97 protein-coding genes (2 of these 97 cut by a window edge) are annotated in these 115,343 nt (G+C 66.5%); 55 read left to right on the top strand and 42 right to left on the bottom strand.

Annotation, left to right across the window (positions count from 1 at the left end; all coding sequences use genetic code 11):
• Positions 1-128: the start of a glycoside hydrolase family 32 protein gene (locus BLS50_RS19210; RefSeq protein ID WP_074803482.1), read on the bottom strand. Its footprint begins 1,510 nt before the window's first position; the window shows 128 of its 1,638 coding nt (coding positions 1-128); it begins with the start codon at positions 126-128; its stop codon lies off the left edge, out of view.
• Positions 129-302: 174 nt separating this feature from the next.
• Complete coding sequence (locus BLS50_RS19205; protein ID WP_011547808.1) at positions 303-1,886, bottom strand: glycoside hydrolase family 68 protein; 1,584 nt, start codon at positions 1,884-1,886, stop codon at positions 303-305.
• A 187-nt stretch (positions 1,887-2,073) separates the two neighbouring features.
• On the opposite strand from BLS50_RS19205, the gene BLS50_RS19200 reads away from it, so the two are divergent.
• From BLS50_RS19200 to BLS50_RS19180, 5 genes are all read left to right on the top strand, one after another.
• Positions 2,074-3,102, top strand: coding sequence for a substrate-binding domain-containing protein (locus BLS50_RS19200; protein ID WP_074803481.1), 1,029 nt, complete (start codon positions 2,074-2,076; stop codon positions 3,100-3,102).
• A 357-nt stretch (positions 3,103-3,459) separates the two neighbouring features.
• On the top strand, positions 3,460-4,146 hold the full coding sequence (locus tag BLS50_RS19195; protein WP_012338251.1) for a type 1 glutamine amidotransferase domain-containing protein: 687 nt from the start codon (positions 3,460-3,462) through the stop codon (positions 4,144-4,146).
• A gap of 141 nt (positions 4,147-4,287) precedes the next feature.
• Entirely contained in the window at positions 4,288-5,397 is a 1,110-nt protein-coding gene (locus tag BLS50_RS19190; RefSeq protein ID WP_074803479.1) for an NADH:flavin oxidoreductase/NADH oxidase, read from the top strand.
• A 138-nt stretch (positions 5,398-5,535) separates the two neighbouring features.
• Positions 5,536-6,606: an AI-2E family transporter gene (locus BLS50_RS19185; protein ID WP_027811202.1), complete on the top strand. Its 1,071-nt coding sequence runs from the start codon at positions 5,536-5,538 to the stop codon at positions 6,604-6,606.
• Between the two features lie 221 nt (positions 6,607-6,827).
• Complete coding sequence (locus BLS50_RS19180; protein WP_034174823.1) at positions 6,828-7,202, top strand: hypothetical protein; 375 nt, start codon at positions 6,828-6,830, stop codon at positions 7,200-7,202.
• Between the two features lie 39 nt (positions 7,203-7,241).
• On the opposite strand, the gene BLS50_RS19175 is transcribed toward BLS50_RS19180, so the two are convergent.
• The 3 genes from BLS50_RS19175 to BLS50_RS19165 form a co-directional block, all read right to left on the bottom strand.
• Positions 7,242-8,036 carry an SDR family NAD(P)-dependent oxidoreductase gene (locus tag BLS50_RS19175; protein ID WP_074803477.1) on the bottom strand — a complete coding sequence of 265 codons (795 nt, stop codon included), beginning with the start codon at positions 8,034-8,036 and terminating at the stop codon, positions 7,242-7,244.
• Positions 8,037-8,434: 398 nt separating this feature from the next.
• Entirely contained in the window at positions 8,435-8,989 is a 555-nt protein-coding gene (locus tag BLS50_RS19170) for an inclusion body family protein (RefSeq protein WP_074803475.1), read from the bottom strand.
• 121 nt (positions 8,990-9,110) lie between these two features.
• Positions 9,111-9,665, bottom strand: coding sequence for an inclusion body family protein (locus BLS50_RS19165; protein ID WP_027805756.1), 555 nt, complete (start codon positions 9,663-9,665; stop codon positions 9,111-9,113).
• Positions 9,666-10,018: 353 nt separating this feature from the next.
• On the opposite strand from BLS50_RS19165, the gene BLS50_RS19160 reads away from it, so the two are divergent.
• Together BLS50_RS19160 and BLS50_RS19155 are read left to right on the top strand one after the other, a co-directional pair.
• Positions 10,019-10,576 (top strand): inclusion body family protein, encoded by a 558-nt coding sequence (locus BLS50_RS19160; protein ID WP_006479130.1) that lies wholly within the window; start codon positions 10,019-10,021, stop codon positions 10,574-10,576.
• A gap of 259 nt (positions 10,577-10,835) precedes the next feature.
• Positions 10,836-11,681, top strand: coding sequence for an AraC family transcriptional regulator (locus BLS50_RS19155; RefSeq protein ID WP_074803473.1), 846 nt, complete (start codon positions 10,836-10,838; stop codon positions 11,679-11,681).
• A gap of 12 nt (positions 11,682-11,693) precedes the next feature.
• On the opposite strand, the gene BLS50_RS19150 is transcribed toward BLS50_RS19155, so the two are convergent.
• The 4 genes from BLS50_RS19150 to nthA form a co-directional block, all read right to left on the bottom strand.
• Entirely contained in the window at positions 11,694-12,281 is a 588-nt protein-coding gene (locus BLS50_RS19150; protein ID WP_006485658.1) for a LysE family translocator, read from the bottom strand.
• Positions 12,282-12,468: 187 nt separating this feature from the next.
• A complete protein-coding gene (locus tag BLS50_RS19145) occupies positions 12,469-13,731 on the bottom strand; it encodes a GTP-binding protein (protein ID WP_074803471.1) in 1,263 nt (420 codons plus the stop codon).
• Positions 13,728-14,381 (bottom strand): nitrile hydratase subunit beta, encoded by a 654-nt coding sequence (nthB, locus tag BLS50_RS19140; RefSeq protein WP_074803469.1) that lies wholly within the window; start codon positions 14,379-14,381, stop codon positions 13,728-13,730. Before nthB ends, BLS50_RS19145 begins: the two co-directional genes overlap by 4 nt.
• A 44-nt stretch (positions 14,382-14,425) precedes the next feature.
• Positions 14,426-15,025 (bottom strand): nitrile hydratase subunit alpha, encoded by a 600-nt coding sequence (gene nthA / locus BLS50_RS19135; protein ID WP_011547797.1) that lies wholly within the window; start codon positions 15,023-15,025, stop codon positions 14,426-14,428.
• Positions 15,026-15,538: 513 nt separating this feature from the next.
• Between nthA and BLS50_RS19130 the strand changes: the two genes are divergently transcribed.
• The 4 genes from BLS50_RS19130 (at position 15,539) to BLS50_RS19115 (ending at position 20,357) form a co-directional block, all read left to right on the top strand.
• Complete coding sequence (locus BLS50_RS19130) at positions 15,539-16,435, top strand: transporter (protein ID WP_074803467.1); 897 nt, start codon at positions 15,539-15,541, stop codon at positions 16,433-16,435.
• A gap of 96 nt (positions 16,436-16,531) precedes the next feature.
• A complete protein-coding gene (oxdA, locus tag BLS50_RS19125) occupies positions 16,532-17,590 on the top strand; it encodes an aliphatic aldoxime dehydratase (RefSeq protein WP_074803465.1) in 1,059 nt (352 codons plus the stop codon).
• 55 nt (positions 17,591-17,645) lie between these two features.
• A complete protein-coding gene (locus BLS50_RS19120; protein ID WP_074803463.1) occupies positions 17,646-19,172 on the top strand; it encodes an amidase in 1,527 nt (508 codons plus the stop codon).
• 144 nt (positions 19,173-19,316) lie between these two features.
• The gene (locus BLS50_RS19115; protein ID WP_074806523.1) at positions 19,317-20,357 is read left to right on the top strand and encodes a helix-turn-helix domain-containing protein; all 1,041 of its coding nucleotides are present in this window, start codon (positions 19,317-19,319) and stop codon (positions 20,355-20,357) included.
• Positions 20,358-20,433: 76 nt separating this feature from the next.
• On the opposite strand, the gene BLS50_RS19110 is transcribed toward BLS50_RS19115, so the two are convergent.
• The 6 genes from BLS50_RS19110 to BLS50_RS19085 form a co-directional block, all read right to left on the bottom strand.
• Positions 20,434-21,918 (bottom strand): heavy metal sensor histidine kinase, encoded by a 1,485-nt coding sequence (locus BLS50_RS19110; RefSeq protein WP_053524250.1) that lies wholly within the window; start codon positions 21,916-21,918, stop codon positions 20,434-20,436.
• Positions 21,915-22,610: a heavy metal response regulator transcription factor gene (locus BLS50_RS19105; protein WP_011547791.1), complete on the bottom strand. Its 696-nt coding sequence runs from the start codon at positions 22,608-22,610 to the stop codon at positions 21,915-21,917. The genes BLS50_RS19110 and BLS50_RS19105 overlap by 4 nt, the downstream gene beginning before the upstream one ends.
• A gap of 33 nt (positions 22,611-22,643) precedes the next feature.
• Positions 22,644-24,155, bottom strand: a complete 1,512-nt coding sequence (locus tag BLS50_RS19100; RefSeq protein WP_074806520.1) for an efflux transporter outer membrane subunit — start codon at positions 24,153-24,155, stop codon at positions 22,644-22,646.
• 5 nt (positions 24,156-24,160) lie between these two features.
• The gene (locus BLS50_RS19095) at positions 24,161-25,390 is read right to left on the bottom strand and encodes an efflux RND transporter periplasmic adaptor subunit (RefSeq protein WP_027812951.1); all 1,230 of its coding nucleotides are present in this window, start codon (positions 25,388-25,390) and stop codon (positions 24,161-24,163) included.
• 37 nt (positions 25,391-25,427) lie between these two features.
• Positions 25,428-28,595, bottom strand: coding sequence for an efflux RND transporter permease subunit (locus tag BLS50_RS19090; protein WP_074803461.1), 3,168 nt, complete (start codon positions 28,593-28,595; stop codon positions 25,428-25,430).
• A gap of 184 nt (positions 28,596-28,779) precedes the next feature.
• Entirely contained in the window at positions 28,780-29,523 is a 744-nt protein-coding gene (locus tag BLS50_RS19085) for a Crp/Fnr family transcriptional regulator (RefSeq protein ID WP_074803459.1), read from the bottom strand.
• A 168-nt stretch (positions 29,524-29,691) separates the two neighbouring features.
• Here BLS50_RS19085 and BLS50_RS19080 point away from each other — a divergent pair, with 168 nt between their 5' ends.
• A complete protein-coding gene (locus BLS50_RS19080; RefSeq protein ID WP_011547786.1) occupies positions 29,692-31,344 on the top strand; it encodes an acyl-CoA synthetase in 1,653 nt (550 codons plus the stop codon).
• Positions 31,345-31,386: 42 nt separating this feature from the next.
• Here BLS50_RS19080 and BLS50_RS19075 read toward each other — a convergent pair whose 3' ends face one another.
• From BLS50_RS19075 to BLS50_RS19060, 4 genes are all read right to left on the bottom strand, one after another.
• A complete protein-coding gene (locus BLS50_RS19075) occupies positions 31,387-33,369 on the bottom strand; it encodes a methyl-accepting chemotaxis protein (RefSeq protein ID WP_074803457.1) in 1,983 nt (660 codons plus the stop codon).
• A gap of 139 nt (positions 33,370-33,508) precedes the next feature.
• A complete protein-coding gene (locus BLS50_RS19070) occupies positions 33,509-33,940 on the bottom strand; it encodes a YqaA family protein (RefSeq protein ID WP_074803455.1) in 432 nt (143 codons plus the stop codon).
• A 61-nt stretch (positions 33,941-34,001) separates the two neighbouring features.
• Positions 34,002-35,177 carry a voltage-gated potassium channel protein gene (kch, locus tag BLS50_RS19065; protein ID WP_006479117.1) on the bottom strand — a complete coding sequence of 392 codons (1,176 nt, stop codon included), beginning with the start codon at positions 35,175-35,177 and terminating at the stop codon, positions 34,002-34,004.
• 122 nt (positions 35,178-35,299) lie between these two features.
• On the bottom strand, positions 35,300-35,956 hold the full coding sequence (locus BLS50_RS19060; RefSeq protein WP_027813262.1) for a LysE family translocator: 657 nt from the start codon (positions 35,954-35,956) through the stop codon (positions 35,300-35,302).
• A 282-nt stretch (positions 35,957-36,238) separates the two neighbouring features.
• Between BLS50_RS19060 and BLS50_RS19055 the strand changes: the two genes are divergently transcribed.
• A complete protein-coding gene (locus BLS50_RS19055; RefSeq protein WP_006479115.1) occupies positions 36,239-36,721 on the top strand; it encodes an Lrp/AsnC family transcriptional regulator in 483 nt (160 codons plus the stop codon).
• A 795-nt stretch (positions 36,722-37,516) separates the two neighbouring features.
• Here the strand turns inward: BLS50_RS19055 and BLS50_RS19045 are convergent.
• Positions 37,517-39,172: an IclR family transcriptional regulator gene (locus BLS50_RS19045; protein ID WP_074803451.1), complete on the bottom strand. Its 1,656-nt coding sequence runs from the start codon at positions 39,170-39,172 to the stop codon at positions 37,517-37,519.
• A gap of 179 nt (positions 39,173-39,351) precedes the next feature.
• Here BLS50_RS19045 and BLS50_RS19040 point away from each other — a divergent pair, with 179 nt between their 5' ends.
• On the top strand, positions 39,352-40,311 hold the full coding sequence (locus BLS50_RS19040; RefSeq protein WP_006482658.1) for an MBL fold metallo-hydrolase: 960 nt from the start codon (positions 39,352-39,354) through the stop codon (positions 40,309-40,311).
• 186 nt (positions 40,312-40,497) lie between these two features.
• Positions 40,498-41,868 carry an MFS transporter gene (locus tag BLS50_RS19035; protein WP_074803449.1) on the top strand — a complete coding sequence of 457 codons (1,371 nt, stop codon included), beginning with the start codon at positions 40,498-40,500 and terminating at the stop codon, positions 41,866-41,868.
• Here BLS50_RS19035 and BLS50_RS19030 read toward each other — a convergent pair.
• Positions 41,865-42,665: an SDR family NAD(P)-dependent oxidoreductase gene (locus BLS50_RS19030; RefSeq protein WP_074806517.1), complete on the bottom strand. Its 801-nt coding sequence runs from the start codon at positions 42,663-42,665 to the stop codon at positions 41,865-41,867. The genes BLS50_RS19035 and BLS50_RS19030 overlap by 4 nt on opposite strands.
• A gap of 141 nt (positions 42,666-42,806) precedes the next feature.
• On the opposite strand from BLS50_RS19030, the gene BLS50_RS19025 reads away from it, so the two are divergent.
• Positions 42,807-43,772, top strand: coding sequence for a GlxA family transcriptional regulator (locus BLS50_RS19025; protein ID WP_074803447.1), 966 nt, complete (start codon positions 42,807-42,809; stop codon positions 43,770-43,772).
• Between the two features lie 78 nt (positions 43,773-43,850).
• Positions 43,851-44,999, top strand: a complete 1,149-nt coding sequence (locus BLS50_RS19020) for an epoxide hydrolase family protein (RefSeq protein WP_074803444.1) — start codon at positions 43,851-43,853, stop codon at positions 44,997-44,999.
• A 107-nt stretch (positions 45,000-45,106) separates the two neighbouring features.
• Here the strand turns inward: BLS50_RS19020 and BLS50_RS19015 are convergent, their stop codons facing one another.
• On the bottom strand, positions 45,107-45,598 hold the full coding sequence (locus tag BLS50_RS19015) for a 2,4'-dihydroxyacetophenone dioxygenase family protein (RefSeq protein ID WP_074803442.1): 492 nt from the start codon (positions 45,596-45,598) through the stop codon (positions 45,107-45,109).
• Positions 45,599-45,748: 150 nt separating this feature from the next.
• On the opposite strand from BLS50_RS19015, the gene BLS50_RS19010 reads away from it, so the two are divergent.
• The 3 genes from BLS50_RS19010 to BLS50_RS19000 are packed head-to-tail and all read left to right on the top strand — an operon-like array spanning position 45,749 to position 47,848.
• The gene (locus tag BLS50_RS19010) at positions 45,749-46,237 is read left to right on the top strand and encodes a MarR family winged helix-turn-helix transcriptional regulator (protein ID WP_412668064.1); all 489 of its coding nucleotides are present in this window, start codon (positions 45,749-45,751) and stop codon (positions 46,235-46,237) included.
• Positions 46,238-46,274: 37 nt separating this feature from the next.
• The gene (locus BLS50_RS19005) at positions 46,275-46,610 is read left to right on the top strand and encodes a hypothetical protein (RefSeq protein WP_027813269.1); all 336 of its coding nucleotides are present in this window, start codon (positions 46,275-46,277) and stop codon (positions 46,608-46,610) included.
• Positions 46,607-47,848, top strand: a complete 1,242-nt coding sequence (locus BLS50_RS19000) for an MFS transporter (protein ID WP_074803438.1) — start codon at positions 46,607-46,609, stop codon at positions 47,846-47,848. The genes BLS50_RS19005 and BLS50_RS19000 overlap by 4 nt, the downstream gene beginning before the upstream one ends.
• 18 nt (positions 47,849-47,866) lie before the next feature.
• Here the strand turns inward: BLS50_RS19000 and BLS50_RS18995 are convergent, their stop codons facing one another.
• Positions 47,867-48,817, bottom strand: coding sequence for a LysR family transcriptional regulator (locus BLS50_RS18995; RefSeq protein ID WP_074803435.1), 951 nt, complete (start codon positions 48,815-48,817; stop codon positions 47,867-47,869).
• Between the two features lie 105 nt (positions 48,818-48,922).
• Here BLS50_RS18995 and aptA point away from each other — a divergent pair, with 105 nt between their 5' ends.
• Positions 48,923-50,278: an omega-aminotransferase AptA gene (gene aptA, locus BLS50_RS18990; protein WP_027813271.1), complete on the top strand. Its 1,356-nt coding sequence runs from the start codon at positions 48,923-48,925 to the stop codon at positions 50,276-50,278.
• A gap of 49 nt (positions 50,279-50,327) precedes the next feature.
• Entirely contained in the window at positions 50,328-51,845 is a 1,518-nt protein-coding gene (locus tag BLS50_RS18985) for a CoA-acylating methylmalonate-semialdehyde dehydrogenase (protein WP_074803432.1), read from the top strand.
• Between the two features lie 127 nt (positions 51,846-51,972).
• Here BLS50_RS18985 and BLS50_RS18980 read toward each other — a convergent pair whose 3' ends face one another.
• On the bottom strand, positions 51,973-52,347 hold the full coding sequence (locus BLS50_RS18980; protein WP_012338219.1) for a COG4315 family predicted lipoprotein: 375 nt from the start codon (positions 52,345-52,347) through the stop codon (positions 51,973-51,975).
• A 300-nt stretch (positions 52,348-52,647) separates the two neighbouring features.
• On the bottom strand, positions 52,648-53,448 hold the full coding sequence (locus BLS50_RS18975) for a helix-turn-helix transcriptional regulator (RefSeq protein ID WP_074803430.1): 801 nt from the start codon (positions 53,446-53,448) through the stop codon (positions 52,648-52,650).
• 132 nt (positions 53,449-53,580) lie between these two features.
• On the opposite strand from BLS50_RS18975, the gene BLS50_RS18970 reads away from it, so the two are divergent.
• Complete coding sequence (locus tag BLS50_RS18970) at positions 53,581-54,987, top strand: APC family permease (protein WP_074803428.1); 1,407 nt, start codon at positions 53,581-53,583, stop codon at positions 54,985-54,987.
• Positions 54,988-55,050: 63 nt separating this feature from the next.
• On the top strand, positions 55,051-56,160 hold the full coding sequence (locus BLS50_RS18965) for a DmpA family aminopeptidase (protein WP_074803426.1): 1,110 nt from the start codon (positions 55,051-55,053) through the stop codon (positions 56,158-56,160).
• A 138-nt stretch (positions 56,161-56,298) separates the two neighbouring features.
• Here BLS50_RS18965 and BLS50_RS18960 read toward each other — a convergent pair whose 3' ends face one another.
• Positions 56,299-56,511 (bottom strand): hypothetical protein, encoded by a 213-nt coding sequence (locus BLS50_RS18960; protein ID WP_011547764.1) that lies wholly within the window; start codon positions 56,509-56,511, stop codon positions 56,299-56,301.
• Positions 56,512-56,647: 136 nt separating this feature from the next.
• Positions 56,648-58,831 carry an FUSC family protein gene (locus BLS50_RS18955; RefSeq protein WP_069231096.1) on the bottom strand — a complete coding sequence of 728 codons (2,184 nt, stop codon included), beginning with the start codon at positions 58,829-58,831 and terminating at the stop codon, positions 56,648-56,650.
• A 199-nt stretch (positions 58,832-59,030) separates the two neighbouring features.
• Here BLS50_RS18955 and BLS50_RS18950 point away from each other — a divergent pair, with 199 nt between their 5' ends.
• Positions 59,031-59,978 carry a LysR family transcriptional regulator gene (locus BLS50_RS18950; protein WP_006479092.1) on the top strand — a complete coding sequence of 316 codons (948 nt, stop codon included), beginning with the start codon at positions 59,031-59,033 and terminating at the stop codon, positions 59,976-59,978.
• A 110-nt stretch (positions 59,979-60,088) separates the two neighbouring features.
• Here BLS50_RS18950 and BLS50_RS18945 read toward each other — a convergent pair whose 3' ends face one another.
• Positions 60,089-60,391, bottom strand: coding sequence for a DUF4148 domain-containing protein (locus BLS50_RS18945; protein WP_074803423.1), 303 nt, complete (start codon positions 60,389-60,391; stop codon positions 60,089-60,091).
• Between the two features lie 220 nt (positions 60,392-60,611).
• Positions 60,612-61,754, bottom strand: a complete 1,143-nt coding sequence (locus tag BLS50_RS18940; RefSeq protein ID WP_069231098.1) for a porin — start codon at positions 61,752-61,754, stop codon at positions 60,612-60,614.
• 339 nt (positions 61,755-62,093) lie between these two features.
• On the opposite strand from BLS50_RS18940, the gene codA reads away from it, so the two are divergent.
• Positions 62,094-63,335, top strand: a complete 1,242-nt coding sequence (codA, locus tag BLS50_RS18930) for a cytosine deaminase (protein ID WP_074803420.1) — start codon at positions 62,094-62,096, stop codon at positions 63,333-63,335.
• Positions 63,336-63,500: 165 nt separating this feature from the next.
• Positions 63,501-64,835, top strand: coding sequence for a chloride channel protein (locus tag BLS50_RS18925; protein WP_069231100.1), 1,335 nt, complete (start codon positions 63,501-63,503; stop codon positions 64,833-64,835).
• Between the two features lie 159 nt (positions 64,836-64,994).
• Here the strand turns inward: BLS50_RS18925 and BLS50_RS18920 are convergent, their stop codons facing one another.
• The 5 genes from BLS50_RS18920 to BLS50_RS18900 form a co-directional block, all read right to left on the bottom strand.
• Positions 64,995-66,323 carry an MFS transporter gene (locus BLS50_RS18920; RefSeq protein WP_074803417.1) on the bottom strand — a complete coding sequence of 443 codons (1,329 nt, stop codon included), beginning with the start codon at positions 66,321-66,323 and terminating at the stop codon, positions 64,995-64,997.
• Between the two features lie 222 nt (positions 66,324-66,545).
• Positions 66,546-67,478 carry a beta-keto acid cleavage family enzyme gene (locus tag BLS50_RS18915; protein ID WP_006479084.1) on the bottom strand — a complete coding sequence of 311 codons (933 nt, stop codon included), beginning with the start codon at positions 67,476-67,478 and terminating at the stop codon, positions 66,546-66,548.
• Between the two features lie 35 nt (positions 67,479-67,513).
• Positions 67,514-68,320, bottom strand: coding sequence for an SDR family oxidoreductase (locus BLS50_RS18910; RefSeq protein ID WP_074803414.1), 807 nt, complete (start codon positions 68,318-68,320; stop codon positions 67,514-67,516).
• A gap of 73 nt (positions 68,321-68,393) precedes the next feature.
• Positions 68,394-69,104, bottom strand: coding sequence for a GntR family transcriptional regulator (locus tag BLS50_RS18905; RefSeq protein WP_023475709.1), 711 nt, complete (start codon positions 69,102-69,104; stop codon positions 68,394-68,396).
• A gap of 353 nt (positions 69,105-69,457) precedes the next feature.
• Positions 69,458-70,249, bottom strand: a complete 792-nt coding sequence (locus tag BLS50_RS18900; RefSeq protein ID WP_074803411.1) for an IclR family transcriptional regulator — start codon at positions 70,247-70,249, stop codon at positions 69,458-69,460.
• A 160-nt stretch (positions 70,250-70,409) separates the two neighbouring features.
• Here BLS50_RS18900 and BLS50_RS18895 point away from each other — a divergent pair, with 160 nt between their 5' ends.
• The 5 genes from BLS50_RS18895 to BLS50_RS18875 all read left to right on the top strand — a co-directional run bounded on the left by BLS50_RS18895 (position 70,410) and on the right by BLS50_RS18875 (position 74,797).
• Positions 70,410-71,186, top strand: a complete 777-nt coding sequence (locus BLS50_RS18895; protein ID WP_011547750.1) for an ABC transporter substrate-binding protein — start codon at positions 70,410-70,412, stop codon at positions 71,184-71,186.
• Between the two features lie 88 nt (positions 71,187-71,274).
• Positions 71,275-71,931 carry an amino acid ABC transporter permease gene (locus BLS50_RS18890; protein WP_053524442.1) on the top strand — a complete coding sequence of 219 codons (657 nt, stop codon included), beginning with the start codon at positions 71,275-71,277 and terminating at the stop codon, positions 71,929-71,931.
• On the top strand, positions 71,928-72,683 hold the full coding sequence (locus tag BLS50_RS18885; protein ID WP_006479077.1) for an amino acid ABC transporter ATP-binding protein: 756 nt from the start codon (positions 71,928-71,930) through the stop codon (positions 72,681-72,683). Before BLS50_RS18890 ends, BLS50_RS18885 begins: the two co-directional genes overlap by 4 nt.
• Complete coding sequence (locus BLS50_RS18880; RefSeq protein ID WP_074803408.1) at positions 72,680-73,987, top strand: NAD(P)/FAD-dependent oxidoreductase; 1,308 nt, start codon at positions 72,680-72,682, stop codon at positions 73,985-73,987. Before BLS50_RS18885 ends, BLS50_RS18880 begins: the two co-directional genes overlap by 4 nt.
• 78 nt (positions 73,988-74,065) lie before the next feature.
• Complete coding sequence (locus tag BLS50_RS18875; protein WP_074803404.1) at positions 74,066-74,797, top strand: class I SAM-dependent methyltransferase; 732 nt, start codon at positions 74,066-74,068, stop codon at positions 74,795-74,797.
• A 24-nt stretch (positions 74,798-74,821) separates the two neighbouring features.
• Here the strand turns inward: BLS50_RS18875 and BLS50_RS18870 are convergent, their stop codons facing one another.
• Positions 74,822-76,243 (bottom strand): cytochrome-c peroxidase, encoded by a 1,422-nt coding sequence (locus tag BLS50_RS18870; protein WP_074803401.1) that lies wholly within the window; start codon positions 76,241-76,243, stop codon positions 74,822-74,824.
• Between the two features lie 94 nt (positions 76,244-76,337).
• Positions 76,338-78,011: a phospholipase C gene (locus tag BLS50_RS18865; RefSeq protein WP_023475717.1), complete on the bottom strand. Its 1,674-nt coding sequence runs from the start codon at positions 78,009-78,011 to the stop codon at positions 76,338-76,340.
• 400 nt (positions 78,012-78,411) lie between these two features.
• Between BLS50_RS18865 and BLS50_RS18860 the strand changes: the two genes are divergently transcribed.
• Entirely contained in the window at positions 78,412-79,269 is an 858-nt protein-coding gene (locus BLS50_RS18860) for an EamA family transporter (RefSeq protein ID WP_074806513.1), read from the top strand.
• A 27-nt stretch (positions 79,270-79,296) separates the two neighbouring features.
• On the opposite strand, the gene BLS50_RS18855 is transcribed toward BLS50_RS18860, so the two are convergent.
• Entirely contained in the window at positions 79,297-79,770 is a 474-nt protein-coding gene (locus BLS50_RS18855; protein ID WP_006479071.1) for an Lrp/AsnC family transcriptional regulator, read from the bottom strand.
• A gap of 325 nt (positions 79,771-80,095) precedes the next feature.
• On the opposite strand from BLS50_RS18855, the gene BLS50_RS18850 reads away from it, so the two are divergent.
• From BLS50_RS18850 to BLS50_RS18825, 6 genes are all read left to right on the top strand, one after another.
• Positions 80,096-81,481, top strand: coding sequence for an amino acid permease (locus BLS50_RS18850; protein ID WP_023475720.1), 1,386 nt, complete (start codon positions 80,096-80,098; stop codon positions 81,479-81,481).
• Positions 81,482-81,527: 46 nt separating this feature from the next.
• Positions 81,528-82,730 (top strand): amino acid aminotransferase, encoded by a 1,203-nt coding sequence (locus BLS50_RS18845; protein ID WP_074803398.1) that lies wholly within the window; start codon positions 81,528-81,530, stop codon positions 82,728-82,730.
• A gap of 168 nt (positions 82,731-82,898) precedes the next feature.
• Positions 82,899-83,297 (top strand): DUF488 domain-containing protein, encoded by a 399-nt coding sequence (locus BLS50_RS18840; RefSeq protein ID WP_053524449.1) that lies wholly within the window; start codon positions 82,899-82,901, stop codon positions 83,295-83,297.
• Positions 83,298-83,408: 111 nt separating this feature from the next.
• A complete protein-coding gene (locus tag BLS50_RS18835; protein WP_006479067.1) occupies positions 83,409-83,699 on the top strand; it encodes a DUF1488 family protein in 291 nt (96 codons plus the stop codon).
• A 16-nt stretch (positions 83,700-83,715) separates the two neighbouring features.
• A complete protein-coding gene (locus BLS50_RS18830; RefSeq protein WP_006479066.1) occupies positions 83,716-83,955 on the top strand; it encodes a hypothetical protein in 240 nt (79 codons plus the stop codon).
• Positions 83,956-84,108: 153 nt separating this feature from the next.
• Entirely contained in the window at positions 84,109-84,459 is a 351-nt protein-coding gene (locus BLS50_RS18825) for a hypothetical protein (protein ID WP_053524450.1), read from the top strand.
• A 34-nt stretch (positions 84,460-84,493) separates the two neighbouring features.
• Here the strand turns inward: BLS50_RS18825 and BLS50_RS18820 are convergent, their stop codons facing one another.
• The 3 genes from BLS50_RS18820 to lhpI form a co-directional block, all read right to left on the bottom strand.
• Positions 84,494-85,270 carry a helix-turn-helix domain-containing protein gene (locus BLS50_RS18820; RefSeq protein ID WP_027808703.1) on the bottom strand — a complete coding sequence of 259 codons (777 nt, stop codon included), beginning with the start codon at positions 85,268-85,270 and terminating at the stop codon, positions 84,494-84,496.
• Between the two features lie 16 nt (positions 85,271-85,286).
• Positions 85,287-85,697, bottom strand: a complete 411-nt coding sequence (locus BLS50_RS18815) for a response regulator transcription factor (protein WP_006479063.1) — start codon at positions 85,695-85,697, stop codon at positions 85,287-85,289.
• Between the two features lie 171 nt (positions 85,698-85,868).
• On the bottom strand, positions 85,869-86,804 hold the full coding sequence (lhpI, locus tag BLS50_RS18810; protein ID WP_074803394.1) for a bifunctional Delta(1)-pyrroline-2-carboxylate/Delta(1)-piperideine-2-carboxylate reductase: 936 nt from the start codon (positions 86,802-86,804) through the stop codon (positions 85,869-85,871).
• Between the two features lie 265 nt (positions 86,805-87,069).
• Between lhpI and BLS50_RS18805 the strand changes: the two genes are divergently transcribed.
• The 7 genes from BLS50_RS18805 (at position 87,070) to BLS50_RS18775 (ending at position 95,176) form a co-directional block, all read left to right on the top strand.
• Complete coding sequence (locus BLS50_RS18805) at positions 87,070-87,807, top strand: FadR/GntR family transcriptional regulator (protein ID WP_074803391.1); 738 nt, start codon at positions 87,070-87,072, stop codon at positions 87,805-87,807.
• A gap of 127 nt (positions 87,808-87,934) precedes the next feature.
• Positions 87,935-89,056 (top strand): branched-chain amino acid ABC transporter substrate-binding protein, encoded by a 1,122-nt coding sequence (locus BLS50_RS18800; RefSeq protein ID WP_074803388.1) that lies wholly within the window; start codon positions 87,935-87,937, stop codon positions 89,054-89,056.
• 77 nt (positions 89,057-89,133) lie between these two features.
• Positions 89,134-90,141: a trans-3-hydroxy-L-proline dehydratase gene (gene lhpH / locus BLS50_RS18795; RefSeq protein WP_074803385.1), complete on the top strand. Its 1,008-nt coding sequence runs from the start codon at positions 89,134-89,136 to the stop codon at positions 90,139-90,141.
• 195 nt (positions 90,142-90,336) lie between these two features.
• Positions 90,337-92,904 (top strand): penicillin-binding protein 1A, encoded by a 2,568-nt coding sequence (locus tag BLS50_RS18790; RefSeq protein ID WP_074803382.1) that lies wholly within the window; start codon positions 90,337-90,339, stop codon positions 92,902-92,904.
• Positions 92,905-92,983: 79 nt separating this feature from the next.
• On the top strand, positions 92,984-93,859 hold the full coding sequence (locus BLS50_RS18785; RefSeq protein ID WP_074803379.1) for a PilZ domain-containing protein: 876 nt from the start codon (positions 92,984-92,986) through the stop codon (positions 93,857-93,859).
• Positions 93,860-94,082: 223 nt separating this feature from the next.
• Positions 94,083-94,412 carry a DUF4148 domain-containing protein gene (locus BLS50_RS18780; protein WP_074803376.1) on the top strand — a complete coding sequence of 110 codons (330 nt, stop codon included), beginning with the start codon at positions 94,083-94,085 and terminating at the stop codon, positions 94,410-94,412.
• 359 nt (positions 94,413-94,771) lie between these two features.
• Positions 94,772-95,176, top strand: coding sequence for a lysozyme inhibitor LprI family protein (locus BLS50_RS18775; protein ID WP_074803374.1), 405 nt, complete (start codon positions 94,772-94,774; stop codon positions 95,174-95,176).
• 84 nt (positions 95,177-95,260) lie between these two features.
• Here the strand turns inward: BLS50_RS18775 and BLS50_RS18770 are convergent, their stop codons facing one another.
• Entirely contained in the window at positions 95,261-95,908 is a 648-nt protein-coding gene (locus BLS50_RS18770) for a response regulator (protein WP_006479054.1), read from the bottom strand.
• On the bottom strand, positions 95,905-98,007 hold the full coding sequence (locus tag BLS50_RS18765) for a PAS domain S-box protein (protein WP_074803371.1): 2,103 nt from the start codon (positions 98,005-98,007) through the stop codon (positions 95,905-95,907). Before BLS50_RS18765 ends, BLS50_RS18770 begins: the two co-directional genes overlap by 4 nt.
• Positions 98,008-98,325: 318 nt before the next feature.
• On the opposite strand from BLS50_RS18765, the gene BLS50_RS18760 reads away from it, so the two are divergent.
• From BLS50_RS18760 to BLS50_RS18725, 9 genes are all read left to right on the top strand, one after another.
• Positions 98,326-98,796 carry a universal stress protein gene (locus BLS50_RS18760; RefSeq protein ID WP_011547729.1) on the top strand — a complete coding sequence of 157 codons (471 nt, stop codon included), beginning with the start codon at positions 98,326-98,328 and terminating at the stop codon, positions 98,794-98,796.
• A gap of 335 nt (positions 98,797-99,131) precedes the next feature.
• Complete coding sequence (locus tag BLS50_RS18755) at positions 99,132-99,638, top strand: cupin domain-containing protein (protein ID WP_074803368.1); 507 nt, start codon at positions 99,132-99,134, stop codon at positions 99,636-99,638.
• A 185-nt stretch (positions 99,639-99,823) separates the two neighbouring features.
• Positions 99,824-100,849 (top strand): DedA family protein/thiosulfate sulfurtransferase GlpE, encoded by a 1,026-nt coding sequence (locus tag BLS50_RS18750; RefSeq protein WP_027808355.1) that lies wholly within the window; start codon positions 99,824-99,826, stop codon positions 100,847-100,849.
• A gap of 530 nt (positions 100,850-101,379) precedes the next feature.
• Positions 101,380-110,712, top strand: coding sequence for a hemagglutinin repeat-containing protein (locus BLS50_RS18745; protein ID WP_080486890.1), 9,333 nt, complete (start codon positions 101,380-101,382; stop codon positions 110,710-110,712).
• Positions 110,713-110,719: 7 nt separating this feature from the next.
• On the top strand, positions 110,720-111,142 hold the full coding sequence (locus BLS50_RS35420) for a hypothetical protein (protein WP_124620272.1): 423 nt from the start codon (positions 110,720-110,722) through the stop codon (positions 111,140-111,142).
• A 412-nt stretch (positions 111,143-111,554) separates the two neighbouring features.
• Positions 111,555-112,994: a UbiA family prenyltransferase gene (locus BLS50_RS18740; protein WP_074803365.1), complete on the top strand. Its 1,440-nt coding sequence runs from the start codon at positions 111,555-111,557 to the stop codon at positions 112,992-112,994.
• Complete coding sequence (locus BLS50_RS18735) at positions 112,991-114,199, top strand: hypothetical protein (RefSeq protein WP_311767687.1); 1,209 nt, start codon at positions 112,991-112,993, stop codon at positions 114,197-114,199. The genes BLS50_RS18740 and BLS50_RS18735 overlap by 4 nt, the downstream gene beginning before the upstream one ends.
• Complete coding sequence (locus BLS50_RS18730; protein WP_027808358.1) at positions 114,196-114,534, top strand: DMT family transporter; 339 nt, start codon at positions 114,196-114,198, stop codon at positions 114,532-114,534. Before BLS50_RS18735 ends, BLS50_RS18730 begins: the two co-directional genes overlap by 4 nt.
• 83 nt (positions 114,535-114,617) lie before the next feature.
• Positions 114,618-115,343: the beginning of a ShlB/FhaC/HecB family hemolysin secretion/activation protein gene (locus BLS50_RS18725; RefSeq protein WP_249191712.1), read on the top strand. 942 nt of this gene lie beyond the right edge of the window; 726 of the gene's 1,668 nt are visible here — the first part of the coding sequence; it begins with the start codon at positions 114,618-114,620; its stop codon lies beyond the right edge, outside the window.

Here is a 115,343-nt window from a genome sequence, read left to right as displayed (position 1 = left end):
GGCCGCCATTGCGGCGTGCCGTTGTCGGGCGGCGCGTGGCACGGCGCGGCGACGGCCTGCGTGCAGGCCAGGCAGGCGAACAGCAGCCGGACGAGCCGGACGAAAAAGCGGAAAGACGTCGAATTCATGCGGGACCAGGCGCTTCGTCGGGCGAAGCGGGAAAGGGCTCAGGCCGTTTGCAACGACGGCCTGCGCAACGGTCAAAGGAAAGTCGAAAGAAAAAGAGGAGGCGCACACGCGACACGCGCGATACGCACCTCCTGAACCTCGTGCCTTTATCGACGATGGTTATTCGGGGTTTCCTAGTTGCCTTGGCCGTTGCCGTCGTTGTGGCCGGCCCCCGTCGCCGGCAGGTTCGCCGGGATGTCGCCGTAGCCGCCGAGGCCGCCGCGTCCATACGTGCGGTCGACCGCGGTCGACGTGCCGTTGATGTTCACTTTCACCGTGGGCGCGAGCGTGCCGCCGCGGCGCGGGCCGATCGCATCGATGAACGACTCGACGAGCCCGCCCGGCATCACGTAGTGCGAATACGACTGGAATTCGCGCGGGTTCTGGTTCGGGTCCTGCGAGTACGGTGCGCCGGCCGGTGCGGAGAAGTCGGTCGGGTTGCCGAGCACGAGGCCGCTGCCGCCGTTCAGCGGCAGGAAATCGCTGCGGATGCCGTTGCCGACGAAGCCGTACACGCCGTCCGGGCCGTCGACGCCGGCCGCCATCGTCGTGCGGTGGCTGATCGTGAACAGGTAGTACTTGCCGTCCTTCAGGTAGATCTGCGGGCGCTCGGTCTGGTCGTCGACGCAGTTCGCCGACAGGATCGGCGGCAGGAACTTCCACGCGGTCAGTTGCGGGTTCGTCGCGACCGCCAGGCCGACGTTGGCCTTTTGATACACTGCGCCCGAATTCATCACCGCGTTGAGATCTTCGCGGTTCGGATCGTTCGGCGCGTAGCCGAGATCGGCCTCGGTGCAGGTGCGCGAGCCGCGCGGGCCGCCGGTGTTGCCCTCGAACACCATGTAGGTCTTGCCCGGATGCGCGGGATCGGTGAACACGAACGGATCGCGGAACGAGAAGTAGGTGTTCTGCTGGCCGGTCTGGTAGTAGTTGCCGTCCGGCTGCAGCAGCGCCTTGTGATCGTCGAAGCCGGTGAACCACACGTGCTTGTCGTCGGCGTGGATGTTGCCGTCGGCGCGTGTGATGATCGCCTGCGGCGGCGTGATGTCGGCGCCGCCGGGCGCCGAGCGGTTGAACGACGTCGCGGTGTAGTAGAGGCTGACGTTGCTGCCGTTCGTCAGGCGCGCGGAGCCCGACCATTCGGCGTTGTTGGTCATCGGCGCGGTGCCGAACACCCGGGCGCTCGCGCCGTCCGGGAACAGGTGGCCGCCCCAGGTCCAGCCGCCGTTCGCGGGGCGCTGCGATGCGGGGATGCCGGCGCGGCGATAGAAGAAGCCGATGCGGGCGTGGACGTGACGGTCGTCGAACGTGTAGCCCGCGTGCGGATCGGCGGTGAGCGAGAAGATCACCTCCCAGCCCTTGTAGCTGAGCTGGTTCGCGCGCAGGTCGGCCAGCGGCCACGTGTCCCACACCCACACGTTCGAGTTGATCAGCGGGAAATCCTGCGGGATGTCCGGCATCGTCAGCGCTTGCGGCAGCGAATTCTTGTCGGCGCCCGCGGTGTGCGATTGCGCGACGATCTGGCGGATGTCCGCCCGCGTCCAGCGCATCGTGAAGTTGCCTTCGGGATCGTAGGCTTGCTGGGTATGGGGCGTGGGCACGGGCGCGCCCGTGCCGCTGGACTGCGCGTGCGCGACGGACGCGAAGGCGGCGAGTGCGCCGCCAGCGAGCAGCAAACGTTTGGCCGCGACCGGACGGAAAAGGGGAAAGTATGTCATCTCGTCGTTGTTTCCTGGAAAGGTGAAAGTGAACGGCTGAGTGGGCATCGATGTCCAAACCGGTTTGGATGCTATTTCAAACCGGTTTGGAACGCAAAAGATATTTATTTGACGGTAATCGTTACCAATTGGAAATAATTACCCGGTCGGCGCGTCCCGGTCTTCGGGCAACTGGGCGGATCGGCGAATGCGAGGAGTGACGGTGAAGGTGAATCTGAAGGCGCTGTCGGACGCGCTCGGCCTGTCGCGGACGACGGTCAGCCGCGCGTTGAACGGTTACGACGACGTGAGCGAGGCGACGCGCGAGCGCGTGGCGAAGGCCGCGCGGGAAATGGGGTACGTGGCCGATCCGACTGCGCGCCGGCTGGCGACCGGACGGGCCGACATGATCGGCATCGTGTATCCGTTCGGCGCCGGCGATCTCGGCGATCCGCGGTTCGCCGAGGTCGTCGCGGGCATCACCGAGCGGCTCGCCGAGCGCAATCTCGATTTCATCATCGCGTCCGCGCGACCGAACGCGGAACTGGACACCTATCGGCGGATCGTCGACGGCAAGCTCGTCGACGGGTTGATCGTCGCGCGCACGCGGGTCGACGATCCGCGGATCGCGTACCTGCAAGCGAGCGCGTTTCCGTATGTCGCGTACGGCCGCACGCAGGCCGCTGGCCCGTACGCGTGGTTCGACTTCGACAACGAGGCGGGCGCGCGCGACGCGGTGCGCCGGCTGATCGGCTTCGGGCATCGGCGCATCGCGATGATCAGCGCGCCGCTGGCGCTGAATTTCGCCGCGCAGCGGCGTGCCGGTTATCTGTCGGCCTTGCGCGAAGCCGGTATCGACGCCGATCCGGCGCTGCTCGTGGAATGCCCGTTCACGCCCGACGGCGGGCGGCAGGCGGCGCGGGCGTTGCTCGCGCTCGCCGAGCCGCCGACCGCGCTGCTGGTCGACAACAACATCGCGGGCAGCGGCGCGTTTCGCGTGCTGGTCGACAACGGGCTGCGCCTGGGGACGGACCTGTCGCTGATCGTCTATGACGGCGTGCCGCCCGATATCGCGCACCCGTATCGCGTCACGGCCGTCGTGCAGCCGACCGGACATGCGTCGGGGCGTGCGCTCGCGGAACTGATGCTTCGGCTGCTGGACGACGGCGTGTGCGATCAACGGCTCGAAGCGCCGGCAATCGAGGCGGGCGATACGGACGGTCCGTTGCGCGGGTAGCCCGCACACCGGCGACGAGGCGACGGCGGGCGGGCAAGCGACGGCGGCCGTTGCCGAACGGCGCCTCCCGTCGCAAAGGCCATGACGAAGGCAGGGGCGAATACGTGTTCTTCTAGACGACCGGTCTAATCCGGGGCTATCATCCGTGCTTGTGAATGCGGCGACGCCTCAGGCAGATTCAAGCAGCGAGATGTCGTCGTTTTATTTCGGCCGCTTCTAGACGACTGGTCTAATAGGCATATATCGCATGCGGATGAATGAATCGCACGTTGCCGCGCGCCGGCGGACTAACCGACAGGCGTGCCGCGCCGACGTGCGGCCCCGTTCCCCCGTTCATTTTCGAAGGAGTGTCCGATCATGAAGATCCTGGTTGTCCTGACCTCGCACGACACGCTCGGCGACACCGGCAAGAAAACCGGCTTCTGGCTCGAGGAACTGGCCGCGCCGTACTACACGTTCAAGGATGCGGGCATCGAACTGACGCTCGCGTCGCCGAAGGGCGGCCAGCCGCCGCTCGATCCGAAGAGCAGTGACCCGACGGCCCAGACCGACGCGACGCGCCGTTTCGACGCCGATGCCGCGGCCAAGGCCGAACTCGCGTCGACGCGCAAGCTCGCCGATGTGTCGGCGGACGACTACGACGCGGTGTTCTACCCGGGCGGCCATGGCCCGCTGTGGGATCTCGCCGAGGATCTGCATTCGATCGGCCTGATCGAGCGCGCGCTCGCGGCCGGCAAGCCGGTCGCGGCGGTGTGCCACGCGCCGGGCGTGCTGCGCCACGTGAAGAACCCGCAGACCGGCGAGTCGGTCGTGCGCGGCAAGCGCGCGACGGGGTTCACCAACAGCGAGGAAGCGGCCGTCGAGCTGACCGAAGTCGTGCCGTTCCTCGTCGAGGACATGCTGAAGACCAACGGCGCGGAATTCGAGCGCAGCGCCGACTGGGCGCCGCATGTCGTCACCGACGGGCTGCTGATCACCGGGCAGAACCCCGCGTCGTCGGCGCCCGCGGCCGAGGCGCTGCTCGCGAAGCTCGGCCACCGCTGAAAGCATGGCGCCGGCCCGGCCGGCGCCGCGTCCTTGCCGTCGCCGGGCGCAGCCGGCCCGCCGATGGCCCGCATCGCTGCGTCGTGCGCACCGCATGGCGCATTTCCAGCCGTTTTGCAGAACCAAGCAAAGGAGTCGTGGATGTCTGCCCTGTTCGAACCGTTCAAACTCAAGGATGTCACGCTGCGCAACCGCATCGCGGTGCCGCCGATGTGCCAGTACGTCGCCGAAGACGGCGTCGTCAACGACTGGCATCACGTGCATCTGGCCGGTATCGCGCGCGGCGGCGCGGGCCTCGTGATCGCCGAGGCGACGGCCGTGTCGCCGGAAGGCCGCATCACGCCGGGCTGCGCCGGGTTGTGGAACGACGCGCAGGCCGAGGCGTTCGCGCCGTCGGTCGCGGCGATCAAGGCGGCCGGCGCGGTGCCCGGCATCCAGCTCGCGCACGCGGGCCGCAAGGCGAGTGCGAATCGCCCGTGGGAAGGCGACGACCATATCGCTGACGGCGATCCGCGCGGCTGGCAGACCATCGCGCCGTCGGCCGTGCCGTTCGGCGCGCACCTGCCGAAGGTGCCGCGTGAGATGACGCACGACGACATCGCCCGCGTGCAGGCCGACTTCGTCGCATCGGCGCAGCGTGCGCGCGACCTCGGTTTCGAATGGCTGGAACTGCACTTCGCGCACGGCTATCTCGGCCAGAGCTTCTTCTCGGTGCATTCGAACCAGCGCACCGATGAATACGGCGGTTCGGCCGACAACCGCGGCCGCTTCCTCGTCGATACGCTCGCGGCCGTCCGCAAGGTCTGGCCCGAACATCTGCCGCTGACCGCACGCCTCGGCGTGATCGAATACGACGGCCGCGACGAAGAGACGCTCGCCGAGTCGATCGCGCTCACGCAGCGGATGAAGCGGGAAGGGCTCGACATGCTGAGCGTGTCGGTCGGCTTCTCGACGCCCACCGCGCAGATTCCGTGGGGCCCGGCGTTCCTCGCGCCGATCGCCGAGCGCGTGCGCCGCGAGGCCGGGCTGCCGGTATCGTCCGCGTGGGGGATCGATACGCCGCAACTGGCGAACCGCGTGGTCGAGCAAGCGCAGCTCGATCTCGTGATGATCGGCCGCGCGCACCTGGCCGATCCGCACTGGCCGTATTACGCGGCCAGGCAGCTCGGCGTCGAGCGTCCGTCGTGGACGCTGCCCGCGCCGTACGCGCACTGGCTCGAGCGCTACCGGGTCGCCGACAAGGTGGCGTAAGCGGGGCGCGTCGACGCAGCGCCGCGACGGTGCGCGCATCCCGCGTGCCGCCGATCCGGCGCCGATGGATAGAATGGCGGTTCGTCCAGGCCGGTTGCCTGGGCGGACCGCCATTTTTTTCATTTCGACAGAGGTGCCATGGGCGCACATGTCCCGTCGTCTCACGATTCCGCCGCGCGGCCGCGCGTCCAGCAGATCGCCCGCGTCGCGCTGTATGCGGCGCTGCTGTTGCTCGCGCTGTGGGTGATCCGCGACTTCATTCCCGCCATCGCCTGGGCCTGCGTGATCGCCATCGCGATGTGGCCGCTGCTGAAACGCTTCGAATCGCACCGGCTGTTCCGCAGCAGGCCGACGCTGATCGCGACCGTCATCACGGCGGCGATTTCGCTGCTCGTCGTGCTGCCGGTGGCCGTCGCGACGACCCAGGCGTTCGCGCAGGCGCATGACCTGCGCGAATGGCTGCGCACGATCCAGGACAACGGCATTCCGCTGCCGGACGTGGTCAGCCGGTTGCCGTACGGCGCGGCGCAGATCACCGAATGGTGGCAGGCCAATCTCGGCCATCCGCTGCATGCGGCCACCGCGATGCACGGCGTCAACGGCGAGAAATTCATCGCGTTCGGCCGGCAATTCGGCACGAAGCTCGCGCACGTGCTGCTCGAATTCGGTTTCATGCTCGTCACGCTGTTCGTGATCCTGCGTGCCGGCCACAAGCTGTCGGGTGCGTTGTTGCAGGGCGCGCGGCGCGCGTTCGGGCGCAACGGCGCAGAACTGATCGAGCGGATGGTCGCGGCCGTGTACGGCACGGTGACGGGGCTCGTCGTCGTCGGGCTCGGCGAGGGCGCGCTGCTCGGCGTCGCCTACGCGCTCGCGGGCGTTCCACATGCGGCGCTGCTCGGCCTCGTCACGGCGGTCGCCGCGATGCTGCCGTTCTGCGCGCCGGTCGTGTTCTGCGGCGCGGCGCTCTGGCTGTTCGTGCAGGGGGCGACCATGTGGGCCGTCGTGGTCGCGGCGCTCGGGTTCATCGTCGTGTTCGTCGCCGAGCATTTCGTGCGGCCGGTGCTGATCGGCGGTTCGACACGGCTGCCGTTCCTGCTCGTGCTGTTCGGCATCCTCGGCGGCGCCGAGACGTTCGGCCTGATTGGGCTGTTCGTCGGCCCGGCGCTGATGACGGTGCTCACGATGCTGTGGGCCGAATGGATCGCTTGAGCGCGCATGCCGCTGCACCGGTTCGACGTCGCGCTGCAACGGCGCGGCGGGCCGCGCATGCGAAGGCCGGCTGCAACGATCGCTGACGATTCGGCTGGTGCGGATGCGTGCAAACGCAGGGATTCGGATGAAGATCTCTACATTTCTTTTCGATCCGGACCCAAAGGTCGAGTAGCATGGGGCTTTCGATCACGCCGGTAGGCGCAGCAGATTTCCCGAGCATGCGATTGATTCCGATGGCCCGTCCCGCAGCGACGCTGTCCCTGGCCGCCAGCTGCCTGATGTTGCACGGCTGTGCGTGGTTCGACTCGTGGCTGCCGTTTTCGTATTCGCGCACGCCGCTGGCACGGGCCGCGTCGCGGCACGGCGCGACGCGCGCCGACGTCGTCCGCGCCGCCGGCAACCCGCGCAGCGTCTGGATGGTCCGCAACGGCAGCGGCGTCTGCTACAACTACTTCATCGAGCACGGCAACGATCATCGTGCTTTCTTCGTCGTGTTCGACAAGGCCGGCGTCGTCACGCAGCACGGCTTCGATTCGTGCATGGACGCCGACCGCAAGGGCACACTCCAGCAGGGCAAGAGCGCGTCGCGATAGGGCGAGAGCCACGCGCCGCGCGAGCGCGTCATACTGCCGTCACGCTATCGTGTCGACCACACCGCCGTCGACGCGCAACGCCGCGCCGGTCGTGGCCGATGCCTGCGGCGAGCACACGTACACGACCAGGTTCGCGACTTCCTCCGTCGTCGCCGGCCGCTGGATGATCGAGCTGGCGCGCTCGCTGCGCACGAATTCCACTGCAATGTCGTCGATGCTGCGGCCCGTTTCGTCGGCCTGCGCCTTCAGCATCTCGCGCACGCCTTCCGACATCGTCGGCCCCGGCAGCACCGAATTGACGGTCACGCGGGTGCCGGCCGCGAGCTTCGCGAGGCCGCGCGCGATCGACAACTGCGCGGTTTTCGTGAACCCGTAATGAATCATGTCGACGGGGATGTTCAGGCCCGATTCCGACGAAATGAACACGATGCGCCCGGCATTGCGTTCGATCATCCCTTTCAGGTAATGCCGTGCGAGCCGCACGCCGGACATCACGTTGATCTGGAAATAATGTTCCCATTCGGCGTCGTCGATGTCGAAGAACGCCTTCAGGCCGTAGATGCCCGCGTTGTTGACGAGAATGTCGGCATTCGGCGTGTGCTGCGTGACGCGCGAGACGCCGGCCGCGTCGGACAGGTCAGCGGCGACGCCGTCGAAGCTTGCGCTGGGCACGGTGTCGCGCAGTTTCTCGAGCGCGGATTGCACCGACGGGTCGCTGCGGCCGTTGACGACGACGTGCGCGCCGGCGCGCGCGAGCCCTTCGGCGATCGCGAGCCCGATGCCGGCGGTGGAAGCGGTGACGACCGCGGTCTTGCCTTTCAGATCGATCTGCATGAGCGTGACGGGGAGGAGTGAACGAGGGCCGCCGCGCGTGCCGCGGCGGACGGAATTCAAAGCTTAGGCAAATTTCGCTCAATAGGCCATGTCGCGCGCGCGTCGGCGGCGGTCACGCGGAAATACCGGGGGGCGAAGTGAAGGGCTGCCGGGTATTGCGGACGCGCGAGATTCCTGTCGGTTCGGGGCATCCGGGGGCGAGATTGGTATCCCGCGCGTGCTTCACCCGCCGGATACCGAACCGATGACGTATTCGCCGGCTGCGATGGCAACCCGTCGATATCCGGGCAGCCAGGATCGGCGCAACAACCGATCCTGGCGGATACCGTGCATGCCGCTGGCCTTCTCGCGACCCACGCTCGCAGAACGGGCGAACCGTCAACGATGAAACGCGAAGATCACGAACACGTGACGAACCAGTCCCACCAGTAGTATCCCAACAACTCCTGGGTACTTCGTTCCAGCGTATAGAGCCCGAAGCAGGCGCCAAGCGTTTCGATCCCGCTCTCTCTCGCCTTGGCGCCGATGCTGACGAACGTTTGCGGCTGCGTCAGCGGCGGCAGGCCGTCGCGCATTTCGGGGTTCAGTTGCACGGCGTTCACGTCGAGAAAGTCCTGCGAAAACGGATTGAAGACTTGCTGGCCGAACAGGTGCGAAACCTGATAAATCAGCACCGCGTCTTCCGCGTTTTCATAGAGGGAGATCGCTCGGAGTGAAACCGTGTCGCCGGGATACAGCGTCAGAACGGGGTCCGCCGGGCCATTTCCGATCGACGCGCCGCGCGCGCCGGTGTAAAGCAGGCGCACGGCGCGATGATCGACGGCGATCGGTAACTCGGGCTGCTTGCTCGGATGCGGGTACCTCAGCTTGATATATTCCGTGTCGATGACGGCGAGGATGTCGATTTGCTGCGCGGTCGTGTCGCGAGTGAGGCTTCCAAGATCGGCTGTCATACGGGTGCTCCATTCTGGTTTTATCGCGGAAAAGGGCGGCGCCCGGTGGGACGCCGCGTGAAACCTGCCGGCTTGAATCGCTCCCGTGCGGCTTCGGAGCGAGGGGGGCGGGGCGCTCGCTTCAAGCAGCGGAGGCTTGCCAGACCCAGAAGAAGTAGCCGAACAAGGATTTCCTGTTTTGGCTCCGCGTATAAAGCGCAAAACTCGTCCCGAGGTTCTCGACTCCGAAGGATTTTGCTACGGCGTCGAACCGTTGAAAGACTTGGGATTGCGCCGAGATCGCGATGAGGTCGGGCGTCTCGGCCGCACTGGGCGCGGCAGCCTGTTCGATGGTATGCGCGGCGAACTGACTGAAGACCTCCGCGCCCGAGTAGTGCCGGACGTTGTAAATCAACGCAGAGTCGTCCGAATTGTCGGACAGCGACGTGCTCATCAGCGATACCTTGTCGCCAACCTGCAATTTCAAGCCCAGGCTACCGGTGCCTTCCGAGCTGCTCACGCCGGGCAAGCGGCTGTTGAGCATGAACACGGCGTTGCTGCTGATGGCCGTCGGGCGGTTCGCGTTCTGGCTCGGATTGGGATAGGTTGTCTTTAAATAATGCGCGTCGATAACCGCAAGGATATGAATGAATTGAGCGGTTTGTTCCAGATCGATGCTATTAAGGTCGACTTTCATTTAAGTGCCTCCATGACAGGCTAATTGCCCGTTCGGTGCGCGTGGCGCATCGGCGATGCGCTTCGTCAGTATTAGCTATTTATATTCGTTTTAGTACCTGTCAGGTTTGATGGGGGATTTATTTTGGTGAGAATTGGTTTTTGAGATCGGGGGGGGCGCGTAATCGACTGTAATTGATTTTTATGGATTTTCCGGGGCTGAATTGCAGGTTTTTGTATGCGAGGTCAAACGCTCGTCACCGCGTAATCGGCTGTAATTGATTTTGGTAAGCGAATGAATTGATATTGTCCTTGACGCGCTAATGACGTGTCGTCGGACTCAAATTCATAACGCTTAGTGAATGGAGATTAACCATGGCTTCCGAAATCACGCTTGCATCAAGCGCGCAGGACATCAATATCATCGCGGTGATCGATACGGAATGGGTCAAGAAGACGTATCCGAACCCGAGCCAGAATCAGGCCGCGCCGACGGGCATCGCCCACAATGGCCAGTTCCTGATCTGCACCGGTGCGCGTGGCGTCAAGGGGCAGGGTACGGCCGACCTGGAAATCACCGCCTACCCGGGTGACCGTGTCCAGTTCACCGGCGTGTCGATCTACGACAACTCCGACGATGCCGTGATCATCTACAACATCCCGCGCTATCAAGGCGACGAGGTATTCAACCCGTTCGTCTGCAACACGGTCGTCCGCAACGGCGCGGTGGAACCCAACCCGGATTCGGGGACCCGCAATGGCCTCCCGCCGCTGAAGAAACAGCTCACGTTCGCGACCTTCGACTCGTCGGTCCGGCGAAGCGGGACGGAATATTTCGGCGTGTGCTTCGCGCTTTACAAGCTCGTCGGCGGGCAGAACCAGGAACTGTTCGGCTACTACTGGTGGGACCCGAAGATCATCGTTCCGGCCTGACCCGCTGCTGTCGGCTTCAGCGCCCGAGCACGCGGAAACGCGAGCAAGCAGGTGCCAGGGGCAGGACGCGCGCCGTTTCAGCGTAAGCGGGCATCCTCGGCCGCTCGTGTCGGGAGGTCGGCGCGCTCAGGATCGTGCCCACGATCATTTTCGTGGGTACGACCATTCAACCGGGCGTCGACGCCGGGCGAGCGCGGTTGCGCGGCGCCACACAGTCTTGTACGGTGAGCGTTCCTCGTTCGAACCCGGAGCCCGCCGCGTGAGCCGTACCGCCAACCGATCCGCCGTACCGTCGCCGTTCTGGCGCGATACCGCGCTGCCGTTCATCGAGGCGCGCACCGTCGACGACGGGCGCGCGATCTGCTACGCGAAGCACACGCACGACACGTTTTCGGTGGGCGCGATCGTCGGCGGCACGAGCACGTACGTGAACGGCGCGACGAACGCGCACGTCGGGCGCGGCGTGCTGGTGATCATCGACCCGGAGCAGGTGCACGCATGCAATCCGTACGGCCCTGATGCGTGGGCGTACCGGATGGTCTATGTCGACGTGCCGTGGCTCGCGCGGCTGCAACATTCGCTGGGCCGCGATCCGAACCGCGATTTTCACGGGTTTTCGCCGAAGTTGACCGAGCGCGGCGATCTGTTCGCGCGATTTGGCGGCTTCTACCGCACGCTGGTGTCGCCCGGCATCGATGCGCTCGGCAAGGAGAGCGCGGCGGTCGAATTCTTCACCGCGTTGCACGGCGCGCTCGACCGCGAACTGCCCGACCCGCGGCCGGGCGACGACAACGCGAAGCTCACGCGCGCAGCCGACTACATCGCCGCCCATTGCCGCGAGGCCGTCACGCTCGATGCGATCTGCGCGGCGGCCGACCTGTCGCCGTCGTACCTGATCCGCGCATTCAATGCGCGTTACGGGATGACGCCGCATGCATTCCTGATCGATCGGCGCGTGCAGTACGGCCGCACCGAATTGCGGCGTGGCAGGCCGATCGCCGAAGTCGCGCTCGACGCCGGGTTTGCGGACCAGGCGCATTTCCAGCGCGCGTTCCGGCGGATCGCGGCCGCGACGCCCGGGCAGTACCGCAGCGCGATGCGCTGACCGCCACGGCGGCTACACGTCGAGCAGAAACAGCGCGCTGCCCGCGAGCAGCAGCGCCATCAGCCGGTTGAACACGCGCATGCGCCGCGCGTTCGCGAGCCGGTGCCGCAGCGACGCGCCCGCATAGCCCCAGCATGCGATCGACGCGAAGCAGATCACCAGATACAGCGCGGCGAACTGCCAGACCTGCGCGCGATCGCCATCGGCCGCATACGCGCCCATCGCGGCCACGCACGCGAGCCACGCCTTCGGATTGAGCCACTGCATCGCCGCGCCGGACGCCGCCGACGGGCCGGCCACGTGGGGATCGGCCGACAGCCGGCCGTCGTCGAGCGCGAGCCGCAGCGCCATATACAGCAGGAACGCGATCCCCGACCACTGCGTGGCCGTCGTCAGCACGGGCCAGCGCGCGAGCGCCGCGTGCAGGCCGAGGCCGATCAGCAGGAACAGCGCGACGAAGCCGAGCGTCGCGCCCGCCGCGTAGCGCAGGCTCGCGCCGAGGCCGTGGCGGGCGCCCGCGCTGAGCGCGACGATGTTGACGGGACCGGGGGTGATCGACGAGGCGAGCGCGAACGCGGCCATCGAAACCAGCATGCTCATCAGGTGTCTCCATGCGACGTGTCGAAAGTCGCATCGAGACTACGGGCGCGGCGCCGGCCCGTATTGAAGAAAACTGCCCTCGGCGGCGCGGTCGGGATTCACGTCACGCTGAATCCGGCGCAGCGCTCACGGGCCGACCGAAAGCGACAGGACGCAGGCGTGGCCGCCGAAGCCATCGAGTCTCATTTCACGGATGGGCGGGCGTCGCGAGCGCGTCGAACGCATCGGCTTCCGGAAGCTGGCGCCACGACTCCGGGCCTGCGTCGATTTCTTCGACCGTCAGCAGGCACGCATCGAGTTCGCGACGCAACCGGACGTGATCGATCGACTGCCCGATGAACACGATTTCCTGCCGGCAATCGCCCGTCGGTTCTTCCCATTGCTTCAGCACACCCTCGCGACGATAGTCGTCGTGCGGCCAGTCCGACTGCGGGGTAAACCGCCACCATCGGCCCACGTAGCCCCACTGGAACGTGTCGCCGGCCTGCACGAGCATGGCGGTCTCCGCATATCGGTGCGCGGCCCACACATATCCCTTGCAGCGAAGCAGTCGGCCGTTGGTCCAGGGGCGCCGCAGCCAAGCGAGCACGCGCGCAGGATGAAACGGCGCACGTTCGCGATAGACCCACGACGCGATGCCGTATGTATCCGATTCCGGCGGTCGTTCGTCGGCCTGCATGCGTTGCATCCATCCCGGCGATTCGACGAGCGCCGGCAGATCGAAGCGCCGCGTATCGAGGACGTCCGACGGATCGACCTTGCCGTGCTGCATCGGCAGGATTCGCGCTGATGGATTCAGTGAGGCCAGAATGGCGCGCAGCCGCTCGAAACCCGCGTGGCCGATCCGGTCGAGTCGGCTCACGAGGATCACGTTCGCATATTCGACTTGTTCGATCAGCAGGTCCGACAGCGTGCGCGGCGGACCGGCATCGCTGCCGTTCGCGAGCGGGGCGTCGCGCGTGACCGGTTCGGCCGACGCGATCATGTCCTCGAACGTCTCGCCGTTGACCACCGTGACGAGCGTGTCCAGCCGCGCGAGTTCGCTGAGGCTGAAACCGTCCCGGTCGAGAAACGCGAACGTCTCCGCGACCGGCATCGGTTCCGAGATGCCCGTCGACTCGATCAGCAGATAATCGAAGCGATGCTGCCGCGCGAGCGTGCTGATCTGCTCGAGCAGATCGGCGCGCAGCGTGCAGCAGATGCAACCGTTGGTCATTTCGACCAGTTCGTCCTCGCCGCGATGCAGCTCGACGTTGCGTCGCACGTCGTCGGCGTCGACGTTGACCTCGCTCATGTCGTTGACGATCACGGCGACCTTCAGGCCGGCGCGATTGCGCAGGATGTGGTTCAGCAACGTCGTCTTTCCGGCGCCGAGGAAGCCGGACAGCACGGTGACCGGAATCCTCGGCGGCGGGGCGGCCGGCACGTGTCGATTGGCCGGCGTCGTCATGTGCTCTGCCCGGATGCGCGATCCAGGTAGCCTTCGAACAGGTCGACCACGACATAACCGTCGTCGGCGGCGTCGCCCCACAGATCCTTCACGCGGAACTCCACATGATAGGTCGGCTGATGCGCGGCGCCGGCGTCGCCGTGGCCGATCGCGTCCGGGAACGGCCACGATTCGGTCGTCCGGTGCAACACGACGCCTGCCTTGCCGCGAACGTAACCCGGCGCGCGGATGTGTCCGCTGACGTATTCGTCGCGAACGACGACGCGATCGCCGACCTCGAACCGCGTCGACTCGGCCGGGGCCGCCCGGCCGGCGGAGCGCGGCGGGTTCGCGAGCCGGAAAGGCGAACCGAGCGCGCGGTCGAGTTCATCCTGCGTGAGCACGCCGGTTTCGACGAGCAAGGTCGCAGTCGCGATCACGTAGCGCTCGTAGTAGCGCGTGCCGACGTGCTGGCGCACGTCGATGCGTTCGACTGCGTGACGTACCTCGTCGACGCTGAATTTTTTCAGTTGGTCCACCCCGACGAACATCAGGCTGTACGCGAGATGTTCCCAGTCTTCCTTGAAGACCGGTTTGTAGCCGAGACTGTTGATCGTATGCGGCACGGGGCCGAAACCCTGGAAGCCGCCGAGGTCGTGAAAGCCGTCCATATGTGATCTCCGAGAGGAAGGTCGAGAGCGAAACGTGGTGCGAGTCAGTGCGCGCGCGGCAGCGCAACGCCGATCAGCACGTCCTTCGTGACGAGCGCGCGCAATTGTTCCTCGGTCATGTGCTCGCTGCCGGCCGGCCGCACGGGCAGCACGAGATAGCGGCTTTCGGCGGTCGTATCCCAGACCTTCACGACGACGTCGTCGGGCAGGTCGGTGCCGAGTTCCCGCAGCACCGTGCGCCCTTCGCGAACGAGCCGCGCACGATATTCGAAGCCCTTGTACCACTCGGGCGGCAGCCCGAGCACCGGCCAGTTCGTGCATGAGCACAGGCTGCAGACGATCACGTTCTTCAGCGTCGGGGTGTCCTCGAGCGCGACGATGTATTCGCCCTGCGGGCCGGTGTAGCCGAACTGCGCGCAGGCGGCCGTGCCGTCCTTCAGCAGAAGTTCGCGAAATGCCGGGTCGACCCACGCACGCGCGACGATGCGCGCGCCGTTGGCCGGGTCCCAGGTCGTGGACATCAGCTCGGTCAGCGTGTCGATATAGCCGTCGGGAATCAGGTTCTTCTCCTTCATCACGCGAAACAGCGCCCAGGCGCGTTCGCCGGGCGTCGAGACGGTTTCCTCGGAAGGAATCGTGTTCATCGTGGGGCTCCTTGTCGTGGTTCGGGTCGACCGCCGCCACGGCGTGGCGACTGCCGTGGCGGGGGGGCGGGCGTGCCGTGTCGATCACGCTCGACGAGCAGGGTAAGAAGAGAAAAAGCGCGGTTCTTTGCCGGCACGGATCGGAAACTGTGCCGAGACGGCCCCGGTGCGCGGCAGGCGCCGATGCGCACCCGGAGGCACGGCGATGCGCGGCATCGACAGCGCGTCCGGCATGAAACGGCGGCCGCCCGCGCACGTCGTTCGACCGCTGCGGGGCGCTGGCAGCGGAGGTCCGCCACAGCCAATTTCTTGTTCCGCCGGAAAACAGAAATGCGGATTTTGCCTTTCTATTCTCATCCTCAAGCGACGGCCGTCCGGTATCGCGAATCGTCGGCGCTCTCCGAGTACCGGCGGAATAACAGTCAGTCAGCACCCCGCGATTCCACCGTCCGGCAACGGTTCCCGTTCGTCGTACGTCGAGCGTCGCGGTGTCTGCGCATCCAGGTGAGGAGCATGATGGACAACGTCAACAGAATGAAACTGAAGCGGATCGCGCGCTGGATCGGCCTGTCGCTGATGGTCGTCGCATCGCATTACGCGGGCGCGGTCGAGGTCGATCCCGGCGACTACGAGCAGTATCCGGTCGGCGCGACGATCGGCGTGCTGTACTACAACTATTCGGCGACGAACGCGTACTACGCGAATGGCCACCAGACGTCGGATTTCGACCTGCAGTCCAATGTCGGCATCGCCCGCCTGCTGCATGTGTTCCAGCTCACCGACCGGCTCACGATCGATCCGCAGGTGCTGCTGCCGTTCGGTCACATCAGCAGCTTCGGCAACGCGGGCGCGCTTGGCAGTACGAACGGTGTCGGCGACGTGATCCTGACCGCGCCGTTGAAATTCCGTCTGAATGAAGCGAAGGACGTCGTTGCCGCGACGGTCTACGTTTACGCGCCGACAGGGAGTTACGACCAGAACCGCGGCCTCAATCTTGGCGCCAACCGCTGGTCGCTCGATTTCCAGGCAGCCTACGTCAAGCACTTTTCACCGCAGTGGGCACTCGATCTCGTCGGCGACGCGATCTGGTACGGCAACAACACGTCGTACGGCGCGAGCGGTGCGACGCTGCATCAGCGGATGAGCTACAGCGCCCAGGCGATGGTGCGTTACATGCCCGATCCGGGCACGTCGCTCGGCATCGGCATCACCCAGCTCTGGGGCGGTGAAACGAGCGTCGACGGCGCGGACAACAACGACGCGCTGCGCACCACGCGCCTGCGGATCACCGCGGCGAAGTTCGTGACGAAGGCCGACCAGGTGCAAATCCAGCTCGGCACCGACCTGAGCGTGCGCAACGGTCCGAAGAACAGCGTGCTCGCCGGCCTGCGTTACGCACACATCTTCTGACGACCCGTATGCACCAGGGTACGGCCGGTGCATGCCGCTCCGTGTCCCCCAACGTCGAACCCTCGACACCCGATTCCCTTTCCAGAGAGGTCACGCATGGAATCCGCCATCGACAAACACCTGATCTGCCCGCGGACGCTGTCGCGCCGCGTCGCCGACGATTACCAGCCGCCGTTCCCGATGTACGTCGCCAGGGCCGCCGAAGACCTGAACCAGGTCGTGATGGGCTATTTCGGCGTGCAATACAGCGGCGCCGACAAGCGCGCGGCGGCACTGGCCGCGTTGCGCCGGATCGTCGCCGATTTCGGTATGCAGGACGGCCCGAACAACTTCGACCTGACGCAACACACCGACGATCAGGGCTACGAGAACCTGATTGCCGTCGGCTACTGGCGCGACCCGGCCGCGTATGCGCGCTGGATCGCGTCGCCGGCGCTCGTCGAATGGTGGGCCTCCGACGCACGCCTCGCGGACGGAATCGGCTACTTCCGGGAAATCGTCGCGCCGCGCGCCGAGCAGTTCGAGACGCTTTACGCATTTACGAGCGATTTCCCCGGCGTCGGCGCGATCATGGACGGCGTCAGCGGCGAGATCGAGGAGCACGGCTATTGGGGATCGATGCGCGACCGATTCCCGATCTCGCAGACGGACTGGATGAATGCGAACGGCGAGTTGCGCATCGTCGACGGCGATCCGGCGCGCGGCGGCCGTGTGGTCGTGCTGGCGCACGACAACATCGCGCTGATTCGGTCCGGTCAGGACTGGCGCGCGGCGGAGAGCGACGAGCGCCGGCTGTATCTCGAGGAGATAGAGCCGACGCTGCGCAGCGGAATGGAGTTCCTGCGCGACAACGGCAAGGACGTCGGCTGCTACAGCAACCGCTACGTGCGCTCGATCGATCTCGACGGCAACCTGCTCGACGAGAGTTACAACATCGGCCACTGGCGCTCGCTCGACCGCCTCGAGCGGTGGGCCGAATCTCATCCGACGCACCTGCGGATCTTCGTCACGTTCTTCCGCGTCGTCACCGGGCTGTCGAAACTGCGGCTGTATCACGAAGTTTCCGTCTTCGACGCAAAGCATCAGGTCTACGAATACGTGAACTGCCATCCGCGCACCGGACTGATGCGCGACGCCGTCGCCATCGCGCGCTGAATCCCGCCGGCGCCGCCCAGGCTGGCGGCGCCGCTTACCGAACTGGAGAACGTCGATGGCCATCAAACGCCCGACCCGCGAACAACTGTCCGACATTGCAGCCGGCTTCGGCTTTCATGTCGATGCCCGCCAACTCGCCGAATACGACGATGCGCTGCAAGCGAACTTCGACGCGTACGACGTGATCGACGCGCTGTCCGATCATCTGCCCGTCGTCGCGTATCCGCGCACGCCCGGCTACCGCCCGGAAGGCGACGAGAACCGTTACGGCGCATGGGCACGCAAGAGCACGATCCACGGCGCCGCCGACGGCAAGCTGCACGGCAAGACGGTGGCCGTGAAAGACAACATCTGCGTCGCCGGCGTGCCGATGCGCAATGGCGCGAGCACGTTCGAGGGCTACGTGCCCGATATCGATGCGACCGTCGTCACGCGGGTGCTCGACGCCGGCGCGACGATCGCCGGCAAGGCGACCTGCGAGTACTACTGCTTTTCCGGCGGCTCGCACACGAGCGCGTCGGGGCCGGTACACAATCCGCGCAAGGCCGGACACTCGTCCGGCGGCTCGTCGTCCGGCTGCGGCGCGCTGGTCGCGAGCGGCGAGGTCGACATGGCGCTCGGCGGCGACCAGGGCGGCTCGGTGCGAATCCCGTCCGCCTATTGCGGTATCTACGGGATGAAGCCGACGCACGGGCTCGTGCCGTACACCGGCGCGATGCCGATCGAGGCGACCGTCGATCATCTCGGGCCGATGACGGGCAGCGTGCTCGACAACGCGCTGCTGCTCGATGTCATCGCGGGCGACGACGGGCTCGATCCGCGCCAACGGATGTTGCCGCCGCGCGCCGATTATCTCGGCGCGATCCGCGACGGCATCGCGGGCTTGCGGATCGGTATTCTGCGCGAGGCGTTCGGGCTCGCGAATTCGGAGAAAGTGGTCGACGAGGCCGTGCGGGTCGCCGCGCTCCGGTTGCGCAAGCTGGGCGCGAGCGTCGACGAAGTGTCGGTGCCGCTGCATGCGGCCGGCACCGCGATCTGGCTGCCGATTGCGGCCGAGGGCGCGACGCAGCAGATGATGAAGGGCAACAGCCACGGTTTCAACTGGGGCGGCCTGTACGTGACCGGCATGATCGATCATCACGCGGGCTGGCGCGAGCGCGCCGACGAGCTGCCGGATACCGTGAAGGTGACGATGCTGCTCGGCGAATATTTCACGAGCCGGTATCGCGGGCGCTACTACGCGAAGTGCCAGAACGTCGCGCGACGCTTGCGGTCGGCTTACGACACGGCGCTGCAATCGTATGACGTATTGCTGATGCCGACCGTCCCGATGCGCGCGTCGGAACTGCCGAAGCCTGGCTGTACGATGTCAGAGTCGCTGACGCGGGCGTTCGAGATGCTCGCGAATACCGCGCCGTTCGACGTGTCCGGGCACCCGGCGATGTCGCTGCCGTGCGGGGTAGCCGACGATCTGCCGATCGGGCTGCAACTGGTCGGGCGCCGTTTCGACGAGGCGACGCTCTACCGCTGCGCCTATGCGTACGAACAGTCTTCCGACTGGCGCCAGACGACCTTCGCATGACATGCCTGGCGCGGCCGCGCATCGCCGCCGCGCCGCCTGTCGGTCCGGCCGGCAACGCGGCTTGCACGGTTGCCGATTGGACAATGCGCTTTTGAACGGGCACGCTACCGGTTGCGTGTTGGCTAACCCATGTGGGGCACGACCATGACGATGCGTCCTTTCCCGCGCGCCGCAAGCGGCGACGCGCCCGGCCCGGCGTCCGACGGCCCACCGGGCGAATGGACGAATTCGGCGATCGAGGTGGCGACCGACGGCTCGGTCAGCCAGCGTATCGAGTTCTGGCGCGAGACGATTCTGCGTTTGTTCGCGGACGTGCAGATCGCGGCCGTGCAGAAAGCCGATTTCTTCGGCCAGGTGCGGCAGCGCAAATGCGAAAAGATGCGGATCTCGGAAATCTACGCCAGCGAACAGGCCGTGAGTCGGCGCTATCGCCAGGCGCGCAGCGAGTATGAGGACAAGTATTTCGGCGTATTGATGCTCGAGGGCTGCCAATCGGTCGAGCAGGACGGCAAGATCGTCACGCTGCACCCGGGGGATTTTGCGATCTACGACGCGACCCGGCCGCACCACCTGCAGTTCGGGCAGTCGTGGCGCGAGATCGTCGTCAGCATTCCCCGCGCGACCCTGAACCAGCTCGTCGTCGGGATGGAACACCGCACGGCATGCCCGACGCACACCGGGGCGGGCGTCGGCAGCGTCATGCGCGCGTTTCTGGAGCAGATGTCGTCGCAGATCCGCAGCGTGACCGAGGACGAGATGCGGCAGTTGTCGGATACCGCGATCTCGCTGATCGCGATGACGCTCGGCGGCATGCAGCGCAACGACCTCGCGCAATCGAGGATGAAGGCGTTGACGCTGACGCGTGTGAAGCGGCATCTGCTCGAGCACCTGCACGATCCGGAGCTGAGCCCGATGATGATCGGGCAGTCGATCGGGATGTCGTCGCGGTACATCAACAAGCTGTTCGAAGCCGAGAACACGTCGCTGATGCGTTACGTATTGAACCTGCGGCTCGAACGGTGCGCGCAGGATCTCGCGAATCCGCAATGCGCGGTGCTGCGCGTGTCCGATATCGCGTTGCGCTGGGGATTCAACGACATGTCGCATTTCAGTCGCGTGTTTCGCGAGCGGTTCGCGATGTCGCCGCGGGCGTGGCGCGAGCAGGGCGGCAAGCCGCGCGCGTAACGCGTCGTTCCGGGCCGCGTTCGCGGCGGGCAAGCGCCGATCGGAGGCGGCTGGACGTCGACGGGCGCGGCCGCCGTCAGTGCAACGCGCGCGGCGCGTGCGTCGGGCGAGCGCCGTGCGGATCGGCCGACGCCGCCGAATCGGTCGATTCGGCCGGCCCGGCGGCGTCGGCCGGACGCAGCGGCCCGCCCGGGGACGGCTGCGTCGACACCGAGAAGCCGAACGTATTGACGCCGCCCGAGCACGCGACGAACACGCCGCCGCCGTGCATCTCGGCCACGGCCTTGACGATCGACAGTCCGAGCCCGTGGTTTTCCTTGCTGTTCGCGCGCGCTTCCTCGAGCCGGTAGAAGCGCTCGAACACGTGCGAGCGCTGCACCGGGTCGATCGGCTCGCCGGGGTTCGACACGGCCATCTCGACGAGCGTGTCGCGGCGCGTGATCGTCACGTTCAGCGTCGCGCCGGGCGCCGAATGCTGGATCGCGTTGATCAGCAGATTCGTCATCGCGCGGCGGAACAGCGATGGATCGACGGCCGCGCGCGCGTCGCCGTGCAGTTCGGCACGCAACTGCGCCTCGTCGAGCGGGATTTCGAGGAAATCGAGCATGCGCCGCACCTCGTCGGCGAGCGACACGTCCTTCAGGTCCGTCGCGCGCTCGCCACGGTCGCTGCGCGACAGGAACAGCATGTCGTTGATGATCACGCGCAGCCGCTCGAATTCCTCGAGGTTCGACTGCAGCGTCTGGCGCATCCGGTCGACGGAACGGTCGCGGCTCGTCAGTGCGACCTGGGTCTGGCCGATCAGGATGCTGATCGGCGTGCGCAGCTCGTGCGCGACGTCCGCGTTGAACGCTTCGAGCCGCGCGTAGGTTTGCTGGATGCGTTCGAGCGCGCCGTTGAACGACGTCGCGAGATCGCGCAGCTCGGTCGGCAGCGCGTCGGTGTGCAGCCGCTGGCGGCGGTTCGTCGCGCTCACGCTCGCCGCGTCCTGCGACAGCCGGTCGAGCGGCGCGAGCCCGAAGCGCGCGACCGCGCGGCTCAGCAGCAGCGTGATGACGGTAGCCGTCGCGATCAGCGCGGCCAGTGTCCAGCCGAAGCGGCGCAGCATCCGCTGCGTCCGTTCGCACGTCGTCGCGACGACCAGTTGCAGCGTCGGCCGCTCGCCGGCGCCGGCCAGCGTGATGGTTTTCGTCATCACCGCGTAGCTGCTGTCGTTGAGCTGGTAGCGCTGGAACGCGCCGAACGGCGGATCGAGCGGCACGCCGTCGACGGGGCTGCCGAAGCGGAACGCGGGGTTGTCGCTGATCACCTGGTAGTGCGTCGAGCCGTCGGGCGGTTCGAGATCGGCGAGTTTTTCCTGCATCAGGCGGCCGCGCGCGGCCGTGGTCGCGTGCGACACGATCATCGCGGCGACCTTGGCGCGCGTGTCGATCGTCGCGCGCAACTCGGCGAACAGCTGGCGCTCCATCATCACGAACAGCCCGCAGCCGACCAGCGTGAACACGAGCAGCGACACGATGCCGAACATCGCCGAGAGCCGCAGGATGATCGAGCGTTTCATGCGCGCCGCTCCGTGTCGCCGTCCTCGCGCGCCTCAAGCACGTAGCCCATCCCGCGGATCGTGTGCAGCAGCTTCTCCGCGAAGGGGCCATCGAGTTTCGCGCGCAGGCGCTTGATCGCCGTCTCGACGACGTTCGCATTGCTGTCGAAGTTCACGTCCCACACGAGTTCGGCGATGGTCGTCTTCGACAGCACCTCGCCGCTGCGCCGCGCGAGCACCCCGAGCAGCTGGAATTCCTGTGCGGTCAGGTCGAGCCGCGCGCCGTCGCGAGTCGCGCGGCGGCCGATCAGGTCGACGCGCAGGTCGCCGATCGAGATCAGCGTCGATTCCTGCACGCGGGCGCGGCGCGTCAGCGCGCGCAGCCGTTCGATCAGCTCGAGGAACGAGAAGGGCTTGGTCAGGTAGTCGTCGGCGCCGCCGCGCAAGCCCCGCACGCGGTCGTCGACGCGATCGCGCGCGGTCAGCATGATGACGGGAGTCTGCTTCTGCGCGCGCAATGCACGCAGCACGCCGAAGCCGTCGAGCTTCGGCAGCATCACGTCGAGCACGACCACGTCGTAGTCGAATTCGACGGCTTTCCACGCGCCGTCCTCGCCGTCGAGCGCGGTATCGACGACCCAGCCTTCCTCGGTCAGGCCGCTCTTCAGATATTCGACGACTTTCGGTTCGTCTTCGACGATCAGTACTTTCATGTTCGTTTCCCGCGTAACCGGGTTACGGGCGGGTCAAGGGCCGACACCCGCGCCGCGCTGCGGGCCCGCCGACGCGACGTCGGACGGCGCCGGGCCGTTCGCCGCATCGCCGTCCCAGCCGCCGCCGAGCGCCTTCGCGAGAAACACGACGAGCGCCGCGCGCTGGCCCTGGATCTGCACGGCCTGGCGCTCGCTCGTCAGCAACTGCTGCTGGGCCGTCAGCACGTCGATGAACGGCGTCAGGCCGCCCGCGTAGCGATCCTGCGCAAGCGACACGAGCTTGCGCGCGTCGTCGACGGCCGCGGAAGCCTGCTGCGCGGCCTGCGCGAGCACCGACAGGCCGGTCACCGCATTTTGCACCTCCTGGAACGCGGTGAGCACGGTCTGCCGGTAGCTGGCCTGCGCGGCGACGTAGCCGGCCTGCGCGAAATCGACGCCGGCCTTCAGCTTGCCGCCCTCGAACAGCGGCTGGCTGAGCGAGCCGCCAACCGACCACAGCAGCGCCGGCACGGTGAACAGGCCCGCGAAGCGGGTCGCGTCCCAGCCGATGTCCGGCGACAGCGTGATGCGCGGGAAATACGCGGCGCGCGCGACGCCGATCTGCGCGTTCGCGGCGGCCATTGCGCGCTCGGCCGACGCGACGTCGGGGCGCCGCTGCAGCAGGTCGCTCGGCATCCCGGTCGGCAGCGCGGGCGCGTTGATCGGCACCACGCGCGGCGGCAGCGAGAAGGCGGGAGCCGGCGTACCGACCAGCGTCGCGATCGCGGTTTCGACCTGCGCGCGTTGCTGGATCAGCAATTGCGCCTGCGTGCGGGTCGCGTCGAGCTGCGCGCGCTGCTGCAACAGGTCGAGGCCCGACACCGCGCCGAGGTCGTGGCGCGCGCTGACGTAATCGAGCGCCTTCTGCTGCAGGTCGATCGAGCGCTTGACGACGTCGATCTCGGTGTCGAGCTCGCGCAGCGTGAAATAGCTCGACGCGAGGTCGGCGCTCAGCACGAGGCGCGCGTTCGCGAAATCGTCACGCGACTGCTCGGTGCTGGCCTGCGCGGCTTCGACGTTGCGCCGCACGCGGCCGAACAGGTCGAGTTCGTAGCTGACCGCCGCGCCGACCTGGATCTCGTTCTGCACGGTCGACATGCTCTGCGTCGCGTAGTTGGTCTGCGGCCGGTCGGCGGAGATCTTGAAGCGCTGGCCGCTTGCGTTCAACCCGACGGCCGGATACTGCGCGGACGCCACCGACGCGAGCGTCGCCTTCGCCTGGTCGTAGCGCGCGGCCATCGCCTTCAGGTTCTGGTTGTTGCGCAGCGCGTCGGTTTCCAGCGCGTCGAGCTGGGCGTCGCCGAACGCGGTCCACCAGGCGGGATCGAGCGGCGCGCGGGCCGGCGCGGCCGGCTGCCAGTACGCGTCGGCCGGGTCGAGCCGCCACGCGGCCGGCGTATCGACGGGCGGGCGCCGGTAATCCGGGCCGACCGTGCAGCCGGCGAGCACCGCGGCCGCGACGATCGCGACGGCGCCGATCGCGGCCGGGTGCACGCGGGCGCGCATCGCGATCACGACTTCGCCCCCGCGACCGCCGAGGCGGGCTGCGCCGCCGGCGCCTGCACGACGACCCGGTCGCCGGTCGCGAGCGCGTCGCTCGGATTCGCGACGAGGCGGTCGTTCGGCGTGATCGGCCCGTCGACTTCGAGCGTCTGGCCGATCGTGCGCACGACCGTCACCTGTTTCAGCCGGACCTGGCCGTTCGCATCGACGGCGGCGACCGTCGGGCCTTCGGCGCGGAACAGCAGCGTATTGGCCGGCACCTGCAGGCGGCCGACCGGCGTCATCGGCAGCGTCGCCTGCACGTACGCGCCGGGCAGCAGCCGCCCGTCCGGGTTCGGCAGCGTGATCTCGATCTGCAGCGAACGCGTCGCGACGTCGATCGCCTGCGACGTGCGCGTGATCGTCCCGTCGAAGGTCCGACCCGGCAGCTCGGCCTGCGCGACGCTCACGTGCTGGCCGACCTTCACCTGCTGCGCATACGCCTGCGGCACCTGCACGTACAGGCGCAGCCGGTCGGCCTGCACGACCGTGAACAGCGAGCGGCCCGCGTTGCCGGAATTGACGAGATCGCCGACGTCGACGTTGCGCTGCGTGACGATCCCGTCGATCGGCGCGACGATCCGCTGGAAGCCTTTCAGCTCGGTGAGGCGGCGCATGTTCGCATCGGCCGCCGCGAGGTTCGCGCTGCCCTGGCTGAACGCGCCTTGCCGGTCGTCAAGCTCCTGCTGCGACACGGCATCGCGCTGGCGCAACTGCTGCGCGCGGTCGAACGACGTCTTCGCGAGCGCGAGCGCGGCTTGCGCCTGCTGGCGCTGCGCGGTGGCCTGCGCGAGCTCCTGGTTCAGCTCCGGCGTGTCGAGTTCGGCGAGCGTTTGCCCCTGCTTCACGTGCGCGCCGATATCGGCCTGCCAGCGCAGCACGTAGCCGCTGGCGCGCGCATAGATCGGCGCCTCGACGAAGCCGCGCAGCGTGCCGGGCAGCGTCAGCTTGCCGCCGGTGGCCGCGTCGACCGGATGCACGACGCTCACGTACTGGCGCGTGTTCTGCGCGGCGACCGCGTCGAGGCGATGCTGGTTCAGCACGTTGACGACGATGGTGCGCGCGGCGCCCGCCGCGAGCAGCACGCCGATCACGATCAGGACAATCCGTCCGCGTCGCGACACCGACGCGCGCGCCGGCAGGTGCATGCCGTGTTCGTCCACCTGGATGCCGACGGCGCTGTGATGTTTCTCTTCCATGAATTCAACCAATTCAACCGGGTAGTGGGGGCGAAGGTCAGTGTCCGGCCTGGCGCGCACGCCGCCGGGCCAGTCGCGCATGCACGCCGCCGAACACGAGCGGCACGAACAGCAAGGTCGACACGGTCGCGAACAGCAGCCCGCCGATCACCGCGCGGCCGAGCGGCGCATTCTGTTCGGCGCCTTCGCCGAGACCGAGCGCCATCGGCACCATCCCGATGATCATCGCGAGGGCCGTCATCAGCACCGGCCGGATGCGGGTCGCGCCGGCCTCCAGCGCGGCCGTGAGCGGCGGCGCGCCCGCCGCGAGGCGTTGCCGCGCGAACGACACGACCAGGATGCTGTTCGCGGTCGCGACGCCGACCGTCATGATCGCGCCCGTCAGCGCGGGCACGCTCAGGTGCGTGCCGGTGATGAACAGCATCCACGCGATGCCGGCGAGCGCGGCCGGCATCGCGCTGATGATGATCAGCGGGTCGAGCCACGACTGGAAATTGACGACGATCAGCAGGTAGACGAGCACGATCGCCATCGCGACGCCCGCGCCGAGGCCGATGTACGACGTGCGCATCGTCTCGATCTGGCCGCGCATCGTGAGGTCGGTGCCGCGCGGCAGCGTTGCGCGGGCGTCGGCCACGATGCGGTCGATCTCGCCGGCGACCGCGCCGAGATCGCGGCCCTCGACGCTCACGTACACGTCGATCGCCGGGCGGATGTTGTAGTGCGTGATCACGGCCGGGTTCACGGTACTGCGCACCTGCACGAGATTACCGAGCAGCTGCAGCGGCGTGCCCGTGCGGCCGCTCGCGGAGATCGGCGTGCCGAGCAGGTCGTCGACCGACGACAGGTTGTATTGCGGGGTCTGGATCTGCAGCGGATACTGGACGCCGGTGCGCGGGTTGATCCAGAACGACGGCGTCGTCTGCGAGCTCCCCGACAGCGAGATCAGCATGTTCTGCGCGACGTTCTGCGCGGAGAGATTGAGCTGCTGCATGCGCGTACGGTCCATGTCGGCCAGCAGGGTCGGCTCGTCGTTGCGTTGCAGCACGTGCACGTCGACGGCGCCGGGGATTTGCCTGATCTTTTTCATCAGGCTGCTCGCAATGGTCATGTTACTCGCGAGATCGTTGCCGAGCACCTGCACGTCGATCGCGGCCGGCTGCCCGAAGTTGAGGATCTGCGTGATGATGTCCGACGGCTGGAAGAAGAACTCGACGCCTGGGAAGCGCTGCGGCAGCAGCGTGCGCAGCGTCTGTACGTAGTGCCCGGTCGCGCGGTGGCCGGGCTTCAGCGCGATCAGCAGTTCGCCGTCGAGCGTGCCGATCGTGCCGGCGTTGCTGTACGACAGGTTGATGCCGCTCACCGGCAGGCCGAGGTTGTCGACGATCGCGCCGAGCTCGTCGGGCGGCACGGTTGCGCGGATCACGCGCTCGACCTGGTCGGCGAGCCGCGCGGTTTCCTCGATCCGGTAGCCGGTCGGCGCGCGCACGTGCAGCCGGAGGTTGCCGGAATCGGCGTTCGGGAAGAAATCGCGGCCGAGCACGAACACGAGGCCGGTCGACAGCACGCAGAAGCCGAGGAAGCACAGCGCGTAGAAGCGGCGGCGCACGAGCAGGATGCTGAGCAGCACGATGTACCACGCGCGCAGCCGTTCGAACGCATGGTTGAACGCGTGATGGATGCGCGCGAAGCGCGACGTCGAATGATCGGTGCCGGTGTTCGCCTGCTGCGGGCGGAACAGCAGCATCGCGAGCGTCGGCACCAGCGTGCGCGACAGCACGTACGACGCGAGCATCGCGAACACCACGGCTTCCGCGAGCGGCACGAACAGGAAGCGCGCGACGCCGGTCAGGAAGAACATCGGCACGAACACGATGCAGATACACAGCGTCGACACCAGTGCGGGCACCGCGATCTCGCCCGCGCCTTCGAGGATCGCATCGTGGAGGTTCGTCCCCAGATGCAGGTGCCGCTCGATGTTCTCGATCGTGACGGTCGCGTCGTCGACGAGAATGCCGACCGCGAGCGCGAGGCCGCCGAGCGTCATGATGTTGATGGTCTCGCCGAGCGCGGACAGCGCGATCAGCGACGTGAAGATCGACAGCGGGATCGAGATCGCGATGATCAGCGTGCTGCGCCAGTTGCCGAGGAACAGCAGGATCATCATCGCGGTCAGCACGGCGGCGATCAGCGCCTCGTGGATCACGCCCTGGACGGCCGCGTTGACGAACACCGACTGGTCGAACAGCGGCGTGATCGTGAGCCCCTCGGGCAGCGTCGGGATCACCTTCGGCAGCAGCGCCTTCAGGTCCGACACGACCTTGAGCGTCGACGCGTCGCCGCTTTTCAGGATCGAGATCAGCACGCCGCGCTGGCCGTTCTGGCGCACGACGTTGGTCTGCGGCGCGAAGCCGTCGCGCACCGCCGCGACTTCGCGCAGGTAGGTCGTCGCGCCGTTGATCGTCTGGACCGGCAGGTTGCTGATGTCGGCGACCGTATCGGCCGACGCGTTCGTGTCGATCCGGTATTCGGTCTGACCCATCTTCGCGGTGCCGGTCGGCAGCACGAGGTTCTGCGCGTTGACCGCGTTGACGATGTCGGCCGGCGTGAGGCCCTTCGCCTGCAGCGCCTGCGGGTCGAGGTCGATCGCGACCACGCGGGTGCGGCCGCCGTACGGGAACGGGATCTGCACGCCCGGCACCGTGATCAGCTGCGGGCGCAGGAAGTTGAGCGCGATGTCGGCGAGCGACTGCTCGCTGAGCGTCTGGCTCGACAGTCCGAGCTGGATCACCGGAATGCTCGACGCGGAATAGGTGATCACGAGCGGCGGCGTCGCGCCCTGCGGCATCTGCCGCACGATCGCCTGCGCGGACGACACCGTCTGCGCGATCGCCGTCTGCACGTTCGCGCCGGGCTGCAGGAACACCTTCACGACCGCGATGCCGGGCAGCGACGTCGATTCGACGTGCTGGATGTTGTTGACGGTCGTCGTCAGGATCCGTTCATGCACGGACGTGATGCGGTTCGTCATCTCCGTCGCGGAGAAGCCGCTGTAATTCCAGATCACGCTGATGACCGGGATGTTGATCGCGGGCAGCACGTCGACCGGCGTGCGCATCAGCGCCAGCGGCGTGGCCAGCACGATCATGATGGCCATGACGATGAACGTGTAGGGGCGCCTGAGCGCGAGATTGACGATCCACATGAAGGCGGCGGGGCAGGCGGTGATCGGCGGCGGTGAAGGGAACCCGAATGATAGGCGTCGGCCCGCAACGGGTTACTGTCGCGAAACTGGCGGAATCGTCAGGTTGGGGCGTGGCGTCCGTCGGCCGATTCCGCAGACGGAATGCGTCGTCGCGATCGCGACGGTTTCGCGCATCGGGCGGCGCTCACAGCTGCTCCATGCCGAAGCGCGCGAGCGCGTCGAGATCGACGACGTCGATCTGGTTGTACGCGAGCCGCAGCGCGCCGAGCTTCTCGAGCTGCTGCAGCGCCTGGTTGATCCGCTGGCGCGACACGCCGACGAGCATCCCCAGCTCCTCCTGCGAGATCGACAGCGACCAGCCGGTGTCCGGGTACAGCGCGGGATTGAAGAGCTGCGCGAGCGCCTGCGCGACGCGCGCGTCGACGTCGAGCAGCCGGCTGTTCTGGATCGACGCGATGAATTCGCCCATCCGGTTGTTCAGCTGATGAATCACGAAGCGCGTGAACGGCAGGCTCGTGTCGAGCAGCGCATGGAACGTGTCGACCGGCACGAACAGCACGGTCGAGCGCTGGATCGCGACGACCTCGTACTTGCGCAGCTCGCGCTTGATCACGCTGCCTTCGCCGAACCAGCCGCCCGACGGCACGCCGGAGAACGTGCAGCCGCGCCCCGACACGTTGAAGATCGCGAGCTTCAGCAACCCCTGATGGACGCCGATCCAGTATTCGGACGGCGCGAGCCGGTGCGCGATCACGTCGCCCGCTTCGCACTGCGCGACGTGCGACTCGGCCAGCACGCGCGCCTGGTGTCCGGGCGCCAGCGTGCGAAACCACGCGCACTGGCCGAACAGCGTCGCGAGCGGCGGCAGCGAGCCCGGTTCGGGGAGCGTGTCGGCCGGGGCGGCGGCCGCGTCGAGGTGGTCGTGCATGGGTGCGGGTTTGCGAGGATAGGGATAACGCGCAGCGCTCGAGCGGCACTCTGTCGTTTCGATGACAGACGGCTCACAATAGCGCCCGTTAGGCTGTCGGCAATTGAACCACATCAAAACGATCCGGGGTGCATGCGCCCCGGTGGACAGAACACGGGAGACAGGATCATGACGCAGATGTTCGAGGCCGGGCTCGGCCGCCGCGATGCCAATTACGTGCCGCTCACCCCGATCGATTTCCTGATCCGGGCGGCCGAAGTCTACGGCGAGCGCCTCGCGATCGTGCACGGCGACGTGCGGCGCACGTGGGGCGAGACCTGCACCCGCGCGAAGCAGCTGGCGAGCGCGCTCGCGCAGGCCGGGGTCGGGCGCGGCGACACGGTCGCGGCGCTGCTGCCGAACATCCCGGCGATGGTCGAGGCGCACTTCGGCGTGCCGATGGCCGGCGCCGTGCTGAACACGATCAACACGCGGCTCGACGCATCGTCGGTGCTGTTCATGCTGCGTCACGGCGAGGCGAAGGTGCTGATCGTCGACACCGAATACGCGGAGGTCGCGCAGCGCGCGGCGCTGGAGCTGCCGGGCCTGAAGATCGTCAGCGTGGCCGACGCGCTGCCGGCCGACCCCGACCGTTTCGCGGGCGCGACCGACTACGAGGCGTTCGTGGCCGGCGGCGACCCCGACTACGCATGGACGCCGCCCGCGGACGAATGGGAGGCGATCGCGCTGAACTACACGTCGGGTACGACCGGCGACCCGAAGGGCGTCGTTTACCACCATCGCGGCGCGTATCTCGCGGCGATCAGCAACATCCTCGAATGGGACATGCCGAAGCACGCGGTGTATCTGTGGACGCTGCCGATGTTCCACTGCAACGGCTGGTGTTTCCCGTGGGCCGTCGCGGCGCGCGCGGGCGTGAACGTGTGCCTGCGCAAGTTCGACGCGAAGACGGTGTTCGACCTGATTCGCCGCGAGCGCATCACGCATTACTGCGGCGCGCCGATCGTGCAGAGCGCGATCGCGAATGCGCCGGCCGAGTTGCGCGCGGGGATCGACCACACGGTGCATGCGATGGTCGCGGGCGCGGCGCCCGCGCCGGCCGTGATCGCGAAGATGAAGGAGATCGGCTTCGACCTGCTGCACGTGTACGGGCTGACCGAGGTCTACGGCCCGGCGACCGTCTGCGCGAAGCAGGCGCACTGGGACGCCGTGTCCGACGAGGAGCGCGCGCGGCTGAATGCGCGCCAGGGCGTGCGCTACCACCTCGAGGCCGGCGCGACGGTGCTCGATCCCGACACGATGACGCCGGTGCCGGCCGACGGCGAGACGCTGGGCGAGATCATGTTCCGCGGCAACATCTGCATGAAGGGCTACCTGAAGAACCCGAAGGCGACCGACGAGGCGTTCCACGGCGGCTGGTTCCATACCGGCGATCTCGCGGTGCTGATGCCGGACGGCTATATCCGGATCAAGGATCGCAAGAAGGACATCATCATCTCGGGCGGCGAGAACATCTCGAGCATCGAGGTCGAGGACGCGCTGTATCGGCATCCGGCGGTGGCCGTGGCGGCCGTCGTCGCGATGCCCGACCCGAAATGGGGCGAGGTGCCGTGCGCGTTCGTCGAGCTGCGCGAAGGCGCGAGCGCGACCGAGGAAGAGATCGTCGCGCACTGCCGGCAACTGCTCGCGGGCTTCAAGGTGCCGAAGGCCGTGCGCTTCGGCGAGCTGCCGAAGACCTCGACCGGCAAGATCCAGAAGTTCCAGTTGCGCCATGCGGTCGGCTCGGACAAGGCGATCGACCTGGCGGGCGACAAGAAGTAGTCGAAGGCCCACCGCGGCCGATCGTTCGTCGTCCGGCGTTCGTCACGCGTCGCGTGCGAGCCGGAACACGCTGACCGCGTCCGACAGTTGCGCGGCCTGCTCGCGCAACGCGACGGCCGCGCGCTCGGCGTCCGAGATCAGCAGCGCATTCTGCTGCGTCGCTTCGCCGATCTGCGTGACGGCCAGGTTCACCTGCTCGATGCCGGTCGATTGTTCGCGCGACGCGGCGCTGATCTCGCCGATCAGCGTGCGCACCTGGTCGACCCGCGCGACGATGTCGCGCATCGTGCCGCGCGCGGCGTCCGCGATCCGGTAACCCTGTTCGACCGTCGTCGACGATTCGGCGCTCAGCGCGTCGATCTCCTTGACCGCGGCCGCGCTGCGCTGCGCGAGCGCGCGCACCTCGGCCGCGACCACCGCGAAGCCCTTGCCGTGTTCGCCCGCGCGGGCGGCCTCGACGGCCGCGTTCAGCGCGAGGATGTTGGTCTGGAACGCGATGCCTTCGATCGCGCCGGTGATCTCGGCGATCCGGCGCGTCGCGCGGCCGATGTCGTCCATCGTCGCGACCACGCGCTGCACCGCGGCGTCGCCGTTCGTCGCGGCGGCCGACGCATCCGCGACCAGCGCGTTGGCCTGCGCCGCATGCTCGGCGCTCTGCTGCACGGCGGCCGTGATCTGCTCCATGCTGGCGGCCGTCTGTTCGACGCTGCTGGCCTGCGTCGCGATCCGCGCGGCAATGTCGCCGCTGCCGGCCGCGATGCCGACCGTGCCGTGCGCGATGTCGGCCGCGCCGTTGCGCACTTGCGCGACGATCCGCGCGAGGCCGTCGCCGATCCCGTCGACCGCCTGCACGAGCCGGCCGATCTCGTCGTTGCCCGCGCTGCCGTGCGCGGCCGCGCCGTCGCGGATGCGCACGCTGAGATCGCCCGCCGCATAGCGCTCGGACGCGCGGGCGGCGGCTTCCAGCGGCCGGCTCACCACGCGCCGCACGACGATGACGAACAGCGTCGCGAACGCCGCGACGAGCACGGCGCCGATCATCAGGAAGCGGTTGCGGGTGGCGCGCATGGTGGCCAGCAGCTCGTCGTCGAGCGCGATCCCGCCGACGAGCCATTGCCACTGCGGAATCGTCGTGAACGACACGAATTTCGCGGTCGGCCCGGCGTCGTGCGCGGCCGGGTCGGTCGACGTATACGCGAGCCGGCCCTGGGCAGTCGCGAGCATCTGCGCGTAGGGGGCGCGCGTGTCGTCGGCCCGTTGGCCGGCCGCGTCGGGATGTACGACGAAGGTGCCGCGCGACGGGCCTTGCGACGCATCGAGCACGAAGTAGTAGCCGTTGTCGCCGATCTTCAGCGCACGGATGCCGTCCTCGACGAGCTTGAGCTCGGCGCCGATGTCGAGACCGACGAACAGCGCGCCGATCACGCGGCCGGTCGCGTCGGTCACCGGCTTGTACTGCGTGATGTACGACCGGCCGAACAGCTTCGCGAGGCCCGTGTAGCTGCGCCCGGCGACCAGCGGTGCATACGCGGGGCCGGCGCGGTCGAGCTTGGTACCGACGGCGCGCGCGCCGTCCTGCTTCTTCAGCGACGTCGTGATACGCACGAAATCGTCGCCGTCGCGCGCGAAGATCGTCGCGATCGCGCCGCTTTTCTTCAGGAACTGGTCGGGAATCGAGTAGTCGAGGTCGAGCGGCTGGCCGCCCGCGAGCAGGGTCGGCGCGGCCACGCCGCCGATGTCGACGGTGCGCGCCGGGTCGAGCGAGAAATCGGCCGGCAGGAAACTCGCGAACAGCGACATCGAGCGGTTGGCTTCGGCGGTCAACGCCTTGTCGAACAGGTCGACCATCGCGCGGATCGACTGCTCCTTGTCGTCGATCCGCTTATGCGCTTCATCGGCGAGCTGCTGGCCGGCGAAATGGGCGAGCGTCCACGCGAACACGGTAAACAGCAAGGCGACGAGCGCGCACGCCAGCGCGGCCAGACGCGCGCCGACGCTCACTCGGCCCAATTGGGTCATTCTCATGAGACATCCTGAGTGGGAGTGAGAGGAGGCGGAACGCACGCGTCACCGCTCGTGGTCCCGTTAATACGGCAACTTTCGCGAAATCTTTAGCGGGTGTCGCGGATCACGGGCCCGCAGGCGGGCGAAGGGGAAGCGGAGCTCAGTGCGTGACGAGCCACGCGACGGCCAGATAGCGGCCGACTTTCGCGATCGTCACGATCGCGAGAAAGGTCGGCAGCGGCTCGCGCAGCACGCCGGCGATCATCGTCAGCGGATCGCCGATCACCGGCGCCCAGCTCAGCAGCAGCGACCAGCGGCCGCAGCGTGCGTACCAGCGCTCGGCGCGCGCAAGCGCGGACGGCTTGACCGGAAACCAGCGGCGCTCGCAAAAATGCTCGATGCCGCGGCCGAGCGCCCAGTTGATCGCCGAGCCGGCGACGTTGCCGACGCTCGCGACCAGCACCAGCGCCCACACGGGTTCGCGCCCCGCGAGCAGCAGGCCGGCGAGCACGGCTTCGGACTGGAGCGGCAACAGGGTCGCGGCGACCATCGACACGGCGAACAGGCCGCCGTAAGTGAGCAATTCGGACATCGCGCGATTGTACCGGCCGCGCGGCGGCCGGCCCCGGTCACGCGGTCACCGGCTCACGATCTCACGCGGCATCCGTCGTGCCGAACAGCAGGTGCGAGATCATCGACTTGTCGACCGGTTCGTCGTTGAGCGTGCTGGCGAGCAGTTCGCCCGCGAGCTGCTGCGGCGAGAACACCATGTCGGGCTTCAACAGCCGCAGCCGTTCGAGGTTGCGCTGCTGGTTCACGAGCGCGACCGTGCGCACCGACGGCGCGATCTCGCGGATCGCGAGGATGATGAACGCGTTTTCGGCGTCGTCCGAGCGCAGCGCGAGCACCGCGCGCGCGGTCGCCGCGCCGGCGCTTTCCAGCACCGCATGGTCGGTCGCATCGCCGACGATCAGGTCGGTCGCCGCCGGATAGTTGTGCTCGACGCCGGCCGGCACGACGACGGTCACCGCGTAGCCGCGCTTGCGCAGCCCGTCGTGCACCGCATGCGCGACGGGTGTCGCGCCGACGATCAGGAAATGATGCTTGCGGATCACGTTCGAAATGCCTCCCTTGACGATCCGTTTCAGATTGCCGCCGATCACCGGGCCGACGACCGCGCTGATCGACGTCGCGAACACCGTGATGCCGAGCACGATCACCGATGCGGTAAACAGGCGCGCGGTCGGTGCGTGCGGGACGATGTCGCCGTAGCCGACGGTCGACATCGACACGATCGAGAAATAGACGGCGGTGGCGAGATCGTGGACGGGCGGCGTGAACTCGTCGCCGAGATAGAGCACGCCGAAAGTGGCGTAGATCAGCAGCGACACGATGCTCAGCAACGCGAACAGGCTGCTGGCGGCCACGCTCGCGCGATCGAAGTGCCGCCAGTAGTACAGCAGCGCGACGACCAGCACGGCCGTATAGACGAACACCGCGTGGCTGCGATAGCCGCCGAGCACGCTGATCGCGGCGGCCGCGACCAGCAGCAGGATCGACAACACCCACGCGACGCGGGCGCGCAGCACGATGCCGATGGCCATCGTCGCGAGGCCGGCCGCGACCACCACCTGCGGCAGCACGACGAGCCCCATGTTGTCGACGAGATTCAGCGCATCGGCGAGCCACGCGCGGTGCAGACCGAGCCGCGCGTGCTCGACGACGGGGCGCAGCACCATGAGCGCATCGAGCGCAAGCAGGAGGGCGAGATACCAGTGCAGGCCGATCGGCGCGAACAGGCGCCGCAGGCGGGATGTGACGTGCTTCATTCAGTCGCCCGGCAGGCCCGGGCATGTCCAACGAACCAGGCGCTACCCTAAAGCATTCGGCGCCCGGCTGCTTTTTCGAGGCGCCTGGCAGCGGCGTCGACGCAGCCCGTCCGCGCGGCCGTTCAGTTCCAGCCGACCATGATCGCGCCCATCCCGACGAGCAGCCCGCCCGTCACGCGGTTCATCGCACGCATCCGCGCCGGCCGCTGCAATGCGCGGCTCAGCCGGTGCGAGAACAGCGCCATCGACGCGACGCCACCCGCGAACAGCAGCGCGAACGTCGCGGCGAGCAGCAGGTATTGAAGGTTCAGGCTCCAGTCGGCAGTCGGGCTGATGAACTGCGGAAAGAACGACGGAAAGAACAGCAGCGTCTTCGGATTCAGCCCGGAAGTCGCGACGCCGCGCCAGAACAGCGCGCGTCCGGAGTCGGCGTCCGGCGGGGCGCTCGCCGTTTCGGTGCCGGTCTCGGCCGGCGCCGCGGCCGCGCCGGCCGGCGTGCGGCTCAGCCATTGCTTGCCGCCGAGCCAGACGAGATACGCGGCGCCGGCCCAGCGCAGCACGGTCAGTGCGTGTTCATCGAGGTGGACCAGCGAGTTGAGGCACAGCGCGGTCAGCGCGAGTTGCAGCAGCACGGCGAGCGTGCCGCCCCAGACGCACGGCAGCGCGCGGCGCCAGCCGGTGCGCAACGCCTGGTTCATCGTGAGCAGGTTGACGGGGCCGGGCGCGTAGATGAGGACGACGGAAGCAGCGAGGAACGACAGATAAAGCTTGAACGACATGACGGACGGGCAAGAGCGGGGAGGCAGGCACCGGCCCCGCACGCGGTCGGATGGGCGTGCGGGCGGCGGGGAATCGCATGTCTGCCGGCCGGCACCGCAACTCGTGATTGCGGCCGTGCTCCGTTGCGAGGGGTGGTCGCGGGGAGCGTGCCGGGCAGCAGGCATGGAGAAAATGTATCAAGCGGCCCGGTTAAAAGGCTTCCTGTTTTCCAGCAAAACGGCCCTGAAACCGGAATCCCGTTCAGATAGAATGCCGATTTTCAGTAGAAGATTCTTCTCGCCATGGCTACCCGCGAACGCACGCCCAAAACGCTCGACAATCAGGACCGCAAGATCCTGGGTGCATTGCAAAAAAATGCGCGTCTGTCGAACGCCGAACTGGCCGAACAGATCGGCATGTCGACCACCGCCTGCTGGAACCGCACGCGGCAACTCGAACTCGACGGCTACATCGACGGCTATGTCGCGCTGGTCAACCAGCGCAAGCTCGGCTACGCGGACATCGTGATCCTCGAAGTCACGCTCGATCGCCATGAAGACGACGCACTGGCGCGCTTCGGCGCCGAACTGGCGGCGCTGCCGGAGGTGCTCGAGGCGTATCTGGTGTCGGGCGAGTACGACTACTGGATCAAGGTCGCGGTGGACGGCACGGCGGGCTACGAACGCTTCCTGCGCGAAAAGCTGTACCGGATTTCGAGCATCCGCCACAGCCGTTCGATGTTCGCGCTGCGGTGCATGAAGGATGTGCCTTCGATTCAGGTGTGACGGGGGAGAGACGGGAGCGCGGCCGTTGTTGAAACGGCAGTGCGTGCGGTAACAGCGCGGGTGCGGAGGAAACCGATGAACGGCCGGCGCGGAAGGCTCGCGAGAGAAATGGCCGGCGGGCACACGAAAACGGATGAATCTTCCGTCGGCGATGGCCGGGCGCAATCGCGCGCCGGCGGGAAATGGCTGCACGCCCAGACAATCTGACTGATAGCCATCCGCGCCGAAACGCATGAATCGGCGCCGGTATCGGCCTGAAACACGGCCTTGAGACGATCTCGAAACGCTCGCCGCGCGGCGAAAGGTATTCGGCCGGGACGAGCCCGGCTTCTGGCTATCTGACCGGCGCGACCGCCCGGTGCCCGGCGCAACAGCCGCTGGCGTGCGTCAGGGCAAGCGGATCAGGCCGCCGGCAGTCCGCTCAGCGCGGCAGGCGCGCGTGTGCTTCAGCGATGACTTCGCAGTTTTCGAGGTGCAGTGCCCAGGCTTCCGCCAGCAGCTCGCCAACACGTGCGAGCCAGCCAGTGGATTGGGTGGAACGATCGGAGACATTAGACGTTTGCATGACGAAGCCCCATATAGGTGGCGAATTAGGGATAACCCTAATCATAGCGAAACAGCCCCGCCTTGTGAAATGCGATTTCGTTATATGAGAATTACTGACAATTTATGTTGCTGCTACGCAACATGAATATTGGCTGCGGGACGTGCCGGACAGGCGTGACGAGGCCATGCCGGCGCGGCCTCGCTGGCAGAAAGAAAGGGATTCGAACGTACGTTGGGAAAAGGACGCGATTACCGGCCGATCCACCCGAAGCGCCACGACAGCCGCCGCGTCGCGGCCCGCAGCGTCTGCGCGAGCTCGCTGTCGGGCCCGCGCGGGAAGCCGCGCGACGCACCGATGATCGCGATCACGAGCCGGATGTTGCCGGTGTGATCGAACACGGGCGCGGCAATCGTCCCGATGCCCGGCACCGGCGCATCGAACGCGAAATCGAGTTCGTCCGCGCGGATCGTCGCGAGCCGTGAGCGGAAAGCCGTGTCATCCGGTGCGGCATGCGCGCCTGCGAGCCGCACCGGCTCGTTGGCGAGCAGGTCGGCCAGCACGTCGTCGGACATGCCGGACGCGAAAATCCGGCCGATCGCCGTATTGACGAGCGACATCACGGTGCCGACCTGCAGGCTCACGTGCTGCGGCCGCGCCGATTCCTCCAGCCGGATCACGGTCGGCCCGAGCGGGCCGAGCGTCGCGGCGGCCACGCTCATGTCGGTCGCGCCGGCGAGCGCGACGATCTCGGCTTCCGCGTCGCGCGTCGGCGACACGCGCTGCATCGCGATCAGGCCGAGCGCCTGCGCGAGCGGCCCGCCGTCGAAGCAGCCGGCGTCGTCGCGGCTCAGCAGCCCGATCTTCTGCAGGCTGACCAGATGCGGAAATGCCTTCGCGGCGGGCATGCCGGCCGCCGTCGCGAGATCGCGCAGCGGCAGCGCGCGGCCCGCCGACACCAGCGCGAGCAGCAGGTCGCCGGTGCTGTCGAGCGCATTGATGCCGCGCTGCGTTTTCGCGTCGTCGGCCAGCGCGGGCGGTACGCGCGCGACGCCCGGCGCCACCGCAGGCGCGGGCGCCGGTTCCGCATGCGCCGCGCCGAGCGACGCGGTGGCCTGCCGCGCCGCGCCGCGCAACGCCGCCGCGATCGGGCCGTCCCAGTCGACATCGATCGATCCCGTCGAACCGATCACCGTCAACGCGAGCTGCAGGCGCCCGTGCGCATCGAGAACGGGCACGCACATCCCGCTGACGCCCGGGCTCGGCCGGTCGATGCTGCGTTCGATGCCGCGGGCGCGGATCGCATCGAGTTCGACGGGTTGCGCATCGGCGTCCGGCGCGACCGGCTCGCTTTCGGCGCCGGCGAGCGTCTCACCCGCACCCGCCTGGCTGGCCGCCATCGCATCGAGTTGCGCGGCGTCGCCGAACGCCCGGAACACGCGGCCGGTCGCCGTGGTGTCGAGCGACATCACCGAACCGACGTGCAGGTTCACGTGCAACGGATACCCGCCGTGTTCGATGCGCACGATCGTCGGGCCGAGCACGCCCGGCACCGACAGTGCGACGCTCAGCCCGACCGTTTCCGCGAGCCGCACCGCATGCGGCAGCGTTGCCCGGTAGGCCGGCTGGCGCTCGATCGACATCAGCCCGAGCCGCAGCGACAGCGGGCCCGGCTCGTAGTTGCCGGTGATCGCGTCGCGCTTCACGAGCGCGAGCCGCGTCAGGCTCACGAGATAGGTGTGCGCCTGCGCGGTGGAGAGATCGGCCGCCGCGGCCAGTTCCGACAGCCCGAGCGGCTTGCGCCGGCGCGCGAGCGCGTCGAGCAGCCGGCCGCCGACCTCGACACTCTGGATGCCGCGCTGCGCCTTGGGCGGCGCATCGTCCGCGCTGACTTCGTGGTTCTGCACGCGATGATTCTTCCGTTGACGAAACCCCGCATGGTATCCGACGCCATTTTCAGCGCCAGCCCACAGGTTTACCCGTATTGGACAATAGCAAGCGTATTTGTCATTGACAAATATTCGACGCAGGCCGATGATCCGCTCACTCCCCCCTCAACACATGGCTCGCAGCCACGGAACGCACAATGGCCAAAGCATTCGCCTCCCAAGCCGATCTGGAAGAGAAGAAAGTCACCTGGACGAAGCTGTCCGAGAACGCGTACGCGTACACAGCCGAAGGCGACCCGAACTCGGGCGTGATCATCGGCGACGACAGCGTGCTGATCGTCGACACGACCGCGACCCCCGCGATGGCGCAGGACCTGATCGCGAAGATCCGCAGCGTGACCGACAAGCCGATCAAGCACGTGGTGCTGTCGCATTACCACGCGGTGCGCGTGCTCGGCGCGTCCGCGTACTTCGACGAAGGCGCGCAGCACGTGATCGCGAGCCGCGGTACGTACGAGATGATCGTCGAGCGCGGCGAGGCCGACATGAAGTCGGAGATCGAGCGCTTCCCGCGCCTGTTCGCCGGCGTCGAGACGGTGCCTGGCCTGACCTGGCCGACGCTCGTGTTCGAGCGCGAGATCACGCTGTTCCTCGGCAAGCTCGAAGTGAAGATCATGCATGTCGGCTCGGGCCATACGAAGGGCGACACGATCGTCTGGCTGCCGTCGCAGAAGGTGCTGTTCTCGGGCGACCTCGTCGAATACGACGCCGCGTGCTATTGCGGCGACGCGCAGCTCGAACAGTGGCCGGCCACGCTCGAGGCGTTGCGCGCGCTCGGCGCCGAGAAGCTCGTGCCGGGCCGCGGCCCCGCGCTGCTGAATCCGGCCGAAGTGAACAAGGGCCTCGACTACACGAAGGATTTCGTCACGACGCTGCTCGCGCAGGGCCGCAAGGCCGTCGAGCGCAATCTCGACCTGAAGGCCGCGATGGCGCTCACGCGCGAAGCGATGGACCCGAAGTTCGGCCACGTGTTCATCTACGAGCATTGCTTGCCGTTCGACGTGTCGCGCGCGTTCGACGAGGCGAGCGGCATCGCGCATCCGCGCATCTGGACCGCGCAGCGCGACAAGGACATGTGGGCCGCGCTGCAGGACTGAGCGGCCCACGGCGGCGGGGCGGTGCTTACATGATCGCCTTGCCGTTTCCCTGAAGGTCGCGGCATTCGCGGCGGCATCGCGCCGCGGTGCCGGCGACCGTATCCGGTCTCACAAGAAAGCAGGGCGCATGCACGCCCTCGGAGACTGCCGCGCGCTCGACATCGCGCGGCCCGTTTGGAGAGAGACATGCCCCAATCGCTTCCCGCCGAAGCGACGCTCGCGCACGCGAGCGCGTCGGCGCCGACTTCCGCATCCGCATTCAGCGACGCGCTGATGTTCCGCAAGATCGCGTGGCGGATCGTCCCGTTCCTGTTCCTCTGCTACGTCGTGTCGTTCCTCGACCGCATCAACATCGGCTTCGCGCAGTTGCAGATGAAGCACGATCTCGGCTTCAGCGATGCGATGTACGGCCTCGGCGCCGCGGTGTTCTACGTCGGCTACGTGTGCTGCGAAGTGCCGAGCAACATGCTGCTCGCGCGGTTCGGCGCACGCCGCACGTTCACGCGGATCATGCTGCTGTGGGGCCTCGCGTCGACCGGGATGATGTTCGTGTCGCAGCCGTCGCATTTCTACGTGCTGCGCTTCCTGCTCGGGGTGTTCGAGGCCGGCTTCTTCCCCGGCATCGTGCTGTACCTGACCTACTGGTTCCCCGCGAACCGGCGCGCGGCGGCGATCTCGGTGTTCTTCGCGGGCGTCGCGGTGGCTGGCGTGCTCGGCGGCTTGTTGTCCGGCTGGATCATGCGCGACATGAGCGGCGTGCTCGGGCTGCACGGCTGGCAGTGGATGTTCGCGATCGAAGGCGCGCCGGCGATCCTGCTCGCGTTCGCCGCGTTCACGTTGCTCGTCGACCGGCCGCAGGACGCCGCGTGGCTCACGTCCGACGAAAAGGCGCGCGTCGCCGCGCTGTGCGCCGAAGGCCGCGCACCCGGCAATGCGCACGACGGACGCAGCGTGATCGCCGCGCTCGCGAACCCGCGCGTGTACCTGTTCGCGTTCATCTATTTCTCGCTGACCTGCGCATCGCTGACGCTCAACTTCTGGATGCCGCTGATGATCCGCGACTTCGGCGTGACCGACGTCGTCGCCGTGAGCCTCTACACGGTCGTGCCGAATGCGGTGGGCGCGGTGGGTCTGGTGCTGATCGCGCGCCGCTCGGACCGCACCGGCGAGCGCCGCAAGCACTTCGCGTGCTGCACGATCGGCGGCGGGCTCGCGCTCGCGGCGCTGACGCTGCACCTGCACAGCTTCGCGGCGATGCTCGCGTGCCTGTCGATCGCGGCGACGCTGATCTTCGCGGCGCTGCCGATCTTCTGGGCCGTGCCGACCCGCTACCTGCACGGCAACGCGGCCGCGGCCGGGATCGCGTTGATCAGCAGCATCGGGATCACGAGCGGCATCGTCAGCCCGTGGGTGATCGGGATGATCCGCACGCGCACGGGCAGCATGGATCTCGCCGTCTATCTGCTGGCCGCGCTGCTGGTGGCGAGCGGGGTGGCGCTGATGGTCGGCGTGAAGGGCGAAGGCGCACGGCGCGGCGCGGCCTCCGCCGGCAACTAGCGCGCCGTGGTGTAGCGCGGCGCGGGCGTATTGGCCGACAAATGCGGCGCCATCGTGCGGCGCGCGGCCTCGTACGCGTCCCATTCGTCGCCCGCGTGCAGCGACGGGATCGTCACGAGCTCGCCGCGCTCGAACCCGACCAGCGCCGCATCGACCATGTCCGGCGCCGTCATCACGATTTCCTTCGGCAGGTGCTCGAGCGGCAGGCCGCCCGTCTGCCAGAACTCGGTGGCCGTCGCGCCGGGCAGCACGGCCTGCACCTGCACGCCCTTGTCGGCGAGCTCGTGATGCAGCGACTGGCTGAACGCGAGCACGAACGCCTTGCTGCCGCCGTACACGCCGTTCAGCGTTTCCGGCGAGATCGCGACGATCGACGCAATGTTGATCACCGCGCCGCGGCCGCGTGCGACGAAGCCGGGCACGGCAGCATAGGTCAGGCGCGTGAGCGCGGTCACGTTCAGCTCGATCATCCGCGTCATCGCGTCGACGTCGCTGTCGAGCAGCGGCGCATGCGTGCCGATGCCTGCGTTGTTCACGAGCAGCGTGATGCTCGCGTCCTGTTTCAGCTTGGCTTCGACGGCGGCGAGCGCCGCGCGGTCGTTGAGGTCCGCGTCGACGATCTCGACGCTGCGCTGCGTGTCGTTCGTGATGCGCTCGGCGAGGGCGCTCAGCCGGTCGCGATTGCGCGCGACCAGGATCAGGTCGTAGCCGCGGCGCGCGAGGCGGTCCGCGTAGACGGCGCCGATGCCCGACGACGCGCCGGTAATGAGGGCGGTACCGCGATGTGCTTGCGTCATGATGTGCTCCGTTTCGATGAGGATGGCCGGATGGCGTGAAGGCATTCTGGCCTCGAAGCGCGGCGACAGAAATGACGTAGATGGGTATGATTCAGGACATCGGGCCCATCGGCCCACTCGGCACGGAAGCGGAGAACGCACATGCACCGAATCGGCTTTCTGATCAGCGATGGCTTCCAGATCATGGCGCTCGCCGCGCAGTCGGTGTTCGAGTACGCGAACATGGGGATGGACGCGCCGTTCTACGCGATGGACAACTATTCGGTCGACGGCGGCGACGTGCGCTCGTCGCTCGGGCTGCCGGTCGCCACGCGCGCGCTGCGCGGCCGCCTCGGCGTCGACACATGGATCGTCGCGGGCGTCAACGATCCGCTCGCCGCGCCGGCGCCGGCCGGCGTGGTCGCCTACCTGCGTCGCGCGAACGGGCGGGCGCGGCGGATCGCCGGCATCTGCACGGGCGCGTTCGTGCTGGCCGAGGCCGGGCTGCTCGCGCAGCGTCGCGCGACCACGCACTGGGCGTTCGGCCGGGACATGCAGCGGCACTACCCGGAGATTCGCGTCGAGGACGACCGGATCTTCATCGTCGACGGCCCGATCTGGACGTCGGCCGGGATGACGGCCGGCCTCGATCTCGCGCTCGCGATGGTGGAAAAGGATCTCGGCGCCGACGTCGCGCGGTCGGTCGCGCGCAAGCTGGTGATGCATCAGCGCCGCGCCGGCGGCCAGTCGCAGCATTCGGAAATGCTCGATCTCGCGCCGAAATCCGACCGGATCCAGAGCGCGCTCGACTACGCGCGGCGGAATCTCGGTCGCGCGCTGACCGTCGAGGAACTCGCCGAGGCCGTGCACCTGAGCCCGCGCCAGTTCAGCCGCGTGTTTACGCTCGAAACCGGGCAGTCGCCGGCGAAAGCGATCGAGCGGCTGCGGCTCGAATCGGCGCGGCTGATGATCGAACAGAGCCGCCATCCGCTCGACGTGATCGCGAAGGAGAACGGTTTTCGCGACCGCCGGCACATGCGCGAGGCGTTCGTGCGCGGGTTCGGCGTGCCGCCGCAGGCGTTGCGGCGCGACGCACGGACGGAAGCTGACGCGCGCGAAACGGGCTGACGCGCGCGGCCGCCTGCCGCCAGCGCGGGGCGGAAAAATCGCGCAGAATCTCGTCGACATGTTTCGCGAGGAGACACGATGCACGCCGAACCGTTCGACATTGCGATACCCGATCAAGCGCTCGACGATTTGCGTCGACGCGTGCGCGACACCCGCCCGCCCAACTTGACACCCGCCGAGCCGTGGCAGCAGGGCGTCGACGGCGCGTGGCTGCGCGAACTGGCCGCGTACTGGGCCGACGGCTTCGATTGGCGCGCGGCGGAACGCGCGCTGAACCGGCTGCCGCAGTTCGTCGCGGACGTCGGCGGCCGGCGCGTGCATTTCGTGCATCGGCGCGGCACCGGCCCGAAACCCTATCCGCTCGTCGTCACGCACGGCTGGCCGGGTTCCGCATTCGAATTCCATGCACTGATCGATCGCTTGTGCGATCCGGCCGCGTTCGGCGGCGATCCGGACGACGCCTTCGACATCGTCGCGCCGTCGCTGCCCGGCTTCCTGTTTTCTCCCGCGCCGGCGGCGCCCGGCACGTCGGCGCTTCAGGTCGCCGACTGCTGGGCGGCATTGATGGCCGGCCTGGGCTACCCGCGGTTCGGCGCACAGGGCGGCGATCTGGGCGCGGGCGTGTCGGTCGCGCTCGGCGCGCGGCATGAGGGCGTGGTCGACGGCATCCATCTGAACTACCTGCCCGGCAGCTACGACCCGCCGATCGACGCGGCGCGGCCGCTGACCGACGACGAGCAGGCATTCCTGAAGCAGCGCGGCGAGTGGGCAGCGCTGGAAGGCGGGTACGCGTCCGTCCACATGACGAAGCCGCAGACGCTGGCCGTCGCGCTCAACGATTCGCCGCTCGGGCTGGCCGCGTGGATCGGCGAGAAATTCCGTGCGTGGAGCGATTGCGACGGCGACGTCGCGCGCCGTTTTTCGCACGACACGCTGCTGACGGGCATCTCGCTCTACTGGTTTACCGGCTGCATCGGCTCGTCGATGCAGATGTATTGGGAGAACCGGCTGCAGCCGATGCGGTTTGCGCCCGAGCAACGCCTGGCGGTGCCCGTCGGCTTCGCGCGCTTCCCGAAGGAAATCAGCCGCCCGCCGCGCAGTTGGCTCGAACGCGTATTCGACGTCGTGCAGTGGACCGACATGCCGAGCGGCGGCCATTTCGCGGCGATGGAGGAGCCGGACTTGCTGGCCGACGATATTCGGCGGTTTTTCAGGCGTTTTCGATAACGGGCGGGCAAGCCTGGAAGCGGAAACGTATAGCGGAGGACGCTCGCGCGTGACGGAGTTGACGAGAGCGGCACGATGCGCGTCGCGTCGCCTGTCTTGCCGCGTAGTTACCGCGTAACGAACGCCGTGGCCGCGTCCGGCGCCGTACGCGCATGCTTGCGCTGGCGCAGCAGCGCGACGCGGCAGTTCTCGCGCGCCGTTTCGCGGCCGTCGTCGTCGAGCAGCACGAGGTCGCCGCGCATCACGTTCAGCGTGATCACATCCTCGCCCGGCGCGCCGAGCGTCTCCGGCGTATGTACCGAGCCGGCCGGTTCGAGCACCGTCGAACCGGCGTGCGCGACCCAGTCGTATTCGCGGTAGCGCCACGCACCCTGCAGCGTATGGACGAACACCTCGCCTTCGTGACGATGGCGCGGCAGCATGCCGCCGGCCGGCATCTTCAGCAGCGCGGTCAGCGTGTCCTCGGCCGCATTGATGTGCAGGTACTTGATCGCGAGCCCCGGCAGGTCGGCGCTCATCGGCAGCCACGGCAGCGCGTCGCCGGGCAGGCACGAGATCGGCGGGAGGTCGATGGAGAGCGGGGCGGACGGCTGCGTCATGGCGGAAGGCGGAGCGGGAACGGGAAGCCGGCATTATCGCAGAGCCGGAATGCGCGGCCGAACGGGGCGCGGCGTCGCGCCGAAAGCATGCGTGGCCGCTCGATCCTTACACGATGAAATATACAGTTAGACTGTACAGTTTGACTGTCGATGTGCTATCTTGAATTTATGAACTCCCCATCGTCTTCCCCCGATACCCACCCGCTGGCCGGTCTCGCCGGCGAACTCCGCATCTCGGTCGGCAAGCTGATGCGGCGGATGCGGGAGCAGACCCATCCGAACGACCTCACGTCCTCGCAGAAATCGGTGCTTCTGCGGCTCGATCGCGACGGCCCGGCGACGGTATCGGCGCTGGCGCGTGCCGAAAGCGTGCGCCCGCAGTCGATGCGCGTGACGGTCGCCACGCTCGAGGCGCTCGGCGCGGTCGCCGGCGCGCCCGATCCCACCGACGGCCGGCAGACGCTGATCGCGCTCACGCCCGGTTTCCGCAAGGTGCTGCAAGCCAATCGCGCGGCCAAGGACGATTGGCTCTTTCGCGCGCTGCACGCGCAACTGTCGGCGGCGGAGCAGGCCGAGCTCGCGGCGGCCGTGAAGCTGCTGCAGCGGCTCGCCGAATTCGAGGACCCGGCGCGTTCGTGAACCGCTCCGGCCCGCTAGCCAAAAGGACAACCTGCACATGAACCTCCTGCATCTCGTGTCGTACTTCTTCGGCGGCGCGTTTCTCGCGAACGCCGTGCCGCATCTCGTCAGCGGGCTGCGTGGCGAGCCGTTCCAGACACCGTTCGCGAATCCGCCCGGCCGCGGGCTGTCGTCGTCCACCGTGAACGTGCTGTGGGGCGTCGTGAATCTCGTGATTGCCTATGCGCTCATGCGCCGGGCCGGCGATTTCGACCTGAAGATCACGGCCGACGCGGCGGCGTTCGGCCTCGGCATCCTCGCGCTCGGCCTGTTCCTCGCGCGGCATTTCGGCGCACTGCACGGCGGCAACGAGCCCGACCGGGAGCGGCCGTGAGCGTGCCGGCAGCGGGCGTGTTCCGCTCGCTTCGCAGCTTCAACTACCGCGTATGGGCGATCGGCTCGCTGGTGTCGAACATCGGTACGTGGATCCAGCGCACCGCGCAGGACTGGCTCGTCCTCACGCAGCTCACGCATCACGACGCATCGGCCGTCGGCACGGTGATGGCGCTGCAGTTCGGGCCGCAACTGCTGCTGTTGCCGTGGACCGGCTACGCGGCCGACCGCTTCGACCAGCGCAAGCTGCTGATGGCGACGCAGGCGCTGATGGGGGCGCTGGCGCTCGTGCTCGGCGTGCTGACGGTCACCGGCGCCGTGCGGCTCGAGCACGTGTATGTATTCGCGTTCCTGTTCGGCTGCGCGTCGGCGTTCGACGCGCCGGTGCGGCAGACTTTCGTCGCGGAACTGGTCGGCGACCGCGAACTCGCGAACGCGGTCGCGCTCAACTCGACGTCGTTCAATGCCGCGCGGATGGTCGGCCCGGCGGCGGCCGGCTTCCTGATCGCATCGGTCGGCACCGGCTGGGCGTTTCTCACGAACGGGCTCAGCTTCTTCGCGGTGCTGGCATCGCTGTCGCGGCTTCGGCAGGACGAGTTGCGCACCAACGTGCGGGCAAGCCGCTCGCGCGGCAGCCTGCTCGACGGATTCCGCTACGTGTGGCGCCGGCCGGACCTCACAGCCATCCTCGTGATGCTGTTCCTGATCGGCACGTTCGGGCTGAATTTCCAGTTGTTCATTTCGACGATGGCCGCCAGCGTGTTTCACGTCGACGCGCGCGGGTTCGGTTTCCTGTCGTCGATGATGGCGGTCGGCACGATCTCGGGCGCGCTGCTCGCCGCGCGCCGCGAGCAGCCGCGTTTCCGTCATCTGTGGATCGGCGCGGCGCTGTTCGGGCTCGGCTGCGCGTTCGCCGCGCTGGCGCCCGGCTACTGGTCGTTCGCGGCCGCGCTGGTGCTGACCGGCGTCGCCGCGATCACCTTCATGAACTCGACCAACAGCCTGATGCAGCTTTCCACCGAGCCGGCGATGCGCGGCCGCGTGATGGCGCTGCGTCTCGCGGTCGCATTGGGCGGCACACCGATCGGCGCGCCGGTGGCCGGCTGGGTCGCGAACCATCTCGGCCCGCGCTGGGCGCTCGGCCTCGGCGCGGCGTCCGGCTTTGCCGCGGCGCTCGTCGCGACCCATTTCGTCACGCGCAAGCGGGCGCAGCCGCGCCCGGACGGCGACCAGGCCTGACCGAACCGGAAGCCGCCGCTATGCCGCCGGCTGCGCCCCCGCATGCGCGGCTTCGAGGCACGACTGGAACAGCAGCGCGGCCCGCGACGGCCGCGGCGAGCGCCGCAGCAGGCTCACGAACCGGCACCGGTAATTGAACCGGTGCGGTGCGATCGGCTGCATCAGCCCCTTGTTTTCGAAACTCTCCGCGTAGTGATCGGGCAGGAAGCCGAGATAGCGGCCCGACAGAATCAGCGTCGCGATCGATTCCTGGTCCGACGCGGTCGCGCTGCGCGTGAGCTTCGCGCGATGGCTCAGCTCCATGTTCGGCGAATGGAAGCCGAGCCCGGCGAACGCGTGGTTGCGGACCGTCGTCCACGTGAGCTTGCCGTGCGGCGCGTCGAACAGCGGATGCTGGCGGCCGCAGTAGAGCAGCATCCGTTCGTCGAACAGCGCCGAATACACGAGGCTGCCCGAGTTGCGGTGCGCAGGAATGATCCCGACCTGGTAGCTGCCGTCGATCACGCCGCGCTCGACCTCGTTGATCGACGCGACGTGCAGGTTCAGCGCGACGGCGGGCGCTTCGTCCGCGAATTGGCGGATCGCGTCGCCCAGGCGCGCATTCGGGTTGGTGGCCGTCTTGTCGAATACGGCGATGTGAAGTTCTCCGCCCATTGTGTCGTGAATGCCGTCGATCCTGCTGCGAAATGCTTCCATCGACGCGAGCAACCGCAGCGTCTCCTCGTACACCGTCTGCCCCTCGGGCGTCAGCGTGAAGCCCGCGCGGCCGCGCCGGCACAGCACGAGGCCAAGCCGCGTTTCCAGATCCTTCACGTGCCGGCTGATCGTCGAGATGCCGATATTCAGTTCCAGTTCGGCCGCCGCCATCCCGCCGCACTGCACGACACCCTTGAAGACCCGCAGCAGGCGCAGATCCATGTCGCTGAGCTGTCCGAGCAGCGCGCGGCTCTTCGGTTTCTTTGCTTGCATAATTGAGCAAGTGAACATTGATATTGCGATATTCAAAAGACTAATTGGCGTCCCGACAATGCGCAACATCAACCCGAGGAGGAGGGGCGCGCCGCGCCGACCGACATGACCGACATCACCACCGCCCAGCACGACGACACGAACCTCCGCACCGACGCCGCATGGCTCGATGCGCACTGGATGCCGTTCACCGCCAACCGCCAGTTCAAGGCCGATCCGCGGCTGATCGTGTCCGGCAAGGGCGCGTACTACACCGACGCCGAAGGCCGCAAGATCTTCGACGGCCTGTCGGGCCTCTGGTGCACGGGCCTCGGCCACGGCCGCACGGAAATCGTCGAAGCCGTGAGCCGCCAGGTCGCGCAGCTCGACTACGCGCCGGCGTTCCAGTTCGGCCATCCGAAATCATTCGAGCTCGCCAACAAGATCAAGGAACTGACGCCGGCCGGCCTCGACTACGTGTTCTTCACGGGCTCGGGCTCGGAAGCGGCCGACACGTCGCTGAAGCTGGCCCGTGCGTACTGGCGCGCGAAGGGCAAGGGCACCAAGACGCGCCTGATCGGCCGCGAGAAGGGTTATCACGGCGTGAACTTCGGCGGCATCTCGGTCGGCGGGATCGGACCGAACCGCAAGCTGTTCGGCCAGGGCCTCGACGCCGATTTCCTGCCGCATACGCAACTGGCCGAGAACAAGTTCTCGCGCGGCATGCCCGAGCACGGCGCCGAGCTGGCCGACCGCCTGCTGGAACTGATCGCGCTGCACGACGCGTCGAACATCGCGGCCGTGATCGTCGAGCCGTTCTCCGGCTCGGCGGGCGTCGTCGTGCCGCCGAAGGGCTATCTGAAGCGTCTGCGCGACATCTGTACCGCGCACGACATCCTGCTGATCTTCGACGAGGTCATCACGGGCTTCGGCCGGGCCGGCGCGATGACGGGCGCCGACGCATTCGGCGTGGTGCCGGACATCATGAACTTCGCGAAGCAGGTGACGAACGGCGTGCAGCCGCTCGGCGGCGTGATCGCGACGAAGGAGATCTACGACACCTTCATGGCCGCGGGCGGCCCCGAGTACATGCTCGAGTTCCCGCACGGCTACACGTATTCGGCGCATCCGGTCGCGTGCGCGGCCGGCGTCGCGGCGCTCGACCTGCTGGTGAAGGAAGACGCGGTGGCCCGCGTGCGCGATCTCGCGCCGCATTTCGAGGCGGCCGTGCACGGGCTGAAGGGCCAGCGTCACATCGCGGACATCCGCAACTACGGGCTGGCGGCCGGCCTGACGATCGCCGCATTGCCGGGCGAGCCGGCGCGGCGCCCGTACGAGATCGCGATGCGCTGCTGGGCGAAGGGCTTCTACGTGCGCTACGGCGGCGACACGATCCAGCTCGCGCCGCCGTTCATCGCCGAGAAGCGCGAGATCGACAACCTGGTCAACGCGCTCTCCGACGCGCTGAACGAAGTGGATTGAGCCCGCGCTCGTTCCCAGCGACAACCGAATTCAGGAAAGAGCCCCAGACATGAAACACGACAGCAATGTGACCTCCACCGTCGGCCACCTGATCGACGGCAAGCGCGTCGACGGCGGCAGCCGCGTCCAGCCGGTGTTCGACCCGGCGACGGGCGAATCGCGCAAGAGCGTCGCGCTCGCCGACAAGCTGACCGTCGAAGCCGCGATCGCGTCCGCGCAAGCCGCGTTTCCGGCCTGGCGCAATACGCCGCCGCTGAAGCGCGCCCGTGTGATGAGCCGCTTCAAGACGCTGCTCGAGGAGCACGCCGACGAGCTGTGCGCGCTGATCACCGCCGAGCACGGCAAGGTGCTCGCCGACGCGATGGGCGAACTGCAGCGCGGGATCGAGAACGTCGAGTACGCGACCTACGTGCCCGAGTTGCTGAAGGGCGAGCACAGCAAGAACGTCGGCCCGGCGATCGATTCGTGGAGCGAGTTCCAGGCGCTCGGCGTCGCGGCCGGCATCACACCGTTCAACTTCCCGGTGATGGTGCCGCTGTGGATGTGGCCGATGGCCGTCGCGTGCGGCAACACGTTCGTGCTGAAACCTTCCGAGCGCACGCCGTCGTCGACGCTGCGCATGGCCGAGCTCGCGCTCGAGGCCGGCCTGCCGCCGGGCGTGCTGAACGTCGTGAACGGCGACAAGGAAGCGGTCGACACGATCCTCGCCGATCCGCGCGTGAAGGCCATGAGCTTCGTCGGCTCGACGCCGATCGCCGAATATATCTATTCAACCGGCTGCGCGCACGGCAAGCGTGTGCAGGCGCTCGGCGGCGCGAAGAACTTCGCGGTCGTGATGCCGGATGCCGATATTCCCAACGCGGTGAACGCGCTGATGGGCGCCGCATACGGCTCCTGCGGCGAGCGCTGCATGGCGATTCCGCTGGTCGTCGCGATCGGTGACGAAACGGGCGACCAGGTCGTCGCGGGGCTGAAGGCCGAGATCGAGAAGATGAAGGTCGGCCCGGGCAACGGCGCGGGCGTCGACATGGGCCCGCTCGTCACGCAGCAGCATTTCGAGAAGGTGACGGGTTTCGTCGAAGCGGGCGTGGCAGCGGGCGCGACGCTCGTCGTCGACGGTCGCGGCGTGAAGGTCGACGGCCACGACGGCGGTTACTACCTCGGGCCGTGCCTGTTCGACAACGTGAAGCCCGGCATGCCGATCTACCAGCACGAGATCTTCGGGCCGGTGCTCGGCGTGATTCGCCTGAAATCGCTCGACGACGCGATGGCGCTGATCGATGCGCACGAATACGGCAACGGCACCTGCCTGTTCACGCGCGACGGCGAGGCCGCGCGCTACTTCAGCGACAACATCCAGATCGGCATGGTCGGCATCAACGTGCCGCTGCCGGTGCCGGTCGCGTACCACTCGTTCGGCGGCTGGAAGCGTTCGTTGTTCGGCGACCTGCATGCATACGGCCCGGACGCGGTACGGTTCTACACGAAGCGCAAGACGATCACGCAGCGCTGGCCGTCGGCTGGTGTGCGCGAAGGGACGGTGTTCAGCTTCCCGTCGAACCGCTGAGTTGACGCGCGCACCGGCTGCATACGGCCGGTGCGACGTGCGGAACTGCCGAGGCCCGCCCCGATCGACGATCGGGGCGGGCTTTTTTACGTGCTGGCGAAATGCACGGAACGCGGCGAAAGCAGGCTTACGGGGCGACCACGTGCCACACGTTCTTGAAGTTGTCGCCGTTGCGCTCGCCCTGTTTCATGTCCTTCGAGAAGAAGTACAGCGGCTTGCCCTTGTACGCCCATTGCGGGCTGCCGTCGTCGCGCTTGACGATCGTATAGGGCCCGACCGGTACGTCGGTCGCGCTGGCCTTGTACGGCGGCCAGAGGGTTTCGCATGGGCCTGTGCAGGCGCTGGTGCCGGCATTGGGCTTGTCCTTGTCGAACGAGTAGACGGTCATCCCGTTCGCGGCGACGAGCGCGCCGTTTTCTTCCTTCGTGATGGATCCCTGGGCCGTGGCCGAAGCTGACGCAATGGCGAGCAGGGCGGAGCTGACGAGCAGCGCGGCTTTCATGAGTGCCTCCTGATGGTCCGGTGGGCGGCCGCGATCGCGCACGGGCGAGCGTGCGCCGGAATCGCGATGAATGGTGCCGGAGCACGGCGCCGTCGCCGTCCGCCCGCTTGAGCGACGCCGGGGCGAATGGCGGCAAACGGAGCGCCTTATTCACGATAGGCGGTTTTTGGCGGCGCTGCGAGAAGATCGGGGGGCATATCGGCGGCCCGCAGGCAGCGCGCCACCGCGCGACGATCGTCGTCATGCGCCGGTATTCGGCATCCGTCCCCGAGCCCGGCTCGCGCATGCCGGTCGCTGCACTCATCCCGCCGCGTCTTCACCCAACGCCTGGATGAACCGCGAAAACAGCTCGGGTTGCGACGAAATCCCGAGCTTTGCGTACAAATGCCGCCGGTGCACCTTCACCGTTTCGGGCGAAATCGCGAGCCGCTCGGCGATCGCCTTCGACGAATTGCCGCGCAGCACCATCCGCGCGATCGACATCTCGCGGTCGGTCAGCACGCCAGCACCGAAGCGGGCGAGCGCCTGTTCGACGCGCGCACCGAGATCGGCGTCGGGCGCCGCACGTGCGGCGTCGCCCACCAGCCGCCAGTGCTGCCGAATCGCCGCGAGCACCCACGGCATCGCGGCCGTCAGCTTGCCGAGCGGTTCGACGTCGAAGCGCGTCGACGCACCGAGCGACAGCGACAGCAGCATGTCGGCATTCGGCCGCACGAGAATCTGGATCTCGTCGTCGCCGACCGCGTCGCGGAAATAGCTCAGGAAATACTCGCTCTGCCGGAACAGGTCGGGCGCGACTTCCTCGAGCCGGTAGCAGCCGTCGGCGAGCCCGTCGTGCGCGGCCTGCAGGAACGGATCGAGCAGATATAACCCATTCAGGTAAAGCGGCACGGGCGACGCGGTGTCGGTGCCGCCCGTGTCGTATTCGTCGAGCACGAGCGGTACGCCGTCGCTGCCGATCGCGGTCGCCAGCGCGTTGTCGAACGGCGCCATTTCATTGAGCAGCAGCACCAGGAATCGCCAGAAGCGCGGCTGGCCGAGATGATCGATTGCGCGGCCAAGCGCCTGGTGCATCGCGATTTCGGAAAAGAGACGATCCATACCACCACCGGAAGGGCGTAACACGAAGGGGGAATAGCGGTCCTGAAATTGGCTTCCTAGACTGCCACGCAATCAATCGGGCCCGAGTATGGGTGTTCAAAAACAGGTGGCATAGGAGCACAGGAGAACGAAATGGCGATGATGTCGGAATCGACGGGCACCGTGCAAGCGGCGCCTGCAATGGAAGACGCGCCGCGCGCGTTGTCGCAGACGCTCGGCGTGCGCGATGCGGTGATGATCACCGTATCGGGCGTGACGCCGGCCAGCTCGATCTTCGTGATCGCGCCGTTCGCGATCCAGCAGGCCGGCAGCGGCGCCGTGCTGTCGTTCCTACTCGGCGGCGTGCTCGCGCTCGCGTTCGCGCTCTGCTACGCGGAACTGAGCGCCGCGCACCGCAGCGCGGGCGGCGAATACGTGATGGCCAAGCGCGTGTTCGGCACGCTGCCCGGCTACCTGACCTTCATCACGGTGCTGTCCGTCAGTGTGTTCATTCCGGCCGTGCTCGCGAGCGGCGCCGCGCCGTACCTGAACAACGCGCTCGGCACGCACTTCGGCAACCAGTCGGTCGCGTTGACGATCGTGCTGCTCAGCTATCTGCTCGGCATGTTGAACATCAAGACGAACGCATGGATCACCGGTGCGTTCCTGGTCGTCGAAATCGGTGTGCTGATGCTGATCGCGGGGCTCGGCTTCGGGTCGCCGCATCGCGGCGCCGACGTGCTGATCGCCCCGGTCGTCGCAAGCGGCAATGCGCTCGTGCCGGCGACGCTCGCGGCCATCGTGCCCGCCATCGGCACCGCGATCTTCTGCTACAACGGCTTCGGCTCGGCCGCCTATCTCGCGGAAGACCTGCGCGGCGGCAACCGCAACGTCGCGAAGGCGGTGATCTATTCGCTGCTCGTGATCCTCGTCGTCGAACTGGTGCCGCTCACCGCGATCGTGCTGGGTGCGCCGTCGCTGACGGAGCTGACCAAAAGCGCCGATCCGATCGGCTATGTCGTGCGCTCGCTGAGCAATCCGGCCGTGTCGCGCGTGGTCAGCGGCGGGATTTTCCTGTCGGTGTTCAACGCGATCATCGCGATCGTGATCACGATGGGCCGCCTGCTGTACAGCAGCGGCCGGCATGCGCTCTGGTCGCGCACCTGCAACCGCGCGTTCTCGACGATCCATCCGCGCCTCGAATCGCCGTGGCTCGCGACGCTCGCGCTCGCGATACCGTCGGCCGGGCTCGTGTTCGTGTCGAGCCTCGATGAGTTGACCGCGTTCACGGTTGACCTGCTGCTGCTGATTTATCTGGTCGTCGGACTGGCCGCGCTCGCGAGCCGGTTCGTGCGCCGCGACGTCGAACATCACTACCGGATGCCGCTGTGGCCCGTGACGCCGCTCGTCGCGGTGGCGGGCGCCGCGTATACGCTTTATACGACGCTGGCGACCGCGACGAAACCGACCGACCTGATCATCATCGCGGGGCTGCTGGTCGCGGCGCTCGTGATGTACGTGGCCTGGGCGCGCCACAGCGAAGCATTCCGCGCGCTCTGAGCGCCGGATCGATACCGTGCACCACCGACACACGAGCCATTGAAAGACTGGAGGAATTGCATCATGCGCACGAGGGATCTCGGCATCCGCATCGGCCTCGGCACGCCGGGCCGCTTCAACGCGATCACGGACGTACCGGGTGTGCGGGTCGGACATTGCACGCTGAACGTCGAGAACGGCGACACATCGATCCGCACCGGCGTCACCGTGATCGAGCCGCGCACGGGCGCCGCGCACGATTCGCCGTGCTTCGCGGGCGTGCACGTGCTGAACGGCAACGGCGACGCGACCGGGCTCGAATGGATTCGCGAAGCGGGCCTGCTGACGACGCCGATCGCCTATACGAACACGCACAGCGTCGGCGCGGTGCGCGACGCGCTCGTCGCGAACGAACGCGAAGCGGCGGCCGGCCGCGTGTACTGGTGCATGCCGGTCGTGATGGAAACCTACGACGGACTGCTGAACGACATCTGGGGGCAGCACGTGAACGCCGCGCACGTGCAGCGCGCGCTGGCCGCCGCGCAGTCGGGGCCGGTTGCCGAAGGCGGCGTGGGCGGCGGTACGGGCATGATCTGCCACGAGTTCAAGGGCGGCATCGGCACCGCGTCGCGCGTGCTGGCGAACGATGCGGGCGGCTGGACCGTCGGCGCGCTCGTGCAGGCGAACTACGGTGTGCGCGAAATGCTGCGCGTGGCCGGCTACCCGGTCGGCGAAGTGCTGCGGCACGTGCATTCGCCGTTCCGCGAAGCCGACGCGAAAGGCGAAGCCGGCATGGGTTCGATCGTCGTCACGATCGCGACCGACGCACCTTTGTTGCCGCATCAATGCACGCGTCTCGCGCAGCGCGCGAGCGTCGGGCTGGCTCGCGTCGGCGGCGGCACCGAGGATTCGAGCGGCGACATCTTCCTTGCGTTCGCGACGGGCAACGCCGGCTTGCCGGCGGCGAACTACGGCAGCAAGGGTACGCCGACCACCGGCGTGCAAATGGTCAACAACGACCATATCTCCGCGCTGTTCGTCGCGGCAGCGGAAGCGGTGGAAGAAGCGATCGTGAATGCGCTGGTCGCAGGCGGCGACGTCGCATCGCGCGGGGCGCGGGTCGAAGGGATCGGGCAGGCGCGCTTGCTGGATGCATTGCGCGAAGTGGGGTGGCGGCCGGGGCGCGGCGCCTGAAACGGCAAGCGCCGCTTCAATCGAAGCGGCGTGGGGCGCAACGGCGATGCGGCGAGCGGCCGGGCCGCCGTCCGCCCGCGCTTGCGTTGCATGCAATGCGGGCGATACGGGCCGGGCCGTGACGACGCGGCGTCATGCTCAGCTGCCGAAGTAGATGTTGCAGAAGCTGACGGGGCCGACGCAGGCGTTCGGGTCTTCCTGCTTCGATTGCGCACGATCGACGCGGCCGGCGGCCTGGATCGCCTCGGTGCGGTTCGCCTGTTGCGGTGCGGCGTCTGCCGGCGCCGGCTGCGCGTGAGCGACGGCAGCGGTGAGCGACAGGGCAACGAGGGCGAGGTGCAGCGGCTTCATTTTGTTTCTCCTGGGTGAGTGCCAGTCTCGCTGGCAGTGAGGAAACTATAGGCTCGCACTGCTTAAAGATTAATCACCGCGGCTGTAGAGCTTATTTCCATCCGGAACAACGATCCCGTTGTGCGCGCACCCGTTTTCAATGACGGTGCCGGTTGAACGGCGCGTCCTTGTCGAGCAGCGCGCTGCGTATGAAGTGCAGGCAGCCGACGATCCTTTGCATGCTGCGGCGCGCGTCGGGCACCGCGTACCACGCCTGCAGCGTGTGCTGTGCCGCACGGATCGCGAGATTCACCGATTTCAGCGTGCGCGCATGGCGACTGGGCGTCGGATCGTCGAAGAAGCGCGGCAGTTCGTTCAGCACCGCATCGATCGAACCGGTCCAGCGCAGCGTCTGCGGCGGTTTCGACGCGCAGAACGCGTGCAGCTCGTCGCGCAGGTCGATGACCGCGTGGCCGACCTCGAGCGTCGACAGCATCCAGCGCAGTGCATCGCGGTGCTGCCGCGTACGGCGCACCAGCAGCGTGCGCAGTTGCGCCATCAGGTCGTGCGTGCTCGACTGGAAGCGCTGCGCGAGGCCGTCCGGCGCGCCTTCGCATGCAAGCGTCACCTGGCGGCGCAAATCGTGCGCGATCCGACCGGTGAGCCAGGGCATGTGGGTCGGGAATACGACGGCGAACACGAGCGAGCACGCGAGCATCGCGACGACGACCGCCAGCCCGTTGTTGATCAGCACTTCAGGCGTATACGCGATCGTGTTGTCGGGGCCCGCGAGCAGGCAGAAAAACACCGCGAAGCCGATCCCGTAGCCGGACAGGCCCGGCCGCATCGCGAGGAACGCGCCGAGGCCGAGCACCGGCGCGAGCGCCGCACACAGCAGCGGAAAACCGTCGATGTTCGGATAGACGTAGCACAGGAACAGGTAGCCGACGGCGGTCGCGAACGCCGCCCCGACGCCCATCTGCGCGACGAACTTCGGCGCGCGCGGCGAGGTCGAGCTGAGCGCGCACGCGATCGCGGTGGCGATCACCGCGAGCGAGCCGCTCGGCCATTCGGACGCGATCCAGAACGCGCTCATCGCGCCGACGGCGACCACCGTGCGCAGAAACGCGAAGCCGACGAAGAACGCATTGGTTTTCACCGCGTAATGCGTGACCGAGCGCTCGAACGCGTGATCGTCCTGGTCGAGCGACGCGTACGTGTCGACGTAGCCGAGATATTCGCCGATGAACCGGTACAGCAGCTCGATCGCGGTATCGAAGTCGAGCAGGCCGCCGGCCGCATGGTCCTCGAGGGTTCGCCGCGACGCACGCGCGGCCTTCGGCAACGCACCGTGGAAGCGGCGCAGTTCGAGCAGCGCGCCGGTGGCCGGTGCGATGCCGCGCTGGCGTTCGTCGCGCAACGCGGCGAAGCGCAGCGCGAGCGCATCGACGTGCGGCGCCAGCGCGTCGAGCACCGCGTCCGATTGATTCGCGCGCAGCCGTTTGACGAGCTGATGCAGCGCATGCAGCCGCGTGCACGCGTTCATGAACTCGCTGTTCAGCCGCGCCAGCCGGCGGCTGCGCGCGCGAATGTGCGGGTCCTCGAACGACGCGAATGCACGATTGGCTTCGAAGCCGACGATGTCGTCGACGAAATCGGCGAAGCGCCGCTCGAAATCGCCGCGCGCGACGTCGCCCGCCAGCGCGCCGGCCGTGAACGCCGCGAACGTCGCGTGGCGCGCGCTCAACGAACGCATCAGCGCCTTCGCGGAACTCAACGGCAGGATCAACGCACTGACCGCGCCCGAGCACGCGATGCCGAGTGCGACTTCGGCGGCGCGCGTGAGCGCCGACTGGAACAGCGTCTGCGGCGTCATCACGGCCGGCAGGCCGATCAGCGCGGCCGTGTAGCCGGCGAGCACGAAGCCGTACCAGCGGAAGTGGCGGTTGCGCACCGCGAGCGCAATGCAACCGCCGATCCACAGCGTGATGCCGGCCATGTACAGCTCCGGCTGCTGCGCGAACAGCCCGCCGAGCGCGAGCGCGCCGACGAGGCCGGCCGCCGTGCCGAGCACGCGGTAGAAGCTTTTCGCGAACACCATGCCCGACAGCGGCTGCATCAGCACGAACACGGTCGTCATCGCGGTGCGCGGCTGCGACATTTCCAGACGCATCGCGATGCCCATCGCCAGCAGCGCCGCGAGCACGGTTTTCGCGAGGTGCAGCCAGATCAGCCCGTCGGTCGCGGCCCAGTCGCGCGCCGCGTTGCCGAGCGGATCGAGCCATGCGCTCCATCGTGCCGGTTCGATGGAAGGTCGCTCGATCGCAGGTTGTGGCTTCATGAAAAGAGGGCCCAGGGCCGACCGGGCGAAGCGCCACGGTGCGTCCGAACGGGTCCGTTCGACTGATGAGGCGCCGATTGTAGGAGTGCGGCGCCCGTGCATTAACGCAGTTGCGGGGAAACGATAGTTGCAGCCGACGTAACAATCTATCGCGCGCAGTGGAGGAAAATGGCGGCTCCGCTACAGGTTGCTCACAGGAATGGATACGCTACAAAACATGCGGGTGTTTTCGCGCGTCGTCGAGACGGGCAGTTTCACCGCCGCCGCGCAATCGCTGAATTCGACGACGGGCGCGATGTCGCGCGCGGTGTCCGAGCTCGAGGCGCGCCTGCGCACCCGTCTGATGAATCGCTCGACGCGCCGTCTCGCGCTCACGTCGGCCGGCGAAAGCTATCTGCGGCGTTGCCGCCAGATCCTCGCCGACGTCGACCGCGCGGAAGAAGAGGCGAGCTGCGCGCACGAGCGCCCGGCCGGCGTGCTGCGCATGCACAGCTTCGCGAGCGTCGGTCATCACTACGTATTACCCGCGCTGACGCGCTATCACGCGCAGTTCCCGGACGTGTCGATCGAGCTGTCGCTGTCGCAGCGGATGCCCGACCTGTTCGACGGCACGAGCGACATGGCCGTCGTCACTGCATCGTCGCTGCCCGATTCGGAACTCGTGTCGCACCTGCTCGGCTCGACGTTCAGCATTCTGTGCGCATCGCCCGACTACGTGAAACGGCACGGCGTGCCGGCCCGCCCGCAGGATCTCGCCGCGCACGCGTGCCTGACGCTGTGTACGCCGGCGTTCCCGACGCACGAATGGGTGCTCGAAGGGCCCGACGGCGTCGAGCAGATCCACGTCGCCGGGCCGGTGCAGACCAATACCGCCGAATCGCTCGCCCTCGCGATCCGCGACGGCATCGGGATCGGCATGCTGCCGCTGTATTCGGCCATCGACGCGCTGCGCGACGGCACGCTCGTCCGTGTGCTGCCCGCGCATATACTGCAGAAGATGAACGTGTATGCGCTGTACCCGTCGCGCCGCTTCGTCGATGCGAAGGTGCGGACCTGGGTCGAGATGCTGCGTGCGCAGGTGCCGACGATGATCGCGCGCGACGTCGAGATGCTGAACGCGATCGACCGCGAACCGCAGGCCGCCTGAACGCAGGCCGTCTGAAACCCGCTCGCGCATCGGCGCGCGGCGGGTTGCTTCATGCAAACACCCGATACGCATCGCTCGCCACGCATGCGTGATGCGAGCGACGCGCATCGTCACAGCGCGGGCCTGGCCGCCGCGCCCGATTCGGTGGCCGGCTCGCCGGCCGGGCCGTAGGCGGCCTGCGCCGCTTTTCGCTCGGCGAGACGTTTCACCTGCAGTCGCTCCTGCGCCGCGAGGATGTCGTCCGGATAGTTGCCGATTTCACCGCGCGCCGGGTTGTAGCCGACCGATTCGAGATCGACCAGCTCCTGCAGCACCTGCGCGCGCGTGACGGGCGACTTGGCCTGCTGGGCGAACGACAGGGCCGGTGCGGCGAGCAGGACGGCAGCGGCGGCGGTAACGACGAGCGATTTCACGTGGTTCTCCTGAATACGGGGTGGGTGGCCGGATCGACACGCCGCACGCGATGCGCAGCTCCGACCTTCGACGTCAGTCTACGCAGCAGGCCGATGCGCAAACACCCCGAATCCAGGAGGGCTGCGTTCCAGAAGCAACAACATTGGCGCTCGCCCGCACCGGGCGAAACCGTGAGCGCACACGGGCGCCGTGCATACGGGCGACGTCGCGCGCTGCCCGTCAGAACCGCGTGCGCATGCCGATCGTGCCGACGACCTGGTTCGCCGTGCTCGATGCGCCGCCCGACGTGTTGATGAACGCCTGGTAGCCCCGGCCCGACGCGTACTGGAACATCGCTTCCGCGTACAGGTCGGTGCGGCGCGACAGCTTGTACACGGCCTGCAGGTTCGCCTGATGCCATTTCGGGTCGGTGCCGTGCTTGCTGTCGGGATTCGACACGCTGGCGTCCGTGTACACATAGGCCGCGCCGACGCTGACGGCCGGCGTGACCGCATAGCGCACGTTCAGGTCGTAGTTGTTGAACGCGATCTGGCCGCTCGAGCCGAACGCGCCCGTGTTGTCGTACTGCGAGCGCGTGTAGACGAAGCCGACGGTCGCCGGGCCGAACACGTAGCTGACACCGCCGCCGTACGTGCGCATGCGGTCCGAGCCGATCGACCAGCCGCCCTGGTTCAGGCTCTTCGCTTCGGCCGAATCGGTCGCGCCGGGGCTCGCGCTCGTCGAACCCTTGGTACCGTTCATTTGCAGGTACGCACCGGCCAGCTTCAGCGGGCCGTTCGTGTAGCTCGCGGCCACGCTGTATGCGCGGTTCGCGCTGAAATTCGCCGAGTTGGAGAACGCGTACAGCGCGCCGACCTTGAAGCCCGCGATCGTGTCGCTCGTGTACTTGACCGCATTGTTGATGCGCAGCGAGTGGTTCAGGTTGTCGTTGTCGAACGGATGCGCGAAGCCCGTATCGCCGAAATCGCCGGACGTCGCCGACAACGGCGCGACGAAGTCGACCATCGTGTCGTACTGGCGACCGAGCGTCAGCGTGCCGTAGCCGGCCTGGCTCAGGCCGACATACGCGTGCCGGCCGAACAGCTTGCCGTCCTGGCCGAGCCCGCCGTTGTTCGCGTTGAAGCCGTTTTCGAGCACGAACAGCGCCTTCAGCCCGCCGCCGAGATCCTCGGTGCCGCGCAGGCCGAAGCGGCTGCCGTTGATCGTGCCGGTCGTCATGCGCCACTGCGACGCGCCGTTCACGTTGTTGGTATAGGCGATGCCGGCGTCGATCAGGCCGTACAGCGTGACCGAACTTTGCGCGTGGGCGAGCGGCGTGAACAGGGCGGCGGCGCCTGCGCCGGCGATCAGGGTTTTTTTCATCGGAAAGCTCCTGCGTGTGGGACTGGAAACCAAAGTTCGGCGCAAGTATAGGAATGCGCGGCGCGCGCACGGCCGTCCGGGCCGCGAGCGCACTGTTCCAGATCCGACAAGCATCCTTCACAAAACTGACACGACGCGGCGCGCACACCCTGGGCAGGCGATTCCTGCGTGGCGGGCGGCCGGTGGCCTGCGCCCGGAACAGCCCGGTTGTCGTGTCGATGCAACATGCGTGACACGTGCGCGCATCGCTGCTTTTCCTCCATACTGGTCGTTCGGACCACACGGCCGCCGACGCAGATCGCGCGATCGTGTCAACGCAGCACGACAAGAGGCCTCCCCATGAACCTGTTCAACGTACGTCTGCGCGGCCGCGACGGCCTGTTCACGATCGGCGTCGATGCCGGCAAGATCGCGCGGATCGATGCGCAAACCGCGCCGATCGCGTCGACGAACCCCGACCACATCGATGGCGGCGGCCGTCTCGCGATTGCGCCGCTCGTCGAGCCGCATATCCACCTCGATGCCGTGCTGACGGCCGGCGAACCCGCGTGGAACATGAGCGGCACGCTGTTCGAGGGCATCGAGCGCTGGGCCGAGCGCAAGGCGACGATCACGCACGAGGACACCAAAACGCGCGCGCATGCGGCGATCGGCATGCTGCGCGACCACGGGATCCAGCACGTGCGCACGCACGTCGACTTGACCGATCCGACGCTCGCCGCGCTGAAGGCGATGCTGGAAGTGAAGGACGAGGCGCGCGGGCTGATCGATCTGCAGATCGTCGCGTTCCCGCAGGAGGGCATCGAATCGTTCGACGGCGGCCGCGCGCTGATGGAGCAGGCAATCGAGCTCGGCGCGGACGTCGTCGGCGGAATTCCGCATTTCGAGAACACGCGGGAGCAGGGCGTCAGCTCGATCCGCTTTCTGATGGATCTCGCGGAACGCACGGGCTGCCTCGTCGACGTGCACTGCGACGAAACCGACGATCCGCATTCGCGCTTTCTCGAAGTGCTCGCGGAAGAAGCGCGCGTGCGCGGCATGGGCGCGCGCGTCACCGCGAGCCACACGACCGCGATGGGCTCGTACGACAACGCGTACTGCTCGAAGCTGTTCCGGCTGCTGAAGCGGGCGGGGCTGAACTTTATCTCGTGCCCGACCGAGAGCATTCACCTGCAAGGGCGCTTCGACACGTTTCCGAAGCGGCGCGGCGTCACGCGCGTCGCGGAACTCGACCGGGCCGGCATCAACGTGTGCTTCGGGCAGGATTCGATCAAGGACCCGTGGTATCCGCTCGGTAACGGCAACATCCTGCGCGTGCTCGATGCGGGCCTTCATATCTGTCACATGATGGGTTACCAGGACCTGCAGCGCTGCCTCGACTTCGTGACCGACCACAGCGCGACGACGATGCATCTCGGCGATGGCTATGGCATCGCGGTCGGGCGGCCGGCCAATCTCGTCGTGCTCGACGCAGACAGCGACTACGAAGCCGTACGCCGGCAGGCGAAGGCCACGCTGTCGATGCGCCACGGGAAGGTCATCATGCGGCGTGAGCCGGAGCGCATCACGTATCCGGATTGACGCGGAAGGCGGGCCATCGCGGCCCGCCGTCTCTCCTGTATTCAACAAATGCATGAGTCAATTCGAAAAATACGTTTGTCTCATGATGGGCGCGGGCCTACGATGCGGTCCTGATGGCGGCGTGCAGGGTGCGCGCCGCCTTTTCGATCCTCGTTCGCCGACCCCATGCGCCTCGATCTTCCATCCGCTCCCGCCGCTTCCTCGCCACCCGTCAGCCCGTTCGCGCGCATGGCCGTCGTCACGGTCCTGACCGGAATCGGCGCGGGTCTCGGCGGCATGCTGCTCGCGTTGCTGCTGCATGCGATCCAGCACCTCGCGTACGGCTACAGCATCGCGCACGTGATCGGGTCCGAGAGCTTCCTCAGTGGCGTGACCGGCGCCGAACCACTGCGTCGGCTGGCGGTACTGACCGTCTGCGGGATCGTCGCCGGCGGCGGCTGGTGGGCGCTTTACCGGTATGGCCGGCCGCTCGTCAGCATCCGTCGCGCGGTGCGCGCGGCCGATCCGCGGATGCCGTTCGTCAGTACGACGGTTCATGCGCTGCTGCAGATCGTCACCGTCGCGCTCGGCTCGCCACTCGGCCGCGAAGTCGCGCCGCGCGAGATCGGCTCGCTGCTCGCCGGGCGGTTCGCGCATGCGGCGCGACTCACGCCCGACGATTGCCGGCTGATGGTCGCATGCGGCGCCGGTGCGGGGCTCGCGGCCGTCTACAACGTGCCGCTCGGCGGCGCGATCTTCGTGCTCGAGGTGCTGCTCGGCACGTTCGACATGCGTGCGCTGATCGTGGCGGTCGTGACGTCCGCGATCGCGGCGATCGTCGCGTGGCTCGGCCTCGGCAATGAGCACCAGTACACGGTGCCCGCGTTCGTGCTGAGCACGCCGCTGGTCGCATGGTCGATCGTCTGCGGGCCGCTGTTCGGCTTCGCCGCGTACGGTTTCGTGCGGCTCACGACCCGCGCGCGGGCGAACGCGCCGAAGGACTGGCGGCTGCCGGTGTTCGCGCTGCTCAATTTCGCGGTGATCGGCGTGCTCTCGATGGGGTTTCCGCAATTGCTCGGCAACGGCAAGGGGCCGGCATCGCTGGGCTTCGACGGCACGCTGACGATCGGCCTCGCGGCGGTGCTGCTCGTGCTGAAGGTGCTGATCGAGGCAGGCAGCCTGCGGGCCGGCGCGGAAGGCGGGCTGCTGACGCCGGGCCTCGCGAACGGCGCGCTGCTCGGGGTCGTGCTCGGTGGACTGTGGAGCATCGTGTGGCCGGGCGCATCGCTCGGCGGATGCGCGCTGATCGGCGCGACCGCGTTTCTCGCCGCGTCGATGCAGATGCCGATCACGGCCGTCGTGCTGCTGCTCGAATTCACGCGCGCGAATCACGACTGCCTCGTGCCGATGCTGCTTGCCGTGGCCGGTTCGCTCGTTGCGTACCGGTTCGCGCAGCGGGTGGCGGAGCGGCGGTCGAGCAAGGTGGCGACCGCGAGCACGCCGGCGACGGTGGCGCGTTGATTCGCCGATCCGTCGAGATTCGCGACCCGCGTGGCGACACGCATATCGCCTCATCAAGTGCCCACCCGATCGTCGCGAGCACGTATCTGTTCTGATCGAATGTCGCGAGCTGCGGACCGGGTGAGGCCCGCATCCTTGCCGCTCGAATCACATCCGCCGTCAGCCGCGCGACCGCACGTCGGCGTGCTCGTGCCCGTGCCGCAACGCGAGGCTCGCGAACGCCGCGACGACGAGTGCGGCCGCCAGCAGCGTCAGCCCGTTCTTCGCATTGCCGGTCGCCTGTTCGATCGCGCCGACGACGGTCGGTCCGACGAAGCCGCCGAGCAACCCGCACGTATTCACGAGCCCGAGCCCGCCGGCCAGCGCGCTGCCGGCGAGCCGCGACGCCGGAAACGTGAACACGATCGACTGCACGACGAAGAACATCGATGCCGCGACGCACACGCAGAGCAGCCCCGCCAGCGGCGACGCATGCGCGGCGCCGACCATCCCGGCGGCCATGACCACCAGCCCCGCGCACAGCATCCGGCGCGAATGACGCGACTCGCGGGCGAAGCGCGGCAGCGTCCCGGCGCCCAGCGCGGCGGCGAGCCAGGGCAGCGACGTCAGCAACCCGACCGCGACCGGCGAGAGGCGCCCCGACGCGCCGATGATGCCCGGCAGGAAGAAGATCACCGTGTAGATGGTCAACTGGTGGCAGAAGTACACGAAGATCGCGAGCCAGATCTGCGGATCGCGCAGTGCGGCGCCGAACGCATGGCCGCCGTGCGCGGCGACGGCCGCGTCCTGTTCGGCGGCCAGCTTGCGCTCGAGCGCGCGGCCGGTTTCCGGGGCGAGCCACGGCGCGGCGCTCGGACGGTCCGGCAATCGCGTCCACACGACGAACGCGAGCAGGATCGCCGGAATGCCTTCGACGACGAACAGCCATTGCCAGCCGTGAAAGCCGAGCGTGCCGTCGAGCTCGATCAGCGCGCCGGCCAGCGGCCCGCCGACGATGTTGGCGATGCACACGCCGAGCAGGAAATAGCCGGTGGCGCGCGCACGTTCCTCGCGGCCGAACCAGTACGTCAGATACAGCATCACGCCGGGAAACAGGCCGGCTTCGGCCACGCCGAGCAGCAGGCGCATCACGTAGAACGACGTCTCGCCGCGAACGAACGCCATCGCGACCGACAGCGCGCCCCACGTGATCATGATCCGCGTGATCCAGAAGCGCGCGCCGACGCGATGCATGATCAGGTTGCTCGGGATTTCGAACAGCGCGTAGGTGAGAAAGAACAGCCCCGCGCCGAGCCCGTACGCGGCCGATGAGATGCCGAGATCGACGCCCATCGAGTGTTTGGCGAACGCGATGTTGGTGCGGTCGAGAAAGCTGATCACGTAGGCGGCGATCAGCAGCGGCATGAGTTTGCGGAACAGCAGCCGGTTCAGCGACGCGTTCGCGTCGCCGGCGGCGGAAGACAATGCCTGAGCGTGATGAGTGGACATGCAGACGACTCCGGTAAGAGCGAACCGGCGCGCACGGCAAGCACGGCGCGCCGCGTTCGGCAAATGCCGCTGCGATGCAGGCAGCGGATGGGCAGTCGACGGAGCCGCGCCGGCGGCGCTCGCATGGAGCGGGGCGATCAAGGGCGTCCTGGCGCCGGCCGGCTCGGGCCGGCGCCTTGTCACTGCGCTTGCGGGTTCTGGTGTTGGGGTGCTACCCGGCGATCAGAAATTCACCGCGTCGCCGCCCTTGAGTGCGAGCATCGCGCGCGCCTCGGCCGGCGTCGCGATCTCGAGCGACAGGCCTTCGAGCACCTGGCGCATTTTCAGGACTTGCGCGGCGCTCGATTCCGCGAGCTTGCCGGGCGCGATCCACAGCGAATCCTCGAGCCCGACGCGCACGTTCGCGCCTTGCGCGGCGCCGATCGTCGCGAGCGGAATCTGGTTGCGCCCGGCGCCGAGGATCGACCACACGTAATCGCTGCCGAACAGGCGGTCGGCCGTCCGGCGCATGTGCATCAAATCCTCCGGGTGCGCGCCGATCCCGCCGAGCAGGCCGAACACGCTTTGTACGAAGAACGGCGGCTTCGCGAGCCCGCGGTCGACGAAGTGCGCGAGGTTGTACAGGTGCGAGATGTCGTAGCACTCGAATTCGAACCGCGTGCCGTTCGCGCCGCAGCGCGTGAGGATCGTCTCGATGTCCGCGAACGTGTTCTTGAACACGAGATCGCGGCTTTTCTCGAGATGTTCGCGCTCCCACGGATGCTTCAGCTCGCGAAAGCGCTCGAGCATCGGGTACAGCCCGAAGTTCATCGAGCCCATGTTCAACGACGCGACCTCGGGCTGGAAATGCAGCGCCGGCTGCAGCCGTTCGTCGACCGTCATGTGCGGGCTGCCGCCCGACGTGAGGTTGATCACCGCGTCGGTCCGCGCCTTGATACGCGGCAGGAATTCGGCGAACACGGCCGGGTCCTGCGTCGGCTTGCCGTCGGACGGGTTGCGTGCGTGCAGGTGCAGGATCGCCGCGCCGGCCTGCGCGGCCGCGACCGCGGCCGTTTCGATTTCGTGCGGCGTCACGGGCAGGTACGGCGACATCGACGGCGTATGGATCGCGCCGGTCGGCGCACAGGTGATGATGACTTTGCGAGCGTTTGCCACGGATGGATTCCTTTCGATGAACGATGCAGGAGGCGTCAGAGCACTTCGACGTTGCCGCAGACGGAGATCGCCTGCCCGGTGATCCCGTGCCCACCCGGCGAACACAGGAACAGCGCGGTCGCGGCGATCTCGGCCGGATCGGTCATGCGCCGCAGCGAGATCTTCTCGAGATAGCGCTGCTCCATTTCGTCGTAGCCGATGCCGAGCTGCTGCGCGCGCGCCTCGATCACGCGGCGCATCCGCGGGCCGCGCACGATGCCGGGCTGGATCGCGTTCACGCGGATGCCGAGCGGCCCCAGTTCGATCGCAAGGCTTTTCACGAGGCCGACCACCGCCCATTTGGTGGCCGCATACGGCGTGCGGAACGCGTAGCCGAGCCGGCCGGCGACCGACGACAGCGCGATGATCGCGCCGCCGTGTTTCGACTCGCGCAGCAGCGGCACCGCGCGGCGTGCGAACTGGAATTGCGCGTTCAGGTTGATCGCGACGGTCTGCTCCCACTGCACGGGGTCGATTTCGTCGATGCCGCCGGTCGGGCCGGCGATGCCCGCATTGTTCACCAGCACGTCGAGGCCGCCTAGCCGGGTCGACACGTCGGCGAACACGCGCTCGACGGCGGCCGGGTCGGACACGTCGGCCAGCGTCGCGCTGATCGCGCCGGTCGCGGCGCGCGGCGGCCGGTCGGCGAGCGCCGCGATCGCGGCTTGCGACGCATCGCACACGTGCACGCGCGCGCCGCATTCGGCGAACGCGTCGGCGATTTCGAAGCCGATGCCCGACGCGCCGCCGGTCACGAGGACGCGCAGGCCGTCATAGGGTTTCAGCAGGTCGGAAGCTGTCATGCCGGGTTGTCTCCATCGTTGATGTTGTGGAATGGCGGCCGCTCGCGTGTCGGGCGGCCGTGGCAGGCGGGCGCTACGGTTTCGCGTTCACGCTGCGCGGCGTCTGTTCGGCCCGCAGCGTCTCGGCGAGATCATGCGCGGCGCCGCCGATGTCGAGCGCGATGCCGGCCCGCACGCCCGCGCCGTCGCGCCGTTCGAGCGCATCGACGATCGCGCGGTGCGCATCCATCGAGCGCCGCATGTGCGGGATGTCGAGCGCGACCATGTTGAGGAACGGGCCGACGCGCATCCACAGGTTCTCGACGATCGCGAGCGTGTTTTCGCTGGCGCCGTGCGCGTAGATCGCGCTGTGGAACGCGAAATTGCTTTGCAGGTAGGCGCGCGAGCGGCCGGCCTCGGCGTGTGCCTGCATCGTCTCGCAGGTCTTGCGCACGGCCGCGATCTGCGCGTCGGTCATCCGGGCGCACGCGCGTTCGGCGATGCAGCCTTCGAGCGCGATGCGCACGTCGCGGAGTTCGTCGAGCATGTCGAGCGTCATCGGCGGGACGACGAGCGCGCGATTCGGGCCGTCGACCAGCGCGCGTTCGGCGCGCAGTCGCGTGAGGGCGGCCCGCACGGGCATCGTCGACGAGCCGACCGCCTCGGCGACGCTGCGCAGGCTCAGCGCCTGGCCGGGCGCGAAACGGCCGCTCATCAGCGCTTCGCGCAGTTGCTGATAGACCTTGTCGGCCATCGTTTCCTGTTCGATGACTTTCAGTGCGGGCGGGACGATGCGTGGCGGCAAGGCGGGGTTCTCCTGGGTTTGATCTGCGATCTGTGATCACACTGGCGATGTGCGAAGTTTTGACGATCGGCAGAGCCGAGTCAAGTCGAACGGGATCGGGGAAAACGAGGGGGAGGGGTGGCGAAGCGGGGGAAGATCGGCGGCTACGGTGGTCTTTCCGATCGAGACCTTTCCGTTTCGGACAGCAACCGGATGCAGTGCAAGTGTCGCCCGGGCTGGCGCACGGACGCGCTTCCGAAACTTCGAGGATCTGGGGCGTGATGCAGTGCGTGGCCGCCGCTTGCAAGCAGGAAGCTCGCATACGCAAGGGCGTTGACCGCGGCCCCCTGCGTTGCGCGACTGGATCGGCGACGCTATTCAAGCGTCCGGATCGAATTGCTGATCCCGCGCGCGCAGTCGATCACCGCCGGCGCGAGCTTGCGGCGCGCGTCACCGAACGTCCAGCGGCTCGTCGGCGCGACCACGTGCACGGCCGCGACCGGCTGCCCCTGACTGCCGAGCACGGGCGCGGCAATCGACATGTCGCCGATGAACAGTTCTTCCTGGTTGGTCGCGTAGCCTTCGCGCCGCGCGCCATCGAGCAACGCGACGAGATCGTCCAGCGCCGTGACCGTGCGCGGCGTGTGCGGCGTACGCGCCATGCCGTCGAGCCGTGCGCGTGCGTGATCCAGCGGCAACGCGCTCAGGAACGCGCGGCCGCTGCCGGTGCAGTACATCGGGATACGGCTGCCGATCGGCATGTGGATCGGCACGAACTTCGTCGACACGAAACGCGCGACGTACACCATTTCGTCGTCGTCCGGCTCGGTGAGGTTGGTGGTTTCGCCGGTCAGGTTCGTCAGCTCGGACAGGAACGGATTCGCGACGTCGATCAACGTATCGGCCGCGAGATAGTTGAAGCCGATCCGCATCACGTGCGGCGTGAGCTGATAACGCCGCGTGACCGGATGCTTGCGGATGTAGCCGAGCTTCTCGAGCGTATAGACCATCCGCTGCGCGGAGCTTTTCGTCATCCCCGCCGCGTCGGCCACTTCCGCCAGCGTCATCGTGCGCCGCTTCGCGCTGAACGCGCGCAGCACGTTGAGCCCTTTTTCCAGCGACTGGTTGAACAGCAGATCGTTTGCTTGGTCGGACGACGTTTCCATGGCGAGGGGCGAGATCGATTCGATATCGCATCATAGCGTATCGAATATCGATACGCAAAAATCTATTTGCGATGTTTTTGATTCGTTTTAAGATCAAGCCATCGTCGCAGTGTCGATCAGCGACCGGCCGGCGCACCGGATTATTCGAGAGGGAGTCACCATGGTTCCGTTCATCAAGCGGTTCGGCGCGCTGGCCGCCGGTTTCGTCACCTGTATCGCACTCTCCACGGCTTCGGCGAGCGCCGTTGCCGCCGAGCCCACGCTGAAGGTCGGCGCGACGGCCACCGGCGTGCCGTTCACGTTTCTCGACGTCAAGAGCAATTCGATCCAGGGGATGATGGTCGATGCGATCACCGCGGCCGGGAAGTCGGCCGGGTTTCGCGTCGACGTGCAGCAGACCGTGTTCTCGGCGCTGATCCCGTCGCTCACCACGCAGAAGATCGACATCATCTCGGCCGCGATGCTGAAGACGCCGGCGCGCCAGCAGGTCGTCGATTTCTCCGACACCGTCTACTCGTTCGGCGAAGGCCTGATCGTGAAGGCCGACGATCCAGGCCGCTATACGTCGATGGACGATTTCAAGGACCAGGTGGTCGGCGCGCAGGTCGGCACGGCATTCGTCGATGCGCTCAACAAGAAGGGCATTTTCAAGGAAGTCCGCACCTACGACTCGATCGCCGACATCATGCGCGACGTCGCGCTCGGGCGCATCAAGGCCGGCTTCGCCGACCAGCCGATCGTCGCGTACCAGATCGAGCACGGCGTCAATCGCCAGGTGCGGCTGGTGCCCGAATACCAGAGCGTCGTGAAGGGGCAGGTGTGCTTCATCGTGCGCAAGGGCGACAACGCGACGCTCGAACAGCTCAACGGCGCGATCCGCAAGATGAAGAGCGACGGCACGCTGCAGCAGATCCTGCAGAAGTGGCACATGAGCTGAGCGTCGGCGCTCGATTGCCGACCGGCATCGCCCGCGCGTCGCGGGCATCCCCAGCGGTGTGCCGTTCGGACGTCGCATAGGAGACCTCATGTTTTTCCAGAACGCGATCGATTTCCTGCCGATTCTGCTGAAGGGCGCGGTGGTCACGATCGAGATCACCGCATGCGCGTTCGTGCTCAGCTCGGTGCTCGGGCTGATCCTCGCGCTGTTGAAGGTGTCGCGCAATCGTGCCGTCGCGACGGCCGGCAGCACGATCATCAACGTAATCCGCGGGCTGCCGATCATCGTGCAGTTGTTCTACATGTACTTCGTGCTGCCCGATCTCGGCGTGCAGCTATCGGCGTTCCAGGCCGGCGTGCTCGGCCTCGGCATCGCGTATTCGGCGTATCAGGCCGAGAACTTCCGCGCCGGCATCGAGGCGATCGACCGCGGCCAGATCGAAGCCGCGCACGCGATCGGCATGCGCGGCCCGATGATCATGCGGCGCGTGGTGCTGCCGCAGGCGTTCCGCATCGCGCTGCCGCCGTACGGCAACACGCTGGTGATGCTGCTGAAGGATTCGTCGGTCGCGTCGACGATCACGGTCGCGGAAATCACGCGCGCCGGCCAGCTGATCGCATCGTCGACGTTCCAGAACATGAGCGTCTACACGCTCGTCGCGCTGCTGTATCTCGCGCTCGGCCTGCCGCTGATGTTCGCGGTGAACCGGCTCGGCAAGCGGCTCGCACTGAGGAGGGGCGCATGATCCGGATCGATTCCATCCATAAACGGTTTCAGCAGCACGCGGTGCTGAAGGGCGTGAGCCTCGACGTACAGCAGGGTGAAGTCGTGTGCCTGATCGGGCCGTCCGGTTCCGGCAAGTCGACCGTGCTGCGCTGTATCAACGGCTTCGAGACCTACGACGAAGGGTCGATCACGATCGACGGCGTGAAGGTCGACGCGCATTCGAAGCGGATTCACGAGCTGCGGATGCGGGTCGGCATGGTGTTCCAGCGCTTCAATCTGTTCGCGCACCGCACGGCGCTCGAGAACGTGATGGAAGGGCCGGTGCACGTGCGGCGCGTGCCGGCCGCGCAGGCGCGCGAACAGGCCCGCGCGCTGCTCGACAAGGTCGGCCTCGCGCACCGGATGAATGCGTATCCGTCCGAGCTGTCGGGCGGGCAGCAGCAGCGCGTCGCGATCGCACGCGCGCTCGCGATGGAGCCGCAGGCGATCCTGTTCGACGAGCCGACGTCGGCGCTCGACCCCGAACTCGTCGGCGAAGTGCTGGGCGTGATGCGCGGGCTGGCCCGCGACGGGATGACCATGGTGGTCGTCACGCACGAAATGGCATTCGCCCGCGAGGTGGCCGATCGCGTGTGCTTCCTGCACGACGGCACAATCTGCGAAAGCGGGCCGGCGCGCGCCGTGCTGACGCAGCCGAGCCATCCCCGCACGCAGGAATTCCTGCGTCGCCTGCTGGCGTCGGACGGCGCCGACCACCCGGATCGAACATGAGCGCAACGAATGCGGCACCCGGACGGCCCGACGAGTGGCCGGATTCGCTGTGGGCGGCGACCGCCGCGCCGGCACCCGATACGCCCGCGCTCGACGCATCGGTGTCGTGCGACGTGGCGATCGTCGGCGCCGGCTTCACGGGCCTGTCGACCGCACTGCATCTGGCCGAACGTGGCGTGAACGTCCGCGTGATCGATGGCGCGCAGCCGGGCTGGGGCGCATCGGGCCGCAACGGCGGGCAAGTGATTCCCGGGCTGAAATACGACCCCGACGAGCTGGTCCGCCGGTTCGGCGACGAGACCGGCGAGCGGCTTGCCGGCATCGTCGGCGGCGCGGCCGATACCGTGTTCGACCTGATCGCGCGGCACGGAATCGACTGCGATGCACGTCGCGAGGGCTGGATTCAACCCGCGCCGACCGCCGCGATGCTCGACACGGTTGCACGCCGTGCGCAGCAATGGGCGGCGCGCGGTGCGCCGGTCGACGTGCTCGGCCGAGACGACGTCGCGCGACGGCTCGGTACCCCAGCGTATGCGGGCGGCTGGATCGATCGCCGCGCGGGCAGCGTGCAGCCGCTCAGCTATACGCGCGGTCTCGTGCGGGCAGCTCAGGCCAGGGGGGCGGTCGTGCACGGGTCGACCCGCGCCGTCGGGCTGACACGTGCCGACGGCCGCTGGCGGGTCGCGACGTCGGGCGGCGCGACGCTGTCGGCCGAGCGCGTCGTGATCGCGACCAACGGCTACACGGACGGGCTGTGGCCCGGCTTGCGCCAGTCGGTGATCGCCGCGAACAGTTTCATCGTCGCGACGGAGCCGCTCGCGCCGGCGCTCGGCCGCGACATCCTCGCCGGCGGCGAGGTCGCATCGGATGCGCGGCGTCTGCTGCTGTACTTTCGCCGTGACGCGGCCGGCCGCCTGCTGATGGGCGGCCGCGGCCCGTTCGCCGAACCGCGCGCGCCGAGCGACTGGCGCCATCTCGAACGCGCGACGACGCTGCTGTATCCGCAACTGAAGGGCGTCCGGTTCGAATACCGCTGGGCGGGGCGCGTCGCGATCACCGCGGATTTCCTGCCGCACGTGCACGAGCCCGCGCCGGGCATGACGATCGCGCTCGGCTACAACGGCCGCGGCATCGCGATGGCGACGACGCTCGGCAAGCATCTGGCCGCGCATCTGTCGGGCGATGCGCAATTGCCGCTGCCGTTCCGCGTCACGCCGATCCGGCCCATTCCGTTGCACGGGCTGCAGCGCTTCTATATCGCGGCCGGGGTCGCGTGGTATCGGTTGCTCGACAGCCTGTCCTGACCTACCTGTGACGGCAGTCGCCATCCGTCGTCCGATCGGGCAGAATCGGCCTGCCCAGTTTCGACCGACGGATACCGCATGACCGAACCGAACGAATCGCCCGGCCGCCGCGCTTACGCGAGCTTCGCGCAACGCTATGCGGACCTCGCGCCGACGAAGGCGCACAACGCGCTCTACGAGCGGCCGGCATCCATGGCGCTGCTCGGCGACGTCGCGGGCCTGACGGTGCTCGACGCCGGCTGCGGGCCCGGCATCTGCAGTGCGCATCTCGCCGGTCACGGCGCGACCGTGCAGGCGTTCGACGTGACGCCGGAGATGGTTGCGCTCGCAAGGACGCGTTGCGCGGGCCTGCCGGTCGACGTCAGGGAAGGCGACCTGGAGGCGCCGCTCGCGTGGCTGCCCGACGCGTTGGTCGACAAGGTGCTGTGCTCGCTCGCGCTCGACTACGTGCGCGATCTCGCACCGACGCTGCGCGAATTCCGGCGCGTCGCGCGGCCGGGCGGAACGCTGGTGTTCTCGATGGCGCATCCGATGCGCGACTGGATGGACGAACGCACGCGCGGCGACGGTACGTATTTCGACACGTCCCGCTTCGGTTTCCACTGGTCGGGGTTCGGCGAGCCGAAGCCGTACGTCGAAGCGTGGCGGCGGCCGCTCGCCGACATCCTGAACGCGGTCGCCGACGGCGGCTGGCGGTTCGAGCGCTTCGTCGAGCCGATGCCGCTGCCGGAGATGAAAGCCGTATCCGAACGGCTCCATGCGGAGCTGTCGCTGGCGCCGGCCTTCCTGTGCATCCGCGCGCGCTGCTGATCCGGCGCGGCGCCCGGCCGGCGCTCAGTGCTGCGCCGGGGCATCCGTCAGCGTGCCGAGGAACGCTTCGATATCCTTGATGTCCTGCGCCGTCATCGCGGGTTTGTCGCCCGGCTTGCGATCGAACGGCGCATCGGTCACGTCGACGTTCGCGCGATATTTCGGCGGAATGTCGTCGTATTCGTCGACCTTGCCGTCCGCGCCGCGCGAATAGAACTTCTGCGGCGAGATGCTGCGCTCGTTGTAGAACGCCATGACCTGGTCGAGCGTGTGGAATACGCCGTTGTGGAAGAACACGTGGCGTGTCGCCGAATTACGCAGCGTCGGCGTCAGGAACATCCCGCAATACTGCGTCTGGTCCTTCAGGTCGTCGCGGAACGGCCCGCACACGCCGAGATCGTAGAACGCCGGGTTGCGGTTCTGCGCGAGCGCCCGGTTGCGCGGCGCGCCGAGCGCCTCGTACTGGTAATCGGTAAACATCGGCGGCAGCCCGTCCTTGCCGGGTTTCGACAGGTGGCAGCCCGCGCAATTCGCCTTGTCCGGATCGTTGAACAGGCGCAGCCCGCGCAGTTCGGCCTGCGTGAGGCGCGCGCGGCCTTCGAGCCAGCGGTCGTACTTGCTGTCGTACGGATGGAACGACGGATCCTCGACCTGATAGCGCGCGATCGCGAACATCGCTTCCGACACCGCGAGCTGCGGCGTGGAGAACACGCGCGCGCCGAACAACTGCTCGAATTGCGCGCGATGCGACGACTGCGCGAGCTTGCGTGCGACGTCGTCGACGCTCGCATTCGCCATCTCGACCGGATTCAGCAGCGGGCCGAACGCCTGTTGCTGCAGCGTATCGGCGCGGCCGTCCCAGAACATCCCGCCTTGCGGCACGAGCTGCGGCGCGGCCGACGTGCCGGCCACCTTCTGCGCCTTGACGACGCCGGCCGCCGCCGTAGCCTGTTGCGCGACGCTCGGCGCCGCGTCGTTTTCACCGGCATCGGGGCCGATGCTGAAATTCGGCTGGCGGTACAGGTACATCAGCGACGGCGGCGGACGATAGCCCTGCTGCGTCATCGCGAGGCCGCCCGGTTGCACGTCGAGCGCATTCGGTGGGCCATACGCGTGATCGGGGCTGTGGCACGACGCGCACGACTGCTTGCCCGATGCGGACAGCGACGGATCGTGGAACAGCGCGCGCCCGAGCTGCGCGACCGCCGACAGCGGCTGCGCGGCGGGCCGCTGCAGCACGACCGGATGCGGATTCGCGCCGGTCCAGTCGGCGACCACGGTGCCGATCGCCGCCGGCACCCGGGCGGGAAACGCGATCGCGAACGCGCCATAGCCGATCACGGCCGCGCCTAGCACGAACGCCACGCGGCGCAGCAGGCGGGAAGGGGCGCGCGGCGCGGGCGTGCCGGAGGCGTCGGGGGACGGAAAGGCGGGGCGAGCTGTCATGCTGTCGGTCGAAAATCGGGCATCGCACGAAGCGACGCGTTAAATGGAAACGGCCGGCGCGTGATGCGCCGGCCATGCGGTCAGGCCGCGACGGTCAGATCGCCGGGGCCGCGCTCAACGCGGTGCCGAGCGTCGGGTCGAGATACAGCGGCGTCGTATTCGGCTTCGACGTGAAGTCGAACAGGTTGCGCAGGTCGCCCGCCGTCGCATCGAACGAACCGCCGCCGATCCGCTGGCCGCCGAGCCAGTTGTCCTCGATGAAGCGCACGACGGACGACTGGTCGAGCATCGTGTGATCGACGTAGTTCTGCTTCGCATACGGCGAGATCACGACGAGCGGAATACGCACGCCCGGGCCGCAGCGGCCGTTCACGGTCGCGCCGTTCACGCCGGTGGTGCCGCCCGTGCCGCACTTGCCGGCGCCGTTGAGCTGGTCGACCGGGTCTGACGATGCGTGCGTCGGCGCCGTGTACACGTGGTCGTACCAGCCGTCCGAGTCGTCATAGGTGACGATCACGGCCGTGTTCTGCCAGTCCGGCTGCTGCTGCAGGAAGTTGACGACCTTCGTCACGAACGCCTGCTCGTCGAGCGGATCCGAATAGCCCGCATGCCCGTCCTGCGCGGCCGGCGCCTTCAGGTAGCTGACCGACGGGAAGTTGCCGGCCTTCACGGCGGCGAAGAAGTCGTCCGTGTCGTACTGGTGGTTCGCCGGTTCGGCCGTCTTGCCGTCGGTCTGGACGCTCGAGCCGATCGCCGCGATCGAGCTCGGGCGCGTGTGTTGCGGGTTCGCGGTCGACGCGTAGTACTGGAACCAGTTGTGGTGCGGGATGTAGTCGGCCGTCGCGGCGTTCACGGCGGTAGCGACCGTGCTGCGCGCGCAGCCCGTCGTGCCGTTGCCGTTCGTCGTCGACAGGTTGAAGCCGCCCATGAAGCCGCCCCACGTGATTTTCGCGGCATTCAGCAGGTCGCCGATGTTCTTGCCGGTCATCATCGCCTGGTCGGTCGTGCTCGAACACACGTCGAAGCCCGGATCGACGTCGTTGATCATCGTGAGGCCGCCCTGGCCGTCATTGATGTAGTACGAGCTGGCGGCGAGCGTCGACGGCTGCTTCGACGTCTTGACGATCTGCATCCCGTTGGTCTGCCCGGCGACGACGTTCAGCGCACCCGGCGTCGACGGCCCGTAGCCCGTCGTAAACGTGTTGTCGCTCATCGCGAAGCGCTGCGCGTAGTTCCACAGCGCGGTCACCGTGTTGCCGTCGAAGTAGCCCATCACCTGGCCCTTCGTGCCGAACGCGCCGGCACCGCCGGACGAGCCCTTGCCCGTGTACTTCGGGAACAGGTCGGCGAGACCGTTGTCCTCGGCCTGCTGTTCGGCCGTGTACGCGTGGTTCTGGTCGGCGGTCGCGGCCTGCGTGCGGTCGAGGCGGAACGGGTTCGCCGCGTCGGTGCCGTTGGCCGTGTTCGTGAAGTTCGGGTTCGCGGTGAGCAGCGTGCCCGTCAGGCCGTTCGGCGTCGGCGTGCCGGATTTGGCGGTGAACGCCGGTTCGCCCGACGGGTTCGTCGCGTTCGGGTAGGTGCCGAAGTAGTGGTCGAACGAGATGTTTTCGCCGTAGATCACGACGACGTGCTTGATCGGCGTGGCGGTCTGCAGCGCATCCTGCGACGAGACGACGGGCGCCGGCGTGGAATCGTCGCTGCCGCCGCAGGCGAACAGCGCAAGCGTGGCGCCGGCGCAGGCGGTGACAAGCAAGGCTTGACGGAACATCGGAAAACTCCAGGGTAAGGCCTTCGATGGTGGAGAACGGCCCCGTCGCCGTGTCGGTTCGGCGCGGAGCTCGTGAGGGAGCACGCGCATTGGAACAGCCGCGTATGAAGATATGGGGACGGAGTGTTTTCGCGAGGGTTGCGCTCCGGTATCGGTTTCATTACGGCGCGGCGCGATGCGAAAGAGAACGGAAAGGGGCGGACCGCTAGCAACCTCCGCGTCACATGTCGCGGCGTGCGGGTCGCTTGCGGCGCAAGCGATGCCGGGCGGGCGGCGGGGAGCAACCGGCCGATCTTTTACGGGGCGTCGTGCGTCGCTTTTTTGACAATTCGGTGACGCATTCATAGGATGAACGCCTGCCGCGCACCGCGCGGCTTCCGACCGTCTGGGAGTGTTGAGCGTGCCGATCCCCGTTCTGTTTGCCGTTCTGTGCGCGGCGTTCCTGCACGCGTCATGGAATGCGCTGGTGCGCAGCAGCGGCGACCGGCTGCGCTCGGCCACGGTGCTGCAGATCGCGATCGGGCTGTTCGCGCTGCTGTTCCTGCCGGCTGCCGCGCCGATCACGCCATCGAGCTGGCTCTGCGTCGTCGCGTCGGCCGTGCTCCACGTCGTCTATACGCTGCTGCTCGTCCGCGCGTACGAGCACGGCGACCTGAGCGTCGCGTACCCGGTCGCGCGCGGCACCGCGCCGCTGCTCGTCGCGCTCGGCGCGGCGGCGTTCGCGGGCGAGCGCCTGAACGTCGGCGCGCAAGGCGGGCTCGTGCTGATCTGCGCGGGCATCATGGCGATCGGGCTGGAGCGCGGGCGCGGCGCGAAACACCGGATGACGCAGGTGCTGCCAACCGCGTTCGCGACCGGCGTGTCGATCGCGGCGTACAGCGTGGTCGACGGGATCGGTGTGCGCGAGAGCGGCAGCACGGTCGGCTATACCGCGTGGATGTTCGTGCTGACCGGCGCGCTGATGGCCATGTACTACCGGCTGCGGGCGGGGCCGTTGCGGCTGACGCAAAATGCCGGCGAGACGGCGAAGGCCGCCTGCGGCGGCGTGTTCGCGGCACTCGCGTACGGCATCGTGATCTGGGCGATGGACCGCGCGCCGATGGGCCCGGTGTCGGCGCTGAGGGAGACGAGCGTGGTGTTCGCGGCGTTGATCGCGCGTGTGTATCTCGGCGAGCGGCTGACGCCGCGCCGCGCGGCCGGGTGCGCGGTGATTGCGGCGGGCGCGTTGTTGATCAGTGCGTTCGAGGCGGTGCGGTAAACGCATCAGCCCGGCGCGCCAGATGGATCAGCTTTCCACCGGCATCGCACTCGTACACTTGATCTCGTCGAGGCACACGCTCGAATGCACGCCGCTCACGCCGGGAATGCGCATCAGCGTTTCGAGCAGGAACGTCGACAGCCCCTTCAGGTCGTGCGCGACGACTTTCAGCACGTAGTCGATATCGCCCGTCACCGAGAAGCATTCCTGGATCTGCGCGAGATCCGACACGAGCTTCTGGAACTTCGACAAATCGCGGATATGCCCGCGCTCCATCGTCACGTGCACGAACGCGGTGACGCCGAAGCCGAGCGTATCGGGGCACAGCCGCGTTTCGTAACGGCGGATCGCGCCGATTTCCTCCAGCCGCCGGTGGCGCCGCAGCGTCTGCGCGGGCGACAGGCCGACGGCCTTCGCCAGGTCGAGGTTCGACGCGCGGCCGTTCTCCTGCAACACCGACAGCAAGTGGCGATCGATGCGATCGAGAACCGGTTCAGGCATTTTTGTTTCCTCATCTGTCTCCTGGATGCAATCTTATCTCATAATGTAGGGTTTGCATGAGCGGGTTACGCAACCCGATTTCGCCGTCGCGACGCTAAACTGACGCCGGATTTTCGTGTGCGGCCGCAGCAATGCGGCGGGGGCGGACGAGTCGGCGGCCAATCAGGCCGGCACGCCGACGCGAATCGGTGCCGCCACCACGCGAAGATTGCAGTCCCCAACCCGGCGCCCCCACGAACGGCCGCCGGCACAGTAAAAACAGCGCCCGGCACACCGAGGCGCGCCGCACCCCGCCGCAGGCGGAGGCGGACAGAGTGGAGAAGACATGGTTTCTGGAAACGAGAGCGACGGCCTGAAGCGCGGGCTGAAGAACCGGCACATCCAGCTGATTGCGCTCGGCGGCGCGCTCGGCACGGGGCTGTTCCTCGGCATCGCGCAGACGATCAAGATGGCCGGCCCGTCCGTGCTGCTCGGCTATGCGGTGGCCGGCATCGTTGCGTTCTTCATCATGCGCCAGCTCGGCGAGATGGTCGTCGACGAGCCCGTCGCGGGCTCGTTCAGCTACTTCGCCGACAAATACGTCGGCCACTTCACCGGTTTCCTGTCCGGCTGGAACTACTGGGTGCTGTACATCCTCGTCAGCATGGCCGAACTGTCGGCCGTCGGGATCTACGTGCAGTACTGGTGGCCGGGCGTGCCGACCTGGGTGTCGGCGCTCGTGTTCTTCGTCGCGATCAACCTGCTGAACCTGGCGAGCGTGAAATCGTACGGCGAGACGGAATTCTGGTTCTCGATCATCAAGGTCGCCGCGATCGTCGGGATGATCGGCTTCGGCGGCTGGCTGCTCGCGAGCGGCCATGCGGGGCCTGAAGCGAGCATCGCGAACCTGTGGCAGCACGGCGGTTTCTTCCCGAACGGCGTGTCGGGGCTCGTGATGTCGATGGCCGCGATCATGTTCTCGTTCGGCGGGCTGGAGCTGATCGGCATCACCGCGGCCGAGGCCGACGATCCGAAGCGCAGCATTCCGCGCGCGACCAACCAGGTCATCTACCGCATCCTGATTTTCTACATCGGCGCGCTGGCCGTGCTGCTGTCGCTGTATCCGTGGGAGAAGGTCGTCACCGGCGGCAGCCCGTTCGTGCTGATCTTCCACGCGCTGAGCAGCAACCTGGTCGCGAACGTGCTGAACGTCGTCGTGCTGACGGCCGCGCTGTCGGTCTACAACAGCGGCGTGTACAGCAACAGCCGCATGCTGTTCGGCCTCGCGCAGCAGGGCAACGCGCCGAAGGTGCTGTGCTCGGTGAACAAGCGCGGCATCCCGCTTGCCGCGCTCGGCGCGTCGGCGCTCGCGACCGGCGTATGCGTGCTGGTCAACTACTTCATGCCGGGCAAGGCGTTCGAGGTGCTGATGGGCCTCGTCGTATCGGCGCTGATCATCAACTGGGCGATGATCACCCTGATCCACCTGAAGTTCCGCCAGGCCAAGCGTGCTGCAGGGGAGGAGACTTCCTTCCGCAGTCTGGGCTATCCTTTCACGAATTACCTGTGCCTGGCATTCATGGCCGGCATTCTCGTCGTGATGTACCTGACGCCGGATCTCCGCCTGTCGGTGTACCTGATCCCGGTATGGCTCGCGGTGCTCGCGATCGGGTATCGCTTCCGTCAGAAGAATGCCGGCTTTGCGGTGCACGACGGCGCCTCCGCACGCTGATGCAGGCCACGACCGACCCTTCTTCCAAACGAGACCGACTCAAGCCATGTTCGAACACATCGACGCGTATCCGGGCGACCCGATCCTGACGCTCAACGAGAACTTCCAGAAAGATCCGCGCGACCAGAAGGTCAACCTGAGCATCGGGATCTATTTCGACGCCGAAGGCCGGATTCCGGTGATGGGCGCCGTGCGCGAAGCCGAAACCGCGCTGCAGCGCGACAGCGGCCCGAAGCCGTACCTGCCGATGGTCGGCCTGGCCGCCTATCGCGACGCCGTGCAAGCGCTGGTGTTCGGCGCCGATCACCCGGCCCGCGCGGCCGGCCGCATCGCGACGCTGCAGACGCTCGGCGGCTCGGGCGCGCTGAAGGTCGGCGCCGATTTCCTGAAGCGCTATTTCCCGGATTCGCAGGTGTGGCTGAGCGATCCGAGCTGGGAAAACCATCGCTTCATCTTCGAGCGCGCCGGCTTCACGGTGAACACGTATCCGTACTATGACGCGGCGACGGGCGGCCTGAAGTTCGACGCGATGCTCGCGGCGATCGACGCGCTGCCGGCGCGCAGCATCGTGCTGCTGCACGCGTGCTGCCATAACCCGACCGGCGTCGATCTCGACGAAGGCCAGTGGGAGAAGCTGATCGACGTGATCGAGGCGCGCGGGCTGCTGCCGTTCGTCGACATGGCGTACCAGGGTTTCGGCGCGGGCCTCGACGCGGACGCGTTCGCGGTGCGCGAGCTGGCCCGCCGCGGCGTGCCGACGCTCGTCGCGAACTCGTTCTCGAAGAACTTCTCGCTGTACGGCGAGCGCGTGGGTGGCCTGAGCGTCGTCTGCGAAGACGCGGCCGCGGCCGATCGCGTGCTCGGCCAGCTGGCCGGCGCGGTGCGCTCGAACTACAGCAACCCGCAGACCTACGGCGCGAAGGTCGTCGCAACCGTGCTCGGCACGCCGGCGCTGCGCAAGCAGTGGGAAGAGGAGCTGTCGGCGATGTGCCGCCGCATCGCGCGGATGCGCCAGTCGATCCACGACGGCCTGCGCGACCACGTGAGCGGCGAAGCGCTCACGCGCTACGTGAAGCAGCGCGGGATGTTCACGTACACGGGCCTGACCGAATCGCAGGTCGACGCGCTGCGCGAGGTGCACGGCGTGTACATCCTGCGTTCGGGCCGGATGTGCGTGGCGGGCCTGAACGACTCGAACGTCGGCATCGTCGCGGACGCGATCGGCAAGGTGCTGAAGAGCGGCGTCTGAGCGCGGCGCGTTTCGGCGCGCAACGGTTAAGAACCGGCTGTTTCCCGTCGCGGGAACAGCCGGTTTTTTGTTGGGCGGCACGTCTTGTGCGCTACCCGGCTGACGCACCGGCAGGCGCGGCGGTACGATCACGGGATCGCATGCAACGCAGAGGAATAAAGGAGCGACATGGGCATCCGGATCATCCAGCTCGGCACGCCGCGCGCGGCCGGCGAAGGCCTGCGGATCGGCACGGTGCGGCGGCCGCCGCGCGGCGTGCCGAAGGCGGAATTCGCGTCGCGCAACTACTATGATGTATGGTTGCCGACGCTGTCGCCGAGCCCCGAACTCGTCGCACAGGCGCAGGCCGCCGCAACCGATGCGGAATGGAAGGCGTTCAAGCGCCACTTCCGCGCGGAGATGGCGCACGGCGATCCGGCGAAGGTGCTGGATCTGCTGGCCGCGCTGTCGGCGACCACCGCGCTGTCGATCGGCTGCTACTGCGACGACGAACGCCATTGCCACCGCAGCGTGTTGCGCGAGCTGCTCGCGGAGCGCGGCGCGGCGATCGAGCCCGACGCCGGCTGAAGCGGCGGCGGGGAGCCGCACCGTGATCGTGCGGTGCGGCGAACCGGTTGACGTGGGTCAAGCGCGCGGCCGCGCGCGCCACTATGCTCTCGTCATGGAGCCATCACGACGATGACAGGCCGACAGATGCACATTGTTTTCCCGTCCGAACCGCCGGAATACTGCGCGCGCGACCTGGTCGTCGCGTTTTCGGCGCTGGTCGACGGCCATTGCGTCCAGTGCGCGGTCACGGCCGAGGCGCTGGAAGATCATTTCGGCGCGCGGTCGCTGCTCGAGCGCGATCTGCTGAGCGCATTCGATGCGCACCGGTCGGCCATCGAGGCGATGGCACGGCGCATGCTCGAGGAAATCGGCGGCCGGCCGGTGCTGCTGCACAGCGGGCACTTCCGGCTCGGAGACTGATACCGCAGGAGGGCGCATGACACTGCAGGGCAACATTCACGAACGCGACTGGTCGGTCGAAGTGGAGACGCGCCCGTGCGAATCGGGTGAGTTCCGCTGCCGCGTGTCGGTCGAGCACGGCGCCGGCGCCGCGCGGTTTCATCATACGTTCGAGCACAGCCACGCGTATCCGACGGAGCGCGAGGCGATGATCGAAGGGCTGCGGGCCGGCATGACGTGGATCGAGATGAAGGCGTCGCAGACCTTCAACGTATGAACGGTCCCGCGCCAGCCGGGCGCGGGCAGACTATCGGCCGGCAGCGATCGGGCAAGGCGCGCCGCGCCACGGAAAACACGTGCCGCCTCATCATGAAGCGGCCGGCACAGGCAAGGCGGTCGACGAGCGGGCGGCCCCGTCAGGAGACACGACATGGGCGTGGGCATGCAGATCGCCTGCCTCGGATTCACGGGTTCGGCAGCGGTCGAGGCCGAAGCCGGCGCGCAACTGGTGCGGCTCGAACGGTTTCGCGCGTTGCTCGACGGCTGCCATCTCGCGATCGAAGCACGCCCGGTGGCCGACGGCGCGCGCCTCTACGACGTGCGGCTCGACCTGTCGATGCGCGACGCGGCGCCCAGGTCGCTGCCGCCGTGCGTCGGCGCCGACGTGGACGATACGCTGCGCCGCGCGTTCGCGCAGGCCGAACAGGCGCTGATCGCGTGGCAGTCGGGCGCCGCAGCGGTGGCGCTGCGCGACGCGGCGACCGGCGACGCGCTGCATTGATGCGGCGGCGGCCATCCGCCGCCGCGTGCCGGATTCAGACCCGCGCGAGCGCTTGCGCGTCGATGATCCGCACGCGCTTGCCGCGCGTTTCGACGAGCGCGTCGCGATGGAACCGCGAGAACATCCGGCTGACGGTTTCGAGCTTCATCCCGAGATAGCAGCCGATTTCCTCGCGCGTCATCCGCAGGTTGAATTCGGTCGCCGAATAGCCGCGCGCCTCGAACCGGGACGACAGGTTCAGCAGAAAATGCGCGACGCGCTGCTCGGCCGACATCGTGCCGAGCAACAGCATCTGGCTCGATTCGCGGACGATCTCGCTGCTCAGCATCTGGTAGAGAAAGTGCTGCATCGGCTTCATCTCGCGGCACGCGGCTTCGAGCGCACCAAACGGGATGATGCACACCACGCTGTCCTCCAGCGCGATCGCGTCGCAGCAGTGCTGGCCGCCGCCGATGCCGTCCATGCCGAGCGTTTCGCCGGCGATCTGGAAGCCCGTCACGTGCTCGCGGCCGTCGCGATGCATCATCACCGTCTTGAACGAACCCGCGCGCACCGCGTAGATGCTCTGGAACGGATCGTCGGTGCGGAACAGCGCGTCGCCCTGGCGAACCTGCCGCGTCGTGCAGATGATCGCGTCGAGGCGGCCGTATTCGGCGGGGGTCAGGTGCGGCGGCAGGCACATGGAGCGCATCGCGCAGGCCGAGCAGCGTGCGGCCGGATGCTTGGCGGCGTCGGCGCGCGCGGCCGGGCGCAGCGGGATCGTTGGCCGGGGTACGACAGATACGTCGGCGAAGGCGGTGGCGGTGGACATGAGGCGCTCCGGCTCGTCAGGGGCGGTGGCGGTGCGCGCGAGCGTGCACCAGGGATTCGATGACACGGCATGCGGCGTCGAATTCGACGGTCTTGTCGAAGAAGTAGTCGGCTCCCGCCGTCGCGCATGCCTCTCTGAATGCCGGCGCCGAGTGATTCGTCAGCACGATCGTGACGATGCGCGGCGCAGCCTTCGACAGCATCCCGATCAGGTCGAGACCGCTGCCGTCCGCGAGCCGCACGTCGACGATCACCACGTCCGCGCGACTGCTGCGGATATGCGTCCACGCGTCCTGGCCGTCTTCCGCTTCGCCCACCACGGCAACGCCGCGGATCGCGCCGACGAGCAGCGCGATCCGCTGGCGGACGGCAACCGCGTGATCGACGAGGAACACCCTGAGTGCGGCGGGTGACAGGCTGGCATTCATGCCGGCAGTATCGTGTTGCGCCGCCGAAATTGAAATCGGCCGAATTGGAACTTCGTGTAGGCCGCTTCGACGCGGTGTAGGGCGTTTCCTACACCGCGTCCGGGAAATCGCCCGGGGCGATCCCGACGAGGACGATGCCGCGGGGAGCGGCCGAACCGTTGCGCGGCCCGATCAGCTGGCCTGGCGCGCGGCCAGTGCGTCGCGCGCGGTGCGGCACGCCGCCAGGTCCCATGCGGCGCAGCCGACGCTCTTGAACAGCAGCGGGCCGCCGCGGGCGAAGGTGCCGTTCAGCACGTCGGCGAGCGACGCGACGTGCTGCCAGTCGACCTGCGCGACGATCAGGTCGCCGGCTTCGTGGCGCGCACCGGCCGGATCGTCGACCACGAGCCGGCTGCCCCGCACCGTGCTGGCGTCGATCTCGGCGGCATCCGCAGTGAACGCGCCGACGCCGACCACGAGCCGGCCTTCGCGCGTGGCTTCGCGGTAGACGGGCGTGCGGCTCGTCGTCAGCGTGACGACCACGTCGATCGCGTCGGGAATCGCGTCGCCGTCGAGCGGCGCGAGTCGCGGCGCATGCGCGCGGTGAGCGGCGCAGAAGGCGGCCGCGCTGTCCGCGGTCGTGCCGCGCACGTGAAGGCGCGCGTCCGGAAAGATCGCCGCGAGCGCTTCCGCGTGATTGGCCGCCTGCTTGCCGGTGCCGATCAGCAGGATGTCGCGCGGCGCGGCGCCATGCAGCGCCTGGATGCCGAGCGCGGTGATCGCCGCCGTGCGGCGGCCGGTGACGGTCGGGCCGTCGAGCGCGAAGCGCATTTCTCCGGTGGCGGCGTCGTACGCGGTGACCTGGCCGAGAATCGTCGGCAACCCGCGCGCGCCGTTGCCGGGGCACACGTTGACGAGCTTATGGCTCGCCAGGTCGTGGGCGCTCGACGGCATCGACAGCATCACGCCGCCGCCTTGCAGCGGCACGACCAGGCGCTCGGGGCTGACGATGTCGCCCGCCGCGTACTCGGCGACCGCTTGCCTGAGCGTGGCGAGCAGCGCCGGATAGTCGAGCAGCGCGGCCGTGTCGGCCGCATCGAAAACGGGAATCGGGGAAAAGGCGGGCATCGTGTACGTCGCAGGCGTCGGTGAGCGTGAACGGCGGACGCATGCCGCGCCCACCACAGGTCTGCCGGATACCGTGACACCGGGCAGTGTGGATCGAATCTATACCACTTGCTGGCGCACCTGCAACCCAGAAAATAAAGCGCTTCGCGGATTTTGGTTCTAATATCTGGCCAGAAGGCTCGCCGCTGCCGCGCTGCCCGCGCCGCTCCGGTATAGTGCGAACCCATTTCCCGATCCACGCCCGCGACCGGGCAGGAGCCATCCGATGATGTCCGCGCGTCCCGACACACTCGAAGGCGGTTTCAGGCCGCTGCAGATCTACGAGCAGGTAGCCGAAAAGATCCGCGACGAAATCCGCGCGGGGCGCTATGCGGCCGAGTCGCGGCTGCCGTCCGAGCGCGAACTCGCGGCACTGTTCCAGGTCGGCCGGCCGGCCGTGCGCGAGGCGCTCGGTGCGCTGCAGAACGAAGGGCTCGTGTTCACGAAGCGCAATTCGGGCACCTACGTCGTCGCGGCCCCGCTCGAGGTGCTGGCGCAGCGCGGCGACGCGCACGCGGCGTCGGAGGCCGACTTCAGCCCGACGTCGACGCTCGACGTGCGGCTGATCCTGGAGCCCGCGATCGCGCGCCTCGCGGCCGCCCATGGCCGCGCCGACCCCGGCGCCGAACGCTATCTCGCGCAGATGGAGACCATCACCGACGTCGACGATCCGCACCAGCGCGCGCTGTGGAACGAGAGCGACCGGCTGTTCCACCGGCAGCTCGCGCTGATGACCGGCGACGCGCTGATCGTGAAGATCGCGGACGAAGTCGCGAAGACGATGGACCAGCCGCTGTGGAAGCGGCTGAAGGACGACGGCATCTACGACGCGGGCCGGATCAGGCTCTACGTGTCCGAGCATCGACTGATCTACGAGGCGATCGTCTCCGGGGATGCCGATGCGGCTGTGTTCTATGTCGAACAGCACATCCGCCGCGTGCGGCGGGACATTGCGCCGAAATGACACGCCTGCGGACGGGATCGTTCTGGTCCTTAATATGACCAAAATCCCGATCATTATTTTGAAATTGCTTGCGATGTGACCACGCGTGTCCTACATTGGTTTCACACAAAACCAATCAGGAGACATCATGCGACACCTCGTGACCGCGCTCTCGGTGGCTATTGCCGCCGGCGCGCTGACTTCCGCGCACGCGCAGGAAGTCGTGATGATCGGCCATTCGGCGCCGCTCACGGGCCCGCAGGCCGCCAACGGCAAGGACAACGAAAACGGCGCGCGGCTCGCGGTCGAGGAGCTCAACAAGGCCGGCATCAAGGTCGCCGGCAAGACCGTCACCTTCAAACTGGTTTCCGAAGACGACCAGGCCGACCCGAAGGCCGGCGTGCAGGTCGCGCAGAACCTCGTCGACAAGGGCGTCGTTGCCGTGCTCGGGCCGTACAACTCGGGCGTCGCGATCCCCGCGTCGCGCGTGTATTCGACCGCCGGCGTGCCGATCCTGCCGGTCGCGTCGAACCCGGCACTGACGAAACAGGGCTTCAAGAACATCTTCCGGATCGGCGCGAGCGACGAGCAGCTCGGCGGCACGATGGCCACGTTCGCCGCGAAGACGCTGCATGCGAAAACCGCCGCGGTGATCGACGATCGCACCGCGTACGGGCAAGGCGTCGCCGAGCAGTTCATGAACGTCGCGAAGGCGAACGGCATCAAGATCGTCGACCAGGAATACACGAACTCTTCGGCCACCGATTTCCTCGGCATTCTCACCAAGATCAAGGCCGGCAACCCCGACGTGATCTTCCTCGGCGGCTATGCGGCGCAGGGCGCGCCGATGGCCAAGCAGATGAAGCAGCGGGGCTTGCGCGCGAAGCTGCTCGGCGGCGACGGCATCTGCTCGGCCGACATGGGCAAGGTCGCGGGCGAGGCCGCGTCGATCGTCTACTGCGCGCAGGGCGGGGTCGCGCTCGAGAAGACGGCGGCCGGCCGCGAATTCCTGAAGAAGTACCACGACGCCTATCACACCGATACGCAGGTCTACGGCGTCAATTACTACGACGGGATGAAGCTGCTCGCCGACGCGATGGTCAAGGCCGGCACGACCACCGACAAGGCGAAGCTGAGCGCGCAGCTCGCGAAGTCGAACTACGCGGGCGTCGCGGGCACCTATTCGTTCGACGCGAACGGCGACCTGAAAGGCGCGCCGACCACCGTCTACGTGATCCGCAACGGCCTGCCGGAACCGTACGCGAAGTAATTGCTCCACGGCCCACACGGCCCGTCACCGGACGGCGGCCCGGCCGCCGTCCTTCGTTTCAACGCATCCGATTCGCCATGAAAATTTCCCGATCCCTGTCCACCGTCGAAGTGCACACCGGCGGCGAGGCATTCCGCATCGTCACGAGCGGGCTGCCGCGGCTGCCCGGCGACACGATCGTCCAGCGCCGCGCGTGGCTCAAGGCGCACGCCGACGAGATCCGCCGCGCGCTGATGTTCGAACCGCGCGGCCACGCCGACATGTACGGCGGCTATCTGACCGAGCCGGTCTCGCCGAATGCCGATTTCGGCGTGATCTTCGTGCACAACGAAGGCTACAGCGACCATTGCGGCCACGGCGTGATCGCGTTGTCGACCGCGGCCGTCGAACTCGGCTGGGTGCAGCGCACCGTGCCGGAAACGCGGGTCGGCATCGACGCGCCGTGCGGCTTCATCGAGGCGTTCGTCCAGTGGGACGGCGAGCATGCGGGGCCGGTGCGCTTCGTCAACGTGCCGTCGTTCATCTGGCGGCGCGACGTGTCGGTCGAGACGCCGTCGTTCGGCACCGTGACCGGCGACATCGCGTATGGCGGCGCGTTCTATTTCTATGTCGACGGCGCGCCGTTCGACCTGCCGGTGCGCGAATCCGCGGTCGAAAAGCTGATCCGCTTCGGCGCGGAAGTGAAGGCGGCCGCGAACGCGACCTATCCGGTCGTCCATCCGGAGATCCCGGAAATCAACCATATCTACGGCACGATCATCGCGAACGCGCCGCGCCATGCGGGCTCGACGCAGGCGAACTGCTGCGTGTTCGCGGATCGCGAGGTCGACCGCTCGCCGACCGGCTCCGGCACCGGCGGGCGCGTCGCGCAGCTCTACCAGCGCGGGCTGCTCGCGGCCGGCGACACGCTCGTCAACGAATCGATCGTCGGCACGGTCTTCAAGGGGCGCGTGCTGCGCGAAACGACGGTCGGCGACTTTCCGGCCGTGATCCCGGAAGTGGAGGGTAGTGCGCATATCTGCGGGTTCGCGAACTGGATCGTCGACGAACGCGATCCGCTCACGTACGGATTTCTCGTGCGCTGAGCCGCGGCGCCAGTCGCGCCGCTGTCGCGTCCCGTCGTGTCCCTCTCGCGCGGCATTCAGGTTGTCGTACCAGGTTTGGCGCGTCGTTCCGGTTGCCGGGCACGCGCCTTTTTTGCGTGAGCGCCGTCGCGACACCGCACCACGTATGCCGGCGCAAGGCCGCAGCGGGCCGGCCGGCCGCGCGAGTTTGGTACGATGCAGCCTTTTCAGCCGAGCCCCACCCGCGTGAATCGCCGAAACGTGTCGTCAGTGCGTGCCTTGTGTGCCAGATGGGTCGCGCGCGCCCAATCCGCCGCGGCGGCCGCCGTCGCGCGGGCCAAGCCTCTCGCCGCCACCGCGTGGCACCATGTCCGCCACCCGACGCGCCGTGGCGTGCTGCTCACGGCCGCCGCCGTGCCGGCGCTGTTCGCGGCGTACGTGGTCGTGCTCATCCCGTTCACGCCGGGGATCGGCGACATCCGCAAGGCGCGCGTCGACCAACCCGCGCAGGTGCTGTCGGCCGACGGCAAGCTGCTGGCCGAATTCAAGCCGTCGAACCGGGAATGGGTGCCGCTCAAGCAGATTTCGCCGCGCATGGTCGACGCGCTGATCGCCACCGAGGATCACCGCTTCTACGAACACCACGGCCTCGACTGGAAACGCACGGCGTCGGCCGCGCTGCAGACGTTCTCGGGCAGCCGCCAGGGCGGCTCGACGATCACGCAGCAGCTCGCGCGCAACCTGTATCCGGACGAGATCGGCCGCGCGCCGACGCTCACGCGCAAGGTGAAGGAGGCGATTACCGCGCTGAAAATCGAGGCCGTCTACAGCAAGGACCAGATCCTCGAGACCTATCTGAACACGGTGCCGTTCCTGTACAACGCGTACGGCGTCGAGATGGCCGCGCGCACCTATTTCGACAAGTCGGCCGACGAACTCGACGTGCTCGACAGCGCGACGCTCGTCGGGATGCTGAAGGGCAACAGCTACTACAACCCCGTGCTGAACCCCGAACGCGCGCTGCAGCGGCGCAACACGGTGCTCGGCCAGATGGTGAAGTACGGCAAGCTGTCGCCGGCGCAGTTCGCGCAGTTGCAGCGCCGGCCGCTGCGCATCGACTTCGAGCGCCAGAAGGAGCCGCCCGGGCCGGCGCCGCATTTCGCGCAGCAGTTGCGCAAATGGCTGATCGCGTGGGCCGACCGCAACGACTACAACATCTACTCGGACGGGCTGATCGTGCGCACGACGATCGACTCGCGGCTCCAGCAGATGGCGACGCAGGCGCTCACGCTGCAGGGCAATCAGTTGCAGGGCATCGCGAACAACGCGTGGAGCGGCCGCGACGGCTGCGGCACCGACAACGAGGTGTTCCGCACCTTCATGCGCGAATCGCCCGAGTACAAGGCCGCGCAGGACGCCGGCAAGGACGACGCGGCGGCGATGAAGATGCTCGCGGCCGACCGCGGCTTCCTGCACGCGCTGTGCAAGGCGAAGACCGACGTGCAGGCCGGCTTCCTCGCGATCGATCCGCGCGACGGGCAGATCCGCGCGTGGGTCGGCAGCCGCGACTTCACGCGCGAGCCGTTCGACCACGTCGCGCAGGCGCGGCGCCAGCCGGGCTCGACGTTCAAGCCGTTCGTCTATGGCGCCGCGTTCGCGAGCGGGATGAAGCCGGAGGATACCTTCATCGACCAGCCGGTCGAGATCCCGCTGAAGGGCGGCGAGATCTGGCGGCCGAACGACGACGTGCCGCCGACCGGTAAGCCGATGACGCTGCGCGATGCCGTCGCGCTGTCGCGCAACCGGATCACCGCGCAGGTGATGGAGAAGGTCGGGCCGGGCGCCGTCGCGCGACTGGCGCGCGACATGGGCGTGCGCGAAAGCCCGCTCGAACGCGTGCCGTCGCTCGCGCTCGGCACGAGCCCGGTCACGCTGAAGGAAATGGTCGCGTCGTACGCGACGATCGCGAACGGCGGCCTGTACGTCGAGCCGCAGATGGTGACGCGCATCGAGAACCGCCAGGGCGAGGTGCTCGCCGAATACGCACCGGCGCCGCCCGAGCGTGCGCTCGATGCCGAAACCGACAAGACGCTGCTCGACGTGATGCGCGATGTCGTGACGCGCGGCACGGGCGGCAGCATCCGCACGCGCTTCGGCATCCGCGGCGACGTGGCTGGCAAGACCGGCACGACGCAGGACAACGCGGACGGCTGGTTCATCCTGATGCAGCCCGGCCTCGTCGCCGGCGCGTGGGTCGGATTCGACGACGGCCGCGTGACGCTGCGCAGCGATTACTGGGGGCAGGGCGCGCACAGCGCGCTGCCGATCATCGGCGATTTCTTCCAGCGCGCGCAGCGCGCCCGGATCGTCGATACCAAGGCGAAATTCGATACCGAGCCCTCGCCGGGCTGGTTCGGGTCGCTGCGCGAGCGCGTGACCGACCTGTTCGACACGTGGTTCCCGCCCGAGGCGAAGAAGGCGCCCGCGCCGGTCAGGACGCAGCGTATCGAGCGTCCGGCCGAGACGGACGAGGGCGCGGCGTCGGCGGCCTCGGCGCCGGATGCCGCCTCCGGCGGGATCGTCGAGGAATGGGTGCCGGCGTCCGAAGTGGCCGCATCGGCCGCGGCGCTGTCGTCGGGCGCGTCGCAGCCGCAGCCGCCGCAGTTTGCGCCGCCGCCGGCGAGCGCAAGCAGCGCCGGTATCGGCGTCGCCCCTTCGGCCGTGCCGGTGCCGCCGCCGGTGTCGGTACCGGCCACCCCTGACGCGACCGGCGCTTCGCAGTAACAAAGCCGTTCAGATTCCGCGCGATGCTGCCGTAATCAAGTTGTCACGACAGCGCGCGCGGTCGCTCCGCGCTTCTCCGATGCGGCTTTCAACCGACTCCGTCGCGCTCGCGCGCGATGACCTTTCCGCGGGTGTCCCGCTCGGCTTCGACCTCTACGACGCCGACGGCGCCGCGCTGCTGCCAGCCGGCACGACGCTGCGCGATGCCGCGCAGCACGCTTTCCTGTTCGACCATTTCCGCCCCGTCCGCCGCCGCGAGGGCGCCGACACCGATCCGCACGGGTCCGCGGCGACCGCGCCCGCCATGCGCATGGGCCTGTCGGCGGGCGCCGCGATCGGCATTCGCCGCCGGGTCGGCACGACGCGCGCGTTGCAACGGTGCCGGTTGATCGGCGTCGGCGCGTCCGGGGCGCTGTTCGTCGAGCCGCAGCCCGCCGCCGTGCTCGAGTTCGCACGCGGCGACGACGTCGAAGCGGTGGCAATCGGCCGTGCCGCGGTATCCCGTTTCGGCGCGACGGTCGAATCGGTGCAGGCGTCGGCCGCCGCGCCGTTCATGATCCTGTCGCCGCCCGGTTTCGTCGACCGGCTGCGCACGCGCGCCGAGCCGCGCGTGCCGGTGCGCATCGCGGCCTGCTGCAACGGCGCAGCGCAGGGGGCGGACGGCATCGGGTTGGTGCACGACATCAGCCTGAGCGGGCTGTCGATCGCCGTCGACCGGCCGATCGCGGCAACCGGTGAGCCGTTGCGCGTGCTGCTACCGTACCAAACCGGCGGCCGCGTCGAGCAGTTGGCGCTCGATGGCACCGTGCGGGCCGTGCATGCCGACCCGGCGAGTCCGGCGCTGACGCTGCATCATGCGGCGTTCGACGACCTCGATGCCGACGACCTGATTCGCCTCAAGGCGTTGCTGTTCGACAGGCAGATGGCGTCGGCGGATAGCGATCGCCTGCGCTGACGCGCGGCCGAGCGCGCCGGATACCGAATCGCGGCATTCGGCACATGCGCGGCGATAATCATCTGACGAATCGACTTATTCCCGGGCGATTGTACGGTTTCGGTCAACAGTGAATTTGCGATTTAAGTATTTACCCTGATAGCGGCGACTCCTAGACTTCTACTCATGCGCAACGACTTCGAGTCCGAAGCGCCTGACAAAACAATCCTGGAGGTAACGCATCATGAAATCGCTGATCAAGGCAGTTGCACTGGCCACCCTGGTGGCCGCACCGGTCGTCTCGTTCGCCCAATCGAACCAGCAGCCGCTGACGCGCGCGCAAGTGCGCGCCGAGCTGGTCCAGCTCGAAAAGGCCGGCTACAACCCGAACGACTGGATCAACTATCCGGAGAACATCCAGGCCGCCCAGGCCAAGATCGCCGCCGCGCAGAACGCCGGTGCGCAAGCCGACGCAACCGGCTACGGTTCGAACCCGGTCGCGACGTCGCAGTCGGGCCAGCGCGCGGTCGTGCCGGCTGTCAATGACCGCTCGTCGGTGTACTTCGGCCACTAAGCCGGGCGTGGTTTCGCGGCACTCAAGCCGCGGCTGACGCCATATCGAGAAAGCCCGCACGCGTATCGTGCGGGCTTTTTTGCGTCTTCTTCATCGAGTGGCCCGGCGCACGAATTCCAGCGGCCGAACCGGTCGCGGAGAGTCTGCCGCGTGCATGAGCGACACGCCGGATGCCGGCCTGAGCTGGTTCAACGACACCTTGCCGTGAACGATCACGCCGCTCGCAGTACCGCACCCGCTGACAATCCGTCGCGCGTGCGCTAGCATCGCGGTCGATGTCGCCGCGGCAGCGCGGCCAATGCACACGGGGCGCAGCAGGGCGCCGGGTTCCACACTTCAACGAACAACAAGGAGCATCCATGCGTGTCTTGACTGGTCTGCTGGGCTCGCTGGCGCTGGTGGCGAGCGTCGCCCATGCGCAGGCAAATTGTGCGGACGCGACGGATCAGGCGACGATGACGGCGTGTGCCGATCGCGCATACAAGAAATCCGACGGGGAGCTGAACCGAACCTACCAGGCCGTCACGGCCCGCCTGCGCGGTGCGCCTCCGGTCGCCGACAAGCTCGTGAATGCGCAGCGCGCGTGGATCGCGTACCGCGACGCCGAATGCCATTTCTCGAGCGCGAATGCCGAGGGCGGCAGTGCGTACCCGATGGTCGTATCGACCTGTCTCGACGATCTGACGAAGGCACGCACGGAAACGCTGAAGGGCTATCTGTCCTGCGAGGAGGGCGACCTCGCGTGCCCGGTGCCCGCGAAGTAACCATTCGTACGCGGGCCCGGTGAGCGAGGCCCGCACTGCGCCGGCTGGACGTCGTCCTACACGTCGTCCGTTACACGTCGTCCGTTACACGTCGTCCGTTTCGTCGAGCAGCTTGTGCCGCATCGCGTACCGCACGAGCGCCGCTTCGTGCGGCATCTGCATCTTTTCCAGAATCCGGGTCTTGTAGGTGCTGACCGTCTTCGCGCTCACGCACAGCGCATTCGCGATCTCGGTCAGCGTCTGGCCGGCGGCGATCCGCCGGAACACGTCGAATTCGCGATCGGACAGCCGCTGGTGCGGCAGCGTTTCGGCCGGCTCGTTCAGGCTCTGCGCGAACTGCTCGGCCATCGCGAGGCTCACGTAGACGCCGCCCGACGCCACCTTCGTGACCGCGCCCACCAGCTCCGCGCTCGCGCTTTCCTTCGTCAGATAGCCCGACGCGCCCGCGCGGAACGCCCGCACCGCGTATTGCTGCTCCGCGTGCATCGTCAGCACGAGCACGCGCAGCGCGGGCTTCTCGTCCTTGATCTGCTTGATCAGCTCGACGCCGTTGCGGCCCGGCATCGACAGGTCGAGCACGAGCACCTGCGCGGGCGTCGCCCGCACCAGCGCGATCGTCGATGGGCCGTCGAAGGCTTCGCCGGCCACCTCGAATCCGGTGGCGTTCTGGAGGATGTGCCGCAGACCGTCGCGTACGAGCGTATGGTCGTCGGCGATGAGCACCTTGATCATGTGATGAGCGTGTCCTGTTGAACGGTGGCGAGCGGAAATGCGACGGTGATCGAGAAGCCGCGCGCGAGCCCGGTGTCGATCGTCACGGTGCCGCCCAGCATGTGTGCGCGTTCGCGAATGCCGATCAGGCCGAACGATTTGTCTTCGTGGGCCGGACCGCCGGGCGCCGCGCCGCGGCCGTTGTCCGCGACGCGCAGCACGCAAGAGCCTTCCTCGATGTCGAGCCGCAACGCCACGCGCGTCGCGTCCGCATGGCGTGCGACGTTCGTCAGCGCTTCCTGGACGATGCGGAACAGCGTGGTTGCGCCCGCGCTGGTGAACGTGAGGCCGCCCGTCTCGATGTGGCGCTCGACGTCGATCCCGTAGCGGTTCGTGAAATCGTTCGCGAGCCATTCGATCGCGGGTACGAGGCCGAGATCGTCGAGCATCACCGGCCGCAGGTCGGCCGCGATACGCCGCACCGACGCGACCGTCGCGTCGATCAGCCGCCGCATGCCTTGCAGATGCGTCTGCACGCCCTCATCGGGTTGCGCGCGGCCGGGCATGCGCAGTTGCTGCTCGACGACCGACAGGTCCATCTTCAACGCGGTGAGCTGCTGCCCGAGATCGTCGTGCAACTCGCGCGCGATGCGGGTTTTTTCCTCTTCGCGCACGTTCTGCAGGTTCGCGGACAGTTCACGCAATTCCTCGCGCGATTGCTTCAGCGCGTTCTCGGCCCGCTGCCGCTCGGTGATGTCGCGCAGCATCACCGTATAAAGCTTGCCCGACGCGTCGCGGATCTGCGAAATCGACGCTTCGATCGGGAATTCCTCGCCGTTGGCCCGCAGCCCGAACAGCACGCGCTGGCGGCCCATCTGCCGCTCGGACACGCCCGTCACGCCGAACTGGTCGACGTGCTTCGCATGCGCGGCGCGGAACCGCTCCGGAATGAAGCGCGACAGCGGCGCGCCGATCGCCTCCATCGCGGACACGCCGAACACCTGCTCGGCCATCGGATTGAAGATCACGACGGTTTGCTTCTCGTCGATCGTGATGATCGCTTCCATCGACGAACGGATGATGCCCATCATCCGCGCCTCGTTGAGGATGCCGCGGCTGCTCGCGCCGGCATCGGCGCGGCTGCGCAGCAGCGCATGGACGAGCGCCGCGAACCCGAACGACGCGATCAGCCCGGCGGCGAGCACGGTGCCGGCCGCACGCTGCGCGCCGGTCGCGCTGGGCCGGCCGTCCGCGGAATAGGCGAGCGTCAGCGCGGTGCCGCCGAAATTCAGCACATCGGTACGCCGCATCAGGTCGGGCGACGCCGACGCTTCGTCGGTCGTCGTCTCGACGCTGGCGATCGCGCGCGAATCGCCGCCGGCGGTCATCCACAAGTCGATTCCGCGTTCCGCATCGAGCGCGCGCTCGATCAGGCGCCGCGGGCTCAGCGCCGCGAACAGCACTCCGTCGGCGCCGGTTTCGCGCGTGCCGGAGGGCTTGGCGGCGGCCAGCGGCGAGGTGGCCACGGGCAGGAACAGCGTCAGGGTACGGGCGTCGCGGGAGGCATCGTCATCGGCGGGGTGGACGCCCAGCGCGATATCGCCGGTCCGCAGCGCGCGCATGAGCGGCGCCGCGTCGGACGCGCCGAAGCGCACGACCGGCGAACTCGAGACGGGGGCGCTGAGCGTCGCTGCCGCGAGCGGATCGGCCGGCAGCGGCTTTGCGCTGGCCAGCGCGCCGCGCGCCGCGGGCGTGAGCGGCGCATAGCCGATTTGCCGGACCGGCGAGCGGCCGCTGTCGAGATCGAGCGTCTCCGCGTATCGGCGCCATTGGCCGGGCGTCATGTCCGGGACGAGCCCGAACGTGCCACGCGCGCCTTCGAGCACGGCGACACCGGCCTGCAACTCGTGGCGCAGCATTGCCGTCACGTGCGTCGTGCGGCGTTCGAAACGCGTATGAACGGCGCCTTGCCACTGCTCGCGCACCAGCAGCGCGACGCCGAGCGACAGCAGCGCGCCCGCGCACAGCGCGGCTACGCCGGCCGCGAGCGGCTGGCGTAGCATGGTCTGGAGGCGCGCGGGCCCTCGGGCGTCCCGCGTCGGGGTTCCACTGGGGGTCATTCGATGGCCATTCTGTTGTTCGGGCTACCCGGGGCACTCGGACAGCGCGGCAAAACCGGCAAAACTCGCACCGGCTGCGTGCAACGACTATTTTGAAGATGAAATTGTGCGCGTTTTACACATTTTTTGTAATGGGGTCGGTTGAAATAGCGGCAAACGGCATGAAGCTGCGGGGCGCCGGCCGCGCTTGACGCGCGTCAACGCACGCGTCGGCACGTGGGGCAGACTGTTCGGCAGGCAAGCCGGCGCCGGGCCGGCTTGCGGTAACGGGTCGTGGTTGCGCAGGGCGCGACGCGCGCCCGGTCGGAGGGACGGACCATGTACAAGCGGATTTTCGTAGGGCTCGACGGCAGCCCGAGCGCGCGTCTCGCGCTGAACGAGGCGATCCGGATCGCGACGGCATCCGGCGGCGAAGTGACCTGTGCGTACGTCGTCGAACATCGGCCGCAGCTCGTCGACGTCGACGCCGGCTTCGCCGCCGAGCGCGATGGCGATGTCGCCGCGACCGATGCCGCGACGCCAGTGCTCGACCACGCGAAAGCGGTGCTCGCGCAGCAGCATGTGCGGGGCACGGTGCGCGCGCTCGACGCGTACGGCGAGGACATCGCGACGGTACTGATGCGCACGGCGGCCGAAGCCGACGCCGACCTGATCGTGATGGGTACGAGCGGGCGGCACGGCCTGCGCAGGCTGTTGCTCGGCAGCGTGGCGGAATCGCTGCTGCGTGCGGCCGACCGGCCGGTGCTGCTGGTGCGGCACGGCGAGCCGGGCGCGTCGGCGACCGCGTAAGCGACGGCGTACGGCGGCCGCCGCTGCGGCACGAGCGCCCGCAGTCGGCAGGATGCCGCGCGGCATCCCGGATGTCTGCGTGAGCGGGCGTACTGCGCTGTCGCGTCGTCCAACACGGCGCGACGGGCGCCGACGAGACGCTCGCCTGCATGCGATTGCGCGTCGACGGTTGCATCCGGGCACGCAGTTCTGGCAGCATCGGCCGGTGTCCGCTTGTTCGCCGCGCGCATGGCCGCGGTGATCGACGCAGGGACATCCGGCGGCACCCGGTCGCCTGAATCGCGATCGGACGGCCCGCCGGATGCCGGTTTCCTACCTTACCGACGTCATTTGCCATGCCGATTTCCGCGACCGACCTGATTCGCCAGTTCGACCTGCAGCCGCATCCCGAAGGCGGCTATTTCCGTGAAACCTACCGCGCGACCGATTCGGTCGTGCGTCCGGCCGACGGTGCGCCCCGTGCCGCGTCGACCGCCATCTATTACCTGCTGTGCGACGGCGCGTATTCGTCGTGGCACCGCATCCGCTCCGACGAGGTCTGGCATTTCTATGCGGGCGATCCGATCGAAGTGTGGGTGCTCGACGCGCGCGACGGGCTGACGATCCACCGGCTCGGCAACCCGCTCACGCATCCCGGCGCCGTGTTCCAGGCCGTGGTGCCGGCCGGAAGCTGGTTCGGTGCGCGCTGCGCGTCGCCGGCGCACGTCGCGCTCGTCGGCTGCACGGTGGCGCCCGGCTTCGAGTTCGCGGAATTCGAGCTGGCCGATGCGGCCGCGCTGGCGGCCGAGTTTCCCGATTACGCGGAGCACGTCGCGCAACTCGCGCAACGCTCCGACGTGTGACTGTCACAGTCGCGTAACGCCGCGTGCAAAGCCCTTGCCGACGGCTTGCGTTCCGCGCGGTCGAGGTCAAACCCGTTTAGAATGCGTACGATGCACCGGTCGGTCGCGGACGTGCCGCGGCGGCCGGTGCGCCGCCGTACCGACGGCCCTGTCGCGCGGCCCGCATGTCTTCCAGGAGCGCCGCCGTGTGGCACTTTCCCATCGCTATTCCATCGTCGCTCGGCCCATGGGCCGTGTTCGCGAGCGTGTTGATCACGCAGCTCGGCGTGCCGGTGCCGGCCGTGCCGATGCTGATTCTCGGCGGCACGATGGCGGCGATGGGGCAGGCTTCCTGGGTCAGCATGTTCGCGGCGGCGATCGGTGCGACGATGCTGGCCGATTCGCTGTGGTTTTTCATGGGCCGCACGCGCGGCCGGCGCCTGCTGAACGGCCTCGTGCGTTTCTCGCTGTCGCTCGACACGACGCTGCGCTTCGCGCGTAACGTATTCGAAAGGTACGGCGCGCCGCTGCTCGTGCTGTCGAAATTCCTGCCGGGTCTCGGCCTCGTGTCGGCGCCGCTGCTCGGCACGACCGCGATCGGCATCGGCGTGTTCCTGTTCTGGGATCTGGCGGGCGCGTCGCTGTGGGCGGCGTTCTGGCTGATCGGCGGTGCGGCCATTCACGACCAGATCGTCCAGTTCGTGTTGTGGGTGCGCGCGAGCGGCGGCACGATTCTCGACGCATTCCTCGCGATCTTCATCACGTTCCTGCTGTACCGCTGGGTGCGCCGCGTACAGTTCCGCCGCTATCTCGCACAGGTGCGCATCTCGCCGCCGCAGCTCGTCGAGATGATGACGTCCGACGAGCCGCCGCTGATCTTCGATGCGCGGCCGAAGGCGATCCGCGACCGCGAGCCGTACCGGATTGCCGGCGCGGTGCCGGTCGATCTCGATTCGCCGGACCTGCTCGACCCGGAAGTGCTGAAGCGGCCGATCGTCGTCTATTGCGTGTGTCCGAACGAGGCGACTGCGAAGCGGCTCATCGCGAAGATGCAGCGCAAGAAGATGATCCACAACATCCGGGCGCTGAAGGGCGGCCTCGATGCGTGGGAAAAGCACGGTTATCCGGTCGAGCCGCTGCCGGCCGATCTGGATTCGTCTCGGTATTTCGTACGGCCTGAGCAGGGCGGGCTGGAAGGCGAGTATACGGTGCGGGCGACGTTGTCGAAGTGATGCAGCCAGCGTTGCTGGTTTCGGCGCTCGAAAGCGCATCTTGATTGATATATTTCCGACAAGCGAACTTTTCGATACTATCGCCCATTATCTCGATAATGACCCGGATAACAATATCATGGGCATCCGACCGCAATCGGTCGATTGGCACAGTGTCTAAAGCCGCACGGTGATTATCCCAATAAATTTGCATCCCGCCTCAGAATTGACACTCTGAAAACATTATAAAAATATTAATTCTTCCGTGCCCTTCAAAATCTCCGGGCACTTGAGAATGAAAGGCCGATGCTCCACGTATCGCATTAATCATTTCTGACAGTGCACGGTAATTGCTTCTGCTAGGATCGCGCAGTGGATAAGAAGAGACCAATTGTGAGCGATGTCTCGCAATCGCGACATGCATGAGAGGCATTGTCGCCCTGACTATCCGTTGCAAGCGCGTTCAAAGCCAGACGGCGAATTGCGTCCGGTCCTATCTGCGCTGAATTCAAATGAGATTGCATGCAGGGACGCAGTGCGCGTTACGAAGAATGAACAAGAAATGCTATCGGGTTGTGTTCAATCAAGTGCGCGGCGCGATGATGGTCGTTCAGGAAAACGGTACTTCGCCGCAAGCAGCCAGGAATTCTAAAGGCGTGAGCACGCCATCGAGCCTGCGGATCGTTTGGCAACCGATTGCAATGGCGGCTGCATTGTTGTTCGGTGTGCCGCTATTCAGTTTCGCGCAAATCGTGCCGACTCCGGGCACGAGTACGCATGTGATTCAGACGCAGAGCGGCATCCCGCAAGTGAATATTGCCGCACCGTCCGGCGCCGGCGTATCGGTGAACACGTACAACCAGTTCGACGTACAAAAACCGGGCGCGATCCTGAACAACTCGCCGACGATCGTGAACACGCAGCAGGCGGGGATGATCAACGGCAACCCGAATTTCGGTGCAGGCCAGTCCGCGCGGATCATCGTCAACCAGGTCAACAGCAATGCGCCGTCGCAACTGCGAGGTTACGTCGAGGTCGCGGGCAATCGCGCCGAAGTGATCTTGTCGAACAGTGCCGGTATTCAGGTTGACGGCGGCGGATTCATCAATACGTCGAGAGCCGTTCTCACCACCGGCACACCGTATTACGGCGCCGATGGATCGCTCGGTGGATTCAACGTGTCGCGCGGCCTGATTTCAGTCAGCGGTGCTGGCCTGAATGCATCGAATGTCGATCAGGTCGACTTGATTTCGCGCGCGGTGCAGGCCAACGCAGCCATTTACGCAAAGAACCTGAGCGTCGTCGCGGGTGCGAACCAGGTCAACCATGACACGCTGGCGACGACACCGATTGTCGGCGACGGTGCCGCACCCGCTATCGCCATCGACGTGAGCCAACTCGGCGGTATGTACGCGAACAGGGTCTTTCTCGTATCGAACGAGAACGGCGTGGGTGTCGCGAACGCCGGGACGATCGCGGCACAAGCGGGCGACCTGACGCTGCAATCCAACGGCCAGCTCGTACTCGCGGGCAAGACGACTGCGAGCGGAAATCTCACCGCAACCGCAAACACTGTTCAAAACAGCGGCACGACGTATGCGCAACAGAGTACAAACGTTTCAGCAGACGGTACGTTGTCGAACAGCGGCACGCTCGCCGCACAGCAAAATACGATGGTCAGTGCGGGCACCATCAATTCGACCGGGACGCTCGGCGCGGGTGTCAATAACGATGGTTCCGTCGGAAAAAGCGGCGATCTGAATCTGTCGAGCACCGGCCAATTGACGGCGACCGGGCAGAACGTTGCGGGCGGGAGCGCGTCGATTTCAGGTGCTGCCGTGAACCTCGCGGGTAGCCAGACGGCCGCGAACGGTAACGTGTCGCTGAGCGCAAGCGCCGGGGACCTCAACCTCTCGAATGCGACAACGAGTGCGCAGGGCGTTCTCGATGCGAACGCAGCGGGTGCGTTGATCAACGATCACGGCACGCTGTCGAGCCAAGGCAACGCGACGTTGACCGCAGGTAGCATTTCGAATCAAAGCGGCAAGATCTCGGCGCAAGGTCCGCTGAACGTGCGGTCGGACGGCGCAATCGCGAATCAGGGCGGCACGCTGGTTTCCGACAATGCGATGCAGGTGCGCGGCGGTGCAATTGCGAACAACCAGGGCACGATCCAGAGCGCGGCCGGAATGAACATTTCGGGAAGCTCGCTGAACAACAGCGCAGGTCGCGTGACGTCGCTGAATTCGGATGGTTTGTCCATTACCACGACGGGGCAACTGACGAATGCTGCCGGTACGACCGCACTCGACGCCCAGGGCGGTGTCATCGGCGGCAACGGCAGCGTGACGATTCAATCGGGCAGCGTCGTGAACCACGGCACGGTCAGTGCACAAGCGAATCTGAATGTCGGCACGCAATCACTGGACAACGGCAGCGGCACGTTGTCGGCGGCGCAAAACGCAGTGATCAATGCGGGTGCGCGGTTGACGAACGGTTCGGGCAGCATCACGGCCGGACAGTCCGCGACCGTGAATGCCGCGACGCTGAGCAACGATGCGGGTTCGATACAGGCAGCGCAGTTGTCGCTCGGGGCGACGAACTTGTCGAACCACGGCGGCACCATTACCCAAACCGGGACTGGCGCAATGAATGTCGCCGTCTCGAACGCGCTCGATAATTCGAGCAACGGCGTTATTCAGACCAACAGCACGGACCTGATCCTCACACCCGCAACGCTGATCAACGACCACGGGAAAATTACTCACGCCGGAAGTGGTGCGCTGTCGATTTCGACCGGCGCTTTGTCGAACCAAGGCGGCACGATCGCGACCAATGGTGCATTGCTCCTGAAAGCGGCAGCCGTATCGAATAGCGCAGGTACGCTGGCTGCGCAGCGACAGGCGGCGCTCGATGTGCAGTCGCTCGATAATCATGCGGGCGGCTACGTCGGTGCGGACAGCATTACGCTGAAGGCTCAAGGCGCTGTCGACAACCGTGCGGGCATGTTCGAAGCGAACAACGGCGTTTCAGTGACGGCCGACAGTCTCGCGAATGATGGAGGATCGCTTAAAAACGTGGGCACGCGCGCGCTGTCGCTCACGACGGCAAATGCACTGACGAATACAGCGGGCGGAACCATTGGCGGCAACGGAGACGTTTCGGTGTCGGCGGGCAGCGTCGATAATTCCGGCGGTTCGGTGCTGGCTGGGCAAGCGCTTTCGGTGCAGTCGAACGGCGCGTTTGCGAATGCAGCCGGTCTTGTTCAGGCGAATGGGAATCTGTCGCTGCGAGCACAGGGCGCGGTCAACAACAACGCAGGGCAAGTCGAAGCGAACGGTACGAATTCGACGCTCGCGCTGTCGGGGAGCAACGTCGACAACAGCGACGGGCGTATCGCGAATATCGGCAGCGGTGCAACGACGATCGACGGCGGCGCGTCGATCACGAACACGAACGCGTCCGGCAAAGCGGGGACGGGCACGATCGGCGGTAATGGAGATGTTACGCTGACCGCGCAAACGTTGACGAATGCTCAAGGCGGCCAGACGCTTTCCGGGCACGATCTGACGTTGAACGTTGCAAATAGCGTAAGTAATGCGAGTGGTGTGCTGTCGGCCGCGAACAACCTCAAGTTGAGCACGGCAAACGCTGCGCTGTCGAATCAGGCCGGATCGATCCGTGCAAACGGTGCACTGTCATTGAACACGGCATCGATCGACAACGCCTCCGGCAAAATCGGCAACGACGCAGGCAGCGGCGGCAGTATTTCAATCCAGACCGGCACGTTTGCCAACCAGAACGGCGTTATCGGCAGCGATCAGGACCTGACGTTGACCGCGAACACGTTGAGCGGTGACGGATCGATCGTAGCAGGCCGAAACGGTGTGGTGACACTCGGGAGCGACTACACGCAGACCACGGCGAACAAGTTGCACGCAAACGGCGACCTCACGTTTTCCACGTCGGGCAAGCTGACGAACCAAGGGGTGCTGGATGCCAACGGCGCGCTGACGGTGAATGCCGCGAACGTTGAAAACCAAGCGGGCGCCGATCTGAATTCCAGCACGACGACCGTCAACGCGAACGGCGGCACGATCGATAACGCAGGTCGCATCGAAGGCGATACGGTCGCGACCAACAGTGCGACGTTGAACAACACCGCGACGATCATCGGGCGTGAAGTCACCGCCAATGCGAGCACGATCACCAATACCGGGGCAGCGGCGGTAATCGCCGCTGCCGAACGGGTGAATTTATACGCGGCCAACCAGTTGTCGAACACGGGCGGCGCGAATGTCTTCAGCGTTGGCGACATCAATATCGCCGCGAACGGTCAGCGAGACGCGAACGGGTTTCTCGCGAACCGTACGCAAAATGTCTTGAACGATCAGTCCACGATCGAAGCGCAAGGCGGTATCGAACTCGCAGCGGGTACGTTCACGAACACGCGTCCGGCTCCCGAGATCACCACTGAAACCACGAGCACGTCGAGCAAGCACGAAACGAAGCGCCAGAAATACATCGTGTGCGCGACGATGAATGCGGACCCGAACGGCGGGTGCTCGCAGGCAATGTGGGTGAACGGCTATAAGACGCCGCTCACTTCGACCTATAGCCCTTCGCAGGTTGTATCGGAAACGTCTGGACCGAACGTGACCGACAAGGTGTTGGTCGTGAACGTGAACGGCAAGCAGCAGACGATTTACTACAACACGCTGACGACCAATGCGGATGGTACGGTTACGGTCAACTATTGGGATGCGTACGATCCGCACGTCAACTACGTTCCGGATACGGAATACACGACGCGCAGCGACGGCCACAACGGCTACCAGCGTGTCGAAATCTGGCGCGACACGACGACCACGGTTCAGCAGGACAAGATTGCAAGCCAGGCGCAGCAAGCGCAACTCGTGGCTGGCAACAAGATCGTGATGAGGAACGTCGGCACGATCGACAACGAATACAGCGCGATCGCGGCCGGCGGGTCGATCAAGATTGGCGATTCGAATATGTCGGGCAGTGCAGGCTCAGGCAGCTACGGTGGTACGGTCGTGAACAACGTCGGGCGGACGCTGTATCAGTATCAGACCGACAACGTCGTATCGATGTACGCGTGGAACGAGGATACGACGCGAGATCGCGGAACGATCGTTCAGCCTTCGAAGGTGTATGCACCGGTTGCCATCGGCGGCACGGGCGGCACCATTATCGCCAACCAGTCGGTGATCATCGACGCGAAGGATGTCAACAACCAGAACGTTGCCGCGCAGAATTCTTCGACTGGCGCAACCGGCGGCACGCTTGGAAATAATTCGGCTAATGAGGGCGTATCCGGTGGCAAGTTGACGCCAGTCGGTGCCGCAGGCGGCCAATCGACACCAATTGGCGCGCAGCAATCGGTTGCGAATGCGTCCGGCGCATTGCCGATCACGTTACCGGCGAACGGTCTTTATTCGATTCACGACGCACCGGGCCAGCCGTACCTGGTCGTGGCCGATCCGCGCCTGACGAGCTATACGAAATTCATTTCGAGCGACTACATGCTCGGCCAACTGAACCTGAACCCGGCGAGCATCGAAAAGCGCCTGGGTGACGGGATGTACGAGCAGCAGATGGTGCGCAATCAGGTCACGCAACTGACAGGGCGCACGTTCTTGCCGGGTGCCGAGGATGAATATCGTGCTCTGATGACGAACGGGGCGAACTACGCAAAAGAGTTCGGCCTCGTGCCGGGGATGGCGCTGACGGCCGCGCAAATGGATGCGCTGACGAGCGATATCGTATGGCTGGTCGATCAGACGGTGACGTTGCCGAACGGCAGCACGACGCACGTGCTGGCTCCTGTCGTCTACATGGCGCAGACGCACGCGAACGATCTGCAACCGACTGGCGCGTTGATCGCGGCGGACGACGTGGAGATTCATGCGACGGGTAGCACAACGAATTCCGGCGTGATCAAGGGCGGAACGAAGACCGTGCTGACGGCGACGGATATTTTGAATCGTGGCGGTACGATTTCGAGTAGCGGCAAGAACGGCGCGACGGTCGTGTCGGCGAGCAACGATGTGGTCAATGCGTCGGGGAAGATTACCGGCGGTCGGGTCGCCGTTCTGGCAGGGCGCGATATCGTCAATACAACGCTGGTCGATGCGGTTGGCGTGAGCGGTGCATCGGGCGTGAGCAAGGTCAGTACGAGTCTGATCGGCCAGCAAGGCACGATCGCAGCGACAGGGGGTCTCGCCGTTCAGGCTGGTCGCGACCTGACGCTGCATGGAGCAAATCTGTCGGCTGGCGGCGATGCGACGGCAATGGCCGGCCGTAACATCAATGTCAATACGGTTCAGTCGACCACGAACCAATCGATGCGATTGAACGATCAACGCCACTGGGAAGAATCCACCACGAACAATGTGGCGAGCGGCATCAAGGCAGACGGCAATCTCGTCATGCAGAGCGGTAACGATACGACGCTCAAGGGTGCGACCGTTTCGGCCGGCAAAGATTTGTCGGTGATGGCTGGCGGCAATCTCACAGCGACGACGGTCACTGATGCCGCCAAACTCGATAACGTCGCGACTGACGGGCGCGCACGCAAGGAAGTCGATCATACCTACGACGAAACCGCTGTCGGCACGAGCTTCTCGGCTGGTCGCAATGCAGCACTGTCGGCCGTCAACACCGCTGATGCGACGAAAGGCAATGTCACGCTGACGGGTTCGTCGGTTACCTCGGGTACAAACAGCGCGACGCCAGGCGGTGTGACGATTGCCGGCAACGGTAACGTGACGATCAACGAAGGCCGCGAGGAACACGACAGCTATAAGAACGTCCAGACGAAGCGCGGCAGTTTCGTATCGGGTTCAACCACCAAGGAGTCGCACGACACGCAAGCTAATATCGGTGTCGCAAGCACGGTTTCGGGCGACATCGTGAGGATTCAATCCGGCAAGGACATTACAGTTCAGGGCAGCAATGTAGTCGGCGCCAATGATGTCGATCTGAAGGCGGCGCGTGACGTCCGGATCACGACTTCGCAGGACACGGTGAAGTCGGCCAACAGCTTCGAGAAAAAGGAATCGGGCCTCATGTCGAATGGCGGCATGTCGGTGTCGATCGGCTCGCGCTCGATGACGGATCAGCAGCATTCGACGGAAGTTACGAACACCGGCAGCATGGTCGGTTCGCTCAACGGTAATCTGAATGTGACCGCCGGGAACGACCTGCACGCGACCGGTAGCACGTTGCACGCAGGTAATGACGTGTCGCTCGAAGGCAAGTCTGTCAAGATCGATTCGGCTTACGACACGATGAGTCAGGCGGAACAGCAGCAATACCGACAGGCCGGCGTGACGGTGGGCGTGACAAGTCCCGTCATCGCTTTGGCGCAGACTGGCAGGCAGATGGTCGACGCGGCCGGCAAGACCAAGGGCGATGCGCGTTTGACCGCGCTTGCGGCAGCAACGACGGGCCTCGCTGCGAAGAACGCCTATGATGCAATGGGCGGCGGCGATCCCGCTGCGCTCGGGAAAACAGTCGGCGTCAATATTTCCGTAGGTGCGAGCAAGAGTGACAATCAATCGCAATCGCAAGCTAGTACGGCGATTGGTAGCACGGTATCGGCCGGACGAAACGTATCAGTGAAGGCACCCGGCGCTGGTGCGGATAGCAATATCGATGTGATTGGGAGCACGATTTCGGCTGGAGGGAATGCCAAGCTCGCTGCTGACGGCAATGTGAATCTGCAGGCGGCTGAAAGCACCAGCAGCCAGTCGTCGAAGAATAGCGGTGGAAGTTTTGGTGTCGGCGTATCGATCGGTGGCGGCAAGCAGAATGGCATCGCATTTACGGCGGGCGTCGCGGGGAATCGCGGAAACAGCGATGGTCATTCGACCGCCTGGACGAATACGCACGTTACGGCAGGCAACACGCTGACGATTCAATCCGGCGGCGATACGAACATCAAGGGTGCGGTCGCATCCGGCAAGCAAGTCGTCGCGGACGTGGGCGGCAACCTGAACGTCGAGAGCTTGCAGGACACCGACCATTACAATTCGAAGCAACAGGGCGCAGGCGTGTCGGTCAGCGTGTGCGTTCCGCCGTTGTGTGCCGGCCCGTCGAGTGTATCGGGCAACATGAGTCAACAGAAGATGAACAGCGACTACTCGGCAGCTGGCGAGCAGTCGGGTATCAAGGCTGGCGACGGTGGTTTTCAAGTCAACGTAAAAGGCAATACGGACCTGAAAGGCGGCGTGATCGCGAGTAACAACAAGGCTGTACACGAAGACAAGAACAGCCTGACGACGGCTACGTTGACGACCAGCGACATCGAGAATCACGCGTCCTACGATGCGTCGTCGCTCGGGATTTCGGGCGGCTACGGCGGAGGTATTGGCAAGAACCAGAAAGGCACCGCCGATAACGTGAATCCGGTGGCAGGAACCGACTTGCCGAAGACTGACAGCGAATTAGCCGTTGCGCCCCCTGTCGTGCTCGGTGCATCAGATGATGCGAGCTCGGTCACACGTAGCGGGATCAGTGGTGGTTCGCTCAAGATTACCGATAACGTCAAGCAACAGCAGATTACGGGCAAAACCGCTGACGAAACGGTCGCGAGCGTCAATCGCGATACGTCGAACACGGGTGGTGCACTCGCGCCGATCTTCGACAAGGACAAGATCCAGGCTGGCTTCGACATCACGAGCCAGTTCGTGAATCAGGCCGGCACTTTCGTGACCAACCGCGCGAAGGAAGCGGATGCAGCGAAAGCGGCTGCAAACGATCCGAATCTCACACCGGAACAACGCGCAGTGGCCCAACAACGTGCCGATCAGTTGACCGCAGAATGGGGGCCGAGCGGCACGTATCGTCAGGTGTTGACTGCGCTCACGGTTGCGGCCGGCGGCAACGTAACGGGAGGTATGGGTCAACTCGCGCAAAATGCGACGATCGCATACGTGCAACAGCTAGCCGCCAATCAGGTCAAGCAAATCGCCGACGGCCTCGGTAGTGACGAGGCGCGCGCAGCACTCCATGCGATCGTGGGATGTGCTGGCGCGGCGGCAGGCGGTCAAGCATGTGGCGCTGGTGCGATGGGGGCAGCGGCAAGCTCGGTGATCGGGAGCTTGATGGCTCCGACGACCAATATGTCGGCAAAAGAGCGCGAAGCTCGCGACAATCTCGTGTCGAGCTTGGTTGCCGGCGTCGCAGCGATATCGGGTCAGGATATCGCAACGGCAGCGGGGGCAGGCAAAATCGAGGTGGAGAATAATCAGGCGGCGCCGCTGCAGATGGCACCCCCACCCACGTGGTTGTCAGGGTTCAAGTTACCGGGCTATACGGGACAGGGGCGGAGCAAGGACGACAGCAGCATTGTCGACAACGCGACCGAGCTCGATCCGAGTGCGAAGGCGGGGCCGTTGATCAATCCGATGCCGGATGAGAAGACTGTCAACGACTGGGTTACGGAGCTTATCCCAGATAAATTGAAGGGGCTCGTAGACTACATTATTAATTCGATCGACGGGAAAAACGCTAGTGTTCCTCCGTCAATCACGGGAAGCGACGGAAAGCTGCCGGCCGGTATCGGGGGAGTGGGCACGCCAATTCCGATGCCACCAAGCAGTAACCCGAACGTGACCGCAGAACAATTTGCAAAAGATGCATTCAATGGCCAGACGCCTCTGAAGGTGGTCAACAATGTTACCGGGGAGGGAAGTTGGGTTGCAATTTTGCCGGATGGAACTGCGGTGACGTATCGCCCCGCTGGACAGGCATCATCCAAGACTGCTGGCGATACAGCTACCGTGGAAATAAATAACTCAGAAGTTAAGGCAATCAATAGAGGCGAGATTGCGAAATTTAAATTCCCTGGAAAGTGAGATCATCATGGATGCCTTCCCAAAAATCGATTACCAGAGGCAACTTATCTTAGCTGGACTCGATGATTTTTATCCTAATGCAGTGCTTCCTCATGTTTTTGGTGGGCAATTCGGCCCAAGCCCTGGAAAGTGGAGGCAGGCTGTCATCGAATTTCTCTGCATTAATGTTCGGGTAGGTATGCTCGAGTGTATACATCGAAAAGAAATATCTGGCGAGAATGGCGCGGTTTTTCTGAGGGAATTGTTGACTCTTGGTGACAAAAAAAACCAGATTGATGTCGAGATATTGTGGAATGTTTTATATTTCAGCTCAACCCCGAGTCTTGATCGGGCGCTGGAAGAGTTTGAGTTAAATGATTGGGAGGCGGTCAATTGTGATGTGAATTATGAATTTGTTGAATATCTCGAGAGAGTATATTGCAAATCTTAGGCCGATGAAAAGTGGTAGGATTTCCAGGGTGGCGCTTTAGTTCGCCAGTCGGGGTGAATCACTCTATGCGGTTGAGTGCATGCGTCGGGGTTGGGTAACGCGAAATGATGATGAAATCTTGATGAGGATTAATTCCATAGTGATCCGCCTGCTATCTTGTAACGGGACGCCATTTCGGATGAAATTCTCTCGGCAACAGCCAAATGGACAGTAGTGGGAAATCTAGATGCCGTTTCGCCTGAGCATATCCCGATTAATTTGTTCCGGCGAATTTATGAATTGGTCGATGCGGATTGACCGTGTATTTCGTAAAAATTTTTTTGCCGAAAATAAAGCATGATGTAAGTGTAATTATTTTTTAATAAAACACGAATATATGAGGGCGACGAATCATTCGATTTAGTCACAAGAAATGCGAGAGACCAAAAAACTTCCGCTCGTCGTTGATTTGGATGGCACGTTGACAACTTCGGACACCTTGATGGAATCCGTGATACGTGTCGTCAAGCGACAACCTACGAACCTCCTGCGCCTGCCTTTCTGGCTCGCGCGCGGTCGCGCCGCCTTCAAGGCCAAGGTCGCAGAGCACGCCGATCTTCGAGCGGAAATGCTTCCGTACCGCGAATCGCTCATCGACTACCTCACCCGAGAACGCGAGAACGGTCGAAAAATCGTGCTTGCAACTGCCGCACATTGTTCGATCGCTGAGCGTGTGAGTACGCATCTCGGCCTGTTCGATCGCGTCATCGCTACCAGTGGCGACACGAATCTCAAGGGCGAGGCGAAACTGGCCTGCATTCGCGAGCAGATCGGCGACGACTTCGTGTATGCGGGCGATAGCAGAGCTGACTTGCCGGTTTGGGCCGGCGCGAGAGGTGCCGTACTTGCTGGCGTTTCGTGTGATGTCGCCGCAGATGTTCGCAGCCACGTTCCCATCGAACACGAGTTCACGAATGTACGTGCAACGTTCTCCACATGGTGCAAGGCCCTGCGTGTTCACCAATGGCTAAAAAATCTGCTGCTGTTCGTCCCACTGCTGACGGCCTTTGCATTCCTTGACGTAGACAAAGTCGGCGTGCTCGCACTGGCGTTCTTGTCAATGTCGCTTGGCGCGTCGGCAACCTACATCGGCAACGATCTTTGGGATCTGGACAGCGATCGCAGACATCCACGAAAGCGCAATCGTCCGTTTGCGAGCGCGGTGTTGTCGATCAGTCAAGGCATCGCATGCGCAGCGGTACTGCTGACATTGGCGTTTGCATTGGCATTGGCGGTGTCAGCCGAATTTACCGGCATGTTCGTGCTCTATCTGCTCCTGACGACTGCGTACAGTTGGCGCTTGAAGTCAGTCGTGCTACTCGATGTGGTCGTTCTGTCATTGCTGTACACGTACCGAATCGTCGCAGGGGCAGTTGCAGGGGAAATTCTGGTGAGTCGATGGCTCCTTGCGTTCTCCGTGTTTGCTTTTCTCAGCCTCGCTCTCGTGAAACGTTGCTCCGAGTTGGTGTTCTTGCGTCAAAGCGACAAAAACGCGACGGTCGGTCGGGATTACCGAGTGAGCGACCTCGAAGTCCTTTGGCCATTTGGCATCGGTGCTTCCCTCGCTGCTGTGGTCGTGTTTGGTCTGTTCATCAACGCCCCGGAAACGGTAGCTCGTTACACGGTTCCGCACCTTCTCTGGTTCGTGCAGATCGGCTTGATCTACCTGTTCGGTCGTCTATGGATCGCAACAGTGCGTGGCGTCATGCACGACGATCCGATCGTCCATATTCTCGAGAATCGCGGTAGCTTCAGCATGCTTTGCATCATGGTGGCGATCGTGCTGGCCGCTCACTTCTTGCCAGCTCCGTGAGCGGCACAATTCCTATGACAGAAAAAAACCGAAACCGCGTGCTGGCGTTCTGCCGCTTCGCCATCGTCTATGTGCTGCTGTTCGTATGCGCGGGAAACATCACCAACAGCATGTTATTGAAGTGGGGCTTTCGTGACGACCAGAAAGGGGATTTTGCAACCAGCTACAGCCTCGTCGGCATGATGAACGGCGAGGCACCGAAGCCGTATGTCTATCGCTCGTCGTTCCCGCGAGGCGCAAAATGGGTAGCCGAACAGCTTGGGCAGGAAAAGCAGGAAAAGCTTTTTAAATCGATCAAACGGCATGATTCGCTGCACAACGCCTATTTCACAAGTGTGCCGGACGAGTATTGGACACCGGTCGTGGCACTCGTCTATCACCTGACGTACATCGCGGTCGTGTTATCGATGCTGTTCGCGCTGTTGCTGGTCTACAAGCTGGCCAAGCTCCACGGCCTGAATTTCGGGCAATCCGTCGGCTTTCTGGCGGCGTTCGGCTTCGTCTATCCGCTCACGTTTCAGCAAGGCGGTTACTACTACGACTTCTTCGAACTGCTTGGCGTACTCGGTGCGTGCTATTTCCTGCTGAAGAAGCGGATGCTGGCATGCACGCTGATGGTTTCCATCTTCTCCCTGAACAAGGAGACGTTCTTCCTGGTTCCACTTGCGCTGTTCTTCCTGCACGAGCGCGACGTTCCGGTATTGAAGCGAGTCGGTTGGCTGGTGCTGCAACTTGTAATCTGTGTCGGCACTCGCCATTTCATCATGAGCGGGTACGATGCGAATGCGGGTGGTTTCGTCGAATTTCACGTGTGGGATAACCTGAAATTCTGGCTTAATCCCTTGTCTTACCTGTCGTTCTACAACCTGATCGGTAAAGGCATCTTTACGCCAAGTCTCGAAAATCCGCTGATGCTTGTACCGCTGGCGGTGTTCTTCGGCTCGGCGTGGCGCGCGACGCCACATCGATACCGCATCTTTTTTTTTGCGGCATTCCTGCCGGTACTGGTGTTGTTCTTCTTTTTCGGCTACCGCGATGAGGCGCGAAACTTTTCGGTCGTCTTTCCCGCCATCGTACTGATCGCGCTCCATGGCGCGAATCGGTTCAATGTGATTTTTGATGGAAACACGGGTGTATCCGATGACACCCGCACAAACACCAGGCCGCGGCCGGATGTGGCAGTAGTGACGGAAGCCGCGCGGTGAACTGGCTGATCGTCGTCGCGAGTGGTTTTTTCGGCGGTCTCGCGAGCATATTGCTCCGAGTGGCGGCTCTCAAGGGAATCGCACTTGGTGAGTCGAGCATGTTGCCATGGATCGCCCGCGGAGCAGCCATAGGTGCCTACGGTATCGGGTTCCTCCTTTACGCAATCGCGCTGCGCAAAACAACGCTGGGCGTTGCGTATCCGGTGATGGTGGCGATTTCCATGCTCGTGGTGTTGTCGTTCACGACATTACACGAACACCTGTTGCGGCCGATGCAGGTCGTCGGCGCTGTCGTCATCCTGATTGGGGTCTGGATGGTCACGCGGTACGCGTAATCGAGAGAATCAAATACATGAAGAACAAAATCCGACGGAGTAGCCTTGTCGCCGGATCGTTGCTTATTGCATCGACCTGTGCGATGGCACAATCGGTACAGCCGCTTGGCAACGAACAACAGGCCCGGCAGCAGGAAGAAGCGCGCGAGCGTGAACGAATCGTTTCTGCGCCAAGAGTGCGTTCTAGTGTCGCTGCGAGTGCTGGCTATCCAGCGCTTCCGACCGAAACACCGTGCTTTCGCATTGACCGCTTCACGCTCGATGTTCCCGATTCCCTGCCGGACGGCGTGAAAGCACAGGGGGCATCCGTATTGCCGATGGATCGCTTCACGTTCGCGCGTGAATGGCTTGAACACTACACGGGGCAGTGCGTCGGCAAGCAAGGGCTTGATCTTCTCGTCAAAGCGTTGTCGCAGGACATTCTGTCGCGCGGCTACATCACGACGCGCGTACTGCTGCCCGAACAGGATTTGTCCTCCGGCACGTTGAAAGTCTCGCTGATTCCCGGTGTGATCCGGCACGTGCGTTTCGCCGATGAAAAACTACGCGGCACATGGAAAACCGCGTTTCCGACGCGCGACGGCGAACTGTTGAACCTGCGCGACCTCGAGCAAGGTCTGGAGCAGATGAAACGCGTACAGAGTCAAGACGTGTCGATGCAAATCGTTCCCGCCGACGTGCCGGGCGAAAGCGATGTCGTGCTCGATGTGAAGCGTGGCAAGCCGTGGACAGTCGTTGCATCGATCGACAACTCCGGCACGCGCGCGACCGGCAAGTTACAGGGCAACCTGTCGATCGGTATCGATAAC

It is taken from the genome of Burkholderia orbicola (assembly GCF_900100915.1).
Classification (GTDB): Bacteria; Pseudomonadota; Gammaproteobacteria; order Burkholderiales; family Burkholderiaceae; genus Burkholderia; species Burkholderia orbicola.
This window is presented reverse-complemented; position numbering and strand designations above follow the sequence as displayed.

Coding starts and splice junctions, on each gene's coding strand:
- BLS50_RS19025 (WP_074803447.1), top strand. CDS start 42,807: ATGCACCGAATCGGCTTTCTGATCAGCGATGGCTTCCAGATCATGGCG.
- codA (WP_074803420.1), top strand. CDS start 62,094: ATGAACCTGTTCAACGTACGTCTGCGCGGCCGCGACGGCCTGTTCACG.
- BLS50_RS19070 (WP_074803455.1), bottom strand. CDS start 33,940: ATGTCCGAATTGCTCACTTACGGCGGCCTGTTCGCCGTGTCGATGGTC.
- BLS50_RS19120 (WP_074803463.1), top strand. CDS start 17,646: ATGGCCATCAAACGCCCGACCCGCGAACAACTGTCCGACATTGCAGCC.
- BLS50_RS19020 (WP_074803444.1), top strand. CDS start 43,851: ATGCACGCCGAACCGTTCGACATTGCGATACCCGATCAAGCGCTCGAC.
- BLS50_RS18845 (WP_074803398.1), top strand. CDS start 81,528: ATGTTCGAACACATCGACGCGTATCCGGGCGACCCGATCCTGACGCTC.
- BLS50_RS18975 (WP_074803430.1), bottom strand. CDS start 53,448: ATGGATCGTCTCTTTTCCGAAATCGCGATGCACCAGGCGCTTGGCCGC.
- BLS50_RS19030 (WP_074806517.1), bottom strand. CDS start 42,665: ATGACGCAAGCACATCGCGGTACCGCCCTCATTACCGGCGCGTCGTCG.
- BLS50_RS18755 (WP_074803368.1), top strand. CDS start 99,132: ATGCCGATTTCCGCGACCGACCTGATTCGCCAGTTCGACCTGCAGCCG.
- BLS50_RS19040 (WP_006482658.1), top strand. CDS start 39,352: ATGGCCAAAGCATTCGCCTCCCAAGCCGATCTGGAAGAGAAGAAAGTC.
- BLS50_RS18960 (WP_011547764.1), bottom strand. CDS start 56,511: ATGAAGCCGCTGCACCTCGCCCTCGTTGCCCTGTCGCTCACCGCTGCC.
- BLS50_RS18875 (WP_074803404.1), top strand. CDS start 74,066: ATGACCGAACCGAACGAATCGCCCGGCCGCCGCGCTTACGCGAGCTTC.
- BLS50_RS19170 (WP_074803475.1), bottom strand. CDS start 8,989: ATGACAGCCGATCTTGGAAGCCTCACTCGCGACACGACCGCGCAGCAA.
- BLS50_RS19055 (WP_006479115.1), top strand. CDS start 36,239: ATGGCTACCCGCGAACGCACGCCCAAAACGCTCGACAATCAGGACCGC.
- BLS50_RS19100 (WP_074806520.1), bottom strand. CDS start 24,155: ATGCGCGCCCGCGTGCACCCGGCCGCGATCGGCGCCGTCGCGATCGTC.
- BLS50_RS19075 (WP_074803457.1), bottom strand. CDS start 33,369: ATGAGAATGACCCAATTGGGCCGAGTGAGCGTCGGCGCGCGTCTGGCC.
- BLS50_RS19110 (WP_053524250.1), bottom strand. CDS start 21,918: ATGAAACGCTCGATCATCCTGCGGCTCTCGGCGATGTTCGGCATCGTG.
- BLS50_RS18825 (WP_053524450.1), top strand. CDS start 84,109: ATGGGCGTGGGCATGCAGATCGCCTGCCTCGGATTCACGGGTTCGGCA.
- BLS50_RS18815 (WP_006479063.1), bottom strand. CDS start 85,697: ATGAATGCCAGCCTGTCACCCGCCGCACTCAGGGTGTTCCTCGTCGAT.
- aptA (WP_027813271.1), top strand. CDS start 48,923: ATGACCGACATCACCACCGCCCAGCACGACGACACGAACCTCCGCACC.
- BLS50_RS18950 (WP_006479092.1), top strand. CDS start 59,031: ATGGATACGCTACAAAACATGCGGGTGTTTTCGCGCGTCGTCGAGACG.
- BLS50_RS18785 (WP_074803379.1), top strand. CDS start 92,984: ATGCGGCTTTCAACCGACTCCGTCGCGCTCGCGCGCGATGACCTTTCC.
- lhpI (WP_074803394.1), bottom strand. CDS start 86,804: ATGCCCGCCTTTTCCCCGATTCCCGTTTTCGATGCGGCCGACACGGCC.
- BLS50_RS18925 (WP_069231100.1), top strand. CDS start 63,501: ATGCGCCTCGATCTTCCATCCGCTCCCGCCGCTTCCTCGCCACCCGTC.
- BLS50_RS18740 (WP_074803365.1), top strand. CDS start 111,555: ATGCGAGAGACCAAAAAACTTCCGCTCGTCGTTGATTTGGATGGCACG.
- BLS50_RS18855 (WP_006479071.1), bottom strand. CDS start 79,770: ATGCCTGAACCGGTTCTCGATCGCATCGATCGCCACTTGCTGTCGGTG.
- lhpH (WP_074803385.1), top strand. CDS start 89,134: ATGAAAATTTCCCGATCCCTGTCCACCGTCGAAGTGCACACCGGCGGC.
- BLS50_RS18985 (WP_074803432.1), top strand. CDS start 50,328: ATGAAACACGACAGCAATGTGACCTCCACCGTCGGCCACCTGATCGAC.
- BLS50_RS19165 (WP_027805756.1), bottom strand. CDS start 9,665: ATGAAAGTCGACCTTAATAGCATCGATCTGGAACAAACCGCTCAATTC.
- BLS50_RS18820 (WP_027808703.1), bottom strand. CDS start 85,270: ATGTCCACCGCCACCGCCTTCGCCGACGTATCTGTCGTACCCCGGCCA.
- BLS50_RS19160 (WP_006479130.1), top strand. CDS start 10,019: ATGGCTTCCGAAATCACGCTTGCATCAAGCGCGCAGGACATCAATATC.
- nthB (WP_074803469.1), bottom strand. CDS start 14,381: ATGGACGGCTTTCACGACCTCGGCGGCTTCCAGGGTTTCGGCCCCGTG.
- BLS50_RS19090 (WP_074803461.1), bottom strand. CDS start 28,595: ATGTGGATCGTCAATCTCGCGCTCAGGCGCCCCTACACGTTCATCGTC.
- BLS50_RS19145 (WP_074803471.1), bottom strand. CDS start 13,731: ATGACGACGCCGGCCAATCGACACGTGCCGGCCGCCCCGCCGCCGAGG.
- BLS50_RS18745 (WP_080486890.1), top strand. CDS start 101,380: ATGAACAAGAAATGCTATCGGGTTGTGTTCAATCAAGTGCGCGGCGCG.
- BLS50_RS18955 (WP_069231096.1), bottom strand. CDS start 58,831: ATGAAGCCACAACCTGCGATCGAGCGACCTTCCATCGAACCGGCACGA.
- BLS50_RS18770 (WP_006479054.1), bottom strand. CDS start 95,908: ATGATCAAGGTGCTCATCGCCGACGACCATACGCTCGTACGCGACGGT.
- BLS50_RS19005 (WP_027813269.1), top strand. CDS start 46,275: ATGAACCTCCTGCATCTCGTGTCGTACTTCTTCGGCGGCGCGTTTCTC.
- BLS50_RS19130 (WP_074803467.1), top strand. CDS start 15,539: ATGATGGACAACGTCAACAGAATGAAACTGAAGCGGATCGCGCGCTGG.
- BLS50_RS18805 (WP_074803391.1), top strand. CDS start 87,070: ATGATGTCCGCGCGTCCCGACACACTCGAAGGCGGTTTCAGGCCGCTG.
- BLS50_RS19180 (WP_034174823.1), top strand. CDS start 6,828: ATGCGATTGATTCCGATGGCCCGTCCCGCAGCGACGCTGTCCCTGGCC.
- BLS50_RS18870 (WP_074803401.1), bottom strand. CDS start 76,243: ATGACAGCTCGCCCCGCCTTTCCGTCCCCCGACGCCTCCGGCACGCCC.
- BLS50_RS18850 (WP_023475720.1), top strand. CDS start 80,096: ATGGTTTCTGGAAACGAGAGCGACGGCCTGAAGCGCGGGCTGAAGAAC.
- BLS50_RS19105 (WP_011547791.1), bottom strand. CDS start 22,610: ATGAAAGTACTGATCGTCGAAGACGAACCGAAAGTCGTCGAATATCTG.
- BLS50_RS19035 (WP_074803449.1), top strand. CDS start 40,498: ATGCCCCAATCGCTTCCCGCCGAAGCGACGCTCGCGCACGCGAGCGCG.
- BLS50_RS18890 (WP_053524442.1), top strand. CDS start 71,275: ATGTTTTTCCAGAACGCGATCGATTTCCTGCCGATTCTGCTGAAGGGC.
- BLS50_RS18900 (WP_074803411.1), bottom strand. CDS start 70,249: ATGGAAACGTCGTCCGACCAAGCAAACGATCTGCTGTTCAACCAGTCG.
- BLS50_RS18780 (WP_074803376.1), top strand. CDS start 94,083: ATGAAATCGCTGATCAAGGCAGTTGCACTGGCCACCCTGGTGGCCGCA.
- BLS50_RS19010 (WP_412668064.1), top strand. CDS start 45,749: ATGTGCTATCTTGAATTTATGAACTCCCCATCGTCTTCCCCCGATACC.
- BLS50_RS19195 (WP_012338251.1), top strand. CDS start 3,460: ATGAAGATCCTGGTTGTCCTGACCTCGCACGACACGCTCGGCGACACC.
- BLS50_RS19095 (WP_027812951.1), bottom strand. CDS start 25,390: ATGGAAGAGAAACATCACAGCGCCGTCGGCATCCAGGTGGACGAACAC.
- BLS50_RS18790 (WP_074803382.1), top strand. CDS start 90,337: ATGCAGCCTTTTCAGCCGAGCCCCACCCGCGTGAATCGCCGAAACGTG.
- BLS50_RS18910 (WP_074803414.1), bottom strand. CDS start 68,320: ATGACAGCTTCCGACCTGCTGAAACCCTATGACGGCCTGCGCGTCCTC.
- BLS50_RS19200 (WP_074803481.1), top strand. CDS start 2,074: ATGCGAGGAGTGACGGTGAAGGTGAATCTGAAGGCGCTGTCGGACGCG.
- BLS50_RS18835 (WP_006479067.1), top strand. CDS start 83,409: ATGACAGGCCGACAGATGCACATTGTTTTCCCGTCCGAACCGCCGGAA.
- BLS50_RS18965 (WP_074803426.1), top strand. CDS start 55,051: ATGCGCACGAGGGATCTCGGCATCCGCATCGGCCTCGGCACGCCGGGC.
- BLS50_RS18920 (WP_074803417.1), bottom strand. CDS start 66,323: ATGTCCACTCATCACGCTCAGGCATTGTCTTCCGCCGCCGGCGACGCG.
- BLS50_RS19150 (WP_006485658.1), bottom strand. CDS start 12,281: ATGAGCATGCTGGTTTCGATGGCCGCGTTCGCGCTCGCCTCGTCGATC.
- nthA (WP_011547797.1), bottom strand. CDS start 15,025: ATGAACACGATTCCTTCCGAGGAAACCGTCTCGACGCCCGGCGAACGC.
- BLS50_RS18885 (WP_006479077.1), top strand. CDS start 71,928: ATGATCCGGATCGATTCCATCCATAAACGGTTTCAGCAGCACGCGGTG.
- BLS50_RS19080 (WP_011547786.1), top strand. CDS start 29,692: ATGACGCAGATGTTCGAGGCCGGGCTCGGCCGCCGCGATGCCAATTAC.
- BLS50_RS18765 (WP_074803371.1), bottom strand. CDS start 98,007: ATGACCCCCAGTGGAACCCCGACGCGGGACGCCCGAGGGCCCGCGCGC.
- BLS50_RS19060 (WP_027813262.1), bottom strand. CDS start 35,956: ATGTCGTTCAAGCTTTATCTGTCGTTCCTCGCTGCTTCCGTCGTCCTC.
- oxdA (WP_074803465.1), top strand. CDS start 16,532: ATGGAATCCGCCATCGACAAACACCTGATCTGCCCGCGGACGCTGTCG.
- BLS50_RS18865 (WP_023475717.1), bottom strand. CDS start 78,011: ATGTTCCGTCAAGCCTTGCTTGTCACCGCCTGCGCCGGCGCCACGCTT.
- BLS50_RS18775 (WP_074803374.1), top strand. CDS start 94,772: ATGCGTGTCTTGACTGGTCTGCTGGGCTCGCTGGCGCTGGTGGCGAGC.
- BLS50_RS18840 (WP_053524449.1), top strand. CDS start 82,899: ATGGGCATCCGGATCATCCAGCTCGGCACGCCGCGCGCGGCCGGCGAA.
- kch (WP_006479117.1), bottom strand. CDS start 35,177: ATGAAGCACGTCACATCCCGCCTGCGGCGCCTGTTCGCGCCGATCGGC.
- BLS50_RS19190 (WP_074803479.1), top strand. CDS start 4,288: ATGTCTGCCCTGTTCGAACCGTTCAAACTCAAGGATGTCACGCTGCGC.
- BLS50_RS18895 (WP_011547750.1), top strand. CDS start 70,410: ATGGTTCCGTTCATCAAGCGGTTCGGCGCGCTGGCCGCCGGTTTCGTC.
- BLS50_RS19185 (WP_027811202.1), top strand. CDS start 5,536: ATGGGCGCACATGTCCCGTCGTCTCACGATTCCGCCGCGCGGCCGCGC.
- BLS50_RS35420 (WP_124620272.1), top strand. CDS start 110,720: ATGGATGCCTTCCCAAAAATCGATTACCAGAGGCAACTTATCTTAGCT.
- BLS50_RS18970 (WP_074803428.1), top strand. CDS start 53,581: ATGGCGATGATGTCGGAATCGACGGGCACCGTGCAAGCGGCGCCTGCA.
- BLS50_RS19205 (WP_011547808.1), bottom strand. CDS start 1,886: ATGACATACTTTCCCCTTTTCCGTCCGGTCGCGGCCAAACGTTTGCTG.
- BLS50_RS18880 (WP_074803408.1), top strand. CDS start 72,680: ATGAGCGCAACGAATGCGGCACCCGGACGGCCCGACGAGTGGCCGGAT.
- BLS50_RS18760 (WP_011547729.1), top strand. CDS start 98,326: ATGTACAAGCGGATTTTCGTAGGGCTCGACGGCAGCCCGAGCGCGCGT.
- BLS50_RS19175 (WP_074803477.1), bottom strand. CDS start 8,036: ATGCAGATCGATCTGAAAGGCAAGACCGCGGTCGTCACCGCTTCCACC.
- BLS50_RS19015 (WP_074803442.1), bottom strand. CDS start 45,598: ATGACGCAGCCGTCCGCCCCGCTCTCCATCGACCTCCCGCCGATCTCG.
- BLS50_RS18980 (WP_012338219.1), bottom strand. CDS start 52,347: ATGAAAGCCGCGCTGCTCGTCAGCTCCGCCCTGCTCGCCATTGCGTCA.
- BLS50_RS18995 (WP_074803435.1), bottom strand. CDS start 48,817: ATGCAAGCAAAGAAACCGAAGAGCCGCGCGCTGCTCGGACAGCTCAGC.
- BLS50_RS19085 (WP_074803459.1), bottom strand. CDS start 29,523: ATGCACGACCACCTCGACGCGGCCGCCGCCCCGGCCGACACGCTCCCC.
- BLS50_RS18830 (WP_006479066.1), top strand. CDS start 83,716: ATGACACTGCAGGGCAACATTCACGAACGCGACTGGTCGGTCGAAGTG.
- BLS50_RS19115 (WP_074806523.1), top strand. CDS start 19,317: ATGACGATGCGTCCTTTCCCGCGCGCCGCAAGCGGCGACGCGCCCGGC.
- BLS50_RS18940 (WP_069231098.1), bottom strand. CDS start 61,754: ATGAAAAAAACCCTGATCGCCGGCGCAGGCGCCGCCGCCCTGTTCACG.
- BLS50_RS18800 (WP_074803388.1), top strand. CDS start 87,935: ATGCGACACCTCGTGACCGCGCTCTCGGTGGCTATTGCCGCCGGCGCG.